General features: G+C 36.1%; 98 protein-coding genes (1 of these 98 running past the window's edge). 62 read left to right on the top strand and 36 right to left on the bottom strand.

What is annotated here, in order from left to right:
• From VK161_RS07950 to VK161_RS07925, 6 genes are all read left to right on the top strand, one after another.
• Nucleotides 1–610, top strand: partial view of an AAA family ATPase gene (locus tag VK161_RS07950; protein WP_324214241.1) — the 3' portion only. The gene continues 158 nt to the left of window position 1, outside the view; 610 of the gene's 768 nt are visible here — the last part of the coding sequence; its start codon lies beyond the left edge, outside the window; its stop codon occupies nucleotides 608–610.
• Between the two features lie 3 nt (nucleotides 611–613).
• Nucleotides 614–1,513: a ParB/RepB/Spo0J family partition protein gene (locus VK161_RS07945; RefSeq protein WP_324214240.1), complete on the top strand. Its 900-nt coding sequence runs from the start codon at nucleotides 614–616 to the stop codon at nucleotides 1,511–1,513.
• The gene (locus VK161_RS07940; RefSeq protein WP_324214239.1) at nucleotides 1,513–2,073 is read left to right on the top strand and encodes a DUF5683 domain-containing protein; all 561 of its coding nucleotides are present in this window, start codon (nucleotides 1,513–1,515) and stop codon (nucleotides 2,071–2,073) included. Before VK161_RS07945 ends, VK161_RS07940 begins: the two co-directional genes overlap by 1 nt.
• A gap of 43 nt (nucleotides 2,074–2,116) precedes the next feature.
• A complete protein-coding gene (gene dapB, locus VK161_RS07935) occupies nucleotides 2,117–2,827 on the top strand; it encodes a 4-hydroxy-tetrahydrodipicolinate reductase (RefSeq protein ID WP_324214238.1) in 711 nt (236 codons plus the stop codon).
• Nucleotides 2,828–2,890: 63 nt separating this feature from the next.
• On the top strand, nucleotides 2,891–4,447 hold the full coding sequence (gene lepB / locus VK161_RS07930; RefSeq protein ID WP_324214237.1) for a signal peptidase I: 1,557 nt from the start codon (nucleotides 2,891–2,893) through the stop codon (nucleotides 4,445–4,447).
• Nucleotides 4,448–4,520: 73 nt separating this feature from the next.
• Entirely contained in the window at nucleotides 4,521–5,144 is a 624-nt protein-coding gene (locus tag VK161_RS07925) for a WbqC family protein (protein WP_324214236.1), read from the top strand.
• On the opposite strand, the gene VK161_RS07920 is transcribed toward VK161_RS07925, so the two are convergent.
• From VK161_RS07920 to VK161_RS07895, 6 genes are all read right to left on the bottom strand, one after another.
• Nucleotides 5,131–6,183, bottom strand: a complete 1,053-nt coding sequence (locus tag VK161_RS07920) for an endonuclease/exonuclease/phosphatase family protein (RefSeq protein WP_324214235.1) — start codon at nucleotides 6,181–6,183, stop codon at nucleotides 5,131–5,133. The two genes, VK161_RS07925 and VK161_RS07920, sit on opposite strands and share 14 nt — an antisense overlap.
• On the bottom strand, nucleotides 6,184–7,050 hold the full coding sequence (locus tag VK161_RS07915) for a rhomboid family intramembrane serine protease (RefSeq protein WP_324214234.1): 867 nt from the start codon (nucleotides 7,048–7,050) through the stop codon (nucleotides 6,184–6,186).
• Between the two features lie 3 nt (nucleotides 7,051–7,053).
• A complete protein-coding gene (locus VK161_RS07910) occupies nucleotides 7,054–7,869 on the bottom strand; it encodes a rhomboid family intramembrane serine protease (RefSeq protein ID WP_324214233.1) in 816 nt (271 codons plus the stop codon).
• The gene (gene mutL / locus VK161_RS07905; protein ID WP_324214232.1) at nucleotides 7,866–9,743 is read right to left on the bottom strand and encodes a DNA mismatch repair endonuclease MutL; all 1,878 of its coding nucleotides are present in this window, start codon (nucleotides 9,741–9,743) and stop codon (nucleotides 7,866–7,868) included. The genes VK161_RS07910 and mutL overlap by 4 nt, the downstream gene beginning before the upstream one ends.
• Before the next feature lie 165 nt (nucleotides 9,744–9,908).
• Nucleotides 9,909–10,406: a 6,7-dimethyl-8-ribityllumazine synthase gene (ribH, locus tag VK161_RS07900; protein WP_324214231.1), complete on the bottom strand. Its 498-nt coding sequence runs from the start codon at nucleotides 10,404–10,406 to the stop codon at nucleotides 9,909–9,911.
• 69 nt (nucleotides 10,407–10,475) lie between these two features.
• Nucleotides 10,476–11,264, bottom strand: coding sequence for a tetratricopeptide repeat protein (locus tag VK161_RS07895; protein WP_324214230.1), 789 nt, complete (start codon nucleotides 11,262–11,264; stop codon nucleotides 10,476–10,478).
• 144 nt (nucleotides 11,265–11,408) lie between these two features.
• On the opposite strand from VK161_RS07895, the gene recF reads away from it, so the two are divergent.
• The 10 genes from recF (at nucleotide 11,409) to VK161_RS07845 (ending at nucleotide 20,559) form a co-directional block, all read left to right on the top strand.
• Entirely contained in the window at nucleotides 11,409–12,488 is a 1,080-nt protein-coding gene (recF, locus tag VK161_RS07890; protein WP_324214229.1) for a DNA replication/repair protein RecF, read from the top strand.
• 60 nt (nucleotides 12,489–12,548) lie between these two features.
• On the top strand, nucleotides 12,549–13,265 hold the full coding sequence (locus VK161_RS07885) for a thioredoxin domain-containing protein (RefSeq protein WP_324214228.1): 717 nt from the start codon (nucleotides 12,549–12,551) through the stop codon (nucleotides 13,263–13,265).
• Nucleotide 13,266: 1 nt separating this feature from the next.
• On the top strand, nucleotides 13,267–13,941 hold the full coding sequence (locus tag VK161_RS07880) for a DUF2461 domain-containing protein (protein ID WP_324214227.1): 675 nt from the start codon (nucleotides 13,267–13,269) through the stop codon (nucleotides 13,939–13,941).
• Between the two features lie 71 nt (nucleotides 13,942–14,012).
• A complete protein-coding gene (gene murB, locus VK161_RS07875) occupies nucleotides 14,013–15,026 on the top strand; it encodes a UDP-N-acetylmuramate dehydrogenase (RefSeq protein ID WP_324214226.1) in 1,014 nt (337 codons plus the stop codon).
• Nucleotides 15,027–15,283: 257 nt separating this feature from the next.
• A complete protein-coding gene (locus VK161_RS07870) occupies nucleotides 15,284–15,784 on the top strand; it encodes a GNAT family N-acetyltransferase (protein ID WP_324214225.1) in 501 nt (166 codons plus the stop codon).
• A 40-nt stretch (nucleotides 15,785–15,824) separates the two neighbouring features.
• Nucleotides 15,825–16,439, top strand: coding sequence for an FMN-binding negative transcriptional regulator (locus VK161_RS07865; protein WP_324214224.1), 615 nt, complete (start codon nucleotides 15,825–15,827; stop codon nucleotides 16,437–16,439).
• Between the two features lie 88 nt (nucleotides 16,440–16,527).
• Nucleotides 16,528–17,634, top strand: coding sequence for a glycosyltransferase (locus VK161_RS07860; RefSeq protein ID WP_324214223.1), 1,107 nt, complete (start codon nucleotides 16,528–16,530; stop codon nucleotides 17,632–17,634).
• Nucleotides 17,625–18,176, top strand: a complete 552-nt coding sequence (locus VK161_RS07855; RefSeq protein WP_324214222.1) for an RNA polymerase sigma factor — start codon at nucleotides 17,625–17,627, stop codon at nucleotides 18,174–18,176. The genes VK161_RS07860 and VK161_RS07855 overlap by 10 nt, the downstream gene beginning before the upstream one ends.
• A gap of 239 nt (nucleotides 18,177–18,415) precedes the next feature.
• Nucleotides 18,416–19,228 carry an energy transducer TonB gene (locus VK161_RS07850; protein ID WP_324214221.1) on the top strand — a complete coding sequence of 271 codons (813 nt, stop codon included), beginning with the start codon at nucleotides 18,416–18,418 and terminating at the stop codon, nucleotides 19,226–19,228.
• Nucleotides 19,229–19,314: 86 nt separating this feature from the next.
• The gene (locus VK161_RS07845; protein WP_324214220.1) at nucleotides 19,315–20,559 is read left to right on the top strand and encodes an MFS transporter; all 1,245 of its coding nucleotides are present in this window, start codon (nucleotides 19,315–19,317) and stop codon (nucleotides 20,557–20,559) included.
• A 93-nt stretch (nucleotides 20,560–20,652) separates the two neighbouring features.
• Here VK161_RS07845 and VK161_RS07840 read toward each other — a convergent pair whose 3' ends face one another.
• The 3 genes from VK161_RS07840 to VK161_RS07830 all read right to left on the bottom strand — a co-directional run bounded on the left by VK161_RS07840 (nucleotide 20,653) and on the right by VK161_RS07830 (nucleotide 24,132).
• The gene (locus VK161_RS07840) at nucleotides 20,653–21,393 is read right to left on the bottom strand and encodes a hypothetical protein (RefSeq protein ID WP_324214219.1); all 741 of its coding nucleotides are present in this window, start codon (nucleotides 21,391–21,393) and stop codon (nucleotides 20,653–20,655) included.
• Between the two features lie 117 nt (nucleotides 21,394–21,510).
• Complete coding sequence (locus VK161_RS07835; protein ID WP_324214218.1) at nucleotides 21,511–22,137, bottom strand: response regulator transcription factor; 627 nt, start codon at nucleotides 22,135–22,137, stop codon at nucleotides 21,511–21,513.
• A gap of 63 nt (nucleotides 22,138–22,200) precedes the next feature.
• Nucleotides 22,201–24,132, bottom strand: coding sequence for a tetratricopeptide repeat-containing sensor histidine kinase (locus VK161_RS07830; RefSeq protein WP_324214217.1), 1,932 nt, complete (start codon nucleotides 24,130–24,132; stop codon nucleotides 22,201–22,203).
• Between the two features lie 195 nt (nucleotides 24,133–24,327).
• Between VK161_RS07830 and lipA the strand changes: the two genes are divergently transcribed.
• From lipA to VK161_RS07810, 4 genes are read left to right on the top strand one after another with little or no spacing between them, the layout of a single operon-like run.
• Entirely contained in the window at nucleotides 24,328–25,200 is an 873-nt protein-coding gene (lipA, locus tag VK161_RS07825) for a lipoyl synthase (RefSeq protein WP_324214216.1), read from the top strand.
• A gap of 45 nt (nucleotides 25,201–25,245) precedes the next feature.
• Complete coding sequence (gap, locus tag VK161_RS07820; RefSeq protein ID WP_324214215.1) at nucleotides 25,246–26,238, top strand: type I glyceraldehyde-3-phosphate dehydrogenase; 993 nt, start codon at nucleotides 25,246–25,248, stop codon at nucleotides 26,236–26,238.
• A gap of 35 nt (nucleotides 26,239–26,273) precedes the next feature.
• The gene (locus VK161_RS07815) at nucleotides 26,274–27,806 is read left to right on the top strand and encodes an ATP-binding protein (protein ID WP_324214214.1); all 1,533 of its coding nucleotides are present in this window, start codon (nucleotides 26,274–26,276) and stop codon (nucleotides 27,804–27,806) included.
• Between the two features lie 12 nt (nucleotides 27,807–27,818).
• Nucleotides 27,819–28,244, top strand: a complete 426-nt coding sequence (locus VK161_RS07810) for a DUF1801 domain-containing protein (protein ID WP_324214213.1) — start codon at nucleotides 27,819–27,821, stop codon at nucleotides 28,242–28,244.
• Nucleotides 28,245–28,295: 51 nt separating this feature from the next.
• Here the strand turns inward: VK161_RS07810 and VK161_RS07805 are convergent, their stop codons facing one another.
• Together VK161_RS07805 and lpxK are read right to left on the bottom strand one after the other, a co-directional pair.
• Nucleotides 28,296–29,108, bottom strand: a complete 813-nt coding sequence (locus VK161_RS07805) for a purine-nucleoside phosphorylase (protein ID WP_324214212.1) — start codon at nucleotides 29,106–29,108, stop codon at nucleotides 28,296–28,298.
• A complete protein-coding gene (gene lpxK, locus VK161_RS07800) occupies nucleotides 29,080–30,096 on the bottom strand; it encodes a tetraacyldisaccharide 4'-kinase (RefSeq protein ID WP_324214211.1) in 1,017 nt (338 codons plus the stop codon). Before lpxK ends, VK161_RS07805 begins: the two co-directional genes overlap by 29 nt.
• 127 nt (nucleotides 30,097–30,223) lie before the next feature.
• Between lpxK and VK161_RS07795 the strand changes: the two genes are divergently transcribed.
• The 5 genes from VK161_RS07795 (at nucleotide 30,224) to rluF (ending at nucleotide 34,698) form a co-directional block, all read left to right on the top strand.
• Nucleotides 30,224–30,787 (top strand): hypothetical protein, encoded by a 564-nt coding sequence (locus tag VK161_RS07795; RefSeq protein ID WP_324214210.1) that lies wholly within the window; start codon nucleotides 30,224–30,226, stop codon nucleotides 30,785–30,787.
• A gap of 96 nt (nucleotides 30,788–30,883) precedes the next feature.
• A complete protein-coding gene (locus VK161_RS07790; RefSeq protein ID WP_324214209.1) occupies nucleotides 30,884–31,978 on the top strand; it encodes a Nif3-like dinuclear metal center hexameric protein in 1,095 nt (364 codons plus the stop codon).
• Nucleotides 31,979–31,981: 3 nt separating this feature from the next.
• Entirely contained in the window at nucleotides 31,982–32,761 is a 780-nt protein-coding gene (locus VK161_RS07785; RefSeq protein WP_324214208.1) for a zinc ribbon domain-containing protein, read from the top strand.
• Nucleotides 32,762–32,798: 37 nt separating this feature from the next.
• A complete protein-coding gene (locus VK161_RS07780; protein WP_324214207.1) occupies nucleotides 32,799–33,635 on the top strand; it encodes an alpha/beta hydrolase in 837 nt (278 codons plus the stop codon).
• A 274-nt stretch (nucleotides 33,636–33,909) separates the two neighbouring features.
• Complete coding sequence (gene rluF / locus VK161_RS07775; protein ID WP_324214206.1) at nucleotides 33,910–34,698, top strand: 23S rRNA pseudouridine(2604) synthase RluF; 789 nt, start codon at nucleotides 33,910–33,912, stop codon at nucleotides 34,696–34,698.
• Between the two features lie 95 nt (nucleotides 34,699–34,793).
• Here the strand turns inward: rluF and VK161_RS07770 are convergent, their stop codons facing one another.
• Complete coding sequence (locus VK161_RS07770; protein WP_324214205.1) at nucleotides 34,794–36,047, bottom strand: TPR end-of-group domain-containing protein; 1,254 nt, start codon at nucleotides 36,045–36,047, stop codon at nucleotides 34,794–34,796.
• A 96-nt stretch (nucleotides 36,048–36,143) separates the two neighbouring features.
• On the opposite strand from VK161_RS07770, the gene pepT reads away from it, so the two are divergent.
• Together pepT and VK161_RS07760 are read left to right on the top strand one after the other, a co-directional pair.
• Nucleotides 36,144–37,388: a peptidase T gene (gene pepT / locus VK161_RS07765; protein WP_324214204.1), complete on the top strand. Its 1,245-nt coding sequence runs from the start codon at nucleotides 36,144–36,146 to the stop codon at nucleotides 37,386–37,388.
• 23 nt (nucleotides 37,389–37,411) lie between these two features.
• The gene (locus tag VK161_RS07760) at nucleotides 37,412–37,987 is read left to right on the top strand and encodes a YdeI/OmpD-associated family protein (protein WP_324214203.1); all 576 of its coding nucleotides are present in this window, start codon (nucleotides 37,412–37,414) and stop codon (nucleotides 37,985–37,987) included.
• Nucleotides 37,988–38,159: 172 nt separating this feature from the next.
• Here the strand turns inward: VK161_RS07760 and yajC are convergent, their stop codons facing one another.
• The 4 genes from yajC to VK161_RS07740 form a co-directional block, all read right to left on the bottom strand.
• The gene (gene yajC, locus VK161_RS07755) at nucleotides 38,160–38,429 is read right to left on the bottom strand and encodes a preprotein translocase subunit YajC (protein ID WP_324214202.1); all 270 of its coding nucleotides are present in this window, start codon (nucleotides 38,427–38,429) and stop codon (nucleotides 38,160–38,162) included.
• 16 nt (nucleotides 38,430–38,445) lie between these two features.
• Nucleotides 38,446–39,087: a DUF1573 domain-containing protein gene (locus VK161_RS07750; RefSeq protein ID WP_324214201.1), complete on the bottom strand. Its 642-nt coding sequence runs from the start codon at nucleotides 39,085–39,087 to the stop codon at nucleotides 38,446–38,448.
• A 20-nt stretch (nucleotides 39,088–39,107) separates the two neighbouring features.
• A complete protein-coding gene (gene nusB, locus VK161_RS07745) occupies nucleotides 39,108–40,016 on the bottom strand; it encodes a transcription antitermination factor NusB (protein ID WP_324214301.1) in 909 nt (302 codons plus the stop codon).
• A gap of 111 nt (nucleotides 40,017–40,127) precedes the next feature.
• Nucleotides 40,128–41,234, bottom strand: a complete 1,107-nt coding sequence (locus VK161_RS07740) for a Glu/Leu/Phe/Val dehydrogenase (protein ID WP_324214200.1) — start codon at nucleotides 41,232–41,234, stop codon at nucleotides 40,128–40,130.
• A 192-nt stretch (nucleotides 41,235–41,426) separates the two neighbouring features.
• On the opposite strand from VK161_RS07740, the gene VK161_RS07735 reads away from it, so the two are divergent.
• The 3 genes from VK161_RS07735 (at nucleotide 41,427) to VK161_RS07725 (ending at nucleotide 44,221) form a co-directional block, all read left to right on the top strand.
• Nucleotides 41,427–43,190: an ABC transporter ATP-binding protein gene (locus VK161_RS07735; protein ID WP_324214199.1), complete on the top strand. Its 1,764-nt coding sequence runs from the start codon at nucleotides 41,427–41,429 to the stop codon at nucleotides 43,188–43,190.
• A 71-nt stretch (nucleotides 43,191–43,261) separates the two neighbouring features.
• Entirely contained in the window at nucleotides 43,262–43,639 is a 378-nt protein-coding gene (locus VK161_RS07730; RefSeq protein ID WP_324214198.1) for a PUR family DNA/RNA-binding protein, read from the top strand.
• Nucleotides 43,640–43,891: 252 nt separating this feature from the next.
• Nucleotides 43,892–44,221, top strand: coding sequence for a hypothetical protein (locus VK161_RS07725; protein ID WP_324214197.1), 330 nt, complete (start codon nucleotides 43,892–43,894; stop codon nucleotides 44,219–44,221).
• Here VK161_RS07725 and VK161_RS07720 read toward each other — a convergent pair.
• Nucleotides 44,218–44,553 carry a tRNA-binding protein gene (locus VK161_RS07720; RefSeq protein ID WP_324214196.1) on the bottom strand — a complete coding sequence of 112 codons (336 nt, stop codon included), beginning with the start codon at nucleotides 44,551–44,553 and terminating at the stop codon, nucleotides 44,218–44,220. The genes VK161_RS07725 and VK161_RS07720 overlap by 4 nt on opposite strands.
• A 370-nt stretch (nucleotides 44,554–44,923) precedes the next feature.
• On the opposite strand from VK161_RS07720, the gene glgA reads away from it, so the two are divergent.
• Both glgA and VK161_RS07710 read left to right on the top strand, forming a co-directional pair.
• Nucleotides 44,924–46,150, top strand: a complete 1,227-nt coding sequence (gene glgA / locus VK161_RS07715) for a glycogen synthase (RefSeq protein ID WP_324214195.1) — start codon at nucleotides 44,924–44,926, stop codon at nucleotides 46,148–46,150.
• A 313-nt stretch (nucleotides 46,151–46,463) separates the two neighbouring features.
• Nucleotides 46,464–47,735, top strand: a complete 1,272-nt coding sequence (locus VK161_RS07710; protein ID WP_324214194.1) for a glucose-1-phosphate adenylyltransferase — start codon at nucleotides 46,464–46,466, stop codon at nucleotides 47,733–47,735.
• Between the two features lie 221 nt (nucleotides 47,736–47,956).
• On the opposite strand, the gene VK161_RS07705 is transcribed toward VK161_RS07710, so the two are convergent.
• From VK161_RS07705 to VK161_RS07695, 3 genes are all read right to left on the bottom strand, one after another.
• Entirely contained in the window at nucleotides 47,957–48,514 is a 558-nt protein-coding gene (locus VK161_RS07705) for a hypothetical protein (RefSeq protein ID WP_324214193.1), read from the bottom strand.
• Between the two features lie 79 nt (nucleotides 48,515–48,593).
• Entirely contained in the window at nucleotides 48,594–48,896 is a 303-nt protein-coding gene (locus VK161_RS07700; protein ID WP_324214192.1) for a cytochrome c, read from the bottom strand.
• A gap of 115 nt (nucleotides 48,897–49,011) precedes the next feature.
• On the bottom strand, nucleotides 49,012–49,944 hold the full coding sequence (locus VK161_RS07695; RefSeq protein ID WP_324214191.1) for a peptidylprolyl isomerase: 933 nt from the start codon (nucleotides 49,942–49,944) through the stop codon (nucleotides 49,012–49,014).
• Between the two features lie 95 nt (nucleotides 49,945–50,039).
• Between VK161_RS07695 and VK161_RS07690 the strand changes: the two genes are divergently transcribed.
• From VK161_RS07690 to VK161_RS07670, 5 genes are all read left to right on the top strand, one after another.
• On the top strand, nucleotides 50,040–50,489 hold the full coding sequence (locus VK161_RS07690) for a DUF1569 domain-containing protein (RefSeq protein ID WP_324214190.1): 450 nt from the start codon (nucleotides 50,040–50,042) through the stop codon (nucleotides 50,487–50,489).
• Between the two features lie 49 nt (nucleotides 50,490–50,538).
• Nucleotides 50,539–51,339 carry a class I SAM-dependent methyltransferase gene (locus VK161_RS07685; protein WP_324214189.1) on the top strand — a complete coding sequence of 267 codons (801 nt, stop codon included), beginning with the start codon at nucleotides 50,539–50,541 and terminating at the stop codon, nucleotides 51,337–51,339.
• 196 nt (nucleotides 51,340–51,535) lie between these two features.
• Nucleotides 51,536–52,213: a tRNA (guanosine(37)-N1)-methyltransferase TrmD gene (trmD, locus tag VK161_RS07680; RefSeq protein ID WP_324214188.1), complete on the top strand. Its 678-nt coding sequence runs from the start codon at nucleotides 51,536–51,538 to the stop codon at nucleotides 52,211–52,213.
• Between the two features lie 165 nt (nucleotides 52,214–52,378).
• Nucleotides 52,379–52,729, top strand: coding sequence for a 50S ribosomal protein L19 (gene rplS / locus VK161_RS07675; protein WP_324214187.1), 351 nt, complete (start codon nucleotides 52,379–52,381; stop codon nucleotides 52,727–52,729).
• A gap of 218 nt (nucleotides 52,730–52,947) precedes the next feature.
• The gene (locus VK161_RS07670; protein ID WP_324214186.1) at nucleotides 52,948–54,171 is read left to right on the top strand and encodes an NADP-dependent isocitrate dehydrogenase; all 1,224 of its coding nucleotides are present in this window, start codon (nucleotides 52,948–52,950) and stop codon (nucleotides 54,169–54,171) included.
• Nucleotides 54,172–54,284: 113 nt separating this feature from the next.
• On the opposite strand, the gene VK161_RS07665 is transcribed toward VK161_RS07670, so the two are convergent.
• Complete coding sequence (locus VK161_RS07665) at nucleotides 54,285–54,986, bottom strand: hypothetical protein (RefSeq protein ID WP_324214185.1); 702 nt, start codon at nucleotides 54,984–54,986, stop codon at nucleotides 54,285–54,287.
• Between the two features lie 122 nt (nucleotides 54,987–55,108).
• Between VK161_RS07665 and VK161_RS07660 the strand changes: the two genes are divergently transcribed.
• From VK161_RS07660 to VK161_RS07650, 3 genes are all read left to right on the top strand, one after another.
• A complete protein-coding gene (locus VK161_RS07660; protein ID WP_324214184.1) occupies nucleotides 55,109–57,484 on the top strand; it encodes a TonB-dependent receptor in 2,376 nt (791 codons plus the stop codon).
• Nucleotides 57,485–57,495: 11 nt separating this feature from the next.
• On the top strand, nucleotides 57,496–58,305 hold the full coding sequence (locus VK161_RS07655; RefSeq protein ID WP_324214183.1) for a DUF4249 family protein: 810 nt from the start codon (nucleotides 57,496–57,498) through the stop codon (nucleotides 58,303–58,305).
• Nucleotides 58,306–58,702: 397 nt separating this feature from the next.
• Nucleotides 58,703–59,365 (top strand): thiamine diphosphokinase, encoded by a 663-nt coding sequence (locus VK161_RS07650; RefSeq protein ID WP_324214182.1) that lies wholly within the window; start codon nucleotides 58,703–58,705, stop codon nucleotides 59,363–59,365.
• A 143-nt stretch (nucleotides 59,366–59,508) separates the two neighbouring features.
• Here VK161_RS07650 and VK161_RS07645 read toward each other — a convergent pair whose 3' ends face one another.
• Nucleotides 59,509–60,363 (bottom strand): alpha/beta hydrolase, encoded by an 855-nt coding sequence (locus VK161_RS07645; protein WP_324214181.1) that lies wholly within the window; start codon nucleotides 60,361–60,363, stop codon nucleotides 59,509–59,511.
• A gap of 69 nt (nucleotides 60,364–60,432) precedes the next feature.
• On the opposite strand from VK161_RS07645, the gene rlmF reads away from it, so the two are divergent.
• The 9 genes from rlmF (at nucleotide 60,433) to VK161_RS07600 (ending at nucleotide 72,540) form a co-directional block, all read left to right on the top strand.
• Nucleotides 60,433–61,365 carry a 23S rRNA (adenine(1618)-N(6))-methyltransferase RlmF gene (rlmF, locus tag VK161_RS07640; RefSeq protein WP_324214180.1) on the top strand — a complete coding sequence of 311 codons (933 nt, stop codon included), beginning with the start codon at nucleotides 60,433–60,435 and terminating at the stop codon, nucleotides 61,363–61,365.
• Between the two features lie 135 nt (nucleotides 61,366–61,500).
• Nucleotides 61,501–63,489 (top strand): excinuclease ABC subunit UvrB, encoded by a 1,989-nt coding sequence (gene uvrB / locus VK161_RS07635; protein ID WP_324214179.1) that lies wholly within the window; start codon nucleotides 61,501–61,503, stop codon nucleotides 63,487–63,489.
• A 64-nt stretch (nucleotides 63,490–63,553) separates the two neighbouring features.
• A complete protein-coding gene (locus VK161_RS07630) occupies nucleotides 63,554–64,924 on the top strand; it encodes a hypothetical protein (protein WP_324214178.1) in 1,371 nt (456 codons plus the stop codon).
• Nucleotides 64,925–65,034: 110 nt separating this feature from the next.
• Nucleotides 65,035–65,928, top strand: coding sequence for a hypothetical protein (locus VK161_RS07625; protein ID WP_324214177.1), 894 nt, complete (start codon nucleotides 65,035–65,037; stop codon nucleotides 65,926–65,928).
• 186 nt (nucleotides 65,929–66,114) lie between these two features.
• Nucleotides 66,115–68,925: a response regulator gene (locus tag VK161_RS07620; protein ID WP_324214176.1), complete on the top strand. Its 2,811-nt coding sequence runs from the start codon at nucleotides 66,115–66,117 to the stop codon at nucleotides 68,923–68,925.
• Between the two features lie 133 nt (nucleotides 68,926–69,058).
• Nucleotides 69,059–70,336, top strand: coding sequence for an OmpA family protein (locus VK161_RS07615; RefSeq protein ID WP_324214175.1), 1,278 nt, complete (start codon nucleotides 69,059–69,061; stop codon nucleotides 70,334–70,336).
• A gap of 14 nt (nucleotides 70,337–70,350) precedes the next feature.
• Nucleotides 70,351–70,935, top strand: coding sequence for a hypothetical protein (locus VK161_RS07610; RefSeq protein WP_324214174.1), 585 nt, complete (start codon nucleotides 70,351–70,353; stop codon nucleotides 70,933–70,935).
• 37 nt (nucleotides 70,936–70,972) lie between these two features.
• Nucleotides 70,973–71,131 carry a hypothetical protein gene (locus tag VK161_RS07605; protein ID WP_324214173.1) on the top strand — a complete coding sequence of 53 codons (159 nt, stop codon included), beginning with the start codon at nucleotides 70,973–70,975 and terminating at the stop codon, nucleotides 71,129–71,131.
• A gap of 2 nt (nucleotides 71,132–71,133) precedes the next feature.
• Nucleotides 71,134–72,540 carry a hypothetical protein gene (locus tag VK161_RS07600; protein WP_324214172.1) on the top strand — a complete coding sequence of 469 codons (1,407 nt, stop codon included), beginning with the start codon at nucleotides 71,134–71,136 and terminating at the stop codon, nucleotides 72,538–72,540.
• A 276-nt stretch (nucleotides 72,541–72,816) separates the two neighbouring features.
• Here the strand turns inward: VK161_RS07600 and VK161_RS07595 are convergent, their stop codons facing one another.
• From VK161_RS07595 to VK161_RS07570, 6 genes are all read right to left on the bottom strand, one after another.
• A complete protein-coding gene (locus VK161_RS07595; protein ID WP_324214171.1) occupies nucleotides 72,817–73,305 on the bottom strand; it encodes a GNAT family N-acetyltransferase in 489 nt (162 codons plus the stop codon).
• Complete coding sequence (locus VK161_RS07590; protein WP_324214170.1) at nucleotides 73,305–74,189, bottom strand: bifunctional 5,10-methylenetetrahydrofolate dehydrogenase/5,10-methenyltetrahydrofolate cyclohydrolase; 885 nt, start codon at nucleotides 74,187–74,189, stop codon at nucleotides 73,305–73,307. The genes VK161_RS07595 and VK161_RS07590 overlap by 1 nt, the downstream gene beginning before the upstream one ends.
• Before the next feature lie 85 nt (nucleotides 74,190–74,274).
• A complete protein-coding gene (gene ffh / locus VK161_RS07585; protein WP_324214169.1) occupies nucleotides 74,275–75,612 on the bottom strand; it encodes a signal recognition particle protein in 1,338 nt (445 codons plus the stop codon).
• Nucleotides 75,613–75,741: 129 nt separating this feature from the next.
• Nucleotides 75,742–76,206 carry a hypothetical protein gene (locus VK161_RS07580; RefSeq protein ID WP_324214168.1) on the bottom strand — a complete coding sequence of 155 codons (465 nt, stop codon included), beginning with the start codon at nucleotides 76,204–76,206 and terminating at the stop codon, nucleotides 75,742–75,744.
• A 31-nt stretch (nucleotides 76,207–76,237) separates the two neighbouring features.
• Nucleotides 76,238–77,272, bottom strand: coding sequence for a hypothetical protein (locus tag VK161_RS07575; protein ID WP_324214167.1), 1,035 nt, complete (start codon nucleotides 77,270–77,272; stop codon nucleotides 76,238–76,240).
• Nucleotides 77,273–77,344: 72 nt separating this feature from the next.
• Nucleotides 77,345–78,784, bottom strand: a complete 1,440-nt coding sequence (locus VK161_RS07570; RefSeq protein ID WP_324214166.1) for a T9SS type A sorting domain-containing protein — start codon at nucleotides 78,782–78,784, stop codon at nucleotides 77,345–77,347.
• A 202-nt stretch (nucleotides 78,785–78,986) separates the two neighbouring features.
• Between VK161_RS07570 and VK161_RS07565 the strand changes: the two genes are divergently transcribed.
• The 6 genes from VK161_RS07565 (at nucleotide 78,987) to VK161_RS07540 (ending at nucleotide 85,704) form a co-directional block, all read left to right on the top strand.
• Nucleotides 78,987–79,511, top strand: a complete 525-nt coding sequence (locus VK161_RS07565) for an RNA polymerase sigma factor (protein ID WP_324214165.1) — start codon at nucleotides 78,987–78,989, stop codon at nucleotides 79,509–79,511.
• A 50-nt stretch (nucleotides 79,512–79,561) separates the two neighbouring features.
• On the top strand, nucleotides 79,562–81,091 hold the full coding sequence (locus VK161_RS07560) for a T9SS type A sorting domain-containing protein (RefSeq protein ID WP_324214164.1): 1,530 nt from the start codon (nucleotides 79,562–79,564) through the stop codon (nucleotides 81,089–81,091).
• Between the two features lie 67 nt (nucleotides 81,092–81,158).
• On the top strand, nucleotides 81,159–82,064 hold the full coding sequence (locus tag VK161_RS07555) for a FecR family protein (protein WP_324214163.1): 906 nt from the start codon (nucleotides 81,159–81,161) through the stop codon (nucleotides 82,062–82,064).
• A gap of 86 nt (nucleotides 82,065–82,150) precedes the next feature.
• Complete coding sequence (locus tag VK161_RS07550) at nucleotides 82,151–84,589, top strand: TonB-dependent receptor (protein ID WP_324214162.1); 2,439 nt, start codon at nucleotides 82,151–82,153, stop codon at nucleotides 84,587–84,589.
• 34 nt (nucleotides 84,590–84,623) lie between these two features.
• Nucleotides 84,624–85,055, top strand: a complete 432-nt coding sequence (locus VK161_RS07545; protein ID WP_324214161.1) for a hypothetical protein — start codon at nucleotides 84,624–84,626, stop codon at nucleotides 85,053–85,055.
• 133 nt (nucleotides 85,056–85,188) lie between these two features.
• The gene (locus tag VK161_RS07540) at nucleotides 85,189–85,704 is read left to right on the top strand and encodes a hypothetical protein (protein WP_324214160.1); all 516 of its coding nucleotides are present in this window, start codon (nucleotides 85,189–85,191) and stop codon (nucleotides 85,702–85,704) included.
• Between the two features lie 96 nt (nucleotides 85,705–85,800).
• On the opposite strand, the gene argS is transcribed toward VK161_RS07540, so the two are convergent.
• Complete coding sequence (argS, locus tag VK161_RS07535; RefSeq protein WP_324214159.1) at nucleotides 85,801–87,585, bottom strand: arginine--tRNA ligase; 1,785 nt, start codon at nucleotides 87,583–87,585, stop codon at nucleotides 85,801–85,803.
• A 235-nt stretch (nucleotides 87,586–87,820) separates the two neighbouring features.
• Between argS and VK161_RS07530 the strand changes: the two genes are divergently transcribed.
• Together VK161_RS07530 and VK161_RS07525 are read left to right on the top strand one after the other, a co-directional pair.
• Nucleotides 87,821–92,401: a choice-of-anchor L domain-containing protein gene (locus tag VK161_RS07530; protein WP_324214158.1), complete on the top strand. Its 4,581-nt coding sequence runs from the start codon at nucleotides 87,821–87,823 to the stop codon at nucleotides 92,399–92,401.
• Between the two features lie 144 nt (nucleotides 92,402–92,545).
• Entirely contained in the window at nucleotides 92,546–94,978 is a 2,433-nt protein-coding gene (locus VK161_RS07525) for an outer membrane beta-barrel family protein (protein WP_324214157.1), read from the top strand.
• A gap of 49 nt (nucleotides 94,979–95,027) precedes the next feature.
• Here VK161_RS07525 and VK161_RS07520 read toward each other — a convergent pair whose 3' ends face one another.
• Together VK161_RS07520 and VK161_RS07515 are read right to left on the bottom strand one after the other, a co-directional pair.
• On the bottom strand, nucleotides 95,028–96,035 hold the full coding sequence (locus VK161_RS07520; protein WP_324214156.1) for a beta-ketoacyl-ACP synthase III: 1,008 nt from the start codon (nucleotides 96,033–96,035) through the stop codon (nucleotides 95,028–95,030).
• A gap of 163 nt (nucleotides 96,036–96,198) precedes the next feature.
• On the bottom strand, nucleotides 96,199–96,531 hold the full coding sequence (locus VK161_RS07515) for a YegP family protein (RefSeq protein ID WP_324214155.1): 333 nt from the start codon (nucleotides 96,529–96,531) through the stop codon (nucleotides 96,199–96,201).
• 165 nt (nucleotides 96,532–96,696) lie between these two features.
• On the opposite strand from VK161_RS07515, the gene VK161_RS07510 reads away from it, so the two are divergent.
• Nucleotides 96,697–99,114 (top strand): prolyl oligopeptidase family serine peptidase, encoded by a 2,418-nt coding sequence (locus VK161_RS07510; RefSeq protein ID WP_324214154.1) that lies wholly within the window; start codon nucleotides 96,697–96,699, stop codon nucleotides 99,112–99,114.
• A gap of 42 nt (nucleotides 99,115–99,156) precedes the next feature.
• Here the strand turns inward: VK161_RS07510 and VK161_RS07505 are convergent, their stop codons facing one another.
• Nucleotides 99,157–100,083, bottom strand: coding sequence for an ABC transporter ATP-binding protein (locus VK161_RS07505; protein WP_324214153.1), 927 nt, complete (start codon nucleotides 100,081–100,083; stop codon nucleotides 99,157–99,159).
• Between the two features lie 179 nt (nucleotides 100,084–100,262).
• Between VK161_RS07505 and VK161_RS07500 the strand changes: the two genes are divergently transcribed.
• The 3 genes from VK161_RS07500 to VK161_RS07490 all read left to right on the top strand — a co-directional run bounded on the left by VK161_RS07500 (nucleotide 100,263) and on the right by VK161_RS07490 (nucleotide 109,432).
• A complete protein-coding gene (locus tag VK161_RS07500; RefSeq protein WP_324214152.1) occupies nucleotides 100,263–102,851 on the top strand; it encodes a hypothetical protein in 2,589 nt (862 codons plus the stop codon).
• Nucleotides 102,852–103,352: 501 nt separating this feature from the next.
• On the top strand, nucleotides 103,353–107,258 hold the full coding sequence (locus VK161_RS07495) for a MopE-related protein (RefSeq protein WP_324214151.1): 3,906 nt from the start codon (nucleotides 103,353–103,355) through the stop codon (nucleotides 107,256–107,258).
• An 83-nt stretch (nucleotides 107,259–107,341) separates the two neighbouring features.
• Entirely contained in the window at nucleotides 107,342–109,432 is a 2,091-nt protein-coding gene (locus VK161_RS07490; protein WP_324214150.1) for a hypothetical protein, read from the top strand.
• Between the two features lie 340 nt (nucleotides 109,433–109,772).
• Here the strand turns inward: VK161_RS07490 and VK161_RS07485 are convergent, their stop codons facing one another.
• From VK161_RS07485 to VK161_RS07470, 4 genes are all read right to left on the bottom strand, one after another.
• The gene (locus VK161_RS07485; protein ID WP_324214149.1) at nucleotides 109,773–111,083 is read right to left on the bottom strand and encodes an AarF/ABC1/UbiB kinase family protein; all 1,311 of its coding nucleotides are present in this window, start codon (nucleotides 111,081–111,083) and stop codon (nucleotides 109,773–109,775) included.
• Nucleotides 111,084–111,086: 3 nt separating this feature from the next.
• On the bottom strand, nucleotides 111,087–111,758 hold the full coding sequence (locus VK161_RS07480; protein ID WP_324214148.1) for a TetR family transcriptional regulator C-terminal domain-containing protein: 672 nt from the start codon (nucleotides 111,756–111,758) through the stop codon (nucleotides 111,087–111,089).
• 146 nt (nucleotides 111,759–111,904) lie between these two features.
• Nucleotides 111,905–112,600, bottom strand: coding sequence for an OmpA family protein (locus VK161_RS07475; RefSeq protein WP_324214147.1), 696 nt, complete (start codon nucleotides 112,598–112,600; stop codon nucleotides 111,905–111,907).
• 15 nt (nucleotides 112,601–112,615) lie between these two features.
• Nucleotides 112,616–113,092, bottom strand: coding sequence for a hypothetical protein (locus VK161_RS07470; RefSeq protein ID WP_324214146.1), 477 nt, complete (start codon nucleotides 113,090–113,092; stop codon nucleotides 112,616–112,618).
• 176 nt (nucleotides 113,093–113,268) lie between these two features.
• Here VK161_RS07470 and htpG point away from each other — a divergent pair, with 176 nt between their 5' ends.
• Entirely contained in the window at nucleotides 113,269–115,155 is a 1,887-nt protein-coding gene (gene htpG / locus VK161_RS07465) for a molecular chaperone HtpG (RefSeq protein ID WP_324214145.1), read from the top strand.
• The last annotated feature ends 188 nt before the right edge of the window (nucleotides 115,156–115,343 follow it).

Genomic DNA, 115,343 nt, shown 5'->3' with positions numbered 1-115,343 from the left:
AGAAAGTGTAGAAATCGGAACGTATCAAATTTTGGAGCACAGTAATTCGCCAGCAGAAGCAATTATTGCAACTAATTCTCCAAATGTAGATGTGATTCCGGCGCACATTGACTTAGTGGCGATTGAAATTGAATTGGTTGACAAAGAAAACCGCGAGTACATGCTCAAGCAAGCCTTGGATAAAATCAAAGATCAATACGATTACATTTTGATTGATTGCGCTCCATCGTTAGGTTTGTTGACGTTGAATGCCTTGACTGCAGCTGATTCGGTTGTGATTCCGATTCAGTGTGAATATTTTGCTTTAGAAGGTTTAGGAAAATTATTAAACACGATAAAAAGTGTTCAAAAAATACACAATCCCGAATTGGATATTGAAGGATTGTTATTGACGATGTACGATTCGAGATTGCGTCTGTCGAACCAAGTGGTGGAAGAAGTTCAAAAACACTTTAACGACATGGTATTCAAAACCATCATTCAGCGTAATGTGAAATTGAGTGAAGCACCGAGTTTTGGAGAAAGCATCATCGGATTTGACGCTACGAGTCGCGGTGCCGCCAATTATTTGAGTTTAGCCGAAGAGATTATCAAGAAAAATAGTAATTAAGAGATGGCAAAAGCAGTACAGAAACAAGCTTTAGGAAGAGGATTATCTGCCTTATTGAAAGATCCGGCAAACGATATCAAATCGGTTAACGATAAAAATGCCGACAAAGTAGTGGGCAGCATTATTGAATTGGATATTGATACTATTGAAATCAATCCGTTTCAGCCGCGTACCAATTTTAATGAAGAATCGCTTCAGGAATTGGCTTCGTCAATTAAAGAATTAGGCGTTATTCAGCCTATTACCGTTAGAAAATTAGACTTTAACAAATACCAATTGATTTCGGGAGAACGTCGTTTGCGCGCTTCTAAATTGATTGGATTAGCCACTGTTCCTGCGTACATCCGAATTGCAAACGACAACGAATCGTTAGTAATGGCGTTGGTTGAAAACATTCAGCGTCACGATTTAGATCCAATAGAAATCGCTCTTTCGTACCAACGTTTGATTGACGAAATTCAGTTAACACAAGAGCAAATGAGCGAACGCGTGGGTAAAAAACGTTCAACGATTACGAATTATTTGCGTTTGTTGAAATTGGATCCGATTATTCAAACCGGAATTCGCGATGGTTTCATTTCAATGGGACACGGTCGCGCCATCATTAATATTGAAAATCAAGATGTTCAGGCTGATATTTACCAAAAAATTGTCAGTCAGAATTTATCCGTTCGTGATACCGAAGCCTTAGTTAAAAATTACCAAGACGGATTGAAACCTAAAGGTAAAACGACCAAAGCCGCTTCTTCTTTCACAGTTGCTGATGAACAGAAAAAAGCGATTACCAACTTCTTTGGAGCGAAAGTAGACGTAAAAGTAGCTGGAAATGGAAAAGGAAAAATCTCCATTCCGTTTCATTCGGAAGAAGATTTCAATCGCATTATCAAATTAATCAACGGTTAGTGAAGAGCCTTTTCTACATAGCGCTTTTCTTTTTCATTGGAACTACACTTTCTTTGGCTCAAGACGAGTTGAAAGTAGAGAACATCAAAGTAAAAGATTCGACTGCTAAAAAAAGTACTACCAATCCGCTTGCGCCTTCAAAAGCAGCGTTTTACTCCGCTATTTTACCTGGTTTAGGTCAGGCTTACAACAAAAAATACTGGAAAATTCCGATTGTGTATGGTGCGATTGGAACTGGAGTGTATTCGTACATGTGGAACAACAAAAAGTACCATCAATACCGCGATGCTTACAAAAATCGTTTGGCAGGAAAACCCGATGACTTTAGTTATTTGGATAATGATCGTTTGATTCAAGGTCAGCGATTTTATCAAAAAAACCGCGATTTATCGGCAATTGTAACTGTTGGATTATACATTTTAAACATCGTTGACGCCAATGTTGATGCGCATTTGATGCAATTTAACGTAAACGATAATTTATCAGTGAAACCCGATTTACAACAAGACGATTTGTACAACCGACAGAATTTAGCTTTGACACTCAGTTATAACTTTTAACTAAGTAGTGTAACAAAACTTCAAATTTTACATCTAACACGAAATGAAAATAGCGCTTTTAGGTTACGGAAAAATGGGGAAAGTAATTGAACGAATTGCTTTGGAACGCGGTCACGAAATTGTGTTGCGCAAAGGCAGTTCCAACTCATTTGAAGGATTATCCAATGCCGATGTTGCGATAGATTTTAGTGTTCCGAGTGCGGCTGTTGGTCATATTTCGGAATGTTTGAATACCAATGTTCCGATTGTCTCAGGAACTACAGGTTGGTTGAACGATTACGATCAGATGGTGAACTTGTGTAACGAAAAAAACGGTTCATTTATTTACGGCTCTAATTTCAGTTTGGGAGTGAATTTGTTTTTTGAACTGAATGATTATTTGTCCAAAATGATGTCAAAATTCAATCAATATTCGGTTTCAATGGAAGAAATTCACCACACACAAAAGTTGGATGCACCAAGTGGAACGGCTATTTCATTGGCTAAAGACATCATCAAAAACTCGGATTATTCCAATTGGACGATTGACGAAGATCATGACGAAAACGAATTATTCATCGACGCCAAACGAATCGAAAATGTTCCTGGTACGCACAGTGTTTTTTATAACTCGACAGTTGATACCATCGAAATCAAACATACAGCTCACAGCAGAGACGGTTTTGCATTAGGTTCGGTCATTGCGGCCGAATGGATTTTGGGCAAAAAAGGCGTTTTTACAATGCGAGATGTTTTGGATTTGGATATTCGTTAATTCGATTATTCGAAAACCAAATTAACAAATTAACAAGTAAGCACATAACCAAATACACCAATTATGAGTACATATCAATGGTTTGTTTTTTTCCTAATCGTACAATTAATCCACGGATTAGGAACATGGAAATTATACGAAAAAGCAGGTAGAAAAAAATGGGAAGCCTTTGTTCCGGTTTATAATTCGATTGTTTTGATGAAAATCATCAATCGCCCAAGTTGGTGGACATTACTATTGTTCATACCTGTAATCAATCTAATTATGTTTCCAATTGTTTGGGTGGAAACCTTGCGTAGCTTTGGAAAAAACTCAACTATTGATACTCTTCTAGGTGTTTTTACATTAGGATTTTACATTTATTACGTCAACTATACTCAAAATGTTCAACACATTGCCGACCGCAGTTTAAAACCTAAAAATGCTACTTCAGATACTATTAGTTCGCTTCTGTTTGCTGTAATTGTGGCTACTTTTGTGCATACTTACTTCATCCAACCCTTTACAATTCCGACTTCATCATTAGAAAAATCATTGTTGGTGGGCGACTTTCTTTTTGTGAGTAAATACAATTATGGTGCGAGAACTCCGATGACTGCCGTTGCAGCTCCGATGGTACACGATACAATTCCAATTGTCAAGACAAAATCGTATTTAAAATGGCCTCAATTGCCTTATTTCAGGTTTCCTGGTTATGAGAAAATTAAAAATAATGACATTGTCGTTTTCAACTGGCCTATTGATACCGTTTATTTCTTCAGAGATCCATCAAAAAGACATGTTGACAAACCCATTGATAAACGATCGAATTACGTAAAACGTTGCGTGGGAATTCCGGGTGACAATTTAGAAATTAAAGACGGAATCATTTTTGTCAATGGAAAAGAACTTATTTTACCTGAAAGAGCGAAACCTCAGTATTCGTATACAGCAGTTTATGATGGTAAAACACCGATTGATTTTGAATTTCTATTAAAAGACATGAATGTAACTGATGGCGCTGGTTTCTTAACTGAAAACAGAGATTCGTTGTACATTGCTGCATTAACCGCTGAATCGGCAGAACGATTAAGAAGTGTTCCTGGTATACTATCGGTTACCCGAAATATTTCAAAGGAAGCAGAGAATGGAATCTTTCCTCACATCAATAAATGGAACAAAGACAATTACGGTCCGATTTACATTCCACAAGAAGGAAAATCGGTTGATATCAACCTAGAAAATTTACCTTTTTACAGCCGAATCATTACTGAATACGAAGGCAATAAGTTGGAAATCAAAGGAAATTCCATTTACATCAACGACAAAAAAGAAACAAAATACACTTTCAAACAGGATTATTTTTGGATGATGGGAGACAATCGCCATAATTCGGAAGATTCCAGATATTGGGGTTATGTTCCAGAAAATCACATCGTTGGAAAACCAATATTCATTTGGATGAGTATTGACGGAATAAACGATGGTATTAAAAATTGGAAAATTCGTTGGGATCGAATGTTTACAACGGTTAGTGGTGAAGGTCAACCCCAATCGTATTTCAAATACTTCTTAGGGTTATTGGCGTTGTATTTTGTAGGAGAATATTTTTGGAAAAAGAGAAAGAAAGTAAAAGCTTAATTGTGAAGTTGTAAGTTGTAGGTTGTAAGTTAAAATGATTCAACTCACAACCTACAACTTACAACCAAAAGAAATGAATAACATCCTAATTTACCCCAGTTATTTCCCATCTATAGCACATTTTGTTGCCATAGCTCAAGCCGATTTAGTGACGTTTGAAATGGAAGATAATTTTCAGAAGCAAACCAATCGCAATCGGATGTACATCTACAGTCCGAATGGTTTGCAATTACTCAATATTCCAATCAAGCATTCCAAAATTGCGCATCAAAAAACAAAAGAGGTCAGAATTGAAGACGCTTTTGGTTGGCAAAAACAACATTTCAAATCGTTAGAAGCGGCGTATCGAACTTCACCTTTTTTTGAATATTTTGAAGATGATATCGTACCTATTTTTGAAAAGAAACATACCTTTTTAATGGATTTGAATCTGCAATCGATGGAAATCGTTTCGAAGTGTTTGGGATTGGATTTTCCGTACGATGAAACAACGGAATTTTTTCATGACGTTCCCCAAAAAATAGACTTTCGTTCGTTAGTAAATGGTAAAAAAGACACCAATCAATTTGAGTCGTACACTCAGGTCTTTGGAGAAAAACACGGTTATTTGAACAATTTAAGTATTTTGGATTTACTGTTCAATGAAGGTCGTTATGCTTTGGATTATTTAAAGAAACAAACGCTTATTGTTCCTTAATTCTCAAACGCGTCATAATAGGAAAGTGATCCGAATTTTTGAATTTCGGAAAGTTTTTAAAACTCTTTACTTCCATTGATTTATCGGCAAAAATATAATCAATTCGCGCTGGATAGTATTTGAATTGATACGTTTGCCCGAAACCATTTCCTGCTTCTTCAAAACAATCGTTCAAACTTCCTTTAATGTTGCGATAAACGTAAGAAAAAGCACTATTATTCATATCTCCACAAATAATCAACGGATAGGTGCAGGTTTTTTTGTGTTCTGAAATCAATTCGGCTTGAATTTGTTGCTTTTTAAATGCTTCACTAATTCGATTGAACACCATTTGCGACTTTTCTTTGTTAATGGATTCTACATTTTCTTCCAACTCAGTCACATCGGGCGAAATCTTGATGGACTCCAAATGAATATTATACACTCTAATGGTATCTTTTCCTTTTCGAATATCGGCAAATACAACGCTATTATTGGATTCAGGAAGTTCGATAGTTCCATCGTTAATGATTGGAAATTTTGAAAAAATGGCCTGACTGGTTTTGATTTTTTTTCCTTGCTTATGGAAATATTGATAGTTGTACAATCGAAAGCGAACATCAGCTGAGGAAGAATATTCTTGTATGCATAAAATATCCGGACTTTGTTCATTCACAAAATTCAGAATCTCTTCACCTACATTGTCTTTTTCCATCCATTTGAACAAGTTGAACAAACGAACGTTGTAACTCATTACCGTAAAATCGTTGGTATCGTGAGGTAAATCAATAGAAGAAAATTTATAGTATTTGTTAACGAATGTGATTCCGAGTAAAAGCACAATTCCCGATAAAATAATTTGGCGTTTGAACTGGATTAACCAATACAAAAAGAATAATAAATTCACTACCAAAAACGAAGGAAGAAGCAAGGTCAAAACCGATAACAGCGGAAACAATTTCGGCGCTAGAAATGGCAAAACAAAAGCAACAAACGACAAAATAGTCAAGACTATATTGAAGAAGTACATTACTTTATTAAACCATGAGAGCTTTTTCATTTATTTACCGGCATTGAATAAAAATTCTTTTTCCTCTTTTGTCAGGCTATCATAACCCGACTTACTGATTTTATCTAAAATCTCATCTATTTGTTGCTGAGTCTTATCTTTAGTTATTATTCTACTTTCTCTTTTTTCCGCTTGTTTCTTCGGATTTACATATACTTTTCGAAACTTAGTGCTGTCTTTTTTATTGAACAAATTTACAATGAAATCAATAAATGAATTAACACCAGAAGCTAAATCGGTTCCGCGTTTTAATAATACTATGTAAATATAACCAAAAAAAGCGCCGGCAAAATGAGCAATGTGTCCACCAGTATTAGCAAATCCAATTTGCAATAAGTACAGTAACAATATTACCCCTGTTAGATGCCACAACTTTACATTACCAATCAAAAACAACCTAATTTCCATTAAAGGATTATAGGAAGTAGTAGCTACTAAAACTGCAATTACAGCCGCAGAAGCTCCTACAAGATTCATTGTTACTCCCAAAATAAAATAACTCAAACAAAAAATAATACCCGAGAAAATAGCGGAAAGAAGATACAAACCGAGTAATTGCTTTTGAGTAAAATAGGTTAAAAATAAACGAGTAGTAAAATTTAGCATCAACATATTAAAGAACAAATGCCAGAACGAAGCATGCAAAAATGCATAAGTCAAAACTGTCCAAGGTCGAAGTAATACAATTGAAGGATTATTAGAAACCATGATCCAATTGGGATACTCAAAACTCATTTCCCTAAAATTGTAGAAAAAAACTATTGAAAGCAGAAAAACACCTACATTCCAATAAATCAATCGATTGGCTATTCCGCCAATTTTATATTGCAATTTAATATCGTCAACTATTCTACTCATACTCTAATTCCAACGTCTATGATTAAATTGATTCTTTTTCCAAAACCACATCATTATAAATCCAGTTATTGCGCCTCCAATATGAGCAAAATGTCCAACTCCAGTGCTTCCAGCTGCGAAAAAAGATGAACCTTTTAATCCTAAAAACAAATCCAACAATAATAATCCTGGCACAAAATACTTGGCTTTGATAGGAATCGGGATGAACATCATCATCAATTCAGCTTTCGGAAACATAAAAGCAAAAGCTACTAAAAGTCCGTATACCGCTCCTGATGCACCTACAGCTTTTGAATCAAATTGAATTGCTGCTTGAAATAAAGTTCTAAAATTGTCTTCGTTAATTAGGTTCCATTTATTATTTTCAATTAGTATTGGTTTTATTGCATCTTCAAAAAAATCAGAACGATACACAATTCCATCATCAAATTTTACACTTAGTACTTTGTTGAGAAGATCGTGTGATAAGTTTAAATCCGACACCGAGCTCAATATATTTTGAAGTTGAAAATAATCAAACACAGTATGCAAAAGTGCTGCCCCCAATCCACATGAAATATAAAAGAACAAAAACTTCTTTCCGCCCCAAAAACTCTCTAGAGCACTTCCAAAAGAGAATAATGCAAACATATTGAAAAAAATATGCAGTAAATTAGAATGCATAAACATATGAGACAAGGGTTGCCATAGTTTAAACATAGGATTTTCAAAATAATGCAACGCAAAATAGCTATTAGCAATTGGCACCATTTGCGAACCAATAAAGAAAATAATATTCAAAATCAGTAGTTGCTTTACTACTGGAGTGATGTTCATCATATACTGAATTTTTTATCTAAATCATCAACACTCATGGTGATGAAAGTGGGTTTTAAAAAAGGAGAAATATTCGGCTCTTTACAGGCAAATAAGTTATTTACCAAATTCTCTTGTTCTTTTTCTGTTAGATACGTTCCCGTTCTTACGGCTAAACTTTTAGCCATCGATTTGGCAATGGTATCATTTTGACAAAAACTACTGTCGGGAATTCCGTCTTGTAAATCCGAAATCAATTGTTCTAACACTATCGAAACTTCACTTTCACTAGTATTTACGGGAATTCCAGAAATATGGATTGTATCGGATTCTACCGATTCAAAAACAAACCCTGTATTTTCTAATGAAAGTTGCAATTCGGTTATTAATTCAATTTCTTTTGGTGAAAAATGCAGTTGCAACGGAAATAACAATTGCTGACTCGACGCTTGTTTCACAGTCATATTCGACAGGAATTGTTCGTACAAAACACGTTGATGTGCTCTGCTTTGATCCACAATTACCATTCCTGATTTAATCGGACTTACAATGTATTTTTTGTGAATTTGATACGTTCTTTTGGTTGTTTGTTCTTCTTCTTTATCATCAAAAAGCGATGCAGTAATTTCTTCGGTTTCGAATGAAAAACTAGTAATTTCTTCGGTTTCTTGTTTTAAACCTACGTACAAACTTTCCCAATTGGCGCCAACTTCTTGTCTTCTGTAGGATGAATCACTCGAATACGATTTTACGGATTTCAGCTTCGCTAGTTCACTATCGTTCGAATCATTAGCAAATGGATTGAAAGTACTATCCACTTGAATTGTTGGGTATTCTGCCGCCTTATTTTGATATTGATACGGCGTATCCAAATTTGGATCGCGATCAAAATCCAAAACAGGCGCAACATTAAATTGCCCTAAACTGTGCTTGATAGAAGAACGCAAAATGGCATACAAAGCGTGCTCGTCATCAAACTTAATTTCCGTTTTAGTCGGATGAATATTGATATCTATTGTATTCGGCGGAACATTCAAATACAAGAAATAACTCGGTTGTGCATTATCTTTCAACAAACCTTCAAAAGCCGCCACCACCGCATGATGCAAATAACCACTTTTGATGAAACGATCATTGACAAAGAAAAACTGTTCACCGCGATTTTTCTTAGCAAATTCGGGCTTTCCAACAAATCCATGTACCGTTAAAATTTCGGTTTCTTCTTGAACAGGAACTAATTTCTCATTGGTTTTGGCCGAAAAAACATTTACAATTCGCTGTCTGTAATTGGATTGAGGCAAATTAAACGCTTCACTTCCATTGTGAATCATCGTAAAATAAATATTTGGATGCGCCAATGCCACACGGTGGAATTCATCTATAATATGACGCAATTCAATCGTATCAGATTTCAAGAAGTTGCGTCGTGCTGGAATATTAAAAAACAGATTTTTTACTGCAAAAGAAGTTCCTTTGGGCAAAACGGCTGGTTCTTGAGCAACGAATTTACTTCCTTCAATAATAATGTGCGTTCCTAACTCATCTTGCCCTTGCTTGGTTTTCATTTCCACATGAGCAATTGCAGCAATCGATGCTAATGCTTCACCTCTGAAACCTTTGGTGTGTAAATCGAATAGATCTTCGGCCTGTCGAATTTTTGATGTCGCATGACGTTCAAAACACAAACGCGCATCGGTAACGTTCATGCCAATTCCGTTGTCAATTACTTGTACTAAGGATTTTCCTGCGTCTTTGATGATGAGTTTGATATCAGTAGCTCTGGCATCAACGGCGTTTTCTAGTAATTCTTTTACTACTGATGCTGGTCGTTGAACTACTTCGCCCGCAGCAATTTGATTGGCAACATGATCAGGAAGTAATTGAATAATACTCGACATTATTTTTTTGGGTTCTGAGTTTGTATTTGATATTGACAAAATTTGCGAAAAATCAAAGTTAGCAAATTTACGGAAATTCTATTGTTTATTATAGTTAACAACTTACTAAAAAAGAAAAAACCTACTCCAAAAGAATAGGTTTTGTAATTATCATGAATTGTAAAATTAAATGTTTTCAGAAGTTCGTCTGAGTTCGGCCATTTTAATTGCAGCAATTGCAGCTTCAGTTCCTTTATTTCCATGCTTTCCTCCGCTTCTATCAATCGATTGTTGCATCGTATTATCGGTCAACAAACAAAAAATAACAGGAACATCGGTTTGCACATTCAAGTCTTTAATGCCTTGCGTTACGCCTTCGCATACAAATTCGAAATGCATGGTTTCTCCTTTGATGACACAACCAATCGTAATAACCACATCAACATTTTGAGTGACTATCATGCGTTGCGCACCATAAACGAGTTCAAAACTTCCAGGAACGTTCCAACGAATAATATTTTCTTGTACTGCACCACAATCTAATAATGCTGCAATTGCTCCGTTATACAAACCTTCAGTTATGGTTTCGTTCCATTCTGAAACAACAATCCCAAACCGAAAGTTCTTCGCGTTTGGGATTGTGTTTTTATCGTAATTGGATAAGTTTTTATTTTCGGTAGCCATTTTTTCTCAGTTTTCAGTTTTCAGTCGCAGTAAGCAGTTTCTGTAAACTGGGACTGAGACTGTCCACTATTATTGTACCATTCCAATCAAAGCATCAATATTCTGAGCTTCTTGTGAAGATTCGAATTTTTCTTTGATTTCAGTAAAATATTTTAATGCATCCGCTTTGTTTCCTAAAGCATAAGCTGTTTTCCCTGCTTTTAACAAATAACGTGGAGTAGTGAACTCATTTTCATTCATTTGAGCAGCTTTAATGTAGTATTCTAAAGCTTCTTTTGGTTGATTTCTTTGAGCAAATGCATCACCAATTGCTCCTTTAGCAATAGTAGAAATCATTACATCGTCTGAAGAGAATTTCTCTAAATATTCGATAGCTTCTTTGTATTTACCTAAATTCAAATATGAAATTCCAGCGTAGTAATTGGCTAAATTTCCAGCGTCTGTTCCAGAATATTGATTTGCAATATCAACAACACCTTGTTTTCCTTCAGAACCTTTTAGAACTAAATTAAACAACGAATCCTGAGCAGTGGTTGCATCAACCGCTTTTTGAAAGTTTTGTTGAGCTACGAATATTTCGTTTGCAGCTTCTTCTTCATTCGGACCAACAATAAATTTTTGGTACATCAAATAACCTATAGTTACTACAGCAACTGCACCTAAAAAGCCTAAGATGTATTTTTGGTTTTTGGCAACAAATTCTTCCGTTTTGGAAGCAGTCTGATCTAATGCGTCAAATGCTTTTGCAGTTGTACTATCTTTAGCATCAACATTGGGTGTATCTTCAATAAAAGTATTGTCTAATTTTTCTTCTTTTTCTTTTGCTGGTTTGTAACCTCTCTTATTATAAGTTGCCATTTAAATTTAATTTAGTGTGCGCAAAAATAAAATTTTTATTGAGAATTAAAAGCGATTTTTGTCGATATTTTTCAATAATTTGCACCCACTTAAAAAAAGGAGCATAAAAATTGCTCTTTTTGTAGTATTCGTAAGCCATCACCAATGTTTTTAAAAAAGATTTCTTTATTCAATTATAAAAATTTTTCCGAGGCAACATTCGAATTTGATGCCAAAATCAACTGCTTTGTAGGAAAAAATGGCATTGGAAAAACGAATGTCTTGGATGCTATCTATCATTTGGCTAATGGAAAAAGTTATTTCAATCCGTTGGCGGTACAAAACATCAAACACAATGAAGATTTTTTTGTAATTGATGGCGAATTTGAAAAAGGCGAACGCAACGAACAAATTGTCAGTAGTTTCAAAAAAGGACAAAAGAAGATTCTGAAACGCAACGGTAAAATTTACGAAAAATTTTCAGATCACATCGGATTCATTCCTTTAGTAATCATTTCTCCAGCTGATAACGATTTGATTATTGAAGGCAGCGAAACCCGAAGACGTTTCATCGACAGTGTCATTTCTCAATTGGAATCTTCATATTTGCAAGAGTTAATTCAGTACCAAAAAATCATCAGTCAGCGCAATGCATTATTGAAATATTTTGCCTTGAATCATACTTTTGACAATGAGACTTTGTCGATTTACAACCAACAATTAGACGGTTTAGGAAAATCCATTTTTGAAAAAAGAAAAGAATTCATCACTGATTTTCTGCCTATTTTCAACAAACACCATCAAGCTATTACGGGTTCAGAAGAAACGGTGCAATTGGTGTATGAAAGTCATTTATTTGAAAATGATTTATTAACATTACTCGAAGAAAATTTAGCCAAAGACCGAGCGTTGCAATATACTTCAGTCGGAATTCACAAAGACGACTTGGCGTTTCAAATTGACGGTCATCCGATAAAGAAATTCGGCTCTCAAGGCCAACAAAAATCATTTTTAATTGCATTAAAATTGGCGCAATTCGAATTTGTAAAAAAACAAAGCGGTGAAAAACCCATTTTACTTTTTGATGATATATTTGACAAACTAGATGAAACCCGCGTAAGTAAAATTGTAGAAATGGTCAATCAAGAGGAATTCGGGCAGTTATTCATCTCCGACACGCATCCCGAACGTACCGAAACCATAGTCAAAACGACTCATCAAAGCTATAAAATATTTAGTTTGTAACATTTGTTATATTATTCTACTTTTACTACTTTAATTTTGTGCTTTATTAAAAAACAGTTTATGAAATCAAAAATTTTAACGTTAGTTGCACTTACTTTTTTATTAATCAGTTGCAAAGGTCAGAACAAAGAAACCGCAAGTGAATCAACTGTAATTAACGAAACCATCGATGCAAAATCATTTGCAGAAAAACTTCAATCGGCACAAAACCCGCAAATAATTGATGTTCGCACACCTGAAGAATTTAATTCGAAACACCTAGAAAACGCCATAAATATCGACATCAATAACCCAAATTTCGCTACTGAAATTGCCAAACTCGACACATCCAAACCTACTTTTGTGTATTGCTTAAGTGGCGGAAGAAGCGCAACAGCATTAGCCAAAATGAAAGAATTGGGTTTTAAAGAAGCGTATAATATGAAGGGTGGAATGATGAAATGGAATGCTCTTGGATTGGGCAATTCAAAACCATCACCAGCTGGAATGACCAAAGCCGATTTTGATAAATTATTAGAGACCGACAAAAAAGTACTCATCGATTTTTATGCTGAATGGTGCGGACCTTGCAAAAAAATGGAGCCTTTTTTAAATAAAATGACCGAAGAATTAAAAGATAAAGTAACCATCATCCGAATTGACGTAGACAAAAACGAAACCTTGGCTAACGAACTAAAAGTGGAGTTTTTGCCAACTTTAATGGTCTACGAAAACAAAAAAGTAACGTGGCAAGGCGAAGGTTACGTTTCGGAAGAAGAACTAAGAAAAAAACTATAATATGATCACAAAAGAAGCGTTGCAATTTTTAGACGATTTAATCGCTAACAATAACACCGAATGGATGCATGCCAACAAAAAAAGGTACGAAAACTATAAAAAAGACTACCACAATTTTATTGCGTCCATCTTGAGTGAAATGAAACCATTGGATCCTACTTTAGAACCATTGGAAATTAAAAACTGCACGTTTCGCATCAATCGTGACATTCGTTTTTCGAAAGACAAATCGCCCTACAAAACCAATATGGGAGTTTGGTTTACTCAAAACAAAAATCGTAAAAACAGTCCGGGTTACTACATTCACTTCGAAAGAGGCAATTCGTTTGTAGCCGGTGGCGTTTGGTGCCCAGAACCCAATGAACTCAAACTCATTCGCAAAGAAATTGAGTTTTTTCACGACGATTTAGAAGCGATTGTAAATGACAAAACCTTCAAAAAAGAATACACCGATTTGACTCGAGATGAAAGTAACATGCTCAAAAAAGCACCCAAAGACATCGATCCGAATCATCCGGCTATTGAATTTTTGAAATTAAAAAGTTATACGGCTTCGCAAAAAATTGACGACGATTGGTTCACTCAACCCGATTTCAGCAAAAAAGTAGCTCAGAAATTAATCGCCTTAAAACCCATGAACGACTTTTTACGACGGGCGCTTGAAACCGAAGACTAAAACACAGATTTCACAAATTTTCACAGATGTAATTAGTGTTAATTTGTGTAATTTGTGTTAAAATTTATACTATGGAAATCGAATCAAATTTCTCCCTAAAAAAATTCAACACTTTCGGCATCGAAGCCAAAGCCAAGCAATTCGTAGCCGTTCATTCCATCGATGAATTAAAAACGATTCTCAAAAATCACGAATCGGATAAAAAATTCATTTTAGGTGGCGGAAGCAATATGCTTTTGACTCAAGACATTGACGCTTTGGTCATTCACGTTGATTTAAAAGGAAAAAAAATCATCGACCAAAACGACGATTACGTTTGGGTAGAAAGCATGGCGGGCGAAAATTGGCACGAATTTGTACTCTGGACCATCGAACACGATTTTGGCGGATTGGAAAATATGTCGCTAATTCCGGGCAATGTCGGAACCACACCAGTGCAAAATATCGGAGCATACGGAACCGAAATCAAAGATACTTTTGTTTCCTGTGATGCGGTAAATATACTGTCGCAACGAACCAAAACATTCACCAAAGAAGAATGCGATTTTGGCTACCGTGAAAGCATTTTCAAACACGAAGCCAAAGACAAATACATCATTACTTCAGTCGTTTTTAAACTCACTAAACGCAATCATAAAATCAACACCGCTTACGGAGACATTACCAAAGAATTAGAGAAAAACAACATCGTAACACCCACTTTAAAAGACGTTTCCAATGCGGTAATCGCCATTCGACAAAGCAAATTACCTGATCCAAAAGAACTCGGAAACAGTGGCAGTTTCTTTAAAAACCCAATTATTTCTCGAGCTCAATTCCTAAAAGTACAAGATCAATTTCCGGATGTAAAATTCTTTGAAGTTTCTGATACCGAAGTCAAAGTTCCCGCAGGTTGGCTCATTGAAAATGTAGGTTTAAAAGGCTATCGCACAGGCGACGCTGGCGTTCATAAAAATCAGGCCTTGGTTTTGGTCAATTACGGAAACGCAACCGGGCAAGAAATTCTCGCCTTATCAAAAGAAGTTCAAAAAGCGGTTTTCGACAAATATGGCATCGCAATCGAAGCCGAAGTGAATGTGATTTAGAAGTACGAAATGCGAAATTGGAAGTACGAAGTTTGAGTTTTTTTTTTAGCAGCAGACGTTCATCGTTGTAAGAACTCTTGTCCCGCTTTACGTCGCACGCGGTGCTTCCTTCAATCGGGGCTAGTTTAGACGTTTTGTAACTAAGTAGAACTAAAGTTAGTTTTCAGTCTCAGTCACAGTTTTCAGAAAAATCAGCATAAATCAGCGTATTGCGTTAGCAAATCCGTTACATCCGCGTTCCAAAAAATAAGTAAACCATGAACCAAATCCTCGAAACTTCCCGTTGCTATCTCCGCCAATTAACCATTGACGATGCAACTCATTTCTACGAATTAAATTTAGATCCTGAAGTCATCAAATACACAGGCGATAACGCTTTTGAATCAATTGATGCAGCGCGACAATTTCTTGAAAACTACAATCCTTATCAAAAATACGGTTACGGTCGTTGGGCAGTTATTGACAAAAAAACGAATGAGTTTTTAGGCTGGTGCGGATTAAAATATTCACCCGAATTGAACGAAACGGATCTTGGCTTTCGATTTTTCAAAAAATACTGGAATCAAGGTTACGCTACCGAAACGGCTAAAGCCTGCCTAGACTATGGTTTCAATCAATTACATTTGACCAAAATCGTCGGACGCGCCATGGAAGCCAATGTTGCTTCGGTAAAAGTGCTAGAAAAAATCGGCATGACCTTCGTTATGAAATGTGAATTCGAACTCCACGATGGCGTGCTCTACCAAAAAAACAATTGATAATTGATAATCTTTTAAATAATTTAAATTGTAATTCAAAATGTACATTCCCGATTTATACAAAAACGAAAACCAAGAGGAAATTCGCAATTTCATTCACCACAACGGATTTGCATTACTCATCAATCAAGTCAATGGTAAACCTTGGGCAACACATATTCCACTGGTTTTAGAAACCAATTCAGCTGGAAAAGAAGTACTCGTTGGTCATCTTTCCATCGAAAATCCGCAAGCAAAAAGTTTACAAAATGGTAGTGAGGTTTTGGCTATTTTCAGTGGTCCACACGCGTACATTTCGTCGTCGTGGTACGATCATGAAAATGTACCAACGTGGAATTACATAGCGGTTCACGTATACGGAAACGTCCGAATTTTAAATTACGATGAAACCGTTACTTCACTCAAAAAATTAGTTGACAAATACGAAACTCAATCAGAAAACCCAATTCGCATCGAAGATTTATCTGAAAAAACCATGCGGCAAGCTCGCGGTATAGCTGCTTTTGAGATGGAAATCACGTCCATCGAAGCTACCAAAAAACTATCGCAAAACAGGGATTCGAAAAATTATCAAAACATCATTTCTGAACTCGAAAAAAGAAATGACAATCAATCGATTAACATCGCCAATGAAATGAAAAAATGCACGCGTTAATCGTTGTTGAAAACTCACAATTTATTAATTCGCTATTCCAAATTGATTTTCGTAATTTTGCACTCGTTTTAAAAAAAGTCAGTACCCAATGTTACTAATCATTTTCTGTTTATTCATTGCAGTTGTAGCGATTCAATTTTTGTATTATGTTGTGTTTTTTGGGAAATTTTCTTTCGCTAAAAAACAAACCAGCACTCCAAAAAGAATCCCAATTTCAGTAATTGTATGCGCTAAAAATGAAGAGGAAAACGTAAAACAATTTGTTCCCTTATTACTTGAACAAGATTATCCTGATTTTGAAGTTGTATTGATTGACGATGCTTCCAGCGATGAAACTTTAGAAATTTTTGAAGCTTTTGAAAAACAATATTCCAATATTAAATTGGTAAAAGTTGAAAATAACGAAGCGTTTTGGGGAAATAAGAAATTTGCCTTAACACTTGGAATTAAAGCGGCTAAAAACGAATACTTATTATTCACTGATGCCGATTGTTACCCTACATCAAAAGATTGGATCAAAGAAATGAGTTCTAATTTTTCGCAGCAAAAAACCATTGTTTTGGGCTATGGTGCCTACGAAAAAATCAAAGGCTCATTCCTGAACAAAATGATTCGATTTGAAACATTATTGACCGCAACTCAGTATTTTGGTTGGGCAAAATTGGGTAAACCGTATATGGGAGTTGGTCGCAATATGGCCTACAAACGCGAAGAGTTTTTCAAAACAAATGGTTTCATTGAACACATGAAAATTCGCTCGGGCGACGACGATTTATTCATCAACGAAGCATCTAATTCACAAAACACTACCATTTGCTTTTCAAAAGAGAGTTTTACGTTTTCAAAACCAAAAACTACTTTTTCAGATTGGTTTACTCAAAAAAGAAGACACGTAGCAACCGCTAAGCATTACAAGGCATTCGATCGAAGTCAGTTAGCGCTTTTCTATTTAAGCCAACTGTTGTTCCTTATTTTGCCTATTGTACTGTTAATTTGTCAGTTCCAATGGATTGTGGTACTAAGTTTGATTGGTTTCCGTTATCTATTTACTTGGATAAGTCTAGGATTTGCATCAGGAAAACTGAACGAAAAAGACGTAATGTATTGGTTTCCTTTCATCGAAATTGCACTTATCTTTATCCAATTGAATGTATTCATTACTAACACATTCTCTAAACCCGTACATTGGAAATAAACCCTCACATAGAAAAAGCAAAAAAAGGCGATCAAGTAGCATTCACTTACCTACTCGATCATTATTGGAATGAAGTCTATGGGTTCATGCTCAAACGCACCGAAAACGAAACCGATGCAGAAGACATTGCTATAGAAACGTTCTCCAAAGCATTCGACAAAATTGCAACGTACAACCCCGAATACCAGTTCAATACATGGTTAATTGCGATTGCCAAAAACGTACACATCGATTTACTTCGCAAGAAAAAAACAGCACTTTTCATCGAAATTACCGATGAAGAAGACCAACAAGCCTATAATGTTGCTGACAGTTCACCATCGGCCGAAGACGAGCTAATTACCGAGCAAAATCTCTCGCAACTACTACAATTCATCAAAGAATTAAAACCTCATTATCAAGAAGTAATCCAGCTACGCTACTTCCAAGAAATGAGCTACCAAGAAATTGCCGAACAACTCGAGGAACCGTTGAGTAACGTCAAAATCAAATTATTGCGTGCTAAAAAATTGTTGGCTGAGATTATTCAGAATAAAAGATAGTTGAGAAAATTCCAAATTTCAAAAATCAAATTTCTAATAATTTTCAATTTCAAAATTTAAAATTTGAAAAAATAAACCTTTTGAATTTTTTAGATTTTAGGTTTTTGGAATTCATTTGTTTTTTGGATTTTATGTTTTGGAATTTAACTCCACACAATATTCACAACACAACTCGCGTTATAAAATCAAAACCACTTCGCTTATGTAACACAGATACTTAACCATAAAAACTTTAGATTATGTCAAACGTAAGTATCTTTGAAAAAAAGTGGATCGACCTCGTGTTTGAGGGCAAAAACAAGGAATATGGCGCCTACCAATTGCGTCAAGAAAGTCCAAAAACAACTCTTAAAGCCTTCTTCTTCGGATTTATTTTGATTGTTTCAGGAACTTTTCTTCTGAGCTCTTTTGATGAAAAACCTATTGATGAAGTTATTATAACCCTTCATCCTTCAGAAAACATAGATCCTGTTTATCCAATAAATGAACCTAAAAAAGAGGCAACTCAGCCCAAAAAAGAACCAGAAGCACCAGCCGAAAAAGTTCCAGAAAATCGCCCTCCAGTGGTTGTAGCAACTCCACAAGCTGATCCTGTTATACCAAGAAATGATGAACGACCACAAACCAACACACCTATTGGCGGAGTTGAAGGTGGAAATGGAACTGCTCCAACCGCTCCAACTTCGGGTGGAAATGGCAGTGGAACAGGAGAAGGTGAAGGAGAAAATCCAAATAAAGTGGTTTTATCAACTGTTCTCGACGCTCAACCAGAGTTTCCTGGTGGAATGAAAAAATTCTATGCCTATGTGGGAGATAATTTTGAAAAACAAGAAATTGATGGTGAGGAAAGCCTAACTGTTCATGTTTCTTTTGTAATTGAAAAAGACGGAAGCATGAGTGATATTAAAGTCTTGAGAAACCCTGGTTATGGCTTGGATAAAGAAGCCATAAGAGTACTAAAATCACTTAAAACCAAATGGAAACCAGGTGTTTTAAATGGTCAAAATGTTCGAACACAATATACTTTACCTATTACAGTGATGCTGAATTAATAATTTCTGACTAGTTTTTAATTGGAAACCTGTTCGCTTTTTTGTGGCAGGTTTTTTTGTTATTTTTAGCATTTTAAAATCATTCCATGCAAACATTTACCACCAAAGAAAAGCTAAAACATTTATTGAGTTTCCCTGTAATTATAGCTTCTTTAGGCTATTTTGTTGACATATACGACTTACTTCTTTTCGGAATTGTTCGGATACCAAGCTTAAATGAACTGGGTTTAGATGTGGATAAAGTTGGAACCATGATCATCAATTATCAAATGACTGGATTACTTTTGGGTGGCATCATTTGGGGAATTTATGGCGATAAAAAAGGCAGACTTTCGGTTTTATTTGGTTCGATTATAGTGTATTCGCTGGCTAATATTGCTTGCGGATTTTTACCTCAACTTAATTTTGGAGACAAAGCCACTATTTATGCGCTGTTGCGTTTCATAGCGGGAATCGGTTTAGCAGGCGAACTCGGAGCTGGAATTACTCTAGTTTCTGAAAGTTTACCCAAAGAATTACGCGCCATCGGAACGTCTATCGTAGCTGGTTTTGGACTATTAGGTGCGGTTGTAGCACAATTAACAGTACAAATGGCAGGAAGTTGGACTACAGCTTATTTTATTGGTGGCGGATTAGGATTAATGCTTTTGGTACTGCGAATTAGTGTCGCAGAAAGCGGAATATATAAAGAAATTGAAAAAGATGCATCCATCAAAAAAGGAAATTTTCTATCGTTTTTCACTAACAAAACCCGATTCGTTAAATATTTAAAATGCATCGCCATTGGTCTTCCTACTTGGTATTGTATCGGTATTTTAGCCATGATGGCCAATCAATTTGCGCCCGAAATGGGAATCGAGTCTATTGTTCCCGGAAAAGCAATTATGTGGGCGTACATCGGAATTTCAATCGGTGATTTTGCTAGCGGATTCATCTCTCACCTACTTCATTCGAGAAAAAAAGCCATTTTATACATGATGCTTTTCACCATTCTCGGAGTTGTATTGCTTTTATTTAGCGGTGAAAAGTCAGAAAACATGTACTATTTTTATTGTATTTGGCTCGGACTTGGAACAGGATATTGGGCAATGTTTGTGACGGTTGCTGCTGAGCAATTTGGCACAAATGTTAGGAGCACAGCAACTACTACAGTTCCCAATATGGTACGCGGATTATTGCCTGTAATGCTCATCGGATTTGACTTTTTTAAATTGAATAACTCGGTAATTATTTCAGCTACTTTTATTGGCATCATTGCTTTTGGACTTGGAATATATGCAACCATTACCATCAGTGAAACGCATAACAAGGAAATGGATTTTGTGGAATAAAATTTGGAAGTACGAAGTACGAAAACTAAAATTCCTCTACAACAAAAAAACCTCCCATCGCTGGAAGGTTGTTGCTTAAATTAGTTTGTGAATTTATAGCGTTCGATACCCTATCGTCGTCACTATCGTATTGCTACTATCAGTAAACGAGCCTTGTAAAACATCTCCCGTAATTACACCTACAACCGTTCCGTTTTCGTCAATTACTTGATTGTTTATGTACGTTCCGCTGATGTCTTCCACGACCGAAGAACCGTTTTCTTTTGCAATTCCGCCCCAAGCGCCCAATCCACTCGAAAGAATGATATTAAAAATTCCAGTTTCTCCAGATTTACTATACGTGCCTTCAAAAGCCTCTATTAGCGAAGTTGATGTTTCTTTTGCAATAGTGAAAACAGCGTTGGGATGACCCGGAATATCAGATGAAATAACCGTTGGAGTTCCACCGCCCACAGCAACTGAGAAAGTAATTGAAATTGGACTATTGTTATATGTACCTGTAAAAGGAGCTAAATAAGGTTGTCCATCCACATATGTTACACTAGACGTTAAAGCTACAGCCACTCCATCAATAACTAGCGTTCCCGTAATAGCGCTACTTCCGTTTTGAATGTTGATGGAAAGTGTTCCCGACGAGCCCACTACTATTCCTTTATAAATACCTTTGGCACTCGTGTCATTTGCTGGCAAGGCATCGGGAGTTCTGGTACATGCCGCGCAAGTGTAAGTTGGTTCAGTAGCTTCATCTTTAGAACAAGATAAAAATAGAGAACAAACCCCAAAAATTAGCAATGAAAAAATAAATACGATTTTAAATTTTTTAATGATGTTCATGATTGATTAATTTTTAGATTAAGAATAAACAACTCAAGTTGTCTTATTTGTTGGTTCAAAATTAATCGCTCTATGAAAGTAACACAATAACCAAATAGTAGTAATTTCTGCGACGTGTTATTTAGAAAAAGCTTTATTCAACGCTTCTGTACGGGAATTTACCTGCAGTTTCTCATATATATTGCGAATATGAGTTCGAACCGTTTCGGTACTTAAAAATAATTTGTCGGCTATTTCTTTATAGCGCAATCCTTCGGATAGTAATTTCAGAATTTCTTTTTCTCGCTCGGATAGTTTTTGCAATTCCTCATTCTCTTTGATATCGCGATGAAAATACGAAACTACTTTTCGGGCTATATGACTACTCATGGGTGAACCGCCGTGATAGACATCGACGATGGCGTCTAATAATTTGGAAGGCTGCGTGGTTTTGGTAAGATAACCAGTGGCACCTACTTTAAGCGCGTTGAAAACCGAATCTGTATCTTCAAAAGAAGTGCACATCACAAACTTAACCTGTTCAACTTTTGACCGAAGTTCAGCTACGCATTCAATCCCGTTTTTTCCTGGTAAATGGATGTCCATCAACACCACATCTAAATCGATTGTGGGTATGACTTCAATTGCGTCCTCAGCATTTTCAAAAGTAAATTCGCAACAAAAACCTTCGCTTCCGTTGATTAAAATTTGCAAACTATCTCTAATTTGTTTTTCGTCTTCTACTATACCGACTTTAATTACCATAACATCAAATGTATACGTTATTTTTTTTCTGGATGTACCACGAAAGTAGTATATCTCTAAAAACTATGATACAATTTTATTTTTAATAATGCGCTTGAGCGGAATACTCCAACTGATTTGTGTACCAATGTTCTTTTTACTTTGAAGAGTAAAAACGCCACCAATCGAAACAATCCTACTTTGCATATTGACAATTCCGTTTCCTTTTGACGCGTTTTCAAATCCGATTCCGTCGTCTTGAATATCAATGCCTAACTCGTCGTTATCCAAACTGACTTTAAAATGAATGGTATTTGCATTTGAATGTTTCGCAATATTATTAATGGCTTCTTTTACCACCATAAATAGTTCTCTATGGCTTTCCTTGGTGATGGCTATTTGTGGTACATTTTCAGCAATTTCATAATGTATCGCTATGGGCATATCTTCTAAATAATCGGTAGTATACTCACGAACCCTTGCAATCAAATTGGCCAATGTGGTATTTTCTGGATTAAGCGCCCAAATTAAATCGCGCATATTTTCAATCATTTTAGAAGCCGTTTCTTTGACCGCTTTACTGTTGGAATTGATTTCGGGAAGGTGTTCCGTTTTTTGCAAAATGAGTTCACTTAAAAAATTAATCTTCGACAAGCCCGAACCCAAATCGTCGTGGATGTCTTTTGCAATCCTTATCCGCTCAACTTCTTCTGTCTTTTGAATAATTTGCTCTTCTTTTACTTTATTTGTTAACTTCCTTTTACTATTCCAAAAATACCAAACCACGAGTGCGCTGATAATTAACAGTATAAACACCCCAATAAGAAAATTTCGTCGTTCAATTTGATTCTGCTGTTCATTAATTTTTAAGGTGTTGATCTTTTTGTCTTTTTGAAGTAATTGTATTTTAGATTCCTTTTTTTGCGTTTCATAAACCGTTTTAAATTCTGCCTCAGCCATAGCATGTTTATCACTGATCATGGATGCATAATTAGTGAATTTTTCATTTTGAACTTCGGATACTTTCTTAAACAATCCTTGCTTAGAATATATTTCAATTAAGATATTGTATGCCTTCCCAAGGTTAGGCTTTCCATCAATTTCTTTCAGAACGGCAATACTTTTTAGTGTCAAATCTTCCGCTTTATTATATTCTTTTTTCATCGAATACAATAAACCCATATTACTGTATGTATCGGCTATTTGCTTTTTATTTCCGTTGATAATATCTAGTTCTAAACACTTTTCAAAATAATACTGTGCGCTGTCCAATCGATTGGAAAACAGATAACAATTGGCTTTGTTGTCAAGGAATGCTACTTTCATTTTAGTGTTTTTTATGCTATCGGTGATGCGAATTCCTTCTTCATCAATAGCTAATGCACTTTCATAATTACCCAACATTCCGTAAATATTTGCTAATAAATGAGTCGCACTTAAATAAGCCGAATTTGATTTGTCATGTTCCAATGCTTGTAGAGCAGTCTTTAAATAATTTTTGGCATTATTGATATCGTCTTTTTGAAAATAAACCTCACCAATTATGGAATTAACTCTACAAATTCCAACTTTATCATTTTTTTTCTCATAAATTTTAAGTGCTTTATAGAGATACTCTACAGCTCTTGAATAATTACCTGTCACCTTGTAATTATTTCCAATTGCATTATATATTTTCGCTTTTAAAGTGTCAGCATTTGATTTTTGAAGCAATCGCAATCCTTTTTCGTAGTGCTGATTCGATAATAAATAAGCTGAATTATGTGCCGATGAAATTCCTCTTACAAAAGCTGACATTGCTTTATACTCATTAGGTTCATTTGCAGACGCTATCTCCATTTTTGATGCAAATGATGCAATTGAATCGGGAGTTTCCTTTGATAAATAGTCCACTTGATTGTACCATCTCCCAATTCGCTTTTGATTTTCAGAAAGCAATTTTACTTCTTTTCCCTCTTTTTTCTCACACGAAAAAAAAAGAAAACAAATTAAAATTGAAGTGATTACAATTCTCATACTATTTTTTTAACTTTTTAAAAGTAATGAAAAAAACAGTAGTGGCGAATCCATTCTATTTGATAAATTTTAAAAGTTATATCTTAGAGTACAATAAACCCTATAAATCTATCCAATACTTATATAAAAATTCTGCATTCTAAATTTAAAATTCTAAATTCAATAGTAGTATCTTTGCAGTTCAAATTTGCGATTATGGAAAGCGATATTCAAAGTGTTCAACCGCCAATTGGAAAGCCAAAATGGTTAAAAGTGAAACTTCCAATTGGGCAGAAATATACTGAACTACGTGGTTTAGTTGACAAATACAAACTCAACACCATTTGTACCTCAGGAAGTTGCCCAAATATGGGTGAATGTTGGGGAGAAGGAACGGCTACGTTTATGATTTTAGGTAATGTATGTACACGCTCATGTGGTTTTTGTGGCGTAAAAACTGGTCGGCCTGAAGATGTTGATTGGGACGAACCTGAAAAAGTAGCACGTTCAATCAAAATAATGAACATCAAACACGCCGTAATTACTAGTGTAGATCGTGACGATTTGAAAGATATGGGTTCGATTATTTGGTACGAAACCGTTCAGGCCATTCGCAGAATGAATCCAGAAACGACTTTAGAAACTTTAATTCCCGATTTTCAGGGTGTAGAACGTAATATCGACCGCATCATAGAAGCCAATCCAGAAGTTGTTTCCCACAACATGGAAACCGTACGCCGATTGACTCGCGAAGTACGAATCCAAGCTAAATACGACCGTAGTTTATCCGTTTTAAAGTACTTAAAAGATAAAGGAATTCGCAGAACTAAATCGGGCATCATGTTAGGTTTAGGCGAAACCGAAGAAGAAGTAATTCAAACCATGCAAGATTTACGCGATAATAACGTTGATATAGTAACCATTGGTCAGTACTTACAACCCAGCAAAAAGCATTTGCCTGTAAAAGAATTCATTACACCAGAACAATTCGAGAAATACGAAAAAATTGGTAAGGAAATGGGATTCCGACATGTGGAAAGTGGTGCTTTAGTGCGTTCGAGTTATCATGCACAAAAACATATTTTGTAAGTGCGAAGTTGGATATACGAAGTTTAGCAGTAAATCGATTTAAATTTGAATACAACAAAAATTGCAATTAATGGTTTTGGTCGAATCGGGAGAAATTTGTTCCGATTGTTACTCAATCATCCTTCAATTGAAGTGGTGGCGATTAATGATATCGCTGACAACAAAACCATGGCGCATTTGATTAAGTACGATAGTATTCACGGTGTTTTACCTTATGCAGTATCGTATGATGACAATTCAATAATTGTAGATGGAAAACCATTTACATTCTACCACGAAAAAGAAATTACCAATTTAGATTGGAGCGGAATCGATTTTGTCATCGAATCGACTGGAAAATTCAAAACTTTTGATGACATCAATAAACACATTTTGGCTGGCGCTAAAAAAGTGATTCTTTCGGCTCCATCGGAAGTTCCAGAGATAAAAACCGTAGTATTAGGTGTAAACGAACATATTTTAGATGGGAGCGAAACCATTGTTTCTAATGCGAGTTGTACCACCAACAACGCTGCTCCAATGATGAAAGTGATGGATGAATTATGCGGAATTGAACAAGCCTACATCACCACGGTTCACTCCTACACTACTGATCAAAGTTTGCACGATCAACCGCATAAAGATTTACGACGAGCTCGTGGAGCAAGCCAATCTATTGTTCCAACAACCACAGGAGCAGCCAAAGCACTAACCAAAATTTTTCCTGAAATGGAAGGCAAAATTGGTGGTTGCGGTATTCGAGTTCCGGTTCCGGATGGTTCATTAACTGATATTACTTTCAATGTAAAACGCGAGGTAACTATTGAAGAAATTAACGCTGCTTTTTTTCTCGCATCTCAAACGAATTTAAAAGGAATTTTAGATTACACAGAAGATCCAATTGTTTCTGTTGATATTATTGGCAATCGAAATTCGTGTCTTTTTGATGCACAATTGACTTCAGTAATTGATAAAATGGTGAAAGTAGTGGGTTGGTACGACAATGAAATTGGTTATTCATCGAGAATTATCGATTTAATTGTATTTTTACGAAAATAATTTCTTTAATTTATCCCAAATTCTATTGAAATTCAATGCGATTACTAGTTATTTTAGTGTTCTTTTTTCTTTCAATTGCTACTGGAAATACAAAAACTGTTTCTAATGATAGTGTCAATTATTATTTGACACTTTCTAAAGAGCAATTGGAAAAAAACAATCGCGATTTAAGTACGGCTTACCTTCAAAAAGCGCAACTTTTATTAGAAAAATCAAAAAATGATTCGTACAAAGAGAACTTAAAGCTGCGCAATGCCATTTCCAAATCGGAACGCGCCAATAAACGCATCAATGCTACTTCTAAGTTAATCAACATTTTAGCGGTAGCTTTAGTATCCATTCTTTCATTGTTGAGTATTTCATTGTACAAAAACAATTTATTCCGCATCAAATCGAATCAGCTTTTACTTGAGAAAAATAAAGAATTGGAGTTGGCCAAAGAAAAAGCCGAAAAAGCCTCGAAAGCACGCTCTGAATTCCTCTCAACCGTTAGTCACGAATTGCGAACACCGCTGAATGCCATCAATGGGATTACTCATTTATTGATTGAAGAAAACCCAAAAGACAGTCAGGTTAATTATCTGAATTCTCTACAATTCTCAGGAAATTATCTCTTGCATTTCATCAATGACATTCTTGAAATCAATCGTATTGACTCGGAAAATGTGCCAATTGAGCGAATCAATAACGATTTAAAAGCACAGTTAGAAAACATTCAAAAATCGTTTAAAGAAATTGCTGAAGCTAATAACAATACGTTCATTTTGGATATTGATGAATCGATTCCGACGAGTATGATTTACGATCCAACCAAATTGGCGCAGATATTCTTAAATTTAGTCAACAACTCCCTGAAATTTACACGAAATGGCTTCGTGAAATTGAGCGCGCGATTGGGAGAAGTAAAAGACAATCAACTTACCATCAACTTTAAAATTGCTGATAACGGAATCGGAATTCCTGATGATAAACAGGAAACGATATTTGACAGCTTTTCACAAGGTTCAATCGAAATCAACCGAAAATACGGTGGAACTGGTTTGGGATTGGCTATTGTAAAAAAATTGATTGAGTTGTTGGGCGGAAACATTTATTTGAACAGTAAAGTAGGTTTAGGAACCACTTTTTCGTTTGAACTACCTTTCGAAATTTCGGATGAAACTCCAATCATAAAACCCGTAATTGAATACGACGAAACCAAGCTGAATGCTAAGAAAATTCTGTTGGTAGAAGACAATAAAATCAACCAAATGATTACCAAGAAAATGCTCGAAAACAAAGGTATTTATTGTGATATTGTCGATAATGGTGAAGCCGCAATTGAATCACTTCAAAACGAGCACAGCTACGATTTGGTTTTGATGGATGTTCATTTACCTGGTATCAATGGAACTGTTGCTACTCAACGCATCAGAGAATTCAACAACTTAACTCCAATTATTGCATTGACAGCAATATCGCTGAATGAAAACCGTGAAATGTTATTATCATTCGGAATGACCGATGTAATTACCAAACCCTTTGAACCCGTTCGGTTCTACAAAACGATTTCGGAATACATTTCTTAATCAGCCACTTACATGAAGGTACAAGATCAAATCAAAGAGTATATCTCCAGTTTGCCTGAAACCAAACAAATCGATATGCAAGAGCTGAATCGCATTATTTTGCAAGTAAAACCAGGATGTAAATTATGGTTTTTAGATGGTAAAAACAGTGAAAATAAAGTGGTTTCCAATCCCAATATAGGATATGGAACTCACACTATACAATATTCCGATGGTTCGACTAAAGAGTTTTATAAAATTGGTATTAGTGCAAACACAACTGGAATTTCAGTTTATATTATGGGTCACGCCGATAAGACATTCTTAGTCAAAACCTACGGAGAAAAAATAGGTAAGGCAAACGTGACGGGTTACTGCATCAAATTCAAAGCTTTAAAAGACATTAACGTTGATGTGCTTATTGAAGCCATACAAAATGGTTTTGATATTCAGAATTAAAAAGAATACACTACTCTTTTGGATTCAATTCTACTATCCGACAAATTAGTACTAGTAATTTTCAATCAACGTTTTAATCAACATCCGAACGTGCGGTTCCGCTTTTTGAGCCGCTTTAAGTACTTCTTCGTGATTTACTTCTTCTATGTTTTCTTCATCGCCCATGTCGGTAATTACCGAAAGTCCGAACACTTCTAATTCCATATGACGTGCTACAATCACTTCTGGAACAGTTGACATACCCACACAATCGGCACCTAATGCTTTCACCATTCTATATTCGGCAAGAGTTTCAAAAGTTGGACCTTGTAACCCTAAGTAAACACCATCGTGTACTTCAATTGAATTTTCACGAGCAATTTCTTTGGCTTTAGCAATCATATTTCTACTGTACGGCTCACTCATATTAACAAAACGCGGACCAAATCGATCATCGTTTTTACCACGTAACGGATGTTCGGGCATTAGGTTAATATGGTCTTTTATTAACACTATTGAACCTACTTCGTAACTCGGATTTACACCTCCAGAAGCGTTCGAAACAATTAATTTGGCAACACCTAAATACTTCATCACACGAACAGGAAACGTTACTTGTTTCATATCATAACCTTCGTAAAAATGAAAACGACCTTGCATCGCAACTACATTTTTGCTTCCAATGGTTCCGAAAACCAACGTTCCTTTGTGACCTTGCACAGTAGACATGGGGAAATTCGGAATTTCGGCATAAGGCAATGTAAATTCAATTTGAATATCATCGGTAAAACTGCCTAATCCAGAGCCTAAAATGACACCGTATTCAGGTGTAAAACCCGTTTTCTCTTTAATATAATTAACGGTTTCGTGTACTTGTTCCCACATAATCTATAAGGATGTTATCAAAGTTTGAATGATCTGAAATAAAGCTGCTTTTTATTGGCAAATAATAAAAAGGAACATTTAAATGATGTGTTTTTAATCGCACATAATCTTTTTCAGTAGTAATAATCAGATCTTTTTGTTTAGTATTAATTTCTTTTATGTCTTTTTCTGTAAAATGATGGTGATCGGGATAGACTACTGTTTCATCATTTTCGGATTGCAAATATCTAAAAAATGGTTCTGGCTTTGCTATTCCTGCCAAAAGTAATTTATCAACAATCTTAATTTCGGTCACGGGTTTACTGTCTAAATCATTGTACACCTTCTCATCATAATCAATATAACTGAAGAAAACCGGTGCTTTACAACCTATTCTTTTCTTTATATTTTCCTGCGCAATCTCAGAAATATCTTTCGGACATTTAGTGACAATTATCATATTGGCTCTTTTAGCGCCCACTCTACTTTCTCTTAAATTTCCTGTTGGCAACATAAAATCATCACAAAACAAATCATCATAGGCCGTGAGTAAAATATAAAATCCCGCTTTTACTTTTCGGTGTTGATAAGCATCGTCAAGCAAAATAACATCGGGCTTGGGGTTGTGATTCAGCAATTGCTCAATTCCGTTTTTGCGATTAGCATCAACCGCCACAATAACATCTGAAAATTTCAAATGCATTTGATACGGTTCATCGCCTAATAATTCAGAATTCGAATGTTCATCGGCAATACAAAAACCTTCCGATTTTCTCTTGTAACCGCGACTCAAAGTGGCAATTTTATAATTGGGCGATAACAATCGAATCAAATACTCAATTTGCGGTGTTTTTCCGGTTCCACCAACACTCAAATTTCCGACAGCAATTACAGGAACATCAAACGAATACGATTTGAAAAATCCTCTATCGTAAAGAAAATTACGAATGGAAGTAATCCAACCATACAAAATGGCAAAAGGAAAAAGCAAATACCTTAAAATAATCATAGCACGAAAGTAATTATTTAACGAAGAATAGACGAATTATTTTCGAATAATTTCTGCTAAAAAACAATTTATCCGTTATATTTGAGGATAATTTTAAACATGATTTTTTCTACAAATTGACACAAAAATGAAACGATTTTATTTTACTTTTTGTTTAGTATTTGTTTTTTTAACACCTGTTTTTAGTCAGGAAAATAACGATGCGGCTATTTTGAAAATTCTTTTAACAAAATACTACGCAAACGAAAAAGTCATTGTAAAAAATCGAATGCAGTATTTGCGTTTCTACTGCAAAAAAGCACCCAACAACGAAGAACTTTTGGAAGTCATCAATAAGAATAAATTATTGAAAGACAATACTGCTGAAATCAAAAAAGAAATTAAAATTACCCTTGACGAAGATTGGTCAAAAGAATACGATATCTTATTTGCAAAAGAACACCAATATTTGAAAAGCAAAGTCAACAAATGCCTGAGTCTAGAAGAGTTTCAAGTAGTTTCCAAACGCTTCAACGATAACAATCAACGACTAATGATCATCAATAAACCCATTTATTTTGCTAAAAAATATTGCTTGGTTCGAGTGGCTTTTTACCGAAACATCGAACACAACAGCGGTCGTTATTTTCTCTTTGAAAAGAAAAACGGCTCATGGGAAATTAAAGAGGTTTTAAACGAATGGGAAACTTGATTAATGGCCAGTGTTCAGTCACCAAATGTAGGATTCAAAAAAGCTCTGAAAACTTTGAAACTCTGCAGTTTTGTAATTTTGTAACTCAAAAAAAAGATGAAAATTAAAGAATTATTTCCACTACTCGAAGAAATGGCGCCTTTAGCCTATGCCGAAGATTTTGACAATGTAGGATTATTGGTTGGAAATCAGGAAAATGAAGTGAGCGGAATTTTAGTTTGTCACGATGCGTTAGAAAGTGTTATCGACGAAGCAATTGCTAAAAATTGCAATGTAGTAGTTTGCTTTCACCCAATTTTATTCTCTGGCATAAAGAAAATTACTGGTAAAAATTATGTAGAACGTTCGGTAATCAAAGCGATTAAAAACGATATTGCGATTTACGCCGTTCATACCGCATTAGACAATCATAAAAACGGAGTTAACAAAATCTTCTGCGATGCATTAGGGCTAAAAAATACCACAATATTAGTCCCGAAGCAGAACTTTATTCAAAAATTAGTTACATACACTATTCCAGAAAATGTTGAGCAAGTACGCAATGCCTTATTCGAAGCCGGAGCCGGAAAAATTGGCAATTACGAAGATTGTAGTTTCAACTCGCAAGGCGTCGGAACGTATATGGGAAATGAAAACAGCAATCCTGAAATTGGCGAACGATTTGAATTTGTAGAAGCACCCGAAATCAAAATTGAAGTAACTTTTGAAAAGCACTTACAATCCAAAATTCTAAAAGCACTTTTTTCAAATCATGTCTATGAGGAAGTGGCTTATGAAATTTACGCCTTACAAAACGCACATCAAAACATAGGTTTAGGCATGGTTGGCGAACTCGAAACACCAATGACTGAATCCGAATTTTTAGCGTTGGTAAAAGACAAAATGCAATGCGGTGGAATTCGCCACAGTAATTTACTTGGAAAAACCGTTTCGAAAGTCGCTGTTCTTGGCGGTTCGGGAAGTTTTGCCATCAAAAATGCAATTCAAGCCAAAGCCGATGTTTATTTAACCGCCGATTTGAAATACCACAACTTCTATGAAGCTGAAAATCAGATTGTTTTAGCTGATATTGGTCACTTTGAAAGCGAAAGATATACAAAAAACTATATTGTTGATTTTCTTAAAGAAAAAATTACTAATTTTGCAATCGTTTTATCAGAAGAAAATACAAACCCAGTTAAGTACTTATAAAATATGGCTACTACAAAAGAATTGAGCGTTGAGGACAAATTAAGAGCGCTATATGATTTACAATTAATCGATACTCGTATTGACGAAATCAGAAACGTTAGAGGTGAATTGCCTCTAGAAGTAGAAGATTTAGAAGATGAAGTAGCGGGTTTATCTACTCGTTTAGAAAAATTGCAACAAGATTTAGTAACTATTGAAGATAACATCAAAGCAAAGAAAAACGCGGTTGAAGATCATCAAGCAGCCATCAAAAGATATACAGAACAACAAAAAGAAGTTCGCAACAATCGTGAATTCAACTCATTAACTAAAGAAGTTGAGTTCCAAGAGTTAGAAATCCAATTGGCTGAAAAGCAAATCAAAGAAATGAAAGCTTCTATCGAACACAAGAAAGAAGTTATTGCAAGTTCTAAAGAAAAATTAGAAGAGAAAACCACTCACTTAAAACACAAAAAAGCAGAATTAAGTGACATCATGGCTGAAACTCAAAAAGAAGAAAGTTTCTTGATGGAAAAATCAGCTGAATACGAAGCTTTAATCGAAGAGCGTTTATTAGCAGCATACAAAAGAATCCGTTCAAGTGTTAGAAATGGCCTAGCTGTTGTTTCGATTGAGCGTGGTGCTTCTGCTGGATCGTTCTTTACAATTCCACCGCAAACTCAAGTGGAAATTGCTTCCAGAAAGAAAATCATCACCGATGAGCATTCAGGAAGAATTTTAGTTGACACTTCTTTAGCTGAAGAAGAAAAAGCAAAAATGGAGCAATTATTCGCAAAAATGTAATATCTTAAATCCCGATTCAACCTCGGGATTTTTTTTTATGAAGAAGATCGTTTTAAAAGCCGTAGTCAAAAGTGTGGGATTGTACATCAACACACTGAGTTACCTTCATCCCAAAAAATCACTCTCAGTTGCCTACCAATTGTTCAGCCAACCGCGCAAGGGGAAATTAAAACACAATCAGCTTCCGAAAACCTTAGTAAAAGCCGAACAGGAAAGTCATTCGCACAACGAACATCAATTTTACACGCATACGTGGAAAGGCAATGACGACATCATTCTATTAGTTCACGGATGGGAAAGCAATGCTTCGCGCTGGAAAAAAACACTTTCTCATCTTAAAAAAACGGGCAAAACCATCATCGCCATCGATGGTCCGGCGCACGGTTTGAGCAGCGGGAAAGAATTCAACGTTCCACTCTACTGCGAATTTATTGACAAAGTGGTTCAAAAGCACAACCCAACAATCGCTATCGGGCATTCTATAGGCGGTAACGCACTTGCCTATTTTCAAGCGCATTATCCGCATAATTTTGATAAAATGGTATTGATTGGCGCGCCATCCGATTTTAAAGTCATTCTCAATAACTACATTTCAATGTTGAGCCTCAATTCGAGAGTGCACCAACAATTGGCCAATTACACTAAAGAACGTTTCAACATTATTATCGAAGAATTCTCGGCTTCTAATTTCTTGAAAAACAGCACTATTCCCGGAATCATCGCTCACGACATCCACGACGATGTTGTGCGCATTGACGAAGCAAAAAAAATTGCCAATTCCTGGAAAACGGCGCAATTCATCGAAACCGAAAACTTAGGACACAGCATGCACGACGAGAAATTGTACCAAACCATAATTGAATTCATTCAATAAAATCTGTCTTCTGCCGTCTTTTTTAGTGCCTTATCCTGCTTTCCGCTACACTATTTTTTGCCCATCCCTTTTTTTGTAAGCCACAAAAATAGCTTCCGTTGGTCGCTTTTTTACAGCAACAAAAAATAGCGCTGTCCTACAAAATGATTTCCGCTGCAATCAGGGGCAAATCAGTAGTATAAAAGAACTAGCACCTTGAATACAATTCTACAAACTACTCACTATTTACTAATCACTATTCACTAATTCAAACAACATTTACTACCTTTACGCCATGGAAGAAAACCTCATTCGCATCAACAAATACTTATCCGAAACTGGCTTTTGCTCGCGCCGCGAAGCCGACAAGCTCATTGATGAAGGTCGTGTTACCGTCAACGGAAAAGTGCCCGAAATGGGAACTAAAGTCACCATCGACGATGAAATCCGCGTAGACGGAAAACTCGTACGTGAAAAAAAAGAAAAACGAATTTACTTGGCTTTCCATAAACCGGTCGGAATCGAATGTACCACCAACTTAAATGTACGCAACAATATTGTTGATTACATCAATTATCCTGAGCGTATTTTTCCAATTGGTCGTTTAGACAAAGCCAGTGAAGGCTTGATATTTATGACCAACGACGGCGACATTGTCAACAAAATTTTACGCGCTCGAAACAACCACGAAAAAGAATACATCGTAACGGTAAACAAACCGATTACCGACCGATTCATCCAACGCATGGGCAACGGAATTCCGATTCTCGATACTATTACTCGAAAATGCCACGTGGAGCAAGTAAGCAAGTACATCTTCAAAATCATATTGACGCAAGGTTTGAACCGCCAAATCCGTAGAATGTGTGAATATTTAGGCTATGAAGTGACCGCGTTAAAACGCATTCGCATCATCAATATTTCGTTGGATGTGGGAGTTGGACGTTACCGCGAATTGACTACTGCCGAAATTCAGCAACTCAATCAACTCATCGAACCATCAAGCAAAACCGAAGAAGCGAGTTTGCCTAAATTAAGTCCGAATAAGCCTGAAACTCCAAGAAGAGATTTTAGAAAACGATAGACATTCTTTTGCCACTGATTCACAGATCTTTTCTCAAGTTTTTAAATTCGTGAACCTGTCTGACGAAGGGCAGTTTTGAGATTAAAAAAAATCAGTTACAATTTCGTTTCAAACAACATCGGATTTTCAATCTTCGAAGCATCCAAATTGCCATTTTTATCGTAAAACTGCCAAGGCGAATTAGCAAAAAAGTACAATTTATCTTTTACAATTGTTGCCAAAGCGGGTTCGTTAAATTCTGGTCTATTGTTATCGATGTTTTGGTAACTAATGATTTCGGTTCCCACTTCATTCAAATGAAACCGAACCAAACGAATCGGCTTTACTCCGTTTTGAACCGCAATCAACGAATGGTTGTAAAAACACAAACCATCGATTCCTTTACCTATTGTTCCTTCAGGAAAAGTAAACCATCTCCGTTCGTTATCTCGTAGTGAAATCGCCACAATTCCTTTTAAATAATCAGCCACAAACAACAGATTTTGTTCGGAATTCATGGTGATGCCTTGCAAATTATAAGCTTCGTTTTCGAGTGAAATCCACTCACTCATCACATCATTTTCAATTTTATAAAGTATTGGTTTATTGCTATCGGAAACATAGACTACATTATTTTTAGTCACATACAAATCGCCAAAGACATGATTGCCCGCTATTTCAAATCGTTGTACCACTTTTTTAGTCGCAATGTCAATTTTCAAAACGGCCGCTTTTCCTTCTAAATCCGAAGTAAATCGCTCCATTTCAGGCAATGCCGATGTGGCAACCCAAAGAAATTGTTCATTAGCATCTTTCTTCATTGAAAAAACAGCATACAATTGATTATCTGTAAACCAATCTTTACATTTACCTGTTTTTAAATCAAACGAAACTATTTTTCTTTTTCTGATACTTGAAGCCAACCATACATTCGATTTCGATAAAAACTCTAATCCTTCGGGATGTACTTCTTTTTCGCTTAATGAAACCACTTTGTCCGAATTGGAAATGGTTTGTTCCTGCGATTTTTTCAATGCCAAAACCTGTTGAAAACCTGATGTATTGGCTATCGATTTGAAATCGTCATCGGTTTCAAAAGCCGTTGTATGGTTCATTAGAACTACTTTTTTCAAAGTGGCAATGGCTTCACTTTCTTTTCCATTCAAAGCAAAAGCCGAAGCCAAATTGTAAGTATACGTCGGATGAAAAGGCCGAACACTGTCCAATTGTTTGGTCAACTTTAGAAAAATTGCATAGTCTTTACTTTTATAGGCATCCACCGACTGCTGATACACTTCCTTTTGTGACTGGGAATGTGTTTGTGTGATGGTGATGAAAACGAACACACAACTGTAAATATATTTTTTCATGTTTTTTGATTGTGATTATAAAAGTAGTAAAAACTCTTTACAACCCACTTTTAAAACACTTTCTTAATCGTTATATTTGTAAAAAAATAATTCAAAATGCAAGACATTATCAATCGCTTTATCAGCTACGTAACCATCGATACCGAATCAGATCCGAATTCAGATACCACTCCAAGTACAGCCAAACAGTGGGATTTGGCCAATAAATTAGTCGACGAACTCAAAGGAATGGGAATGCACGACGTGAGCATTGACGAAAACGCTTACATCATGGCGACACTTCCGAGCAACGTTGATCACAAAGTACCGACCATTGGTTTTGTATCGCATTTTGATACTACACCTGATTTCACAGGTGCGAATGTTAATCCAAAAATCATCGAAAATTACGACGGAAAAGACATTGTTTTAAACGCAGAACAGAACATTATTTTGTCGCCAAGTTACTTTGAAGATTTACTGTTATACAAAGGCCAAACGCTTATTACTACTGACGGTTTGACGCTTTTAGGTGCCGATGACAAAGCCGGAATTACAGAAATTATGGAAGCGATGAAGTACTTAATCGAGCATCCAGAAATCAAACACGGAACCATTCGAGTAGGATTCACTCCTGATGAAGAAATTGGTCGTGGTGCGCATAAGTTTGATGTAGAAAAATTCGGTTGTGATTGGGCGTACACCATGGATGGAAGTCAGATTGGCGAATTAGAATATGAAAATTTTAATGCTGCTGGAGCCAAAATCACTTTTAAAGGAAAAAGCGTGCATCCGGGTTATGCCAAAGGAAAAATGATCAACTCGATGTTGTTGGCCAACCAATTTATTTCGGCTTTACCTTTTAATGAAGTTCCCGAAAGAACGCAAGATTACGAAGGATTTTTCCACGTTCATCACTTAACGGGAAGCATTGAGGAAACTGTTTTAGAACTGATCATTCGCGACCACGACAAAGCACTTTTTGAAGGGCGAAAAGAGTTGATTCATACTATTGCTAAACAAATCAATGATCAATACGCACAACAATTTGGTGAAGACATTTGCATTGCCGAAGTGAAAGACCAATACTATAACATGCGCGAAAAAGTAGAACCTGTTTTCCATATTGTAGATATTGCTGAGAAAGCGATGAAAGAATTGGGAATCACTCCGATCATCAAACCGATTCGCGGTGGAACTGACGGTTCGCAATTGTCGTACAAAGGTTTGCCTTGCCCTAATATTTTTGCTGGCGGACACAATTTCCACGGAAAATACGAATACGTTCCCGTTGAAAGTATGATTAAAGCGACGGAAGTGATTGTAAAAATTTGTGAATTGACCGCTACTGAAAATTTTTAATTTTACACTGAACGCTTTAATTTATGTCGGAAAAAAAGACTTGGCACAGCAATGAATTATGGGAAGTTGAATTGGAATTGTTGCGTTCCATCATCAACAAAACCCAATTAGTTGTTACTAATAAATGGGGCGGCGAAGTCTATACACACAATAATAAAAATGTGATTGGCATTGGCGGATTTAAGAACTTTTTCACGATTTGGTTTTTCAATGGTGTTTTTTTGAAAGACGAACTGAACGTTTTGGTTAATGCTAATGAAGGAGTAACGAAAGGTTTACGTCAATGGCGTTTTACATCGAAAGACGAAATCAACGAAAAGCACATTTTGGCTTACATCAAAGAAGCGATTGTCAACGAAGAAAAAGGACTTTCCATCAAACCTGAGAAAAAAGAAGTTGTTCCTTCTGAATTCTTTACCTATGAATTAAAATCTGATTTGTCTTTCGCGGAAGCGTTTCAAAAATTTACTCCATTCAAACAAAAAGAATTTATAGAATACGTCGATTCGGCCAAACAAGAAAAAACCAAAATTGCTCGTATGGAGAAAATAAAACCGATGGTGTTGAGTGGCGTTGGGTTGAATGATAAATACAGATAGTTGCAAAGTTTCAAAGTTGCTGAGTTTTCTTCTTTTGGAGTTCGCTTCGCTCATCTTGAAACACGAATCACATACATTATAAAAAAATCCCAAGTTTCAGTTAGAACTTGGGATTATTATTTTTATGAAAGTGAACTTTGTAACTCAGTCACTTTGATACTTTGAAACTCAATTAAGCTTTCTTATTCAAAGCCATACTGTATTCCATTGAAATCGCCGTTTTCTCTATTTTTAATTTTCCTGACATGGTTTCGATTACTGCAGTTGTTTCAGACAATTCGGCAATTTTACCGTGAAAACCACTCTTAGTTACGATTTTGTCTCCTACTTTTAGTCCGGTTTCGAACTCTTTTTCCTTCTTCATTTTTCGTTGTTGCGGTAAAATCATAAAGACAAACATTACCACGAAAATCAGGACTATTGAAATGATATTAGCATCCATTTATTTAAATAATTAATTAGTTTTTGGGTTGATCGGCATTGGGAGCTGGCATTGGAACTAAACCAGTAGTTGACGTTGTATTAGAAACAATTTTAGGTTCACCACCTTTAATTGTTGCCTTGATGTTTATAGTTTCATATCCTGTTGGAGTATTTGCTCTTACCGTAACTGTTTTGGTTTGCACTCCTGTTTTTCCAGTTGAGTCAAATGAGACTTTCATTTTACCGGATTTACCTGGTTTTATTGGATTTTTATCGTATTCAGGAACAGTACAACCACACGAACCCTGAGCACTTGTAATTGTCAAGTCATTATTGCCTGTATTTTTGAATGTAAACGTATAATTTACTTTATCGCCTTGTTTGATTTCACCAAAATCGTGTTCTTTTTTATTGAACACCATATTAGTAGTTTTTGCAGGAGGCATTGTTGTAGTAGTTGTAGCTTGTTGTGCGTTTGGATTAGCTGTAGTTCCATCAGTTGTTGGTTGTGTTGGTTGAGCTACTGGTGTTGCAACTGGTGCAACTGCATCGGGTGAAGCAGGGGCAATTTCCTGAGCATTAGCATCAATTTTTGCAGAAGCATTGTCTTCTTGCTTACAACCAGATAAAAGCGCTAATCCGGCAATCATAAAAAAATAAATTTTCTTACTGTTCATCGTTATTCAATTTAAATTAATTATTCCATTAAACCTCTACCCGACTTATTCATTCGACCGGTAGCTTGGTAACTTTTTACTAAGTTATCTAAAATTCCGTTGATAAAAATACTGCTTTTTGGTGTAGAATACTCCTTTGCGATTTCTAAAAATTCGTTAATTGTTACTTTCACCGGAACTGAGGGAAATTTCAACAACTCACAAATAGCCATTTTTAGTAAAATAGTATCCATTTCAGCTATACGATCTACATCCCAATTTGGGGTTTTATCGATGTATTCTTTGGCGAATTCACCTTCATTCAAAACTGTTTTTCTGAATAAAGATATCGCGTACTCACGATCTTCATCGTCTTTAAACAAAGATGAAACTCTGAATTCTGATTTCGGATTCAATTGTTTCAACTGTTTTAAAATTTGAGTATTCACAACCGGAATATCATCTACCCAAGTCAGCTTATAATCTTCTAAATAACTGTATAACTTTTCATTAGGGGCAATCACTTCTGAAAATAAATCTATAATGAACTGTTGGTCTTTTTCGAATGAAGACGTAGTATCGTTCATGTAATCTTCATAGATCTTACTCTGTTTCACATCATTCAGCAATAATAAAACAGCATCATCATTCGCTTTCCAGTTGTTGATTTTATGAGTATCCAATGCAACTTCAATTGATTTACTATTTTTAAGTAAATTCAAAACAGCATTGTTTACAAATTTTAAATTAGGATTGCGTTCTTGTGGTGTTGCCAAGTGTTTTTTTCTAGAAACCTCAATAAAATCGTTTTCTTTATTGGTCAGTTCGATGAGAGAAGACACCATTATTAAGTACAATTCCATTAAATTTTCAATACTTGATAATAGGAATTTTTCTTCTTTTTCTAAACTATCTGAACCTTTTTGATGCATAGCATAAATGGTTTGCATCACTTTAATACGAATATGTCTTCTGTTTAACACGTGTAAGAACTTTTAAAAATTAAGAGAGCGAAAGATTGCTCTTTCGCTCTGCAAAAATAGAACTATTTTTTAAAACGATTATCGTTTAGCGTTTTCTTTTTTTCTCTGATCGATTCTATTCTGAGCAATAGCCATCGCTGCTTTTTGTGTAGTCAGTTTATTTTTAACAGCATAGTCAAAAATTTCAAGAGTCGTATTGTAGATGTTTTCAGTTCTTCTTAATGCTTCAGTTTTGTCGTAATGAGCAATTTCAGCATACACATTGATGATTCCACCCGCGTTGATTAAGAAATCGGGTGCGTAAACTATTCCGCGTTCTTGCAAAATCGGACCGTGAACATTTTCATCTGCCAATTGATTATTTGCGGCTCCAGCAATTACTTTTGCTTTAATTCTGTAAACAGTTTCGTCGTTTATCGTTGCACCCAAAGCACATGGAGCGTAGATATCAACATCGGCCGAATACAAATCGTCGCCTCTAAAAATAGTAGCACCGTATTTTTTACTTACTTCTTCTAATCTGTTTTCGTTGATGTCTGCAATTTGAACCAAAGCACCTTCTTTAGTTAGGTGTTCCACTAAAGTTTCACCTACGTGACCAATACCTTGTACCAATACCTTTTTACCTTCTAAATTATCCGAACCAAATTGGTATTTAGCAGCCGCTTTCATTCCCATGTACACACCATACGCAGTAACTGGAGAAGGATTTCCTGAACCACCAAGTGATTCTGATATTCCAGTAACGTGTGGCGTTACACTGCGAACGGTATCCATATCGGCAGTTACCATTCCGACATCTTCTGCTGTAATGTATTTTCCTGATAAAGAATGTACAAATTCACCAAACTTGCGCATCAACTCAGGTGTTTTTTCGGTTTTAGCATCGCCAATGATCACTGCTTTTCCTCCACCTAAATCCAAACCAGAAATAGCTGATTTGTATGTCATTCCACGTGACAAACGCAAAACATCATTCAATGCTTCCCATTCGTTGTTGTATTTCCACATACGTGTTCCGCCCAAAGCCGGTCCTAATACTGTGTTGTGGATACCAATAATTGCTTTTAATCCAGTATCTTTGTCGTTGCAAAAAACAATTTGCTCGTGATTATCGAATGATAATTGACCAAAAACGGGATCCATTTTTTGAAGCTCTTTTACTGAGGTGATTTCTGTAGTCATAAAATTGATTTGAGTTGCGACTTTATCAATAAGTCGACACAAATTTAACTTATTATTCAAAATAATTTACTCAATTTGGAATAAATTAGCAATTTGTTAATAAAATTTCTTTTAAATAAGAATATTTTAATTATATTATTTAATTCATTTTAACTAAAAAAAAGATAATTATCATTTGATTAACTTAAATTAATGAAAGAACTTCAATATTTAAATAAATATTTTATAAAATACAAATACCGATTTCTTTTAGGTATCATCATTACAATTGTTGCCCAAATTTTCTCACTTTTTACTCCGGAGTTGGTAGGAAAATCATTTGAAGCTATTGATCAATTTGGTTCTAATCCGGAAAACAAAGAACTCATCAAGGGCGAACTGATTAAAAATATTCTATTAATCATCGGCACTACTCTAATTGCGGGTTTTTTGACTTTCTTGATGAGACAGACGTTAATTGTTATGTCACGACATGTAGAATTTGATTTAAAGAATGAAATTTTCAAACAATACGAAGTACTCACACAAAATTTTTACAAAAGAAACCGAACAGGCGATTTGATGAGTCGGATTACCGAGGATGTTGCCAAAGTACGGATGTATGTTGGTCCGGCAGTAATGTACACCATCAATACCATCATTCGTTTTGTTATGGTAATCGTGTACATGTATACTATTTCGCCCAAACTTACCTTTTACACCTTATTGCCTTTGCCTATTTTATCGTATTTGATATTCAAAATCAGTAAAGAAATCAATAAAAGAAGTACTATTTTTCAGCAAAATCTATCCAATTTTTCATCCTTTTCGCAAGAAGTTTTTTCGGGGATTAGAGTAATCAAAGCCTACGCATTAGAACCTCAACAAAACAAAGAACTCAACGAATTGGCCATCGAAAGTAAGAGCAAAAGCATGAGTTTAGCCAAAATTCAGACTTTGTTCATTCCGCTGATTTTGGCACTCATTGGTTTGAGTAATTTAATCGTTATTTATGTCGGCGGAAGCATGTACATCAACAACGACCCAGCGGTTCAAAACATCGGAACTATTGCGCAATTTATTTTGTATGTAAACATGCTGAACTGGCCTGTGACTTCTATCGGCTGGGTTTCATCGCTGATTCAAGAAGCCGAAGCCTCGCAAAAACGCATCAACGAATTCTTAAAAATTCAGCCAGATATTGTAAACAACAGTAAAACTTCAACTCCAGTTCAAGGTGAAATCGAATTTAAAAATGTCACATTTACCTACGAAGACACCAATATTACTGCTTTAGAAAATGTTTCTTTTAAAGTTAATAAAGGAGAGACTTTAGCCATTTTAGGAAAAACAGGTTCAGGAAAATCGACCATTCTATCACTAATTACTCGCTTGTACGATGTTCAAAAAGGAAGCGTAACTATGGATGGAATACCGCTTTCAGAATTAAATCTATACGATTTGCGCAACAGCATCGGAATAGTGCCACAAGATGCTTTTTTATTCTCTGACACCATCAAAAATAACATCAAATTCGGAAAGGAAAATGCCACTGATGAAGAAGTAATTGAAGCAGCAAAAAAAGCAGTTGTTCATAATAATATTATCGGATTTACACAACAATATGAAACCGTTTTAGGTGAACGCGGCATTACACTTTCCGGCGGACAAAAGCAACGTGTTTCGATTGCTCGTGCGATTATTAAAAATCCAGACATTCTTCTGTTAGACGACTGTTTATCGGCGGTTGACACCGAAACGGAAGAACAAATTCTGAATAATTTATTGGAAATATCTAAAAACAAAACTACCATAATTGTAAGCCATCGCGTGTCATCTGCCAAAAATGCCGACCAAATAATTATTTTAGAAGAAGGGAAAATTCTGCAACAAGGTTCTCATAATCAACTTCTAAACCAAGATGGTTATTACAAAGAACTTTATTATAAACAACTTTCTGAAAAAGAAGTCGATTAAACTCTTGTTTCGTAACATTTTTTTTACCATTTTTGAATGGTTTAGAAACACTATTAATTGACCAAACGAATATGAGAGAAAACGACATGTTAGAAAAAGACGAAATTTTTTCTAAAGTACTAAGAGCAGGAAGAAGAACTTATTTCTTTGATGTTAGAGCTACAAAAGCTGACGATTATTACATTACCATTACCGAAAGTAAAAAATTCACCGAAGAAGACGGTTCGTATCATTTCAAAAAACATAAAATTTATTTATACAAAGAAGATTTCGCTGCATTCAAAGACATTTTAGACGAAATGACCTCATTTGTTTTAAATAATAAAGGAGAAGAAGTGATTTCAGAACGTCACCAAAAAGATTTTAAAAGAGAATATCAAACCGAAACATCGTCTGAAACTTCTGAAAGCGAGAAAAGTTTTACCGATGTTGATTTTGACGATATTTAATGGAAACTATTTCTAAAATCATATCCAACAGAGTCCTAATCAATGCGCTTTTATCTGTTTTTTGGATTGTTTTATTATCTGAAAAATATGAAAAGGTACTAGCGGGTGATGTAAAATCCATTATGTTCTCCCTATTGTATGTTTTTATGTTGTCTGTCACAAGTTACAGTTTATACAAAGCATTGAAAAGCTCTAAGAAAACCGAATAATACTAAATCCGCCAACAAAGCGGATTTTTTTTTGACATTAAAAATGATAGTTAACGTTTTTAAAATAATCTACTTAGTATTCATTTCACTTCTATTTGTATTCTCTTTGAGTTTTTTGGCAGAATGGTGTACAGTTGGTGTTCAAAAAAATTATGATGGTTATGCTTTTGGTTTGTCCAATGAGAATTCGTGGTTTTATGAAACGCCACAATTGTATGCCAAAGTCATGCTTATTGAAGGATTACTACTTTCATCGCTTTCTGGATTAAGCCTGTATTTGTTTGTTAAAAAGGACTATTCAAAATCCAATTATGCGTTTATTTTCTTCGTAATAGCCTTTATTTTAATGATTGTTAATAGCAATTTGTTTTAAGCAATCCGCAGTCCATTTTCCACTTTCAAATCGGAAGTCAAAAGCACCACTTCATCACCTTTTACCGAACCCAACACCAAGCATTCACTCATGAACTTCCCGATTTGCTTTTTGGGAAAATTGACTACTGCCACAATCTGCTTGTTGAGTAAATCTTCTTTAGAGTAACGCTTAGTAATTTGAGCTGATGATTTTTTAATTCCAATTTCCTTACCAAAATCAATGGTCAATTGATATGCAGGCTTTCTAGCTTCTGGAAAATCATTCACGTCAATAATGGTTCCCACTCGCATTTCTACTTTTTCAAAATCACTCCAATTGATCTCTTCCATTCTGATTAAAATATTTTAATTAATATCAATTCAACATATTTACTAGAAACAAAAATTAAAAATTAATAGACCGCTTTTAGACTCAAATTTTACTCAAATAAATTTGTTTTTGCCACTAATTCACAAATTAACCTTAAATTTTATATTAAAAATTAGTTCATCTACGATGAACATTCGAATAAAATCAAATGTTTAAAAAAATAATTCGATAATTCGTGGCAAAGAATGATTTTTATTTTGAACTCGTGTTAATTTATAATTCACTTAACCAAAAAATAACATTTGTATAGTTTTTATATAGTCAGTAAGTACAAAATAAGCCAAATAATTTCATACTTTTATATCTTACACTCAACTAACTGATTATTTTATGAAAATTGCTCTTTTTACCAATGAATTTCCGCCGAATATTTACGGTGGTGCCGGCGTACACATTGATTTCTTAAGTCACGAATTGTCCCAACTAGCCGAAGTTGAAGTACGTTGTTTTGGCAATCAGAAAGAGCAAAACGAAACGATGAATGTGCTCGGAATTGATTCGTCTTTGAATCAGATGGAAGATCCAGATAATCCGCACATCAAAATGTTTCATAATTTGAGTCGGAATGTCGAAATGGCTCAGCACACCTTACAAGCAGATATTATTCATTGTCACACTTGGTATACGCATTTGGCTGGAGTTTTTTCGAGAGAATTATTACAAGTTCCGCTGATTTTAACTACTCATAGTTTGGAAACCCATCGCCCATGGAAAGTGGAACAACTCGGAAACGGTTATTTTCTTTCGCGATGGATTGAACACCATGCCTATAATTCGGCCGATGGCGTTATAGCAGTGAGTCAACAAATGAAAGAAGATGTGGTGGAAGCTTACGGAATCAATCCTGAAAAAGTAACGGTAATTCACAACGGAATTGATCCTGAATTTTACCAACCCACTTTTGATACCGATTTGTTACACGAATTCGGAATCAATCCCGACGTGCCTTTTGTTCTTTTTGTTGGACGAATTACGCGTCAAAAAGGCATTTCACAATTAATAGAAGCGGCGCATTATTTCAATACCAATTGTCAAATTGTATTGTGCGCTGGCGCTCCAGATACTCCAGAGATTGCCAAAGAAACAGAGGAATTAATTGCCGAATTGAAATCCAAAAGAGAAGGCGTTATTTTAATCTCTGAAATGCTTCCACGCGAAAAAGTAAAAGTGTTGTATAGTCATGCGCGTGTTTTTGCTTGTCCGTCGTTGTACGAACCGTTTGGCATCATCAATTTGGAAGCCTTGTCGTGTGAAACTCCGGTGGTTGGAAGCGCTGTAGGTGGAATTCCAGAGATTGTAACCGAAGGTGAAACGGGTTATTTGATTCCGCTAGAAAGTGTTTCGCGAACCGATTTCAATCCGAAAAATCCAGTTGAATTTCAGAAGGCTTTGGCAGCCAAAATTAATCTTTTGTTAGACGATGAAAGTCTTGCTGCCCAAATGGGAAAAGCAGGAAGAAAGCGCGTATTAGAGAAGTTCAGTTGGAAATCGATTGCGAAAACGACCTATAAATATTATGAAGAAGTAATTTCTAAATTTGAAAAAGAGAAGGCTTGAAAGTTTATTTTAAATAGAGATATTCTCTCGCAAAGTAACAAAGTTGCAAAGTTACAAAGTTACAAAGTCTTACAATCTTATAGTCTTGTAGTCTTATAGTCTCATTGCAAAAAGTAAGTATCTAAATTTTATTTTAACAATACAATTTTGATTAATTTTAAAACTGATTTTTTATATACCGATAGTACCGCACCCCGACTTGAACGGAGCTCTTTTTTTATTGACTTTTTAGGCAATAAAAAAAAGCGGGAGTGGAAGGCGGAATAGGTGCCCAAAAAACAATAATGAGGAAATCCTCGCAAAGACTAAACAAATGAAAAAAAGTACATTAGCCATTATTTTGGGTGGCGGACAAGGTTCGAGATTGTATCCACTGACTCAAAGTCGCTCCAAACCAGCGGTTCCGATTGCAGGAAAATACCGTTTGGTTGACATTCCGATTTCAAATTGTATCAATTCGGATATCAAACGCATGTTTGTATTGACGCAGTTCAACTCGGCTTCATTGAATCAACACATCAAAAACACCTATCATTTTAGTCATTTCAGTACTGCCTTTGTGGATATTTTGGCAGCTGAACAAACTCCCGATAATCCGACTTGGTTTCAAGGAACAGCCGATGCGGTGCGTCAGTGTATGAACCATTTTTTGAACCACGAATTTGATTATGCGTTGATTTTATCAGGCGATCAATTGTATCAAATGGATTTCAATGAAATGGTCGATGCACATCAAAAAAGTGGTGCTTCGATTTCGATTGCAACGCTTCCGGTAACTGCAAAAGAAGCACCTGAATTTGGAATTTTAAAAACCGATTCGGAGAACTTCATCACTTCATTTATTGAAAAACCAAATGCGAGTTTGTTACCCGAATGGACATCCGAAGTAAGTGAAGAATCCAAAGCCGAAGGCAAGCACTATTTGGCTTCTATGGGAATTTACATTTTCAATCGGAAACTATTAATCGATTTGATGTCGAATCCCGACACGAAAGACTTTGGTAAAGAAATCATTCCGCAAGCCATAGGCAAAGAAAAAATTCTGAGTTACCAATACGAAGGTTATTGGACCGATATCGGAAACATCGATTCATTTTTTGAAGCGAATTTAGGGTTGACTGATGAGATTCCGAAGTTCAATTTATTTGATAATTCGAGTAAAATTTACACTCGCGCCAGGGTTTTGCCGCCATCAAAAATTACTGGTTCTTCGATGATTGATAAATCGGTGGTTGCTGAAGGTTGCATCATTAATGGTACATCAATAGAGCATTCGGTGGTTGGAATTCGAAGCCGTATTGGAAAAGGTTCTAAAATATCCAATTCGTATTTAATGGGTAACGATTTTTATCAGAATTTAGATGAAATCAGAACCAATATCGAACACAATATTATCAATATCGGAATTGGCGAACGCTGTGAGATTAACAACACGATAGTAGATAAAAACTGCCGAATTGGAAATGATGTAAAGTTGAATGGTGGAACTCATTTGGAAGATACTAACAACGAATTGTACACGGTTAAAGACGGAATTATTGTCATTAAAAAAGGCGCAACTTTACCCGATGGTTTTACTATTTAGTATAAGTAAATGTGATTTTTACCAAAAATAACTAGCAAAAAACTGACTGTATGTAGATTAAAATGCAGTAAGCTATTAAAAAAAGTTTTGCCACAAATTCACGAATTAGTGTATAGTTATCTAAAAAATTAGTTCATCAATGATGAAAGTTCGAATTCAATCAACTATTAACATCACTAAATTCGATAATTCGTGGCAGTAGAAATTAAATTAAACTGAGGTTATTTAGCAGCTTTTTTGATTATGACTTCCAATGGTTTATTGGCTTTACGACCAAATTGAACAGCGTAATCACGTGCTTGATTCGTACATAGAACAAACAAATCGAAGTAATTGAGTTCTACGATTTGCGTTTCAAAAAAGCCACCGTTTTGAGCACCATCAATATCTTCAATTTTGACTTTGAGTTGATCAGCGGGAAATGTATTGACTATTGATAAGAAATAGTTGTCTTTGGCATACGGAAAATACCAGCGCTCTTTTACACCTTCAATAGGTTGCTCGATGCGTTGGTTGTTTTCGTCTATTAAATAATTAAATGAAAATACAAGTGACTTGTTGTTGTCTTTCCAACTGTATTGATTGTTGGCATTGACGACTTCGTTTCCATTCAAATCTACTAAAGTTAATTTCAAGCCTTTGATGTTCTCTTTCGCTCCTTCTTCGTGAACATTCAACACCAAATACGAAGTAAAATCATAGCCACAGTGTTGCGCCTGACCTAAATCTTGAGCGCTTATCGAAAAAGAAATCAACAGTAAGAATAAAAAATACTTCATAATTACACAAAAGTGAATACAAATATAGCGAGTCAAAAACTATTCCAATAAAAAAATCCGCCTTACGACGGATTTTAATTTAATTGGATATGATGTAAGCATAAATCTTATCGTGCTGTGCATCTGAAATTTTTGCTTTCTTTTTCATTACCTCTAAAATTGGCAACCAATCTTGATCACTATAATCTTTTGGGTCGTACAATTTGTGGCATTTAGCACAATTGTTTTCATAAAGTTCCTTTCCTTCTGCAATATCATTCGATGCTGCAACAACAGCAACATCTAGCTCTTTTGCAACTGGTGGTGGCGGTGGCGCAACTTTTGGAGCACAAGAATAGATAAGTATTCCTAAAAGTGCCAAAGAGGTCATTTTTAATTTCATAATTTAATGTTTATTAATTTTTGGTAAGTAAATATATAAAAAATCCCGAAAGCGAATCTTTCGGGATTTGATTTTACAATAAATTTACAATTAAATTTACAATATAGTTTGTGCATTAACGTACATCCATCAATTCAACATCGAAAATTAAAGTGGCGTTCGGCGGAATCACACCACCCGCACCAGCTGAACCATACGCTAAATAGGACGGAATCACAAAACGCGCTTTGTCACCTACTTGCAACAACGCAATTCCTTCGTCCCAACCTTCAATAACATGACCTTTTCCTAAAGGAAATTCGATAGGTTTTTTGCGTGCATACGAACTGTCAAATACTTTTCCATTGTCTAACGAACCCGAATAATGAACAGAAACCGTTTTACCTTTTTCGGCTTGCTTACCATTCCCTTTTTGAATGAATTTATAACGCAAACCACTTTCTGTTTTATCAAAACCTGCCGCTAATTTTTCCATTGCTTCTTCGGCTGCTTTTTTAGCTTCTGCTTCTCTTTTGGCTCTTGAACCTTCAAAAGTGCGGAACGCTTCAATTGCATTCCATTTTTCGGCTTCTGCTCCTACTCTTACAATTTCGATTGAATCTATCAAATCGCCTTGTGCAACTGCATCAACAACGTCTTGTCCTTCTACCACATGTCCGAAAACAGTGTGCTTTCCGTCTAACCAATTCGTTGGAACATGAGTGATAAAAAATTGTGAACCATTCGTTCCTGGTCCGGCATTGGCCATCGATAAAACACCTGGCTTATCGTGTTTTAAAGTGGGATGAAATTCATCGTCAAATTGATAACCCGGACCGCCCGAACCGATTCCTTGTGGGCAACCGCCTTGAATCATAAAATCGGGAATTACACGGTGAAATTTCAATCCATCGTAATAGGGTTTTCCCATTGGTTTGGCTGAATTTTCCAATTGACCTTCAGCTAAACCTACAAAATTTCCAACTGTTCCTGGCGTCAAGTCGTGAGTTAATTTTACTAAAATCGCACCTTTTGTAGTGTTGAATTTAGCGTATATTCCGTTTTCCATCGTAGTATATTTTTTAATTGAGGTGCAAATTTACTATTTTATTGGAGATAAATGCTAAAGATTGTACATTTGAATACACCAAAAAATAGAATCTTATGCCATCCGTTTACAACAAAATTGACAACGATGCTTTTATTGCTCGCATCAATTCATTATCAAAAGAAAGCCAACCTTTGTGGGGAAAAATGACCGTTGAGCAAATGTTATCGCACTGTCAGGCTCCTATTGATGTTGCTTTTGGCGATTTGCAACTCCGAAGTAACTTTGTAATGCGCTTGATAGGAAAACTATTTAAAAATAAGATCCTAAACTCGAGCGAATTCAAGAAAAACAGTCCGACTGCGCCCGATTTTATTCGTAAAGATCAGTACGATTTTGAATCAACTAAAGCCGAATTGATTCGGAAGTTTGCAAAGTTTGCCGATTTAGGACATCAATCCATAAAAAGTAATAAGCATCCTTTTTTTGGTGAAATGAGTTATGAAGAATGGGATAAATTACATTCCATGCATTTGGACCATCATTTGAAACAGTTTGGGGTGTAGAAGTTAGATATCAGAAGGCAGAAATTAGAAGGCAGAAATCAAAAAAAAGATGGAAGAAAAATTGGATTATATTAGTATAAATAAGCAAACGTGGAACGACAAAACCGATGTGCATATTGGTTCAGAGTTTTATGACAATGAGGGATTTTTGAAAGGTAAATCAACGTTGAATGCGATTGAATTGGAATTATTGGGAGATGTGAAAGGAAAAAAAATACTGCATTTGCAATGTCATTTTGGACAAGACACGATGACGTTTGCACGTATGGGTGCGAGTGCGGTTGGTGTGGACTTGTCGGATAAAGCCGTTCAAAGAGCTACTGAATTTGCCAATCAACTCAATTTAGATGCCACGTTTGTATGTTGTGATATTTATGACGCTCAACAACATATTGAAGAGAAATTTGACATCGTCTTTACGAGTTACGGAACCATAGGTTGGTTTCCTGATTTGGAAAAATGGGCGAATGTGATTGCGCATTTTTTAAAACCGAACGGCCGATTTGTGATGGCTGATTTTCATCCAGTAGTTTGGATGTACGACAATGATTTTAAAGAAGTGTTTTACAGTTATTTCAATATCGAACCTATTGTAGAAGAAGAATCAGGTACATATGCTGAAACCCAAGCCGATTTGCAAACCAAAAGTGTCGGTTGGAATCATCCGATAAGTGAAATTTTGAATTCGCTATTGCAATCAGGATTGGAATTGAATCAGTTCAATGAATTTGATTATTCTCCTTATAATTGCTTCAACGAAATGGAAGAATTTGAAGCTGGAAAATTCAGAATCAAAGCATTTGGTAATAAAATTCCGATGGTGTATTCTATTTTAGCTACTAAAAAATAAAGTTCTTTTTTACGATAAAATCCTAGCCCCGATAGTAGAGGAAATCCTGTCATTGCGCAATCAAGAGTTCTTGACAGATTGCTTCGTGCCTCGCAATGACAGATTGGAACGGATAGCGGGAAATAGCTTCAAAAAAAACTTACTATCTTTGCCATTGAAAAGCTCAGGCACTTAAGCACACAGCTACTCAGTAACTATGCGAATTGATATTATTACCGTTTTACCCGAATTACTCCGCAGTCCGTTTGAAGCCTCGATTATGAAACGAGCTATTGACAAAGGATTGGTGGAAGTACATTTTCATAACTTACGCGATTATACGACTAACAAACAAAAAAGCGTGGACGATTATCCGTTTGGTGGTGGCGCAGGTATGGTGATGATGGTACAACCGATTGACGATTGTATAACACATTTAAAAAGTGAACGCGAGTACGACGAAATCATTTACATGACACCCGATGGCGAAACGTTGAACCAAAAAATGGCCAATACGATGTCGATGTACGAAAACATTATCATATTGTGCGGACATTATAAAGGAGTGGATCAGCGTGTTCGGGATCATTTTATTACCAAAGAAATTTCGATTGGCGATTATGTGCTTTCGGGCGGCGAATTGGGTGCTTTGGTACTCTCGGATGCTTTGATACGATTGATTCCGGGCGTATTGAGCGATGAAACTTCGGCTTTGACGGATAGTTTTCAAGATAATTTGCTTTCACCACCTATTTACACTCGCCCAGCCGATTACAAAGGTTGGAAAGTTCCTGAAGTACTGACCAGCGGTCATTTTGCCAAAATAGACAAATGGCGTGAAGATATGGCGTATGAGCATACTAAAAATAGACGACCGGATTTGTTGGACAATTAACAATTGATAATGGACAATTGATAATGAGCGATTTAGAGAATTAAAAAATTATCAATTATCCATTGCCAATTATCAATTAATTTTTATCTTTGCCCCCACATTTGACCAACCTCTGGCGAAAACCGTGAATGTTGCTCAGATTTTAAACCATAATTAGCATTAAAAATGGCAAATTTAGTAGATTTCGTTAATAACGAATTATCAACAAGAAAAGATTTCCCTGTATTCGGAGCTGGTGATACTATCACTGTGTACTACGAAATTAAAGAGGGTGAAAAAACAAGAACTCAGTTTTTCAAAGGAGTTGTTATTCAAAGAAAAGGTTCAGGAGCAACTGAAACTTTTACTATCCGTAAAATGTCGGGTGCAGTTGGTGTAGAGCGTATCTTCCCAGTAAACATGCCTGCTTTACAAAAAGTGGAAGTAAATCAGAGAGGTAAAGTTCGTAGAGCACGTATCTACTACTTCAGAGAACTTACTGGTAAAAAAGCAAAAATCAAAGAAAGAAGAAGATAATTCAATTCTTTCCAATTATAAGAGAAGCTTCGATTTGTTCGAGGCTTTTTTTATGCAAAAAAGACAAGTCTAAATTATCAAATTCATAATTTTAAAACCTTAAAATAACAATATGATAATTCAATCGATTTCGCCAGAAAACATAAATGAAATTCCTTCTTTATTATTTATATTTGTTTCCGCAAAAAATTTAGAGTACAACAACAAACTTAAACAATATGGCAAAAATTAAAGTAGCTAATCCGGTTGTAGAAATCGATGGCGATGAAATGACACGAATTATTTGGAGCTTCATTAAAGAACAACTCATTCTTCCTTATTTAGATTTAGATATCAAATATTACGACTTAGGAATTGAAAGTCGAGAAGCTACCAAAGACCAAATCACAATAGACTGCGCCGAAGCCATTAAACAATACAATGTAGGTATTAAATGTGCAACCATTACTCCCGACGAAGAGCGCGTCAAAGAATTCAACTTATCAGAAATGTGGAAATCACCTAACGGAACCATCCGAAATATTGTAGGTGGAACTGTTTTCCGTGAGCCGATTATCATGAGTAATGTTCCGCGTTACGTTCAAGGTTGGACTAAACCAATCGTAATTGGTCGTCACGCTTTTGGAGATCAATACAAAGCAACTGATAAAGTAATCAAAGGAAAAGGAACTTTAACCATGTCGTTTACCAACGAAGCGGGAGAAACTACTACTTGGAACGTTTACGATTTTAAAGGCGATGGTGTAGCAATGTCAATGTACAATACTGATGAAAGCATCTACGGATTTGCACATTCATCCTTTCAAATGGCGTTGACCAAAAAATGGCCTTTGTACCTTTCTACAAAAAACACGATTTTGAAAGCTTATGACGGACGTTTCAAAGATATTTTTGAAGAAGTATACCAACAACATTACAAAGCCGATTTTGATGCGAACGGAATGGTGTACGAACACCGTTTAATTGATGACATGGTAGCATCAGCAATGAAATGGAACGGTGGATTTGTTTGGGCGTGTAAAAATTACGATGGCGACGTTCAGTCGGATACTGTTGCACAAGGATTTGGTTCTTTGGGATTGATGACTTCTGTTTTGGTTACTCCTGATGGAAAAACTGTGGAAGCCGAAGCAGCTCACGGAACTGTAACACGTCATTACCGTCAACACCAACAAGGAAAGAAAACATCTACGAACCCAATTGCATCCATTTTTGCTTGGACACGCGGATTGGAGCACAGAGGAAAATTAGACCAAAACCAAGAGTTAATCAACTTCTGTAATGCTTTAGAACAAGTGTGTATCGAAACAGTAGAAAGCGGAAAAATGACGAAAGATTTAGCGATGTTAGTAAAACCAGAAGGTTTAACTGATGCTGATTATTTGTCAACTGAAGATTTTTTGCAAGCATTGAAAACCAATCTCGATGCTAAATTAGCATAAGTAAGACTTCCTAGAAAAATTAGACTTCTTAGAAAACTAGACATTTATAGACGCATATGGATTCCATTCGAATCTAAATTGTCTAAAATTCTGAACTTCTAAGAAGTCTTTTTTTATTTATTATCGGTTTTTTCTTCCTGTTGTAGCCCTTTTATCATTCTAATTTTAATGATTGCTCTATAACCTGAATTAAGACCCCAATCTTGATTTGTAATTAACTTACCATTGGCATCCGAAAATATAAATTGCCCTGTATTCGGGAAGAACTCACCTGTGTTAATTGCTTCAATATGAATTATATTTAAACCTTCATTTAAATTCAACTTGTACTTTTTGAAATCCGAATCCAAACTAACGTTCCTAACCACCAATTCACCATTCAACCAAATCCTTACATTATCGCCATCAATCGCACCATAATCTCTACATGCTGTATTCAATTCTTCAGTGTATACAATGAACTCACCTAAAAACAAGTCACTGTTTAAAATTTCTTTTGTAATCCCTTCTTTCTTCATTTCTTTCTGAATTTTTTCAGTAAAAATTTCAGAAGGATTTCTCAATTCAACATTAGAAGGTGTTTTCAAACCTACTTTCGGAGCAATCGAAAAGTTTCTTAATAGCTTTTCATCTTTATCTTTCCCTATAGTGCTTTCGTACTTTATTGCAGCCTGAGCGGTATCAACATCTACTTGCTTTGGTGGCGCTTTAGGATTCTTAACCGCACCAATACGAATAGACTTTTTAGGGTTTTCAAACTGCGAAAAACCTAAATTAACCACAAACAATAATAAAATCAAAAGTGTATTGCGCATTGGAAATTTTTTATAAAAGTATTTAAAAATCGGAGTTACTCAAAACAATCTTAACCATACATTAACAATTGTATCAACCGAATAGCCTTAATTTTGGTGAAATTTGTACAAAACACCAACTTATGTTATCAAAAAAGATACCAATCCTACTATTATCATTTTTATTATTCTCGATTAGTCTTTACTCTCAGGAGCGATTCACCATCTCTGGAACCATTTCAGATGCTAAAAACAATGAAACGCTTATTGGTGTAAACATCAATTTTAGAGGAACTAATTATTTTGCCATTACCAATGAATACGGATTTTATTCGCTCACTTTACCTCAAGGCGAATACGAAATGGTCATCAGTTATGTTAGTTTTGAGACTATTGTTGAGAAAATTTCCCTCAATCAAAACATCAAAAAAAATTATGCTCTGAAAGGAACTGATGAACAACTTGAAGAAGTTATCATTACCGAAAAAACAAAAACCAACACTCGAAAACCCGAAATGAGCGTCAACAAACTCTCTATAGCTCAAATTAAGCAAATGCCTGTTGTTTTGGGTGAAGTAGACATCATCAAATCGCTTTTGCTTTTGCCCGGAGTTACCAATGCGGGTGAAGGTCAATCGGGTTTCAATGTTCGCGGTGGTGGCGCCGATCAGAATTTAATTTTACTCGACGAGGCTACTATTTACAATTCATCACACTTGTTTGGATTCTTTTCCGTTTTTAATCCCGATGCGATTAAAGACTTGAAATTATACAAAGGTGGAATTCCAGCGCGATTCGGCGGAAGAGCTTCATCAGTACTCGATATTTACCAAAAAGACGGGAACAGTAAAAAATTCAGTATGAACGGCGGAATCGGTTTAATCTCCAGCCGATTATTGGCAGAAGGACCGATTGTAAAAGACAAAGGTTCTTTTCTTATTGGAGGTAGAGGTTCATACGCTCATTTATTTCTAAAACTAGCTGATAACGACAATTCAGCCTATTTTTACGATTTAAACACCAAACTCAATTATAAACTGAACAAAAACAACAACTTATACCTTTCGGGTTATTTCGGTAGAGACGTTTTTGAAATCGCACAAAGTTTCATCAATACGTACGGAAATTCAACTCTAAACTTGCGTTGGAATCACTTGTTTTCGGATAAATTATTTTCCAATTTGTCGCTCATTTATAGCGATTATTACTATGGCTTAAACTTGGATTTCGTAGGATTCAATTGGGATTCCGGAATTAAGAACTACAACATCAAATACGATTTCAAATACTACGTCAACGACAAATTCAAAATTAATTACGGAGCCAATGCGATTTACTACAGTTTCAACCCTGGTGAAATAACACCATCGCGCGATGATTCTGGGATCAACTACCGTAAATTAGAAGATAAATACGCTTTCGAGCCTGCTTTTTACATTGATACCGAACAAAAAATTTCCGATAAACTTACGGTTCAATACGGTTTGCGTTACAGTCTTTTTTACCGTTTGGGAAGTTCCACAGTAAACTATTACGAAAATGATTTGCCCGTTGCTTACGATGACGAATTGAAAATCTACGAAAAAGCAACGCCAATCCGAACCGAATTCTTTGGTAAAAACAAAACGATTGCTAATTATGATAATTTAGAACCGCGATTTGCGCTAGCCTACGAATTCAAAGACAACAAATCGATCAAAATTGGCTACAACCGAATGGTACAATACTTACAACTGATTTCCAATACAGCTTCTCCTACTCCATTAGACGTTTGGACACCAAGCGACAAGTACATCAAACCTCAAATCGCCGATCAAATTGCGGTAGGTTATTTTACGAATTTAAAAGAAGACGAATATTCATTAGAGGTAGAAAGTTTCTTTAAAACAGTAAAAAATCGAATGGATTATATTGATGGTGCCGATTTAATTGCCAACGAAGCCATCGAGCAAGTCATTTTAAACGGTGAAATGCGCTCGTACGGACTCGAAATCTTATTCCGAAAAAACACCGGAAAACTCAACGGTTGGATTGCATATACTTTATCGAGATCGGAGCAACGAACTCCGGGGCGTTTTGCCAACGAAATCGGAATCAACAATGGCGATTGGTACAAAAACGGTTACGATAAGACACACAATTTAGCCGTAACAGGTTCGTACAAACTCAATAAAAAATGGTCGTTTGGTGGTAATTTCATCCTACAAACTGGACAACCGGTTACTTTTCCAAACGGACAGTATGTGTACCAAGGAATCAATGTCCCGAGTTATGGTTTGCGCAACGAAAACAACCTTCCTACCTACCATCACTTAGACGTTTCAGCGACTTTAACTCCGAATAAAAACGCTAATCGAAAATGGCAAGCCGAATGGGTGTTCAGTATTTACAATCTGTACTCACGCAAAAATGCGGCTTCCATCAGTTTCTCTCAAAATGAAACCACCGGCAGAAACGAAGCCACGCGTTTATCCATATTCGGAATCGTTCCGGCCGTTTCGTATAATTTCAAATTCTAAAATTCATCACCATGAAAAATATAGTTTTCCTTTTCGTTTTAATCTTCTTTGCTAGCTGTGAAGACGTAATCAATGTCGATTTAGATACCGCAGCTCCAAAATTAGTCATCGATGCCAATATTCTTTGGCAGAAAGGCACTACAGGCAACGAACAACGCATAAAACTCACTACAACAACGAGTTATTACAGCGAAACCGTTCCAACTGTTTCTGGCGCAACAGTATTCATCACTAACAGTGCAAATGGAGTATTCAATTTTGTTGAAGTTCCGAATACAGGAGAATACGTGTGCTTGAATTTCGTTCCTGTTATCAACGAAACCTACACATTAACCGTGCAATACAATGGAATCACTTATAATTCTACCGAAAAGTTACTTGCAACTCCACCCATTGAAACTGTTCAGCAAACCACTGTTCAAGGCATTTCGGGCGATGTAATTCAAGTGAAGTTTTTCTTTCAAGACAATGGTTTGGAAGACAACAATTACCTCATACTTGTAAAAAAATCGGATGAAGTGATACCAGAATTAGGTGCCGTAAGCGATGAGTTTTTTCAGGGAAATCAGATGTTTGGGTTTTATACTGACGACGAATTGGAAGCCGGAAACCAACTGACTTTTGGCTTACAAGGTATGTCGTTGCGCTATTACAATTACGTCAATAAATTAATAAACATTACCGCCAGTGGAGGAAATCCATTTGCCACACCACCAGCCACTTTACGAGGAAATATTGTCAATCAAAACAACGTGGATGATTATCCTTTAGGTTATTTTCATTTATCCGAAGTAGATACTCGAGAATATACTATTCAATAAGTGATTTCGCCGCAGATGTACAGATTATTATTCTTTTCATTTTTTTCAATTATTCAATAGTTGAAATCAGCAAAGTAGTCAATAAAATCTGTGAATCAGTGGTGTTTTTTTTGTAGCTCATCCAGCTATTCATTACAAAAAAAAGCAGCCGAAAAAAGTTTTTAACGGTACAAAAAGAGCTTCCTGCGGTCGCTTTTTTATCCCAAAAAAACTAGATTACCGCTGCTTTTTGTTTTTCATTACTATCTGGGCTAAAATAATTGGGAATTTAAAATTACGTATTACGAATAAAAACCATTAATTTGCAATTGATAATTGATTGCTATTAATTTTTTATTTAACATTTGATAATTACTAAAAGTCAATTATCAATTGTTAATTGTTAATTAAAAGAAAAATGTCTTCCCACCACATCGTTCGCGACGACCAAGAACCAGCGCTCATCATTGCTAATGGCGCCGAATGTAGTATGGAATTGCTCGGACAATTGCTCGAATGGTCGCCTATTGTCATCGTGTTAGATAACGCCATCGATCGTGTGCTGCAACTCGACATCAAAATTGATGTATTGTTGGGTGATTTTGACGGCGATTTCAATCCCGAACTGTATAAAGAAAAACAATTTCCACTCGAAATCGTCCACACGCCCAACCAAGACAAAACCGATTTAGAGAAGGCCTTTGATTACCTCATTGAAAAAGGACATCAAGCCGTAAATGTGGTTTGGGCAACCGGCAAACGTGCCGATCACACCATTACCAATATTACCAACATTGTCAGTTACCGCAATCAATTAAAAATTGTTATTCTAGACGATCATTCCAAAGTGTTTTTATTGCCACGTACCTATGAAAAATGGTATACTGCGAACACGCCAATCTCCTTAATTCCAGTAGGAAAAGTAAGCGGAATTACTACTCAAAATCTATTCTACCCATTGCAAAATGAAGAATTAACCATTGGTTATCGCACAGGAAGCAGCAATCACGTAACCGAAGACGGAATCGTAAAAATTCAACACACTGAAGGTGATTTACTGCTAATGGAATGTTTTGATTGAAATTGATTTTATACAACGCAGACTTGCCTGTCGGCAGACAGATTCACATATTTATTTTTAAAATCTTAATAAAAATCAGATACTGACAATACAAATTCACAAACTTTTAAAATAATTTTAAATCTGTGAATCAGTGGTAAAAATTATAACTGCAACAAGCGATTTCGCACTATTTCAAAATGCGACCACGGAATAAAATGATCGGCATCCTTAATAGAAAGTGTGTCAATCTTTTTAGCATTTACCAATTCTTTTTGTAAAAATGCCATATTCGAATACGGAACCAATCGATCTTTCGTTCCATGGATAATGGTGACTTCAGTTGTAATTTCATCCAAATGCGGCTTCATATCGATTAAATCGGTTTTCAAATACCACAACTCATCATTAGAAGGTCGCAAAGCACCCGGAATCAAATACCGCAAAGGTTTACTTTTTAAAATCGGTCGCCACAACTCGGGTTTCTCCGCTTTTGGATCGACAGAACCAGCCAGAATTACCAAATGCGAATACAATTTTGGATCGTCAATCGCCATTTTTACAATCATTGGTCCACCGAGCGAATGTCCGACCAAAACAATTGGTTTTTTAATGTTCAACATCCGAACCAACTCATTAATCCACTTCGATTGTGTTGCCAAATTTTCGGGTGAACCAAAATCGCTGTACCCAAAACCCGGCCGATCCACAGCAATCATGCGGTATTTCTTGAGTAATAAACTATCGTTCAAATAGGTTTTAAACGCATCCCAACTTCCGGGTGAACCGTGAACAAAAAATAAAGTAGGGTTGTTTTCATCACCTGTTTGGATGTAATGCAACGAATGTCCGTCAAAGTCAATGGTTTTATCAACAAATTCTACCTTTTTCGCCTCGAAAAATTCTTTTGTTTTTACACTACTCATGCGCATTTTCATACACGATTGGCAAACAATCACATACAAAACGAACAGCAAAAACAAGGCATAGCGCTTTTTAAATCGGTGTACGAAAATCATGTGCGGTTGATTTTAAAAAGCTAAAAGTACGGTTTTTTCTGAGTATCTTTGCTTAGACTTTAGTTAAAAATGAAACCCAAAACAAATCCCGAAAAAACCAATTTGCATCCTAGAAATCAGCATCGTTCACGCTACGATTTTGAAAAATTAGGAAGAGCTTTTCCTGAACTTCAATCGTTTGTTTTTACCAATGATCACAACGTTGAAACAATCGATTTTAGCAATTCCGGCGCTGTAAAAGCTTTGAACAAAGCGATTTTAATATCCGATTACGGAATTACGAATTGGGACATTCCGCAACACTATTTGTGTCCGCCCATTCCGGGAAGAGCCGATTACATTCATCACATCGCCGATTTGTTGGCTAATGCCAATAACGGAATCATTCCAACTGGAGAAAACACTTGTGGTTTGGACATCGGAATTGGTGCGAATTGCATTTATCCTATCATAGGGAATTCTGTTTACAATTGGAGTTTTGTGGGCACAGACATCGACGAAAATGCACTACAAAATTGCAAGAAAATCATCGCTGGAAATCCGAAATTAATCGAAGCCATCAGTTTACAATTGCAAACCGAACCGCGTTATATTTTCAAAAACATCATTTTACCTGAAGATCGATTTGCATTTACGATTTGTAATCCGCCTTTTCATTCGTCGCAACTTGAAGCCAACAAAGCTTCCGAAAGAAAAACCAGTAATCTTGGAACCAAAAAAATACTGAATTTTGGCGGTCAAAATGCCGAATTATGGTGCAATGGCGGAGAAATCGGTTTCATCACCCAAATGATTTACGAAAGTGTAAAATATCCTTTGAATTGTTTTTGGTTTACGACTTTAGTTTCCAAAAAAGACAACCTCAAGACCATTTATAGAACCTTGAATAAAGTCGGCGCCATCGAAATCAAAACCATTGAAATGAACCAAGGACAAAAAATAAGTCGATTGGTCGCCTGGACATTTTTGAGTGAACAACAACAAAAAGAGTGGAAGTTTTAGAAAAGTACCTGAGTTAATGAGAGCCTGAGTTACTGAGAAAATTTTCAGTAATTTATGACTCTTAATTTTATAACTTTGTCTCACAACAAAACTCAGTCACTCAGCTTCTCAGTCACTCAGCAACTCAAAAAAAAAATGAAATTCCAAGTCGTATCCGAATACCAACCTACAGGTGATCAACCGCAAGCCATAGAAAAATTAGCTAATGGAATTCTCAATGGAGAAAAATACCAAACGCTTCTTGGCGTTACGGGTTCAGGAAAAACGTTTACCGTTGCCAATGTGATTCAAGAAGTGGAAAAACCAACCTTGGTTTTAGCACATAATAAGACCTTAGCTGCACAATTATACTCCGAATTCAAACAATTTTTCCCTAATAATTCGGTACAGTATTTCGTTTCCTACTATGATTATTACCAACCCGAAGCCTATATTCCAGTGACAGGAACGTACATTGAGAAAGATTTGTCCATCAACGATGAGCTGGAAAAACTGCGTTTAAGCACGACTTCTGCTCTGCTTTCGGGTCGACGTGATGTGTTGGTGGTAGCTTCGGTTTCGTGTTTGTACGGAATCGGAAATCCAGTAGAATTTCAAAAAAATGTGATTTCCATCGAAAAAGATCAAGTGATTTCCCGAACCAAATTATTGCATCGATTAGTGCAAAGTTTGTATTCACGAACGGAAGCGGAATTCACTCCGGGAACTTTTAGAATCAAAGGCGATACAGTTGAAATATTTCCGAGTTACGCCGACGAACCCTTTCGTGTGCATTTTTTTGGAGACGAAATTGAAGAAATTGAAGCCTTCGATGCTAAGACTTCGCACGTATTGGAAAAATACGAAAAACTCAATATTTACCCAGCCAATATGTTTGTGACTTCTCCTGATGTGTTACAAGCAGCGATTTGGGACATACAACAAGATTTGGTCAAGCAAGTGGATTATTTCAAAGAAATTGGAAAGCATTTAGAAGCCAAACGATTGGAAGAACGCACCAATTTCGATTTGGAAATGATACGCGAGTTGGGTTATTGTTCTGGAATTGAAAACTACTCTCGTTATTTAGATCGACGTCTACCAGGAACGCGACCGTTCTGTTTGTTGGATTATTTTCCAGATGATTTTTTGATGGTTGTGGATGAAAGTCACGTGACTATTTCTCAAGTGCATGCGATGTATGGCGGCGATCGAAGTCGCAAGGAAAACTTAGTGGAGTTTGGTTTCCGATTGCCTGCTGCGATGGACAACCGACCGTTGAAGTTTGAGGAATTCGAATCAATGCAAAACCAAGTCATCTACGTTTCAGCTACACCAGCCGATTACGAACTGGAGAAAAGCGAAGGAATTTATGTCGAGCAAGTCATTCGCCCAACAGGATTATTGGATCCGATTATTGAAATTCGCCCGAGTTTGAATCAAATTGACGATTTAATCGAAGAAATTCAAGTGCGTTGCGAATTGGACGAACGCGTTTTGGTTACTACATTAACCAAACGTATGGCCGAAGAATTGACCAAATACTTGACCAAAGTGTCGATTCGTTGTCGTTACATTCACTCGGATGTGGATACATTAGAACGCGTGGAAATCATGCAAGATTTACGAAAAGGACTGTTTGATGTATTGATTGGTGTCAACTTATTGCGTGAAGGCTTGGATTTACCTGAAGTTTCGTTGGTTGCGATTTTAGATGCAGACAAAGAAGGATTTTTACGCAGCCATCGTTCGTTGACACAAACCGTAGGTCGCGCTGCACGTAATGTCAATGGAAAAGCAATCATGTATGCCGATAAAATCACGGCTTCCATGCAAAAAACCATAGACGAAACCAATTACCGACGCGAAAAACAAATCGCTTACAATACCCAACACAATCTACAACCAAAAGCCTTGAACAAAAGTTTGGGTAACGCGTTGAGTGGTAATTCGGTTTCAACACAATATTTTGAAGACAAAATAGCTAAAGCGGCCGAACCTGAAAGTTTGTACTTATCCAAACCCGAAATTGAAAAGAAAATTCGCGAGACTCGAAAAGCCATGGAAAAAGCGGCCAAAGATTTGGACTTCATGCAAGCGGCCAAGTTGCGCGATGAAATTAAAGCGTTGCAAGAGAAAATATAAAATACGCTATTTTACGTATACTTTCTTAATAGTCAACATGATAAATTTGTAAAAACTATTTATCATGCTTAAAAAAACCATCATATTTCTACTGTTATCGATTATTAGTAGTTATGCTCAAAATGGTGCTCACTCTACAACTAGTAGAGTTTCAAGGCTATTTGTATCACAAGACGAAACTAAATTCTTGACCTTATCTGGCACCGAAATTGTGCTTTGGGATAACATCACTAATCAAATGATTTGGATGAAAAAACTAAGCGATTTAGGATTGGGCAACGAGATATTACACGACCCAATAGTTGGTGTTGATCCTTATCTTAAGTATATGGTTCTAACCAATAAAATGTCATATAGAAAATTGGTTAACCTTACCAATTTTACAACTACTCCTTGGCCTTATTACACTTATGATTTTGTAAATGACGGAAGAATAGCCGTTATGGATTACGATTACAGTAAAAAAAACAGCCATGAAGCCTATTTACTTAATCTTGATAATTGGAACAAAGAACTGATTGCAGACAAAATGGGTGATTTGAGAGTCATTGGTAAAGGAAAATTTGTGAAAATCATTAACCATGACAAATCTGTAAACGACTACAAATACGATAAATACAAAGTGTATGACATGGCAACAAAATCATTCAATAAGTCTGATTTTGATTGGCGTGATCTTGACAATAACTTTACTTCTGGTGAATACAAAGTTACCTATTCATACGGCGCAAAATCAATTACAACAACAGATGCTAATGGTAAACAAATTGCAAATTTCACAGTTAAAAACCCTGTAATTGGCTCAATGGAAAATAATAAAACGCATTTGTTTTATGTTTCTGAAACCCAACCTCACGCCTACTTTTTAGAGCAAGACAGCAACAAACCGAATGAAAAGTTAAGCTATTTATATGTTTATGACATTACAAATGGCAATGTGGTAAAAAGAATTGAACTACACGACACCTCTGAATCCGCAAAGTTGATTTCCGAAAAAGAAATTGGAAAACAGAGACAAATTGAAGCTGAAAATCAACGCATATTTAATCTTCCTGAAAACGTATTAAAAAGACGATTGTCTAATCTTCAAGGAAATGCGTATTACAATACCAATACCAAAGGAATATACTATGCAGTTCCTGATAAACCTCTGTATCAAGGTGATTTGGTGCGAATGGATGCTTTGAACGACGACCCAAAACTAAAAATGGAAGTCTATGAAAAAATTGAAAATCTCGAAAATCCTTCCATTTATAAAAAAATCTTCGGAAAAAAATCATGTACACATTGCAATGGTAAAGGCTATATTTCTAACTCTTACACTCGAACTGTAGCCGATTACGAATACACTACAGGAAAAAAATTAGTCGAAACCACAACACATACCAACTCATGTGGTAATTGTGGTGGATGCGGATTGGTGCCTGCTAATTGATTCCATAATCAAAAAAACACCAACACAATTTGAAATTATTTTTACTATTAATTTGTAAGCAAATTAGAATACAATAATTTATTATATTAGCCCAAACAAAACTTATTTTTATGAAAAACGTATTTCTTTTTTTAAGCATTTTCTCTTTACTTTTAACTTCGTGTTCTAGTGACAGCAGTGACGAACCAGCAAATGGTGGAATAACTGCATCAATTAATGGTGCTCAATGGTCTTCAGATGTTGCGGTTGCCAACATAGCCGATGTTAATACTGGCGACATCAACAGTACTGCTTTACAAATTGTTGGTACTAAAATGGATATGTCAATAATTACTATCCAGTTACCAATGACAACTATTGCTGAAGGAAATTCTACTTACAACAGCGATTCAAATGCCATGATGACTTATGTTCCAAGTAATTCTGATGAACTTTATACTTCATTAGAAACTGGAGCACAATTCAATCTTAACATTACCGATATAAACTTATCCAATGGTACTTTGACTGGAACCTTCAGTGCTACATTAAAGAATTTTACTGGAGAAACGGTTACAATTACAAATGGAACAATTAATGCCATAATGATAATTGGGACTCAATTTTATTCAAATGGAACTATGAGTTTATCACGAAATGGAAGTGCTGCTTTTACCATGGATAATGACAATACCGATGGTAAATATGTATTAATTACTGAAAATTCAGTGGAAAATTCGGTAGGCGTTTTTGGTCATAATGCTACACTTTCTCCTGAATTTGGAACATACTATCTCCAATTTCCGAAAACTGTTACTCCAGGAACCTATAACTTAGTTACTACCAATGGTTTTGGAGCGGGTTTTGCAAATGATAGTCAAACTGAATACAATGTCACATCGGGAACCTTAACCGTTACAAGTCATAACGGCAATACAGTAGTAGGAACCTTTAGTTTTAGTGCAAATAACGGAGCTCAAACTGTTAATGTTACTAATGGTAACTTTTCTATCACTCATAATTAATTCAGATATAAAATAAAAGCCTTGTAACACCCAATCAGTTACAATACTCTTATCAACACATCTTTTTTATACTTAAAATTGTATAACTTTACTTTATCAATTTTTCCAGGTATGAAAAAGATGTTTTTGTTTGCGCTGCTTCTCCCTTTAATTTGTTTTTCACAATACGAGAAACAAATTGACTCTTTGCAAAAATTAGTTTTAAAAACAAAAGACATTGACAAAAAAGGAAATGCCTACGCCGAATTAGCGCTGATTTATTTGGATTCAGATATTGAAAAAGCAGCTCCGATTTTAGACCAATTAAAAGCATTAAACAAAAACAATAAATGCCCAAAATGTGAAGCGTATTATTGGATGTACAGCGGTCATATGACTGCACGACTCGGTAAAATCAAGGAAGCTATTCCGCTATATGAAAAAGCCTTTCAAAAAGCAAAAACCTTTGATGACGACTATATTTATTTAAAATCTAAAGCACACATTGCACAATGTTTGTTGGATGTAAACCAAACCAACGAAGCCGAAAAATTGCTTTTGAATGTTCTCAATGAATACAAAGCTACTCCAACACAAATTGGTTTGGAAGATTTCTATTACTTATTGGGTTCCATTAATTATGAAAAACGAAATTTAAACAAAGCACTGGATTACCTCATTCAAGCCGAAACCAATATTAAGGCAACGGATCCTGATGGAGTGTATTTCAAAATTGCAATTCTTGGTGAAATCACTCATATCTATATGGAGTTGAAGAACAAAACCAAAGCTTTTGAAACCAATAAAAAAGCATTGGAAATCTCTAGAAAAACCAAGAATGAGATGATTCTGATGCAAACTTCTATCGATAAAGGAATATTAGAAAACGAATACGGTAATCCTAAAGAAGCCATCAAAATACTGGCAAAACCGTATCAGTTTTATACCGAAATGCAGTATCCACTCTTGCAAAGTTTGAGTGCCAAAGCATTGGGTGAAGCCTACAACAAAGCCAAAAATTACTCAGAATCGTCTAAATACTTAACGACTGCCGAAACCTTTTACTTAGAAAGTAACGACACCAAAAAACTAATTGAAATTTACTGTTACCAAGCGAATAATTCTTGTGCTTTAAACCAACTTTCTGAAGCTCAAAATTACCTTTTAAAAGCAAAAAAACTAATTGGAGACGATACTATAAGTTCGCAAAACGTATTGTATTTGGATTCGTATGCTTTGTTTCTAAAATCTAAAAATGATTATTCTTCGGCATTTACAACTCTTAAAAAAAGAGACTCCATCGCAAGTTTGGTCAACGATGAATTGAATAATGACACTTTTCAAAACTTAGAAACCAAGTACCAAGCCAACAAAAAAGAACAGGAACTGAAACTACTTTCCGAAAAATCAAAACTGCAAAACACCATTTACCTTAGCTTACTTGGATTGTTGATTGCCATTGGAGGGTTTCTGTTTTATGGTTATCGTAACAAAATCAAAACAGCCGAGAAATTAAAAGAGTTGAACGACTTAAAATCGCGTTTCTTTGCTAATATTTCACACGAATTTAGAACACCGTTGACGTTGATTAAAAGTCCAGTGCAAAGTTTAAAAAGCGAAATCAACAACGAAAATCAGCAAAACAAACTCGATTTAATAGATAAAAACTCCAATCGAATGTTGGAATTGGTCGATCAACTATTAGAGTTATCCAAAATTGACAGTGGAAAATTACAATTGCTTTTGAAAGAAGGCAACATCAGTACGTTTCTGAATTCCATTATTGAACCCTTTGAATACCAAGCCAAGGAAAGCCAACTTCAATTCAATTCATCCATCGAAAAAACAACTGAAAATCATCATTTTGACAAAGATGTCATTGAAAAAATAGTAACCAATTTGCTTTCCAATGCATTGAAGTATACTCCAGAAAATCAAACTATTTCGTTTACTTCTTCTATCGAAAATAAACAATTGCGACTCAACGTTTCCAATTCGGGTTCGGACATTAAAAAAGAGGATTTACCTAAGCTTTTTGAACGTTTTTATCAGAAAAATGAAACCCAACAAGGTGTTGGAATTGGTTTGGCTTTGGTTAAAGAATTGGTTGAATTGTATCAAGGAACTATCGAAACCAAATTGGAGAATAGAACTTTAAGTTTTATTGTTAAAATTCCAATGGAATCTAATCTTCCGAATGCTATTGCTGTCACTAAAGAGGAGCAAAAATCAGTTTCCAATGACGAAATTTTAAGTGATAATGAACTTCCAGTTGTATTAATAATTGATGATAATCAAGAAATTAGAGCTGTTTTAAAAGATATTTTCAACGAGAATTATCAAATTCTAGAAGCACAAGATGGAGAACAAGCGCTCGAAATTGCTTTGAAAGAAGTTCCCGATTGTATTATTTCGGATGTGATGATGCCGAAAATGGATGGCTTTGAATTTACAAAAGCAGTAAAAAGTAACGAACTGACTTCTTTCATTCCTGTTATTTTATTAACTGCAAAAACAACTGACGAAGATCATTTACAAGGATTAAAAAGTACCGCTGATGCGTATTTAACGAAACCATTCAACAACGAAATAGTAAAGCAAACCGTAATTCAATTACTCAACGAGCGTAAAAAACTTCACGATCGTTACAGTCAGGAATTGATTTTAAAACCAATGGATATTGTCATCAATTCGGCCGATGAAAAATTCCTCGAAAAACTACAAATGGTGTTGGACAATGAACTTTCCAATGCCGATTTCTCAGCTGATGATTTTGCTTCTTTTATGGGAATGAGTCGCATGCAATTGCATCGAAAATTAAAATCACTTTTGGGAGTATCGACTACTGAATTCCTAAGAAAAGAACGAATCAAAATGGCCGCGACTTTACTCAAAAAAGCCAATGTTACCATAGCTGAAATTGCCTATGCGGTAGGTTTCAATGATGTGTCGTATTTCATCCGATGTTTTAAAGAAGTGTACAATTGCACTCCGTCTGAATACCAAGAAAATAATTAATTTTCTCTCAAAACCCTTGATTTTAAAAGCGTGTAACCTCGTGTTACATATGTCTGATGTACGGTTACAATAGTTCTATCGATTTTGTTTTGTTCTGCGCACATTTGCAAAGTACAATCAAAGCAAATGAATTATGAACCAGAAAAACCGCACCATTACTTTATTAGTATTGTTTGCTTTTTTTAGCAATACTATTGAGGCTCAACTTTTAGACAAGCTAGTCAAAAAAGCAGAAAAAGCAGCCGAACGAACAGTTGAGCGAAAAGTAGAACAAAAGGCAGAAAAAACTACGGAAGAAGCTGTAGATAAAGTTCTCAATAATAAAACCACCGAAAACAGCGGTCCGAAAAACTCCAAATCCACCAAAAAAAATAAATCCATTCAATCGGCCAAAGACTTTGTAGCGGGAACTAAAATCATTGCTACCGAAGATTTTTCTCAAGACGCAGTAGGCGATTTCCCTGTAAATTGGTCAACCAACAGCAGTGGAGAAGTCGTTTCTTTTTCCGATTCGGATGCGAAATGGTTGCAACTTTCGGATAATGGCAATTTTATGCCCAATCACATTACACGATTGCCCGATAATTTCACCTTCGAATTTGATTTGTATTCCACCGTAGGATTTTCGTTCTACTCTACTCCATTGCGTATAGGTTTTATCGAATCCAAAAAGAAAACGGATTATTTAAAATGGAGCGAATTCAAAAACGGAAGCGAAGGTGTTATCGTTGGTTTGCATCCGCAAGTAGCAGGAAATCAAAGTCGCGGTTATTCCTTTTTTAAAGTCATGAGTGATGGAGGCGAATTGATGAAAAACGATGCTGAAATTTCCAATTATAACAACAATCAAAACACGGCAAAAGTACAATTCTGGCGCCAAAATGGTCGCTTGAGAATGTACGTAAATGGCGAAAAGATATGGGATTTGCCGAATGCTTTTCAAGATGCAACTTACAACAACATTGTGTTTTTTATTCAAGGTTATCATGAGAAAAAAGACAAATACTACATCTCTAATTTGCGTTTGGCTGAAGCTGGAAAAGATACGCGTCACAAACTGATTGAAACCGGAAGTTTTACTACCAATGAGATTCTTTTTGATGTGAACAAATCAACCATAAAATCTTCGAGCGCAACTGTTTTAGCCGAATTAGGAACTGTTTTAAAAGAAAATCCAAAAGTAAAAGTGACCATCATTGGTCATACCGATAGTGACGGAAAAGAGATGGATAATCAGAAGCTGTCTGAGCAACGAGCAGAAAGTGTCAAAACCTATTTGAACAAAAATTTCGGAATCGAACTCGCCCGTATGACTACTCAAGGCAAAGGCGAATCAGAACCTCTTTCAACCACCAATAGTGAAGAAGCCAAAAAACAAAACCGCAGAGTCGAATTTAAAATCATTCAATAATAAAAAACAATACCATGAAAAATCATTTTACAAAAACAATTTTAGCAATTGTCATTACAATTACATTATCGTCGTGTTCAAAAGACGATGGACCTTCTTATAGTGAAGAAAACTTTATGGCTGGATTCCTAACCAACTCTGGATTTTCAGCTGTTACTGATGCTACTATTAATGGTGGAAGTTATGAGTTTGGAAGCGAATTCACTCCATTAGTAAAAGGAAAAATCACTTCATTGAAAGTAAAACTTCCTGCTACAAACAATGCTTTACGCGTTACCATTTGGGACAAATCAACGCCAACAGCAACCGTAATCCGATCAGAAACGGTTAATGTTACTGCAGCTGATACTGAGCAAGGCTTTGATATCGCTGATTTGGAACTCACTGCCAACAAGCAATACGCTATTACCATGAACTCTGATGATTGGTACAACCACAGAAGAACAGGTAATACAAATGCAACGTATCCGGTTACTTCGGGCAATATCCGAATTGATAGCTACAAATGGATTGGTGGAACAGCTCAAGCGTATCCAACTAATATTGCACTGAGTTATTACGCAGGCGATGTATCGTTCAATTTTATTCAAATCGATTAACCCTATCCAAGTAAATTCGTTCGTTAACTTTTGTTCGATGTCAGAGAAAAAAAAGACCAAATACGTAGGCAAAATCGACGAATTACCGTCAAAAACCATTTTTATAAATGTCAATCATTTAGAGAAAGGCAACTACGAATTGAACATCGTACAGAAGAACAAACTGATTTTAAAAACAACCTTTATAAAAAAATAGTTATGAATAAATTACTTATTTTTTTGTTCATTTTTCCGATGCTTACCATTGCTCAAGTAGGTGTAAACACTTCAACTCCCAATGCAATATTGGATGTAAGTTCGACCAATAATGGCGTTCTGATACCGCGTGTAAATTTAATTTCAGTATTTGACAATACTACTGTTGTGAATCCGCAAGGCGGCGCTTTGATTACCTCAACTGTGGTTTATAATACTACTGCTGCAGGCGTTGCTCCGAATAATGTATTACCTGGATTTTATTACTGGAACAATACGCTGTCACGCTGGATTCCGATTGGTGGAACCAACGATTGGTCGTTGAACGGCAATACTGGAATCAGCTCACCTCCTTTTCCAGGAGTTTACGGAACTACACCCATTACTGCTACTTCGAATTTTATTGGAACTACTGACAATAATGATGTGACAATTGCTACCAATAACATCGAACGAATGCGAGTGGAACGCACAACTGGTGACATCGGAATTGGAATAGCCGATCCGACGGAAAAATTGCATGTGAGTGATGTTTCCAATACCAATAAGAGTACAATTTTGGGAGAAGCGCAACAGCTTACAACTGGATCTGATTACCAAAACATCGGTGTGCGTGGAATTGGTCGCGGTGTTTCTTCTTGGGGTTACGGAATTGGAATGATGGGAATGGGTGATACTTCTACCAGTTATTTTTCTACTGGAGTGTACGCACATTTAGGAAACACCATTCCTGCTTCGACTACCACTAATCAGGCGTTGTTTGCCAATGGAAATAATTTAGGCTATTCTGGAATTTTTACAGGCGGAAATGTCGGAATTGGAACCACTGCGCCTAACCGATTGCTGCATCTGAATAGTGCTACGAATGGTGCCTTGCGCATTGTTGATGGAACACAAGCCAACGGAAGAGTGCTAACTTCGGATGCGAATGGTGTTGCTACATGGCAATCGACTGGAATTGACAATATAGTAGGTGTTTTAAGTGCAACCGGAGTAAGTATTCCGTACAATCAAACGGCTAATTTTTTACAAACGGGTTCGTACATTACACTTCCACCCGGACGTTATGCTGTGAACGTGACGATGCTTTTGGCTCGAAATTCGACTCCTTCACCTTCCCCGAATAATTCGTTTTTTTGGGTGCGATCTTCATTTTCGGACAGTGCTGGCGCCAACCCAGTTTCATCGCCTGATATTGTAGGTTCGACTTTGGCGAGTGGCAATTTTGGTGGAACAAGTGTGTATGCAATGTTAACTGGAACCATCATCATCAACAATACAACTGCAGGTAATAAAACCTATTATTATGTGGCGGGACGAACTGTTTTTTCTAATACCACTGAAACCCTAACTGGTTTTGGAAGCACGTACTGGGCAGAAGACAATATTATTGCTTATCGTTTGAATTAGAGTTGAATTAGTTTTTAGTTGTGAGAAGCTGTTCTGAATGGAGCAGCTTTTTGTTTTTAAACATAATGGAATTCAATGCACAAAAGTCCTAGCCCAGATTGAAGTGGAAAGCTTTTTGAAGGAACAATTGAGTGATACTTGACAGACTAACGCGACCAACGGAAGCGCTTAGTTGGGCTTAGTAGAACCAATTGTTACAAGAAAACTTGGAACGTAAAGCTGGATTGGCTTCTGATTGCTTCGTGCCTCGCAATGACTAGCTGGCAATGACGTAAGTTAAATAGGCAACTCCATCACGTAATCGTCCATGATGTAGCCGTTTCCGATTGGGAATTGTTTTTCTTCTACCACGTGGAAACCTCGTTTTAAGTAAAACTTTTTGGCTTTGTTGAAGCGATTTACTGTTAAAATTAAAGCTGAATTTTGTGCTTTTAGAGCTAATTCTTTTATGTGATTGATCAGAAATTTTCCGACGCCTTTGCCTTGAATAGTAGGCAAAACGTAGAGTTTGTGGATCTTAGTTTTGGTTGTATGTTCCCAATTGATTTCGTAGGAAACAAAACCGATGAATTGACCTTCGTCTTCTACTAATAAAAAAGGTTTGGTGGGCAATTGTTGTTCCAACGAATCGATGCTGTACATCATCTCCATCATGTAATCGAATTGCTCTTTCGATAGTATGTCGCCGTACGTAACTGGCCAAATTTTATAGGCTAATTCCTGAACAATGGGCAATTGTTCTTTTGTTGCCACTGAAATTGTCATTATTTTTTCAATCGTTTTTGTTCTCTCGCTAACAAAGTATTTTTAAGCAACATGGCAATGGTCATCGGGCCAACTCCGCCTGGAACTGGAGTGATGAATGAGGCTTTTTTGACTACATTTTCAAAATCGACATCGCCTGTGATTCGGTAACCTCTTTCGGCTGTTTCGTCGGCAACGCGCGTGATTCCAACATCGATGATTACGGCGTCGTCTTTGATCATTTCGGCTTTTAGGTAATTTGGAACACCCAAAGCAGTAATGATGATATCGGCTTGTGAGGTAATTTGATTGATGTTTTTGGTATGACTGTGCGTAAGTGTCACGGTTGAATTTCCGGGGAAACCTTTTCGTCCCATTAGAATACTCATTGGGCGACCCACGATGTGACTGCGACCGATAACCACCGTATGTTTTCCTTCGGTGTCAACGTTGTAGCGCTCTAACAATTCTAAAATTCCGAATGGTGTTGCTGGAATGAACGTACTCATATCCAAAGCCATTTTCCCGAAGTTTTCGGGGTGGAAACCATCAACGTCTTTACTCGGATCGATTGCCATAATGATTTCTTGCGTATCGATTTGTTTGGGTAACGGAAGTTGCACGATAAAACCATCGATATCGTCATTCAGATTCAACTCTTTGATTTTTTTGAGCAGTTCAGTTTCAGAAGTAGTGCTCGGCATTTTGATTAGTGTTGATTCAAAACCAACGCGTTCGCAGGCTTTTACTTTACTGCCTACATAAGTCAAACTGGCTCCGTCATTTCCCACAATAATTGCAGCAAGGTGAGGCACTTTTTCGCCGTTTTCTTTCATCTTTTGGACTTCAGCGGCGATTTCGTTTTTGATGTCTTCTGATACTTTTTTTCCGTCTAAAATGGTCATTGTTGTGTAGTCTTAAAGTCGAAAGTCGAAAGTCGTAAAGTCATCTTTCTTTTGACTTTTTGACTTTCGACTTTCGACTGATTATTTACTTCATTCCTTTCATTCCTCCCATCATGCGCATCATGTTTTTGCCGCCCGGACCTTGCATCATTTTCATCATTTTGCTCATTTGGTCGAATTGCTTCATCAACTGATTTACTTCTTCTATTTTGCGTCCGGCACCTTTGGCGATGCGGGTTTTTCTTTTTAAATCGATGATGGATGGTTTGCTTCTTTCTTTGGGTGTCATTGAATGGATGATTGCTTCCACATGTTTGAATGCATCGTCTTCAATTTCAACATCTTTGAGTGCTTTTCCGGCACCAGGAATCATTCCGACTAAGTCTTTCATGCTTCCCATTTTCTTGATTTGTTGAATTTGTGCCAAGAAATCGTCAAAACCGAATTCGTTTTTAGCGATTTTCTTTTGGAGTTTACGTGCTTCTTCTTCGTCGTATTGTTCTTGAGCTCTTTCTACCAAGGAAACCACGTCACCCATTCCGAGAATACGATCGGCCATACGCGATGGATAGAACACGTCGATGGCGTCCATTTTTTCACCGGTTCCGATGAACTTGATGGGTTTATCCACTACCGATTTAATCGAAATAGCGGCTCCACCACGAGTATCACCGTCTAATTTAGTCAAAATTACACCGTCAAAATTCAAGCGATCGTTGAACGCTTTTGCTGTATTTACAGCATCTTGACCCGTCATCGAATCGACTACGAATAAGGTTTCTTGGGGTTGAATGGCTTTGTGAACGTTGGCGATTTCGGTCATCATTTCTTCATCGACCGCTAAACGACCCGCAGTATCGACAATCACAACATTAAAACCATTTGCTTTTGCATAGGCAATGGCTTTAAGCGAAATATCAACTGGATTTTTATTTTCAGGTTCAGAATACACTTCTACTCCTACTTGATCTCCGACTACATGCAACTGATTGATTGCTGCTGGACGGTAAATATCACACGCTACTAAAAGTGGTTTTTTATTCTTTTTAGTTTTAAGATAATTGGCTAATTTTCCGGAAAAGGTAGTTTTACCCGAACCTTGTAAACCCGACATTAAAATTACGGTTGGATTACCCGAAAGGTTGATTCCAGAAGCATCACCGCCCATTAATTCGGTCAACTCATCTTTTACGATTTTAACTAATAATTGACCTGGTTCTAAAGTAGTTAAAACGTTTTGCCCGATTGCTTTTTCTTTGACAGAAGTAGTGAAATCTTTGGCAATTTTAAAGTTAACATCGGCATCAAGCAAGGCACGACGCACTTCTTTTAGTGTTTCGGCTACGTTAACTTCGGTGATTTTTCCGTGTCCTTTTAAGATGTGGAATGCTTTATCTAATTTATCGCTTAAATTATTGAACATAATGGTAAGTATTTTCTAAAAAATGAAGTGCAAATTTAAGCATTTGAAATTGAACTAGGAAACGATTGGAACTAAAAAAACCATCCCGTTTTTTTCAGGATGGTTTTCTAGCAAAAGTAGTAGGTAGTATTAATTTTTTTCGAACGTTACATAATCGGTTCCGCCGTTTCCACCACTCACGTGAACGAGTTGAATTTTGGTTGAAGTATAGGTGATGATGTTCCAATCTTCGGTCAAATCAGTGAAATCAGCTGGAGTAGAAAATGCGATGTTAAAATCCAAATCGTTACTCGGACTGTCATCTCCACTATCGTCTGAGATTACTGACCATGTTCCAGTATAAGAATTTGTTCCATTGGTTGCAGTTAATGCGTTTCCAGGACCAAAAGTAAAGTTATACCCTGTAAAATGACTGGTTTCGTTGGTTCCTGAATCTTCAAAGAATGTGATTCTCCATGTTCCTGAATTGACTGTATTGATTACGGGAGTTGGATCTTGACTTGAATTGGAATTATCGTCGTCTGAGCTGCACATTGAAGCTACATTAAGCATGAACAAAGCAGCTAATAATGGAATTAATCTAAGTGTTTTCATAATAATTTAATTTAGAATTTAGGGTTATTGATTATAATTTGGTAAAATTTAAGTAGTCGGTTCCGCCGTTTCCACCGCTAACGTGTTTGAGTCGGATAATGTTTTGGTTGTATTCGAGTATGATCCAGTCTTCTTGTAAACTTTCCAAATCTGGGTTAACAAAAGTAAATTCGATTTTGTTGTATCCGCCGTCAATGTAGGTAGTCCATGTTCCAAGTGTAGTCACACTGTTTTTAATTACTTCAACATTGCTATTAGCGAAATAGGTAAAATTGAATCCGTTGTAATTACTTGTTTCGACATCTCCATCTTCTTCAAAATACGACACATACCAGTTTCCTGTTGTTAATACTGTAGTAAACGAAGGATTCCAAGTTCCAACATCATCATCGCAATCATCAATCGAATCTTCTAAAAATGATTCTAATTCGGAGTTGTTATTAATTACCACATTCACTCCACTAGAATTCGTGGCTGAGATGGGATATACAATGGCAGCTATGACTCCCGAATTTAATCCGTTGATGAAATTATACAACTGCGTGTTATTTTGAATTGTTACCGTATTGGTGGTTTGTGTACTTGTGTTGTAAATATTTATTACTATCGGATAATTGATGAAAACACAATCAATTTCATCTAAACCATCATCATCGTCACAATCGTCAATAGCATCGTCCAATTCATTCCAATCATTGATAACCTCAGTAGTAAAATTTTGATATTGAATAGTGATTGGATAGGTAAAATATACAATATCGTTTCCAGTGGTATTGTCAATTAAATCTTGTACTGTTTGATAATCATCTTCTGTTGTAACGGTAACTTGATTTCCATTCACCGTTACTGTTACCGGTAAAACCACGCGAAAACAACTTGTATTATCCAATACATTATCACAAGCGGTAGGGCTTTGAGAATTACGACTGATTAAACCTGCAAGTGGAGAACCTGTTACTATAGATTCGGTTGGCGGTGTATCAGTAATAATTTCTTCTTCTTCATTTTGACAATTTGTCAATGCAAAGCTTAAAGCAAGAATCAAGAGTAATTGTATCGTTTTCATATATCTTTTATTTAGCATTTGAAAGTAAAACATTTATTTCAAATAAAACCCTACCTAAAAAATTTATTTATTTTACTTTTTAACAAATTTTGCTTGATATTTTACGTTAACGTCAGTAAAAATGACCAGTTGATAAAGTCCAGATGACAATGAAGAAACCTCAATTGGACTGTAATTAAAACTATTTTCTATAACAACTCTTCCAGAAACATCTATAATTATATAGTTTTTCAAACCCTCAACACCTTCAATTTCTAGTATATTTTCACACGGATTGGGTGCAATTTTTATTGATTCTTCAATCATCTGTGGATTTTCAACTGACAAAGAACCTTGAAAAATCTTCGCAGTTGTTCCTCCAGTTACGTAAACACTGTTGTCGGAACCAAAATCAAAGTCAGTTGGATAACCACTGGATGTTGCAATAGTCCAAGCAGATGTTCCGTCGTTATTTACTTTACAAACCGCCATTTGCGACATGGTTCCGCCTGCTAAATAAACTGAATCTTCGTTATCAATTTTCATTTTTGCATGGGCTAAAAGTGAAAAACCAGTGCCATCGGCATCCAAATTTTGCCAAAGTAAACTACCATTGCTATCGTATTTAGCAAAAGCAACTCCATAACCAACTTCCTGATATCCGCCAATTACAGGATTGTTATTACTGTCTATTTCAACTCGGGTAGCATTTATAGCATTATTTTGACTCCATAAAACATCTCCATTCGGACTTAACTTTTTCAAAACACATCCACTGCTTGTGTTGTAATTTCCATTAACTATATAAACATTACCAAAAGCATCGCCACATGCATCACCTGCTGACAAACTATTAATTGCTCCTGTATTCCATAAAAATGCTCCCGATGGAGTAATTTTAGAAAAAGAATTCATACTTCCAGTGAATGATCTGTGGACAATTAAAAGATGATTATCAGTAGTAAACTTTATGTTAAATGGTCCTCCATAACCTGCATCAAAATAATTCATGAGAGCTACACCTGTTGGACTGAACTTCTTAACATTTGTAACCAAACCATTTGATCCCATTCCGATGCCAAGAACATAAATATTATCATTTGCATCAATTAAGCATTTTCTTGTTGATGAACCATCAAAAGGATTTTCATAGACAATGCGCCAAAGTAGCGTCCCATCAGAATTGAATTTCATCAGAATACTATTTGCATTAACTGGATTGGAAAAACCTGAACGAATTGTCCCCGAAACCACAACATTTCCCTGACTATCGGTTTCCACCCAAGTCGCGGCTTCATGGCGCGTGTTGTCAGTATTGTTATATGAAGTTTCCCAAACGATGGAACCAGATGAATTGCGTTTAACAATTGAAATGTCTCCAGCCGGATTACTATCCCAATAAGCGGTATAGACATTATCAGAAGAATCCAAACCCAAAGCAACTCCACTAGGAAAATTGGACCATGCTACACTAACTTGTGCAAACGAATAGGCACAACTTAAAACTACTAGTAACGTAATTATTTTTTTCATTTTATTTGATTTAGAAATTAATTAAAAAGGTTGGTTTTTGCTATAAAATTATGATTATCAATACGATAAAAATGTGACTTATGTCACTTATTGCAATAAACTATAGTTGTATTATTGTAGAAATTTCTTTAGCTAAAACATTTTATCATTTTTATACCCTACTTTAAAAAAATATCTATTTTTACACAACCAATTTTAAACCATGTCATCAATTCCATCTTTATCAGACGTTTGCAAAGAATCCATTTATGCCGATTTCTTTAAAAAACACGCCAAAGCCTTACGCAATTATTTGCTGTATAAATTTGGCAATCAAGATCAGGCGGAAGACATGACGCAAGAAGCTTTTATTAAATTGTGGCAGAATTGCAAAGACGTTCCATTGGAAAAAGCCAAATCGTATATTTATACTATTGCTAACAATTCTTCTTTAAACATCATCGCTCACGAAAAGGTAAAACTGAATTACCAAAAACACCATTCGATGAACGATCGATCCAACGAAAATCCGGAGTTTCTATTAGAAGAAAACCAATTCAAAGACAAATTACTTACTGCCATTGACCGACTCAACGAAACCCAACGTGTGGCTTTTTTGATGCACCGTATCGACGGAAAAAAATACGCTCAAATTGCAGAAGAATTGGACATTAGTGTAAAAGCGGTAGAAAAACGTATTCATCTGGCATTGTTAGAATTGCGAAAAGAATTTGAACATTTTAGGTAGGGTAAAGTATAAAACGACTGTTACGGTACTAAACCATAAAACCAAATGTCATGAAAAAACAACTACTCTTATTAATTTTCACGTTGATTCTTTCAAACCATTCATTTGCACAATTTAGTTTAGATTGGATGCACGATGAAAACGAATACAATAAAACGGCCACTATGATGGCAACTGATAGTCAAGATAATTTGATTGTAACTGGTTATTTGAATACCGAAAACATCTACACTCGCAAATACGACATCAACGGAAATGTGCTTTGGGAAGTTTCGGATGCATCCGGAATTCAAAGCAATTACCAACGTCCGTATTGGACTACTTGCGATGCCAACGACAATGTTTTTGTGATTGGTTATCGCTATGCAGGAACAGGTTCTACTCAATATATCGATGCCATTGTTGTGTTAAAATACAGTCCGAGTGGTGCTTTATTATGGAAGAAAAACATTCAACATAGTATTTATGTGAGTTATGGTGGAGGCACATTGCGTGCAATAACTGACTCTGAAGGAAATTTATACATTGGTGCTCGACCTACTGTTCCAACAGGAATGACCTTACACAAAATTGCTCCTGATGGAACAACCCTTTACAGCAATACATACAACGGAGATAACGACGGTAATTTCAGTTCAATGAAAATCAAAGGAAATACAGCCATTATGGTGGGCGGACGTTCTGTAAACCAAACGGTTGTAGTTGCTCGAGATGTAACTACAGGAAATATAACTTGGACCGCCAATGTTCCGGGTTTTGTTGGTGTTGATGTTGAAATTGATGAGGCAGGAAACAGTTATGTATTATCGTCAACTTACCAAGACACCACTTTAAATACTGGCTCCAATTTATTGTTATACAAATTCAGTCCAAACGGAACACAATTGTGGGCTCAGAATTTCAACTTTGCTCCTACTGAAAATCCAACTCGTTTGAAATTAGAGGGCAATAGACTAACTGCAATCTCTTGGTTTGCCAATAATTCATACATCAACTGGAGAACTTTTCAAGTCGATACGGATGGAAATTTACTCTGGAATACAGTATACGACGGTACTCCTTACAACGACGAATATCCGTATAATTTAACTGCCAATGCTAATGGAGAAGTTATTGTAACTGGTCGTGGCGGACCATCACCAAGTGCAACCAATTTATCGTATTTACAGATGGTGATTCTAAAATACAGTAATACTGGAGTGCAACAATGGATTGACTTTCCGAATATTTATGGTGGCGACGGAATTGCGTGTGATTTTGCCAGTGATAACAGTTTATACGCCATCAGTACACACAACATGACAGCGTATCATTACAATCCAACGGCTTTATCAACTGCTGAAATTGCCAATGAAGATTTATTTTCAGTAGCTCCAAATCCGTTTGAAAATACAGTCAATGTTCAATTAAATGAGGTAACAAAAGCCACAGTTTTTGATGTTACTGGAAAATCATTACAGAATTTTGATTTGAATATTGAAAACAATACCATGGATTTATCGGGTTTGAATAGTGGCATTTACTTTTGTACATTCGCTTCAAATAATGAAACAAAAACTATTAAATTAGTAAAAAAATAAAATACAGTTAAATTATAAAGTAGGGTAAAAAAACACTCAACTGTTTAACTACAAGAATAAAGAAATCATGGAAGAAAATTACCAATTAGCGAAATGGTTGAATGATGAGATGACGGAAGCTGAATTGAAGGAATTCCAATCGCAACCTGATTATCATTTATACGAAAAAATAAAACAGTATTCCTCAGAATTGCAAACCGAAAGTTTCAATGAAGAAGGTATGTTGAGTACTATTTTGGCCTCAAAAAAAGAAACTCCAAAAGTAGTTCCATTGCATCGAAACTGGATGTTCAGAATTGCAGCTATTTTAATCTTAGGATTTGGACTATTTTTCACGTATCAAACCATCACTCCTACTACTCAATTAGCAGAAAACGGGAAAGAAACTACCTTTTTATTGCCTGATAATTCGGAAGTAGTACTGAATTCGGGTTCTGAGATTGAATACAAAAAGTGGAATTGGGACGACAATCGAAATCTTGAATTGAAAGGTGAAGCGTACTTTAGAGTGGCCAAAGGAAAGAAATTTCAAGTCAACACCAATTTAGGAAAAGTAAGTGTTTTAGGAACACAATTCAACGTAAAAGCGCGCAACAATCGTTTTGATGTGACCTGCTACGAAGGAAGAGTCAAAGTAAATTACAACTCTGAAGAAGTGATCTTAACCAAAGGACAAACCGTTTCTTTCGAAAGCAATGTAAAGATCATTCATCAGGAAGTTGCACTTGAAAAACCACTTTGGACCATTGACCAAATGGATTTTGAAAAAGAAAATTTAACTAACGTTGTGGATGAAATTCAGCGTCAGTATAATGTTAAAATAGAAGCAAAAGACATACAATCGGAACAATTATTCACAGGAAAAATTCCGGCTGATAATATCGAAGTTGCTTTAGAAATTATCGCCTCATCCTACCATTTAAAAATAAACAAAATCAATACATCTAGTTACTCTATGGAAGAAACTAAATAATGTTGAAACAATTTTTTTTATGTTTGTTAAGCTGTTTTGTCTTTGCTTTGAGCTCCTACTCTCAGAGTGAAGACAAAGCTATTTTATTGAAGTTGGTACTTGAAGCTATAGAAAAAAAGCATAATGTAAACATCAATTACATTGAAGAAGAAATCGCCATTTTCAAAATTGTTCCACCCGAAGAAAAACTTTCTCTCGATCAAAAACTGAACTATATTTCGAAAAAAACAAAACTCGAATTCAAGTTTGTAACCGACACCTACATTTCTATAATTAATAACAAAAATTTAGACAAACCTTTGTGTGGTTACTTACTGGATGCTTCTACACAACTTCCTATAGAAAGCGCCACAGTTTCAATACGAAAACTCAATTACTCCGTTATTTCAAACGAAAAAGGCTATTTTGAATTTGACTTGAAAACGGCCAACGATATAGAAATCTCACACTTGAACTACGAGAAAAAAAGTATCGCTTCTATTGATTTGTACAAAGAAAATTGTCCAAATCTCTATTTACAACCCAAAGAATACCAACTCGATGAAGTAATAACAACAGTGTATTTAGCCAAAGGGATTTCTAAAAAAGTAGATGGCTCATTCGAAATCAAACCCAAAAAATTTGGATTACTTCCGGGATTAACTGAACCTGATGTGTTTCAAACGATGTTGCAATTACCTGGAGTAATGAGTGTGGATGAAACCATTTCCAACATCAATGTGCGTGGCGGAACTCACGATCAGAATTTGTTTTTGTGGAATGGAATTCGACTGTTTCAAACGGGTCATTTTTACGGATTGATTTCAGTTTTGAACCCGAATTTGGCACAAAAAGTAACCATCAATAAAAACGGAAGTTCGGCCTTTTTAGGTGAAGGCGTTTCGAGTACAGTAAACATCACTACCAATTCTGATGTTACTAAAAACAACTCATCCATTGGTGTGAATATGATTAATGTTGATTTTAATACTTTTATTAAAACTTCTAAAAAAAGTTCACTAGAATTGAGTGGTCGTCGTTCGTTGACCGATCTTTGGACTTCACCAACCTATAAAAGTTACCTCAACAGAGTATTTCAAAATACCGTTGTAACCACACTTTCTGATAATGCAAACATCAAGTACGAAACCGATGAAAACTTTTATTTCTACGATGCAACGTTGAAATTCCATCAGAAAATCAAAGAAAAAACCAATTTGATTTTCAATTTGATCACCATTGCCAATCATTTGGATTTAGATCAAAGCAAATTTGAAAACAACCTTACCATTCGCAGACAAAGTGTTTTAGACCAAGAAACACTTGCTGGAAGTATTGATTTTAACACCATTTGGAACGATAAAAACAGTTCACAAATTATTGCTTATGGTTCTTTTTATAAAGTCGATTCAGAAAACCAAGCCATCGAAGGAAACCAGATTTTTAACCAAGAGAATACTATTTTAGATACTAATATTTCTCTACGAAACAATCATATTTTAAACAAAAAATTCACCTTTAAAAACGGTTATCAGTTCAATGAAATTGGGATTCGCAATTTTGATAAAGTAAACAGTCCATTGTTTTCAAAATCGATTAAAGACATTTTGCACATTCACGCTTTGATTGCCGAAATGAATTATGTTTCGACCACTACAAAACTGAATGCTACTTTAGGATTTCGTCAGAATTACATTTCACAATTGCAAGCGTTCATCTCAGAGCCTAGATTGCAGTTGAATTTTGAGTTTTCTAATCACTTTCAGTTGGAAGTATTGGGCGAAATAAAAAGCCAGAATAGTTCACAAATTGTCGATTTACAACAGGATTTCCTCGGAATTGAAAAACGCCGTTGGACACTTGCCAACAATAATGATGTTCCAATCATTAAAAGTAATCAAGCGTCAGTTGGATTGACCTTTAAAAAGAAAAACTGGCTGATTACTTTGGATAATTTTTATAAGAAAGTAACCGGAATTTCTTCTCGAAGCCAAAGTTTCCAAAACCAATTGGAAGCATTAAAAATCAATGGCGAATACCGTGTTTTGGGCTCGGAGTTGTTGATACAAAAACAGATTTCGAATTTGATTGCTTGGGTCACTTATACGTATACCGATAACGACTACACTTTTGCTGATTTTACGCCATCGACATTTCCGAATAATTTTGAAAACCAGCATCAAGTCAACACCGGAATCATTTACGATTACAAGCATTTAAAAGTCGCTTTTGGCGCACGATGGTTCACCGGAAAGCCTACTACTTTGCCTTTAAACAATACCATCGTAGACAATCAAATTGTATATGCAGAACCCAATTCATCTCGTTTAGACGACTACTTTCAGTTGAATTTCTCTGCTGGATATACCATCGAATTGGGAAAAAACTCAAAACTTCAAATGGGTGCTTCCGTTCAAAATCTATTGGACGCCAAAAACACGATCAATCAGTATTTTAGAATCAATCAAAACACTTCAACGATTGAAAAAGTAAATACTTATGCTTTAGAGCGAACTCCTAATGCGTATTTGCGTTTTAGTTTTTAATTTTTTTTATATTTGAATATACAAACCAAACCCTATGAAAAAATTACTTTTATTATTTGTTTTGACTACATTGTTTAGTTGCTCTGATTCGGATGAACCAGTAGTTATTCCTCAAGAATTAGTAGGCAAATGGCAATATGTGGAAAATTATCAGGATTACACAGAGTACGATCAAGATGGGAATCCAATACGTTATTTGATTGACAATGGTCCAACAATCGAATACAAAGCTGACGGCTCATTTATTGAAAATTCAGGAGGAATTATCCTAACAGGAAGTTTTAGTGTCGATGGAAACGTCATTAAGAGAAACTTTTTTGTAGGAAGTACTTTAACTCATAGTTATCAAAGTTATAGTATTTTTAATGATGGTAGCGAGCAAATGTACTGTTCACCAACCATCGATCAGCCAATCACGGATGAAATAGGATTCTTTACTTATTTTAGATTAGAAAAGAGACAATAATACAAACCTCCTGCGTAACGTTGGAGTTTTTTTTGCTCGTCTTCGTCCTTTTAAATGGTCGTTTGTCCTTTTAGACTATTTGTCTTTTAATTAAATAATTAGGTTTGAACTTCAAACTTAAAATTAGTTACTTATGGCAAATTACAAGTACGTTACACCTTATTGGCGCGACAGCCACGAAATTTTTGGCGAAGGCGTTAGTGCCTACACTGGCACTACCTTTTATATTTTGAATTTCAACAATGAACGAGCACACATTCGAATTCATTTTTTTGATTTACCTGGAAATTTAATTACTGAAATGGAAGTGGATATGTTGACTCCACCGAAATCTGTTTTAGACATGCGAATTGTAGACATTATTGCGATGCACGATCCTAGTTATAGAACAACGTCTAATCTAAGAACAGGTTCGATGAAAATTGTTTCTGATGTTCCTTTAGTGATTAGTGGAAAAATGTACAACGGAACATCGGGTTCTAATGGAACAAAAGACGATAATGTGTGGTCGATTCCGTTTGAAGAAGTTCAATTACCCGATGCAAAATTGGAGCAGATTGATCCTAACGGACCGATTATAGATCCGACGATTCCACCCGACTTTGGAAATTATTTTAACAGAAGGAAAATTTTCCCAAAGCCACGATGATTCATAAAAAAACTCCGCCAATACAGCGGAGTTTTATTTTTACATATTCATATACTTTGTACTTCAAATACCGTACTTCAAACTTCGTATATGATGTTACATTCGCTCTGGAACTTCAATTCCGAGTAAACGGAACGCATTTTTTATGGTATTAGCTACTGAATTGGAAAGTTGCACTCGGAGTACTTTTTTATCTTGATTTTCTTCTCCTAAAATAGAAACGTTTTGGTAAAAAGAGTTGAATTCTTTAACCAAATCATACGTATAATTAGCTACTAATGCTGGGCTATGATTTTTAGCCGCATCTTGAATCACTTCTGGAAATAATTGAACTTGTTTAATGAGTTCTTTTTCTTTTGGATGAAGTGCATCGGCTAGAGTTGCAGCAACAAACTTGTAATCAAAATCGGCTTTTCTCAAAATCGACTGAATACGAGCGTAGGTATACTGAATAAATGGCCCAGTGTTTCCATTAAAATCAACCGATTCTTCTGGATTGAACATCATTTGTTTTTTAGGATCAACTTTTAACATGTAATATTTCAACGCACCCAAACCAATTGTTTTGAACAATTTAGCTTTTTCTTCGTTGGTGTAACCTTCTAACTTTCCTAATTCTTCTGAAATAGTTTGCGCAGTGGTTGTCATTTCTTCCATCAAATCATCAGCATCGACAACGGTTCCTTCACGTGATTTCATTTTTCCAGTAGGCAATTCGACCATTCCATACGATAAATGGTACAAACTTTCCGCCCAATCAAATCCGAGTTTTTTCAGAATTAAAAATAACACTTTGAAATGGTAATCTTGCTCATTTCCGACTGTATATACCATTCCGCCTACATCTGGAAAATCTTTTACTCGTTGAATGGCGGTTCCGATGTCTTGCGTCATATAGACCGCAGTTCCATCCGAACGCAACACGATTTTTCGATCCAAACCATCAGAAGTTAAATCAATCCAAACCGAACCATCAGGATCTTTTTCGAAAATGCCTTTTTCTAAGCCAAATTGTACTACTTCTTTACCTAATAAATAGGTGTTGGATTCGTAGTAATAACTGTCAAAATCTACTCCGAGGTTGTTGTACGTTTGCGCAAAACCGTCGTACACCCATTGATTCATGGTTTTCCAGAGTTCGATAACTTCGGGGTTTCCGGCTTCCCAATCGAGTAGCATTTGTTGGGCTTCAACAATAATTGGAGCTATTTTTTTTGCTTCATCTTCAGTTTTACCTTGAGCGATTAAATCGTTGATTTCTGCCTTGTACTGTTTATCAAATTGAACGTAAAAATTCCCAACCAACTTATCGCCTTTTAATCCAGTTGATTCAGGAGTTTGACCGTTGCCGAATTTCTGCCAAGCCAACATCGATTTACAGATGTGAATACCACGATCATTGATAATTTGAGTTTTATAGACTTTTTTACCCGAAGCTTTAATGATTTCGGCTACTGAATAACCCAATAAATTATTACGAACGTGACCTAAATGCAAGGGTTTATTGGTGTTTGGTGAAGAATATTCAACCATTACTGCCTTTTCATTGGCTTGTTGATGCACAAAACCGTACTGTTCTTCATCCTTAATTTGGTTGAAGAATTTCACATAATACGCATCCGAAATTACTACGTTTAAAAATCCAGCAACCACATTGAACTTCTCAACTTCAGTCACATTTTCAACTAAATAATTCCCGATTTTAGTTCCGATTTCTAATGGATTGCCTTTAATTACTTTCAAAAGTGGAAAAATCACCATGGTAATATCACCTTCAAAATCCTTCCTAGTCGATTGAAATTCGATTTTTTCAATTTCGACTTCAAACAATTCGGAGATTGCTTTTTTGATACTCGGAGTTAGAATTTCTACTAATGACATGGTACTTTTTTTTAAGGTTGCAAAGATAGGATTATTCTAAAAAAAATAACGAAAAAATACACACTCAAAATGTACAGAATACACTCAACTCTAACTGTTTCATTTTCATCACAATAGTAAAAAACAAAAATTGTAAGTTTTTTACCTATGTTTAAATTAATTTAACGCATTTCATCGATTTTTTTAGTATTTTAATCGATGTTTATATACATTTGGTCTCAAATCTAATGCTTTTATGAAAAAAATTGTTGCCCTAATTACTCTTTTTTCATCTCTTAACCTTTTTTCACAAGCTATTACAGTAGATGTAAATTCGCATACTGTACCACAACTTGTAAATGACGTTTTGATTAATTCGGCTTGTGTAAATGCCACCAACATCAATTGGAGAACAGGAACTAATTTTGGTTCTACAAACGGAATAGGCTATTTTCAAAATACCAATCCGAGTTTCCCGATGCAAAGTGGTGTTATTTTAACAACTGGAAATGTGATGAATGCAGCTGGTCCAAACTCGACTATGCTTAATGATGGAACCAACGCTTGGACAGGCGATGCTTCACTTGAATCTGTTTTAGCAGCTTCGGGAATAACTATGAACTCTGTTAATGCCACGGTTTTAGAATTTGACTTTACTCCTATTTCATCACACTTTGACTTCGACTTTTTATTTGCATCCGAAGAATACGGAAATTTTCAGTGTCAGTTTTCTGATGCATTTGCCTTTTTATTGACAAATTTGAATACTGGTGTTACCACAAATTTGGCAGTTGTTCCTGGAACTACTGATCCCATTTCGGTAGTGACGATTCGAAATTTTTTATACAATTCAACGTGTAGTTCTCAAAACCCACAATTCTTTGGGTCGTTCAATGGAGGTTCAAACGCAGCTGCATCGGCAACAAATTATAATGGTCAAACAGTAATCATGAATGCTTCGGCAGTACTGACTCCGAATGTGCCCTACCGAATTAAATTAGTGATTGCCGATAGAGGAGATTTTCAATCGGATTCGGCTATCTTCTTATCATCCAACAGTTTCAATATCGGGCAAGAAGTTTTAGGACAAGACTTAACCGTTGCAAGTGGAAATGCATTGTGTAATTCTGAATCACATACTATTAATTCGGGGCTTGATCCAAATGAATACACTTTTCAATGGAGAAAAGACGGCGTTTTAATAGTGGGTCAAACTGGACCATCATTAACTGTTAATCAGCCTGGAGTGTACGAAATCATCTACACTAACAATACTTTATCGTGTCAAAATGTAACTGATTCGGTTGTTATTCAGTACCATCCAGACTTTGCTACAACTGAACCCAATGATTTGTACAAATGCAACACAAATGCAGCCAATTACACTTATAACTTATCTCAAAATACAGCTGTTGTTACACAAGGAATGCCAACTGGTACAACAGTTGCTTATTTTACGTCACAAACAGATGCACAAAACAATACTAATGCTATTGGTAACACTTATGTATCATCTGGAAACCAAACCATTTACATCCGAATAAACAATCCAGATACGGGTTGTTACATTGTCAAATCATTCGATTTGTTGGTTGTAAATCCTCCGGTTGCAAATCCAATTAGTGATATTTCACGTTGTGAAAATATTTTAGGTTCAGCTCAACAGTATTTCAATCTAAACACATTAACCGATAATGTCTTAGGAACACAATCACCAAGTGTATATACAGTTACTTATTACACTAATCTAAATGATGCACAAAACGGCACAAACCAACTAACAACTTTAAATTATTACACTCATTCAACTACGGTTTACGCTGCTATTTCATTAGGTAGTGATTCAACCTGTCGTGATGTGACGCCCATAAACTTAATAGTAAATGCTATACCTGCCGTTGATGATTTAGAAGATGTAATTACATGTGATAGTTATACTCTTCCTGCTTTAACAAACGGAAATTATTTTACAGGTCAAAACGGAACAGGAACGGCTCTTTTTGCTGGTGATGTAATTACAGCAACTCAAACAATTTATGTGTACAGTACAACCAACACTATTCCAGCCTGTGATAATGAAACTAATTTTACAGTTACCATTATCATTCCTGAAGAATTGGACATGAGTACGAGAGAAGTATGTGATAGTTATGTTTTACCTGGTCTAGCTTTTGGACAGTACTTTACACAACCTGCTGGAAGTGGAACCGAATTGCTAGCTGGAACAGTAATCAGTTCAAATCAAACTATTTATTTTTATTACGAATCATTAACACCACCATTCTGTGTAATCGATTTATCGTTTGATGTGGTAATTACAAATTCGCCCAACGTTTCTAGTTTACCAAATGCCTACGACTGTGTTTCCTACACTTTACCAAGTATTTCTTTTGGAACTTATTATGATGCTCCGGGCGGAACAGGAAATCAATTGCAAGCAGGAGATGTGATAACTTCATCTCAAACAATTTATATTTACGCAAGCAGCGGAAGTTGTACTGCTCAAAGCAATTTTCAAGTAGTGATTGGTTTGGATTTCCCAACATCGGTAACCGAATGTGCAGGTTATACTTTGCCCGATTTGGTGGTTGGAAATTATTTTACAGCACCTGCTGGCGGCGGAACCCAAATTGCAGCGGGAACCGTTATTACCACTACACAAGACATTTATGTATATGTACCCACTGCTTCAACTCCAAATTGTACCGATAATTATCATTTCACAGTAACGATAACATTACCCGAAATTGTAACTCCAACCAATTTAACAAGCTGTGTAAGCTATACTTTACCAACGATTCCTGTAGGGAATTATTACACAGGAAGTGGCGGAACGGGAACTGTTTTGCAGCCTGGTCATGTGATTACAAGCTCACAATCGATTTTTATTTTTGTGGATAATGGAAGTGGATGTCAAAACGAAGCATCAATTTCGATTACGGTTCATCCTGCTCCAATCATTGATTCTAGACCTGATCAGACTCCGTGTAATTCGTACACTCTGACCAATTTGACTAATGGAAATTATTATACGGGTCCGAATGCAACAGGAACATTACTACAAGGTGGCGATGTAATTACCTCTTCACAAGTCATTTATATTTATGGTGTTAATGCCAATGGTTGTAGTGCTGAAAATAGTTTCTTTATTGACATTTTCACGATCACTGCCGATGTTAGTGCTGATGTTACCGTTTGCGACAGTTACGTACTTCCTGCATTAACAACAGATAATCATTATTACACCGAAACGAATGGTCCACACGGAACTGGAACTGAAATTCTGGCTGGAACTGTAATCACTACAAGTCAAACGATTTATATTTATAAAGAATCGGCTGAACGCATCAACTGTTTTGATGAAAGTAGCTTTGATGTAACTATTATTCCTACTCCTTTTGTTGGTAATTTTCCTAACGTAAACACTTGTAATTCGTATACATTACCTGCTCTAGCCGTTGGAAATTACTACACTCAATCGGGTGGAACTGGAACGCAATTGAACGCTGGTGATGTACTTACTACTAATCAAACTATTTATGTTTATGCTCAATCAGGTACCAATCCGAATTGTAGCGATGAAAAATCATTCAACGTTACTATTTTCAATGTAGATGAACTAAGCGATGTTACCACATGCGAAAGCTATACTTTACCAACGTTAACAGTAGGAAATTACTATAACGGACCTAACGGAACTGGTGGAATGCTAGCGCCAGGAAGCATTGTTAACACGACCAAAACGATTTATGTTTATGCACTTTCTGGGTACAACCCTAACTGTTCAGACGAAACTTCATTTGATGTAACCATCATTGATACACCAGTGGTGAATGCAATTCCGGTTTCTTTACGCACATTGTGTGACGAAGATGGTGTTAACGATGGTGTCACTTCAGTAGATTTGTCGACACTAACGGCAAGTGCTTTAGGAAGTCAAACTGGCAGCGAATTTGCTGTTGCTTACTATGAAAATCCTGCTGATGCTGTAGCAGGAATCAATGCTGTGACTACAACCTCTTTATCAACCATTTTCATTAAGGTGACCAATTCGTTAGCACCAAGTTGCTATGATATTCATCCGGTGAATTTCATCATTCATACGTTACCCGAACCGACTCCACAAGACGGAATCATTTGTATTACTAGCCAAGGTGAATTGTTAAATCCGTATGTCATTTCAAGTGGTTTATCGGCTTCAACACATACATTTGAATGGTTTGATTCGAATGGACAAATGGTCGGAACTGGAGCTACTTACACGGCAATTTTACCCGGAACGTACAGTGTTTTGGCAACCAACAACTCAACCGGTTGTACTTCAGAAGAAACAATGGTAACTGTTACTCCATCTGAACCAGCAATTGTAAGCTATGCGGTGAGTGAAGAATTTACAGATAATCAAACGGTAACCGTAATCGCAACCGGAACTGGTGGTGATTACGAATACCAAATGGATAATTTAGTTTTCCAAGACAGTCCGATTTTTGAAAATGTAGAATCAGGAATACACACTATAGTAGTTCGTGACAAAAACGGCTGTGGAATAACCGTTATTGAAGCGCTTGTAGTGAATTATCCTAGATATTTCACTCCAAATGGCGATGGTATCAACGATACATGGAACATCATCGATTTAAAAAAACAAGACGATTCAACCATATTCATTTATGATCGTTATGGAAAATTAATCAAACAAATTTATCCATCAGGTCAAGGATGGGATGGAATGTACAACGGACAACTAGCCATTTCAGACGATTATTGGTTTGTAGTTTCGTATACAAAAGAGAGTCAACAAAAAGAATTCAGAGCGCATTTTGCTATGAAACGATAAAGTCCCCAAATGTACCCCAACTATATTTTTAAAAACTTCTGAAATTCTTTTCAGGAGTTTTTTTTATAGAATTGTAACAAATTCCTCTTTTGTTCGCCTTACAGTAGCAAAAATCATCAATCAATTCAAATTTAAGTTCTTTACATGAAATCAAAAATTGCTATTTGTTTCCTATTTACGTTCATTACTTTTTTTAGTCAGGCACAAAATGAAACCTCAACTTCTTTAAAACCTGGTAGTATTTCAGGAAAAGTAATCGACAAAAAAACCAATGAAGCTATCCCTTATGTAACTATTTCTATCATCGATGAGGGGAAAATAATCACTGGCGGAATCAGCCAAGACAACGGAAATTTTACCGTTAAAAATATACCTCTAAAGACAGTAACTGTCGAAATCATATTCATCGGATACAAAAAACAAACGGTTACGATCAATCTTTCAAACACAGACAAATCAATCAATTTAAAAACCATTTACCTTGAAGAAGAAGCGACTCTATTAAAAGAAGTTGAAATTGTAAAAGACAAATCGATTATCGAACAAAAAATCGACCGAAAAGTCATCAATGTCGGCAAAGATTTGATTTCGGCTGGTGCAACTGCGGGCGAAATCATGAACAATATTCCTTCGGTTTCGGTTGATCCTCAAACCAATGCGATTAGTTTACGTGGAAATGAAAACGTACGAATACTGGTTGATGGAAAACCAACCAATGTTAGCGCAGCCCAATTATTACAACAGATTCCATCGGCTTCCATCAAACAAATTGAATTGATTACCAACCCATCAGCCAAGTACAACCCTGAAGGAATGAGCGGTATCATCAACATCGTTTTGCACAAAAACGCCAAATTGGGATTCAACGGAAGCATCAACAACGGTGTGACTTTTGCCATCACGCCCAAAGTAAATTCATCCATCGATATGAATTACCGTTCAGGAAAATTCAATTTCTACGGAAATTATGGCTTCAACCACGGAAAATATGCCAACAACGGATTCATCAATATTTTAGAAGTTGATAACCGAAGTAATCAATTGTTTGATTTTGGCAATAAAAACACCTCTCACTTAGGAAAAATTGGTCTGGATTTTTACATCAACGATCGAAATACCATTTCATTTTACACTAATCAAAGTCGTTTTGACGGAGATGGTTTTGGAAAAACAGATGTTGATTTCACTTCTGGAAGCAATCCTGACATAGTGCAATTGTTCATCAATGACAATTCAAACACCACTCAAACTTACAATTTGGATTACAAACACGATTTCAAAAAAGAAGGTGAAAACATTGAGCTGGAAATCAATTACAACCTAAATGACGGTCGAGAATTGGCTTATTTTAGCTACCCTAATTTGAATTCAGCTTTTAGTAATCAAGTGAAAACATTGGGCGACAATACCATCATCAACCTTGATTATGTGAATCCGTTGACCGATAAAACTAAGCTGGAATTAGGTTTGGAAAGCCGAATTGAAGCTACCGACAACTCGTTTGACATAACCAATAATTACGATTCTGATTTTGATTTCAAACGAACCATTCACTCGGCGTACGTTACTTATGGCAAACAATTTGAAAAATGGAGTTACCAATTGGGTTCGCGTTTCGAACAGTACAATGTGGATTCTCAATTCAGAAAATTAGATTCAGAAGACATCAATTTGAATGGAAATACAACTGAAATTTTAACCGAAAATTACGAAGACGAAATTTTCGCAGTTTATCCATCAGCGTATTTGACGTACACTCCAAGTGAAAAAAACTCGTTCAATTTGAATTTTTCGCGCCGTGTGGATCGACCAAGCATCGGACAAGTAAATCCGATTAGAGAATGGAGTACGCCAACGGTAACTTCGGTTGGAGAACCATCTTTAGTACCACAATTTACTAATTCATTTGAATTGAATTATACCCGAAAAACTAAAATCGGAAGTATTACTTCGGGTGTTTTTTATCGAATGATTGAAGACGAAATCACGCGTTCAGTGTATACGGATCCATTGGATGAAAACCGTCAAATCTTAACGTATTTAAACTTTGAAGACAATAACGCTTACGGACTTGAAGTATCTGGAAATTTAGATTTCACCAAATGGTGGAGCGCTAATATCAGTTTCGATGCCTATTATAGAAAAGTAAAAGGTGCCGTTGAAAATGAGCAAAATGTAATTGAAACTTCTACTGTAGATGCTACATTGTTCAATTCGCGCATCAACAACAATTTTAAAATCACCAAAAATCTACGCGCACAGTGGTTTGGAATGTACCGCGGACAAGACAAGAGTTTGCAATACACGAGAAAAGCCATGTGGAAAACCGACATTGGTGCGAGTTTGACCGTAATGAAAGGAAACGGAACCGTAAGTGCACGATTCAGCGATATTTTTAAGTCGATGAATTTTCAATTTGAAGGCTCGAAACCGAGTCCGCGTGAAGGAGAATTCAACTGGGAAAGTCGTTCGGTATACTTAGGATTTAATTATAAATTTGGTTCAGGTAAAAACGGAGCGTTACAAAGAAAACAACGCGACAAAAACGAAACCCAAGGCGGTGGCGGAATGTTTTAAAAAAAATTAGAATTTATAGAAAAGGCGGACTAAAGTCCGCCTTTATTTATTACCATCTAATAATTGCGCTTCCCCAAGTAAAACCACTACCAAAAGCGGCCAAAACGACCAAATCGCCTTCTTTGATTTTTCCGCTTTCCCAAGCTTCGGTTAGAGCAATCGGAATCGATGCTGCAGTAGTATTTCCGTATTTTTGAATGTTGTTGAACACTTGATCGTCAGTCAATTGAAATTTATGCTGAATGAACTGAGAAATTCTCAAATTCGCTTGATGTGGAATCAACATTGAAATATCAGAAACGTTCAAATTATTGGCTTCCAAACCTTCATTGATTACTTCTGCAAATCGGACTACAGCGTTTTTAAACACAAATTGCCCGTTCATATAAGGAAAATAACTTTCATCGTTGGGATCATTTTCTGCTAAAATATCCGTCACCCAACGTTTGCCCATTCCAGGAGCAATTAAAACCAATTCTTCGGCGTGTTGACCTTCTGAATGCAAATGTGTAGAAAGAATTCCTTTACTCAAATCATCTTCTCGAGAAAGCACTGCTGCTCCTGCTCCATCACCAAAAATAACTGAAACACCTCTGCCTCTATCGGTCATGTCCAAACCTGTCGAATGCAATTCGGAACCAATGACTAAAATGTTTTTGTACATTCCAGTTTTAATGTATTGATCGGCAATTGAAATCGCATAGACAAAACCCGAGCATTGATTTCTAACATCAAGCGCGCCTACAGTTCTTAAACCCAAATCGCGCTGCACTAAAACTCCCGGACCAGGAAAATAATAGTCCGGACTCAAAGTGGCAAATATTACAAAATCAATGTCTTCTTTGGCAATTTTGGAACGTTCGATGGCTATTTGAGCTGCTTTTACACCCATAGTGGTTGTGGTATCTTCACCTCGAACAACATGACGACGCTCTTTGATTCCGGTTCGTTCTTGAATCCAAGCATCGTTAGTGTCCATTATTTTGGATAAATCATCATTAGTGACAACATTATCAGGAACATAAAATCCTAAACCCGATATTTTTGAATGATACATAATTTGATGTATTGATAAAATTAATAGCCTGTTTTTAGTCTTTTTCTAAAAAACGATGTTTTTGAAAGTATAAATATAGGAAAATGCTAATTAGTTGCAATCATTTTAGAATAAAAAAACCAGTCTATCACTAAACTGGTTTTCTCCTTAAAAAATAGATATATTAAGCCGATTGATCATCGGTTTCTGCATCAGGTGCATTTTTCTTTACTGATTCTATTCCGTTGTCTCTAGCAGAAGCACTTTCGTACATTTCACTCGAACCAATAATTTGACCATTAGTGGCTTTTAAACTGAAATAGTACTTTCCGTTGGACGATTCTTTTTTCTCAAAACGAGCATCATCTTGCGAATTTTTCTTTACTGATTCTACTCCGTTCAAACACGCCGCTTTAGTTGTGTAACCTTCGCTAGCCAAAATGGTTTGTCCGTTCCCTGCTTTTAAATTGAATTGGTATTCTCCGTTAGTTCTGTTTGTAATTACAAATTTTCCCATTAGTTATAAGGTATTAAAGTTGGTTAATTATCGTATTCATTATATCAAATTTACTAATTTTTAAAAAACGAAGCACATTATTCACTAAAAATTAAATTCTCACAACTAATTTGTAACGAGTTTGAATTATCTTAGACCAATCAAACAATCAAAATCCGATTTATTATGAAAAAACGACTATTTCTTTCCTTGTTTTTATTGAGTTTTGGATGGACCATTCTGGCTCAGGAAAATGTAACGTATCAAAAACCTTCGGCTGAAATTATGGCTTTGGCTGATTACGAGCGAGCGCCATCAGTAAATATGGACTCCAAAAAAGTGTACATGTTATTGAGTTATCGCAATACATACAAAACCCTTGATGATTTGAATCAAGAAGAAATGCGTTTGGGTGGTTTGCGAATCAATCCGGTTACTAATATTTCGAGCACCGTAACGTACATCAACAATTTAAAGCTGAGAAAAGTGGCCGATAAAGTAGAACAACAAGTTACAGGTTTACCCGAAAATGCTCGAATTGCCAACGTTTCATGGTCGCCCAATGAGACCAAAATCGCATTCACGCACACTACCAATTCGGGAGTTGAATTATGGGTCATTGATGTAGCTACTGCCTCTGCAAAAAAAATAACTTCGGATAATTTGAATGCCAATTTAGGAAGTCCATTCAATTGGATGAAAGACAACGAAACCTTATTGGTAAAAGTATTGCCTAAAAATCGTCCAGCTTTAATCGACAGTAAAAAAGATTTACCAAAAGGTCCAACCGTATCAGTTAGTGACGGTTCGAAATCACAAAACAGAACCTTTCAAGATTTGTTGAAAAACAAAACCGATGAAGCCAATTTTGAAACATTAGTTACCTCCGAATTGTATAAAGTAACCTTATCGGGTTCGATGCAATTGTACAAATCAGCTGACATTTATGCGGGTGAAAGTTTTTCTCCTGACGGGAATTATTTGATGTTGACTACCATTCAGAAACCTTTTTCGTACATCGTTCCGTTGAGTCGTTTTCCTCAAAAAACAGTGGTGTATGATGCTTCTGGAAAAGAAGTAAAATTAGTCAATGAAGTTCCTCTAACCGAAGTGATGCCGAAAGGGTTTTCATCCGTACGAAAAGGAAAAAGAAGCATGAGTTGGAGAGCTGACAAACCGGCTTCATTGTCGTATGTTGTGGCTTTAGACGAAGGTGATCAAGCCGTAAAAGCCGATTATAGAGACGAAGTTTTTTCTTGGGATGCACCGTTTTCTTCTAATCCAACTTCATTGATTAAGTTGCAGCAACGTTATGGTGGAATTGTATGGGGCAATGAAAGCTATGCCATCGCAATTGACAGTTGGTACGATACTCGAAACGAAAAAACCTACTTATTCAATCCATCCAATCCAAGCCAAGAACCAAAAATTATTACCGATCGCAATTCGCAAGACATTTATTCTGATCCCGGAAATTTTGAAACCAAACGCAATCAGTACAATCGTTACGTTTTGGCCATTGAAAATGACAATACGTATTTAATTGGTGATGGATTTACCAAAGAAGGTCAGTTTCCTTTTATTGATGAATACAACTTAAAAACCTTAAAAACCAAACGTTTATATACTTCGACTTACAAAGACAAAAAAGAAGATTTGTTATCGATAGAAGATTTTAAAAAAGGCGATGTTTTGGTAATGATTCAGTCGAAAAATGAGTTTCCAAATTACTATTTTAGAAATATTAAATCGAAAGGCAAATTAACTCAAATCACTAACTTTAAAAATCCATTTGAGAGCATCAAAAATGTTTATAAAGAAGTAATCAAATACAAACGAAAAGACGGAGTTGAATTATCAGGAACGTTGTATTTGCCTGCCAATTATGATCGTGTAAAGAAATCGGAGAAATTACCTTTATTGATTTGGGCGTATCCAGAAGAATTTAAAGACAAAAGTTCGGCTGGACAAAGCAATAAAAACCCAAATGAATTCACCTTTCCTAACTACGGTTCTTTTGTGTATTGGGTTACCAAAGGATACGCTGTTTTAGACGATGCTTCGTTCCCAATTATTGGAGAAGGAACAACCGAACCGAATGATACTTTTATTCCACAATTGGTGGCCAATGGAGAAGCTGCAATTGATGCTGTAGATCAATTGGGTTATATCAATAGAAAAAAAGTGGCTGTGGGCGGACATTCGTATGGTGCATTCATGACAGCAAATCTACTGACGCATTCGAATTTATTTGCTTGCGGAATTGCTCGAAGTGGCGCCTATAATCGAACCTTAACGCCTTTTGGTTTTCAAAGTGAACAGCGTAATTATTGGGATGTTCCCGAAATTTACAACGGAATGTCACCGTTTATGAATGCCGATAAAATGAAAACACCATTGCTGTTAACTCATGGTGAAGCCGATAACAATCCTGGAACATTTACGTTACAAACCGAACGTTATTTTCAGGCTTTGAAAAACTTGGGCGCGCCTGTTCGAATGGTAATTTTACCAAAAGAATCGCACGGTTATGTGGCCAAGGAAAATATTTTACACTTGCTTTGGGAACAAGATCAATTTTTGGAAAAGTATTTGAAAAATTAGAGTAAAGAAAATAGAATATAGAAAATAGACTTCTGATGAATTTTAGAGGTCTATTTTTTTTAGGCATACATCTGAAGATTTTTTAAAATCAACTTCACTTTCAAAAAAGACAGTTTGAGTATTGTATTCGGCTTCAATCAAGTAATGATTTCCTCTGAAATACGAGTGAACAACAGTCACTTTCAGATTGGATTTTTCGGTAACTTTTAATTGGTGCGGATAAATTAAGTATGTTTTCCCATCGATTTCCATTTCATTAACATCACCAAAAAGAGAAGCTACATACCGATTTATTGGGGTTTCAAAAACCTTTTTTGGTGTTCCTTTTTCAATGATTGTGCCTTCTTTCATCACTAGCACTTCATCAGCAAACGAAAGTACATCGGTACTATCATGAGTGGCAACTATACAGGTAATCTGTTTTTCTTTTAGGTAAGAAAACAATTTTCTTCTGAGACTGTTCTTTCTGAAATTATCAATATGACTGAAGGGTTCGTCCAACAAAAGTAATTCGGGTTCCAATGCCAAAACTCGTGCAATAGCAACACGTTGCATTTGTCCGCCGCTCAATGTTTTAGCCTTTACATTGACAAAATCGGTCATTTCTACAATTTCCAATAATTCCATTACTCTAGCTTTTTTCTTATCAGGATAAATATTAGAAAGGTATTTCCCAACATTTTCTGCAACTGTAATGAAAGGCATCAAATCGAAATCTTGTGCCAAATATTTCATTGAATCAACACCGGGAATGAGGTTGAATTTCGGACCCAACACTTCTACATCGTTCCAAAAAATGTTTCCTTCATCTAAGTCGTACAAACCATAAATCAGCTTGAGTAAAGTGCTTTTCCCACAACCACTTTCGCCAATTACAGCCAGATTTTTTCCTCTTTCCAAAGAAAAATCAATGTTTTGAAGGGTTGCTTCTTTTAGATAGGAAAAAGAAAGATTGCGTACTGTTAGCATATCGAAGTAATAGTAGTGCAAATTTGGATATAAATTAGTTGAAAATCAAATAAAAAACTGATTATTAAACCATTTGATTTTCAGCAATATGACAATTCATCGATGATTAAGGTATTTTGTCGAGTAACTTTTACTCTAAATTAAATTTTTAATAAATTTAAGTACAAAACCTTATGATTATGAAAACAAAAAATTACATTTTATTAATTTTTTTCTTGCATTTTAACATATTTTTTGCGCAAGTCGGAATTGGAACAACAACACCTGATTCGCAATTGGACATTCGTTCCAGCAATCAAGCAGCTCCGGCCAACAATGATGGAGTTTTGATTCCGAAAGTGGATGTTTTTCCTGCTACAAACCCTACGGCTGCTCAACAAGGAATGTTGGTGTATTTGACTACAACCACTACTTTTCTTGCCACTTCAAGACCACCCGGATTTTACTATTGGAACAACCCAACTTCCGACTGGATAGGATTAAATTCATCTGCCAATGGTGATCACGACTGGTACGAACAAGGAACCACCACTGCTCCCAATGCTATTACCGACAATATGTTTCATACAGGAAATGTCGGAATTGGTATGAATACTCCATTGCATAAACTAGACATTGAAGCACCAGGAAATGTAATTGGTTTGCGATTATTGAGTGGTAACAATAATGATATCGGATGGCTTTCCTTAGGAAGAACCTACGAATACGCACAAATTGGAGCTTGTACGCCAGGTACTTTTTTTACCGATGCCTTAGCTGGTGATATGGCAATTAAAAACTTCAATACGGGCAAACTTTTATTTGGTGCCTCTTATATTGATACGGCTGACATGTCGATTATTCCCGGTGGAAATGTCGGAATCAACACCTCAAGTCCGGGTACTTTATTTGACGTAAGAGGAATTAACAATTGGAACACAGCCACTACAGAAGGTGATGTTCGAATTGGTGACCCGACGTATCGATTTAAAATTGGCGTTGCTACTGGTGGCGCTGGTGCTGGAGATATTCGTTTGACTGCGCAAGGAGGAACAAATCGCATTTTCTTAGGGAATTCAGTCAATAACACTTTAACTACTATTGACGGTTTAAATAATCGTGTTGGAATTAAAAATGTGATTTTACCCAATTCTGTTTTGGATGTTGCTGGTGATCTAGCTCTTCGAGAAGGAGCGGCTATTAATGTGATTGCTGGAGGAAATGTGGTCATTTTAAATGGTGAAAATAGCCATTACCGATTAGCCGGTGCAGCTGGAGCGTACTCTATTAATACTATTTTGAATGGAAATGATGGACAGTTACTGACTTTAATTAATACTACAGGACAAACAATGACCGTCTTAAATAATAATGTAGCTAACGGAATTTTAACAGGAACCGGAGGGAATTTAGTTTCTTCGAGTACAGGAAATTCAAGTGTAACTCTGATGTATAATGCTACTTTAGCACGATGGGTTGTAACTTCTTCCTCTGGAATGACCAATTCAAACTCATGGAATATAACTGGAAATGCGGGAACTAATGGCGGAAATACTGTAACTGCAGGAACCAACTTTATAGGAACAACCGACAATCAAAACATAGATTTTAGAACCAATAATATTTTTAGAGGACGTTTTAGTGGTTTGGGAGAGTTTTTTGTTGGAACGTTGAACACCGTTTTAACGGGTGATTTAATGAATGCAGTTGGAAATGTTACTTTTCCATGGGCTTCCAATGGATATACTGCTTTTGATGGTGCTGGTACTTATGGTCAAGTAACCGGTGGAACCACAATTTATGCCGGAGTTCAAGGTGAGTACAACGGAACAAATGCTCAAGGAACAGGAGTAAGAGGTTTGTCGTTAACTGCAACCCCAGGAACTTCATTTACAGCTCCGCATAGCGGAGTTTCAGGAGGCGCAACAACGGGTGGTTCATACAAATTCGGAACTTATGGTAGTGGTGGAACTAGTATTCGATCTGGTGGTGTTTTAGGAAATGATTTTGGAATTGCCTTGGGCGCATTGGGGTATTATTCGAGTGCTTTTATTGATTACTCAGTATATGGATTTGGCCAAGCACATACCAATGGTGTTGCTGGAGGTAGATTTTCGAATGATCCGATGGAAAAAAACAGTAATATCGGACTTGGAATTTACGGTGGTGTCATGGGTGGATGGGTTCGCGGAATGAAATACGGTTTTCATACCAAAGGCGAAACGTACAGTTTGTATGTGGATGGAAATGGCTACACTAACAAGCCATTGGCCTACTTAATTTCTACGGACGGAGCATCAAAAACGGCCAGTTATATGAGTACTTCTATAAAACCTGAAGTAACTGTAAATGGTAAAACATCCTTGGAAGGTGGAAAAGTTTTCGTAGCCTTTGATAAAGCATTCAGCCAAATTATTTCTAATGTTGATGATGTAATCATTACCGCTTCTCCTCAAGGAAAATCGAATGGTATTTATATTGACACCATAACTAAAGATGGATTTTGGGTTTATGAAAACAACGACGGAACTTCGAATGTGAAAATCTCGTGGATTGCCATAACCAAAATAAAAGGTGAAGAAAACCCTGAAGTTCCAAGCGATTTATTAGCCAATGATTTTGATAAAAAAATGGACGGAGTAATGTTCAACGAAAACAACAGCAGAGAAACTGCTCAAAGTTTATGGTGGGATGGAAATCAGATACGTTGGGATAGGCCAACTAATGATAAAGCAGACACTGAAACTGACAAACTAGCCCGGCCAAAGGAACCTAAAAATCCTCAGTAATTAATTAATAAGCGGTGTTCATCTGAATACCGCTTTTTTTTAAATCAATAAAGCATATATTGATGGAATAAAAACTTTTACATCTGAAAATAGATTTCATTCCTTAAACATTGTAAAGTAATCTACAATTTCATCCAAATCTTGACTTATTTCATGAATTTCAAAATCTATTAATTACATAATTATTTATATTTATAATTATAGTTAATGTATTTTTTGTGTTACATTTTTATCAAATAGATAAATTTCATTCTAAAAAAAAGTCTTGGTACAAAGAAAATCACCTATACATCTACACAACATATCACTCAATACAACTGTTTTAGTCACGATACAAAAGAAAACAATAGAATGGTTCTATTACTTAATTCTTAACAACCACAAACAATTTCAAGAAAAACTACACCAAACATTTAGCTGTATAGTTTTTATACACTACTAATAAAATTGTTTTTGGAAAAGTGCTGTTAAATTTGGTAATTAACTAAAATCAAACAATTTATGAAAAAATTTTTATTATTAATCTTCCTATTGACAATTTCAATAGGACAATCTCAAGTCCTGTTACAAGGATTTGAATCCGGTGGGATTAACGGAGGTCCATTTGGCGGAATGCCAGCACCTACAATAGTAACTGGAACTGGATCCAACACCAGCCAAGTCCTAAGAATTGATGGTAATACAACAGGTCAACCATGGCAAGGGATAAATTTATTTTTGTCACCTTCTGTAGATTTAACAACGAATAAAACATTGACTATGGATGTGCTTTCGAGTACTCCCATCACATTTTTAGTTAAAGCCACTACAGGAGCAGGATTTCCTGCAGCTTCTGTTACTCACAATGGTGATGGAACTTGGCAAACACTGTCTTTTACATTCAACACCTCATTAGATGGTCAAATAGCTAATCCTACTGGTACCTATTCGGGTTTTGTAATACATGCTTATTGGGAAGTTGGAAGAACACAGTTCTTTTCTCCAACAACTTGTCCTACGCCACCAAGAACATTTTTTGTCGATAATATAAGAGAGCCTTCTTTACTTCCTCCTGCAACAGTAGGTACTTTTACCGTACCCACTAAGAATGCTGGAGACCCTAATTTTTTCTTAACACCTCCAACTTCTAATAATACGAGTCCATTCACGTATTCAAGTAGCAATAATGCTATAGCAAACATTATCAACGGAAATGAAGTACAGGTAGGTGTTGGTGGAACTTGCACGATTACAGCTTCTCAGGTTTCTGATGGAACCTTTGCCGCAACATCGAGTACAGCAACTTTTGAAGTAATCTCTCTTAGTCCACCACAACCAGTTGGACTTGTCGTAAATAGTCCAACATCTTCAAGTGTATTTTTGGCTTGTGGGCCAAATAATGCAGGCAGCGGTGATGTTGTTTATAGATTATTTTATTCACCGACAGCCACAGCTCCAGCAAACCCTACAACTGCCACTCAATATACTTTTGGTAGTACACCAGGAGATGGAAATGGTCTTAGCGCATTTGGATTTGTTTTAACCGGTTTGAATTCGGGAACACCGTATACGTTCTGGTTGTATCAATACAATACCACTACTGGGTTGTATTCACCTCCCAACTCGGTAACAGCAACCACTACATCGGCAACTAATGTACCACAACCAGTAGGATTTGTTGCGATTAACCCTACTGCAACAAGTATGTTTTTAGCCGTTGGTCCAAACAATGTAGGTGGCAACATCGTTTACCGATTATTTTACTCTCCGACAGCTACTGCACCAGGAAATCCTCTAACTGCTACTCAATACACTTTTGGAAGTACTCCAGGTGATGGAAACGGTACTGCTGCTTTTGGATTTAATTTAGGCGGACTTAGCTCAAGTACCAATTACACTTTTTGGTTGTACCAATACAATACTGCAAGCGGAATTTACTCTACACCTGCTGTATCAACTAATACAACATTAGCGCCTCCTCCTGTTTTAATTCCTCCTACAACTAATGCACCTGTACCAACACGCAATCCTGCAAATGTTGTTTCAGTTTACAGCAATACTTACAGTAATATCGCTACCAATTATGATCCAAATTGGGGACAATCGGGTCATAATTTAGTGAATCCAAATTTTGTTGCAGTTTCAGGATCAGGTAATACTATTTTGCATTATGCAAACTTTAATTATCAAGGAACCGAACTTACAGCAACTAATTTGTCTTCTATGGAATTTTTGCACGTAGATCTTTGGACGAATGCTTCTACTTCTAATTCAATAATCCAAGTAAGTCCAATTAACGCTGGATCTGGTCCTTCAGAAGTTTTAGTTACTATCAATCATGTTCAAGGACAATGGGTTAGTGTAGATATCCCAAAAAGCTTATTCAGTGGTATGACGTGGGATAATGTTATTCAAATGAAATTTGCCGCTAATGGTGCAGGAAGCACTACTCCGATCGATATTTATTTAGATAATGTTTATTTCTGGAATAATCCGGGAGTGAGTACTGATGCTACTTTAAGCGATTTACAAGTTGATTTTGTACCAGTTAGTGGATTCAGTTCATCTCAATTTTCTTACACTTACACTTTGCCTTTTGGTACAACTGAAATACCACAAATAACATCTGCAACAACAAATAATGGTGCTGCAACTACTGTAATTAACCAAGCAACTGCTTTACCTGGTAGCGCAACTGTAGTAGTTACTGCAGAAGATACTTCAGTTCAGTTAACGTATACTGTTAATTTTGCATTTCCACCTCCACCAGCCCAACCTGTTGGTTTTGTAGCGTTCAATCCAACGTCTTCAAGCGCCTTTTTAGCATGTGGACCAAATAATGTTGATGGAAATATTGTGTACAGATTGTTTTACTCTCCAACAGCGACTGCTCCAGTAGATCCAACCACTGCAATAGAATATAGTTTTGGAGCTACTCCTGGTGATGGAAATGGTGCTAGTCCATTCGGATTTGTTATCACTGGATTAAATTCAAGTACTAACTATACTTTTTGGTTGTATCAATACAATACTGCTGAAAATCAATTCTCTGTACCTGCAACCGCTTCATTAACTACTTTATGTGCTCCTTTGAATTGGTATGTTGATAACGATGGTGATTCGTATGGAGTTACTAGTACTTTAGTTTCATCGTGTACTTCGCCTGGAGCAAATTATGTTAATCTAGATGGTGATTGCAATGACTTAAATGACACAGTTTATCCAGGAGCATTGGAAATTTGTTATGATGGTTTAGACAACGATTGTGATGGCACTATCGACGAAGGTTGTACACCAATCATTTCAGTAGTTCAAACGGCTCAATGTGGTTCAACATTGTCTTCAATCAACCAACAGATCTTTGCTAATTTAGTAGCTGGAGCTCAAGGTTACCGATTCAGAGTAACGGATATGTCAACGATGCAAGTGCAAACAATTGACAGAAACTTACGTGTGTTCCAATTGACACAGTTGACGAACTATGCTTTTGATAGAACGTATCAAATTGAAGTTTCGATACGTTACAACAACGTATGGCAACCATTCTATGGTTCACCATGTACTGTGACTACTCCGGCAGCGACTACCCAAATTCAGGCAGCTCAATGTGGAGGAACATTAACCACTATTGGAGATGTGATTTATGCCAACAACGTCCCTTTTGCAACAGGTTATAAATTCAGAATCACGAATTTGTTAACTTCAGCTCAACAAGAGGTTGAACGTCCGTTAAGAGACATTAAAATGACTCAAACTTCTATAGCTGAGTTCAATTCAACGTATTCAGTAGAAGTAGCTGTTAGAAACACTAACGGAGCGTATTTACCTTATGGAACAGCTTGTAACATTACTACACCAAGTTTCCCAACAACTCAGTTGCAATTGGCACAATGTGATGTGATTTTAACTAATCCAAATACAGTTGTCTATGCTGATTCGTATGCAGGAGCAACTACATATAGATTTAGATTTACAAACACCTCTTTAGGTTATACGTATCAATTTGACAAACCGCTTCGTTCATTCGCATTGAATACCGTTCCTGGTTTATTACCTGGTGAAACGTATTCTGTACAAGTGAGTGTTGAAATTGGCGGAGTGTTTGGACCATTCGGAAAAGTATGTACACTTACAATGCCAGGAGCAACAAGAACAAACTCTAATAATTCAAAACCTGCATTAGCATTTAGTGCTATCGTATCACCCAACCCATTTGGAGAAAGCTTCGGATTGGAAGTTACCGCTTCAACAGAAGAAAGCATCCAAGTGAAAGTATACGATATGTTAGGTAAATTAGTAGAAAGCAGAGAATTGGATACAACCACTGTTTCTGAACTACAAATTGGAGCTACTTATCCATCAGGAGTTTACAATGTAATTGTATCTCAAGGTGAAGAAGTAAAAACGATGCGAGTAATCAAACGTTAAAACGATAATTAATTATAATTAAAAAATGCCTCTCTGTATTGAGGGGCGTTTTTGATTATAATTTTTGAACTAAATAAATGCATATGAAAAAATTTAAAATTGTATTCACTCTAATTTGCATTTGGTTTTCAGCAGAAGTCCTTCAAGCTCAAGTCGGAATTGGAACATTAGTCCCCGAAGGCGCTTTGGACATTACTTCATCAAATGATGGTTTGTTAATTCCGAGAGTTGCTTTAGTTGATACATCCACTGTAACAGTTTTAACTGGAACGACATCAGAGCTAGTGTATAACACCGCTACAAGTGGCGATGTGACACCAGGATTTTACTATTTAAGTTCGGCTACCGGACCATGGGTACGACTTGCAACGGGCGCATCGGGTTGGCTTACTACAGGAAACACTAACATTGTGGATGGAACCAACTTTATCGGAACAGCAGCTGCAACCAATGTAGATGTAGCTTTTAGAAGAAACAATTCACCTGCGGGAAAAATTGGTCTCACGAGTGCTTCATTTGGAGTGGGTGCATTGAATGTAGGAGCTGCAACAAATAGTTCTGCCTTTGGCACTAATGCTTTATTGCTCAATACGGGTAATGATAATGTTGCCGTTGGAAATGGTGTCCTTTCAGCAAATACAACCGGAATTCAAAACACGGGTATGGGAAACAGTGCGTTACTATCAAATACTGGAAATGCCAACGCTGCTTTTGGATTTGAAGCGTTACGTACCAACTCTACGGGAATTAATAATACGGGAATTGGTTTTGAAGCCTTGAGAGCCAATACAACCGCAAGTAACAACACTGGAGTGGGTTTTCAGGCGCTACGAAACAATTTAACAGGCGCCAATAACGCTGCTTTGGGTTTTCAAGCCTTAAACAACAATAGAGCTAGTTTTAATACTGCAGTCGGAACACAAGCGTCGTTTGCGCTTACCACAGGAACATCAAATACTTCGATGGGATATCAAGCCCATCAGGATGCCACTACAGGATCTCAAAATGTAGCCATCGGAGAACGTTCTCTTGGAAGAAATAACGGAAGTGCCAATACCGTAATTGGATGGGAAGCCATGTTTGGAAGTACTTCTACCGCTAGTAACACTGCTGCTGTAGGATGGCATGCATTGTTCAACAATTCGGGCGCCAACAATACGGCAATCGGATATAACGCTTCACAAGGCAACACTAGTGCTACTGAAAATACAGCTGTGGGTGCAGGTTCGTTGAACGACAACACTACGGGTTCACGCAATACTGCTATAGGACGGAATGCTGGTTTTGCTGCCACATCAAGTGACGGAACTTTTGTAGGATACAATGCTGGTGCCTTTTCAACGGGTACACAAAACGCGGCTCTTGGAGCTAACGCCTTAGATGGTAGCGGAGCTTCGGCTCGAAATGTTGCCATTGGATATAACTCGCTTACCAATACTTCTACGGCTTCAAACAATACCGCTTTGGGTCACAGTGCTTTGAGCAACTTAGTAACGGGAACGGGTAATGTAGCCATAGGTTATCAAGCCGGACTTAACGAAACTACTTCGAATAAATTATACATTACCAACTCGAATACTACACCAACCACATCGTTGATTTACGGTGAGTTTGCACCCACTCGAATTTTACGTACCAACAGCACGTTCCAAATTGGTGATCCTGCTACTACGGGTTATGTTTTTCCGGTAGCGCGCGGTACCGCTAATCAATATTTGGCGAGTGATGCCAGTGGTGTTTTAAGTTGGGTTTCGCCAAGTGGAACCAACACCTTATCGGCGGTTAGAACCAATCTCAGTGCCAATCAAGCATTGACAACTGCTGGATGGCAACTGATTACTTACAATACGGTGGTGATTGATACCAATACCGAATTTGCAGGTAATCGTTTTACGGCCACTCGAGCTGGAATTTATGAAATCAATGCCGGTTACCATACCGACAACCAAAGTAACGCTCAGTTTTACTCGATTGGCGTGTATGTGAATGGTGCATTGTACCAACAAAATAGTGGAAATCATAGTAATTTGGGACCAGTTTCAAGAACGATTAATTGCATCGTAAATTTGGCCGTTGGTGGTTATGTAGAAATTTTTGCTGAAAATTACCAAACGGGAGTTCAAATTGACTCATTTTCAGGCAAAAGTTATTTTGAAGTTAAACAGCTTAAATAAAAAGTAAGAATGATTACAGTTTTTATATAAGACAAAAAAACACTGATATTCAGTGTTTTTTTTTTGCCTTTTCTTTGCATTTGATTGTTTGTGATGTAAGAAGATTGTCTTTGTAATTCGATTGCCCTAGCCCAGACCGAAGAGGAACGCTTTTTGCCAAAGCGATTGAGTTGTACTTGTTGCGATAAAGCGACCAACGGAAGCTCTTAGTGCAGCTTAGTACAACCAATTGATTTAAAAAAACGTGCAACGTAGGGCTGGATGAGCTTCTAAAAAAAGATAAGAGCAATCCTAAATGAGAATTGCTCTTATCAACCTAACCAATAAACAAAACAACCAATTATTTTAAATATTTTTCAAACGTTTTGGTGTGTATTCGTGCTTTTAATTCGTGCAACAGGTTGTACAACCCAAAAAAGGTTCTGTTAATGTATAAAAAGTGTTTTGAACCTCGATTACCGTTCATTTTTCGGAGTTGGGTGTCTTTGGCAAATTCCTCTCCCATAGTCGCTATTTTTCCGAAGAATTCTTCGTCTGAGAAGTCGAAAAAATCACCGTGAAAGGGTTTGGTAAACAAGCTCAATAAATCGTGGAATAACTTTGTAAAATAAACGATTTCTTCTTTTGAATCATCAAGGCGTAAAATCTCTAACTCGTATAATTTTTCGTTGAATAACTTCGGATTATCGATCACTTCGGGTTTGGCCAATTCGAAATACGGAACGTAAAATTCTTCTGGAACTTGTTTGATGCAACCAAAATCGATGGCAACTAACCTTCCTTCGTTGTCGATTAAAAAATTCCCCGGATGCGGATCAGCATGCACTTGTTTTAAATGGTGCATTTGGTACATATAGAAATCCCACAAGGCTTGACCTATGGCATCGCCTTTGGCTCTATCGGTATTGTGAGCTGCAAATTCGGATAAATGTTCGCCTTCGATCCACTCCATGGTTAAAATCTTTTCGGAAGACAACTGTGGAAAATAGTTGGGAAAACGTAAATTATCGATGTTTTTGCACCAATCGGAAACTTCTAAACTTTGCTTTAATTCCAAATTGTAATCGGTTTCTTCGAGCAATTTATCTTCTACTTCCTTGAAGTATTTGTCTGAATCTTTTCCTTTGATGTTGAACATGCGCACGGCAAAAGGTTTTACCAAGGCCAAATCAGAACTAATACTATCAGCAACACCTGGATATTGAATTTTTACGGCTAAAGTTTTACCGTCTTTTGTAGCCTTGTGAACTTGCCCAATGCTTGCAGCGTTGGTGGCATCTGGAGAAAAAGTATCAAATAAATCTTCCGGAAATTTGCCTAAATACTTCTTGAATGTTTTACGAACTAAAGGCGCAGACAAAGGCGGAACCGAAAATTGTGATAATGAAAATTTGTCGACGTATTGTTGTGGCATGATGCTTTTGTCCATGCTGAGCATTTGAGCCACTTTCAGCGCGCTTCCTTTCAGATTTTTCAATCCGTCGTAAATGTCTTCTGCATTATTTTCGTTGAGTTTGTCCTTGGTCAGCGACGGATTTACGATTTTTTCACCATAATACGCTACGTAGTTACCACCGACTTTGATTCCGGTTTTGACTAACTGACTGGCGCGTTCTATTTTGCTGGTTGGAATTTTATCTAATGTTTTCATCAATTAGTTCATTTTTTCTTTCCACAGAAATTTGCCCAAATCGAACAAACTTTCCAAGGGTTTGGTGTCTAATAAATCGACTACTGTATTCACTGATTTCTCAATAAGCACATCGGTTTTTTCGAATCCTTTAGAAGTGTCGTCCAACCAGAATTTTAATAAAAATAAAAACTGAATCCACGCTCCTTCTACATAAATCGGTTTGGTAATTTTGGATACTTTTTCGTTAATAACCGTTGAACTTGATGAAATTTCGTTTTTCACAAAGTCTTTTAGATGACTTCTGAATTGCTTTAAACTCTTCAGATTATTCAGACCTACTTTGTTTTCTTTTAATGCAAAAACTACATAACTTCTGTTCAGAGTCAAGATTTCAAATAAGGTAAAATAAAGTGTTAGTAATTTATTTTTATCTGAATAACCTGAAAATGCTTCTTCTTTTTGAATGGAAGCTTCGGCATTTTCGAAGAATTTTACCCAAATTTCTTGCTTTAGAGCATCAATCGAACCAAAAAAAGTATAGAAGTCTGTTTCTTCAATTTTGTGTTCTTTACAAAATGAATACACATTTTTAGGCTCTTCATTTTTTTCGAGTACGTAATTCATATAAAGAGAAATGATAATAGTATCATCTACTTTTTTCTTTTTGGCAGTTGTTTTCTTAGTTGTTTCCATGTTTTAGAATTTATGTAAAATTACCACTGTTTCATGATTCATCGAAAAAACTAAACAAAAAGTTTTGTTAAATGTCGTTCAAAATTTTTGAAAATAAAAAAGCGTTTACCTGTGGCAAACGCTTTGTTATTGAGAGTAGTAGAAAGTTAATTTCCTGCTTCTTTTTTGGCATCTTCAATCATTTTTTGGTTGGCTGTAATCGCAAATTCAACTCTTCTGTTTTGACTTCTTCCTTCTGGAGTATCATTGGTTGCAATTGGATCAGCAATACCTAAACCTGTAGTTGTAAAACGAGAAGTATTCAATCCTTTTGAAGCCAAATACGCTTTTACAGAAGCCGCTCTTTGCTCAGAAAGAGTCTGATTATACTCTACTTTTCCTGTACTATCAGTATATCCGTAAATTACGATATCAGTATCGGCATAACTTTGAAAAACAGGAACCAATTTATCTAAATTGGCTTTTGCAGTAGGAGTCAAAGTCGATTTATTCGTATCAAAACGAACTGAGTTTTCACCCAAAGTCAATTTGATTCCTTCTCCAACACGTTCAACGGTTGCGCCCGGTAAAGCGGTTTGGATTTCACGTGCTTGTTTGTCCATTTTATTACCAATAACTCCACCAGCAACACCACCAATTACTCCGCCTAAAACAGCACCCAAAGCACCGTTTCCTCCTTTACCAATGTTGTTTCCAAGAACAGCTCCAAGAACTCCACCAGCAACTGCACCGATGGCAACACCTTTTTGAGTGTTATTTGAGTTTTTTACGGCGTTACATCCGGTAAACGTTGGACTTAACAAAAACGAAAATGCTACTATATATAATGTAATTTTCTTCATGACTTATTTTTTAAATTAATTTACTTTTTCAAATTGGTATACAACATCCACTAATTTACCACCAACATTCGCTTTATCAATCAATTGAAAAGAAGTTTCTGTTTGATTTGCTATGGTTAAAATATATCCTTCGGTTACTTTTTTGGCTTTAGTTTCGTTGATGATTTTCAACACAAAATTACCTTCTTTATTTAAATACCAGGTGATTGGTGAAGAAAATCCTGTACATGAAGCGTTATTCAAAGCCATATCACCTTTATTGTTATTGGGAATTAAATTCCAATTACTTCCAATAAAACACTTTGAATCGGCTATGTCAAAAGAGCTAATTTTAATGTAATCTGAACCAGGAAAAGTCACTGAAGAGATTAGCCAAGCGCCTTTCATAGCCGAAGCCGATTTGTAATCCAGCTTGGTACTTGTTACTTGCTGTTTGGGTTTACATCCAATAAATGCAATGGTTAGCATCAAAAGAAAAATACTTTTTTTCATACCTATTCGAGTTTAAGTTATTACAGTACAAATATACTGACAATTTCAATAGCCTATTTACACATATATCGAATATATTTATAGAATTACAACTACGTCATTTTGTCAGATTACCTAATTTGGTACTGATTTTGACTAATTAAAAGCATAAATTGTTTAACTAAAAAGTTCAAAATATGTCAACAGGAAAAATTAATGTTTCAGTAGAAAACATTTTCCCTTTAATCAAGAAATTTCTTTACAGCGACCACGAAATTTTCCTACGTGAGTTGGTTTCGAATGCCACGGATGCAACTTTAAAATTAAAACATTTGACGAGTATTGGTGATGCCAAAGTAGAATATGGCAATCCAATTATTGAAGTAAAAATTGATAAAGAAGCCAAAAAACTGCACATCATTGATCAAGGTTTGGGAATGACTGCTGAAGAAGTGGAGAAATACATCAACCAAGTAGCTTTTTCTGGTGCAGAAGAGTTTTTAGAAAAATACAAAGATTCGGCTAAAGATGCAGGAATTATTGGTCACTTCGGACTAGGTTTCTACTCTGCCTTTATGGTGGCTGAAAAAGTAGAGATTATCACCAAATCCTTCAAAGATGAACCAGCTGCGCATTGGACCTGCGATGGAAGCCCAGAATTTACCTTAGAAGCACACGACAAAACGGATCGCGGAACCGAAATTATTCTTCACATTGCCGAAGATTCTCTTGAATTTTTAGAAGAATTTAAAATCCGTGAATTGTTGACCAAATACAACAAATTCATGCCGATTCCGATTAAGTTCGGAACCAAAAAAGAGGCACTTCCAAAGCCAGAAGATGCTCCAGAAGATTATAAAACAGAGTACAAAGAAATTGATAACATCATCAACAATCCAAATCCGGCTTGGACCAAACAACCTGTCGATTTAACCGATGAGGATTATAAAAATTTCTATCGTGAGTTGTACCCAATGCAATTTGAAGAGCCTCTGTTCAACATTCACTTAAATGTAGATTATCCATTCAATTTGACTGGAATCTTATATTTTCCTAAGATGTCATCGGATTTACAATTGCAGAAAGACAAAATCCAATTGTATCAAAATCAAGTTTATGTAACCGATAATGTAGAAGGAATTGTACCCGAATTTTTGGTAATGTTAAAAGGTGTTATAGATTCACCCGATATTCCTTTGAATGTTTCGCGTTCGTACTTACAAGCGGACGGAAATGTAAAGAAAATCTCCAATTACATATCGCGTAAAGTTGCTGACAAACTCAAATCGCTCTTCAACGAAAACCGTGAAGATTTTGAGAAAAAATGGAACGACATCAAAATTGTTTTGGAATACGGAATGCTTTCAGAACCAAAATTCTACGAAAAAGCGGGCGATTTTGTATTGTATCCAACTGTGAATGACAAATATTATACATTAGCCGAATTAAAAGAAGCCATCACTACCAATCAAACCGATAAAAACGGAAAATTAGTGGTTTTATATGCTTCTAACAAAGATGCTCAACACAGCTATATCGACATTGCCAAAGAAAAAGGATACGAAGTGTTGCTGTTGGACTCACCTATTGTATCACATTTAATTCAAAAATTAGAAGCCGATAACGAAAACTTGACATTCACTAGGGTAGATTCTGATCATATTGATAAGTTAATCCAAAAAGAAGACACACAAATCTCTAAATTGTCTGAAGAAGAACAAACCAATCTGAAAACGGTTTTAGAAGAAATTGTCCCTAAAGCCAATTACAGTGTACAATTAGAACCTATGGACAGCACTGCTGCTCCGTTCATGATTACTCAACCTGAGTTCATGCGCCGAATGAAAGAAATGTCGCAAACCGGTGGTGGCGGAATGTTCGGCATGGGTAACTTCCCTGAAATGTATAATTTGGTTGTGAACACTAACAGTGATTTGGCTACAACTATTCTCAATACTGAAGACAAATCAGCCCAAGAAAGTTTGGTAAAACAAGCCTTAGACCTAGCTAAAATCTCTCAAGGATTATTAAAAGGCGAAGAACTCACTGCTTTTGTTAAGAGAAGTTTTGAGCTTATAAAATAAAATAGCATCCATAAAAAAATGAAGCCTGCTAACTCTCACTAGCAGGTTTTTTATTTGGGCTTGTCCCGATAGACAAAAACAAGTTTGAAAAACGTAGTTTTTGCTAATCGGGGCGTGCCCCAATTGAACAGTGCGATTGTAGTAAATAGAAAATTAGTTATGTTCAATTGGGTCGGGCTATTCATTTC

It is taken from the genome of Flavobacterium sp., assembly GCF_035299245.1.
Taxonomy (GTDB): domain Bacteria; phylum Bacteroidota; class Bacteroidia; order Flavobacteriales; family Flavobacteriaceae; genus Flavobacterium.
Note: the sequence above shows the minus strand (reverse complement) of the source record. Positions and strands in the feature narration are given on the sequence as shown.

Excerpts from the sequence above, each read along its gene's own strand:
- VK161_RS07495 (WP_324214151.1), top strand. The coding sequence starts at position 103,353 with ATGAAAAAATTTTTATTATTAATCTTCCTATTGACAATTTCAATAGGA.
- nusB (WP_324214301.1), bottom strand. The coding sequence starts at position 40,016 with ATGCAAACCATTTATGCTATGCATCAAAAAGGTTCAGATAGTTTAGAA.
- lepB (WP_324214237.1), top strand. The coding sequence starts at position 2,891 with ATGAGTACATATCAATGGTTTGTTTTTTTCCTAATCGTACAATTAATC.
- VK161_RS07710 (WP_324214194.1), top strand. The coding sequence starts at position 46,464 with ATGAAAAAAAGTACATTAGCCATTATTTTGGGTGGCGGACAAGGTTCG.
- VK161_RS07810 (WP_324214213.1), top strand. The coding sequence starts at position 27,819 with ATGAAGGTACAAGATCAAATCAAAGAGTATATCTCCAGTTTGCCTGAA.
- VK161_RS07945 (WP_324214240.1), top strand. The coding sequence starts at position 614 with ATGGCAAAAGCAGTACAGAAACAAGCTTTAGGAAGAGGATTATCTGCC.
- VK161_RS07760 (WP_324214203.1), top strand. The coding sequence starts at position 37,412 with ATGTCGGAAAAAAAGACTTGGCACAGCAATGAATTATGGGAAGTTGAA.
- VK161_RS07575 (WP_324214167.1), bottom strand. The coding sequence starts at position 77,272 with ATGAAAACGATACAATTACTCTTGATTCTTGCTTTAAGCTTTGCATTG.
- VK161_RS07560 (WP_324214164.1), top strand. The coding sequence starts at position 79,562 with ATGAAAAAACAACTACTCTTATTAATTTTCACGTTGATTCTTTCAAAC.
- mutL (WP_324214232.1), bottom strand. The coding sequence starts at position 9,743 with ATGTCGAGTATTATTCAATTACTTCCTGATCATGTTGCCAATCAAATT.
- VK161_RS07545 (WP_324214161.1), top strand. The coding sequence starts at position 84,624 with ATGAAAAAATTACTTTTATTATTTGTTTTGACTACATTGTTTAGTTGC.
- VK161_RS07805 (WP_324214212.1), bottom strand. The coding sequence starts at position 29,108 with ATGTGGGAACAAGTACACGAAACCGTTAATTATATTAAAGAGAAAACG.
- VK161_RS07750 (WP_324214201.1), bottom strand. The coding sequence starts at position 39,087 with ATGAACAGTAAGAAAATTTATTTTTTTATGATTGCCGGATTAGCGCTT.
- VK161_RS07915 (WP_324214234.1), bottom strand. The coding sequence starts at position 7,050 with ATGAGTAGAATAGTTGACGATATTAAATTGCAATATAAAATTGGCGGA.
- dapB (WP_324214238.1), top strand. The coding sequence starts at position 2,117 with ATGAAAATAGCGCTTTTAGGTTACGGAAAAATGGGGAAAGTAATTGAA.
- rlmF (WP_324214180.1), top strand. The coding sequence starts at position 60,433 with ATGAAACCCAAAACAAATCCCGAAAAAACCAATTTGCATCCTAGAAAT.
- VK161_RS07505 (WP_324214153.1), bottom strand. The coding sequence starts at position 100,083 with ATGCTAACAGTACGCAATCTTTCTTTTTCCTATCTAAAAGAAGCAACC.
- VK161_RS07885 (WP_324214228.1), top strand. The coding sequence starts at position 12,549 with ATGAAATCAAAAATTTTAACGTTAGTTGCACTTACTTTTTTATTAATC.
- VK161_RS07510 (WP_324214154.1), top strand. The coding sequence starts at position 96,697 with ATGAAAAAACGACTATTTCTTTCCTTGTTTTTATTGAGTTTTGGATGG.
- VK161_RS07735 (WP_324214199.1), top strand. The coding sequence starts at position 41,427 with ATGAAAGAACTTCAATATTTAAATAAATATTTTATAAAATACAAATAC.
- lipA (WP_324214216.1), top strand. The coding sequence starts at position 24,328 with ATGGAAAGCGATATTCAAAGTGTTCAACCGCCAATTGGAAAGCCAAAA.
- VK161_RS07700 (WP_324214192.1), bottom strand. The coding sequence starts at position 48,896 with ATGAAATTAAAAATGACCTCTTTGGCACTTTTAGGAATACTTATCTAT.
- VK161_RS07690 (WP_324214190.1), top strand. The coding sequence starts at position 50,040 with ATGCCATCCGTTTACAACAAAATTGACAACGATGCTTTTATTGCTCGC.
- VK161_RS07665 (WP_324214185.1), bottom strand. The coding sequence starts at position 54,986 with ATGCGCAATACACTTTTGATTTTATTATTGTTTGTGGTTAATTTAGGT.
- VK161_RS07725 (WP_324214197.1), top strand. The coding sequence starts at position 43,892 with ATGATAGTTAACGTTTTTAAAATAATCTACTTAGTATTCATTTCACTT.
- VK161_RS07695 (WP_324214191.1), bottom strand. The coding sequence starts at position 49,944 with ATGGAAAACGGAATATACGCTAAATTCAACACTACAAAAGGTGCGATT.
- VK161_RS07500 (WP_324214152.1), top strand. The coding sequence starts at position 100,263 with ATGAAAACAAAAAATTACATTTTATTAATTTTTTTCTTGCATTTTAAC.
- rluF (WP_324214206.1), top strand. The coding sequence starts at position 33,910 with ATGGAAGAAAACCTCATTCGCATCAACAAATACTTATCCGAAACTGGC.
- VK161_RS07615 (WP_324214175.1), top strand. The coding sequence starts at position 69,059 with ATGAACCAGAAAAACCGCACCATTACTTTATTAGTATTGTTTGCTTTT.
- VK161_RS07610 (WP_324214174.1), top strand. The coding sequence starts at position 70,351 with ATGAAAAATCATTTTACAAAAACAATTTTAGCAATTGTCATTACAATT.
- VK161_RS07595 (WP_324214171.1), bottom strand. The coding sequence starts at position 73,305 with ATGACAATTTCAGTGGCAACAAAAGAACAATTGCCCATTGTTCAGGAA.
- VK161_RS07580 (WP_324214168.1), bottom strand. The coding sequence starts at position 76,206 with ATGAAAACACTTAGATTAATTCCATTATTAGCTGCTTTGTTCATGCTT.
- VK161_RS07840 (WP_324214219.1), bottom strand. The coding sequence starts at position 21,393 with ATGAACATCATTAAAAAATTTAAAATCGTATTTATTTTTTCATTGCTA.
- VK161_RS07540 (WP_324214160.1), top strand. The coding sequence starts at position 85,189 with ATGGCAAATTACAAGTACGTTACACCTTATTGGCGCGACAGCCACGAA.
- VK161_RS07630 (WP_324214178.1), top strand. The coding sequence starts at position 63,554 with ATGCTTAAAAAAACCATCATATTTCTACTGTTATCGATTATTAGTAGT.
- VK161_RS07650 (WP_324214182.1), top strand. The coding sequence starts at position 58,703 with ATGTCTTCCCACCACATCGTTCGCGACGACCAAGAACCAGCGCTCATC.
- VK161_RS07780 (WP_324214207.1), top strand. The coding sequence starts at position 32,799 with ATGAAGAAGATCGTTTTAAAAGCCGTAGTCAAAAGTGTGGGATTGTAC.
- VK161_RS07740 (WP_324214200.1), bottom strand. The coding sequence starts at position 41,234 with ATGACTACAGAAATCACCTCAGTAAAAGAGCTTCAAAAAATGGATCCC.
- VK161_RS07470 (WP_324214146.1), bottom strand. The coding sequence starts at position 113,092 with ATGAAAAAAAGTATTTTTCTTTTGATGCTAACCATTGCATTTATTGGA.
- VK161_RS07525 (WP_324214157.1), top strand. The coding sequence starts at position 92,546 with ATGAAATCAAAAATTGCTATTTGTTTCCTATTTACGTTCATTACTTTT.
- VK161_RS07605 (WP_324214173.1), top strand. The coding sequence starts at position 70,973 with ATGTCAGAGAAAAAAAAGACCAAATACGTAGGCAAAATCGACGAATTA.
- VK161_RS07685 (WP_324214189.1), top strand. The coding sequence starts at position 50,539 with ATGGAAGAAAAATTGGATTATATTAGTATAAATAAGCAAACGTGGAAC.
- VK161_RS07795 (WP_324214210.1), top strand. The coding sequence starts at position 30,224 with ATGAAACGATTTTATTTTACTTTTTGTTTAGTATTTGTTTTTTTAACA.
- VK161_RS07515 (WP_324214155.1), bottom strand. The coding sequence starts at position 96,531 with ATGGGAAAATTTGTAATTACAAACAGAACTAACGGAGAATACCAATTC.
- VK161_RS07920 (WP_324214235.1), bottom strand. The coding sequence starts at position 6,183 with ATGAAAAAGCTCTCATGGTTTAATAAAGTAATGTACTTCTTCAATATA.
- VK161_RS07835 (WP_324214218.1), bottom strand. The coding sequence starts at position 22,137 with ATGGTAATTAAAGTCGGTATAGTAGAAGACGAAAAACAAATTAGAGAT.
- VK161_RS07475 (WP_324214147.1), bottom strand. The coding sequence starts at position 112,600 with ATGAAGAAAATTACATTATATATAGTAGCATTTTCGTTTTTGTTAAGT.
- VK161_RS07895 (WP_324214230.1), bottom strand. The coding sequence starts at position 11,264 with ATGGCAACTTATAATAAGAGAGGTTACAAACCAGCAAAAGAAAAAGAA.
- VK161_RS07555 (WP_324214163.1), top strand. The coding sequence starts at position 81,159 with ATGGAAGAAAATTACCAATTAGCGAAATGGTTGAATGATGAGATGACG.
- glgA (WP_324214195.1), top strand. The coding sequence starts at position 44,924 with ATGAAAATTGCTCTTTTTACCAATGAATTTCCGCCGAATATTTACGGT.
- VK161_RS07600 (WP_324214172.1), top strand. The coding sequence starts at position 71,134 with ATGAATAAATTACTTATTTTTTTGTTCATTTTTCCGATGCTTACCATT.
- VK161_RS07830 (WP_324214217.1), bottom strand. The coding sequence starts at position 24,132 with ATGAGAATTGTAATCACTTCAATTTTAATTTGTTTTCTTTTTTTTTCG.
- VK161_RS07625 (WP_324214177.1), top strand. The coding sequence starts at position 65,035 with ATGAAAAACGTATTTCTTTTTTTAAGCATTTTCTCTTTACTTTTAACT.
- VK161_RS07860 (WP_324214223.1), top strand. The coding sequence starts at position 16,528 with ATGTTACTAATCATTTTCTGTTTATTCATTGCAGTTGTAGCGATTCAA.
- VK161_RS07520 (WP_324214156.1), bottom strand. The coding sequence starts at position 96,035 with ATGTATCATTCAAAAATATCGGGTTTAGGATTTTATGTTCCTGATAAT.
- VK161_RS07670 (WP_324214186.1), top strand. The coding sequence starts at position 52,948 with ATGGCAAAAATTAAAGTAGCTAATCCGGTTGTAGAAATCGATGGCGAT.
- VK161_RS07705 (WP_324214193.1), bottom strand. The coding sequence starts at position 48,514 with ATGAAGTATTTTTTATTCTTACTGTTGATTTCTTTTTCGATAAGCGCT.
- VK161_RS07485 (WP_324214149.1), bottom strand. The coding sequence starts at position 111,083 with ATGAAAACATTAGATAAAATTCCAACCAGCAAAATAGAACGCGCCAGT.
- VK161_RS07845 (WP_324214220.1), top strand. The coding sequence starts at position 19,315 with ATGCAAACATTTACCACCAAAGAAAAGCTAAAACATTTATTGAGTTTC.
- VK161_RS07645 (WP_324214181.1), bottom strand. The coding sequence starts at position 60,363 with ATGATTTTCGTACACCGATTTAAAAAGCGCTATGCCTTGTTTTTGCTG.
- VK161_RS07655 (WP_324214183.1), top strand. The coding sequence starts at position 57,496 with ATGAAAAATATAGTTTTCCTTTTCGTTTTAATCTTCTTTGCTAGCTGT.
- pepT (WP_324214204.1), top strand. The coding sequence starts at position 36,144 with ATGCAAGACATTATCAATCGCTTTATCAGCTACGTAACCATCGATACC.
- VK161_RS07850 (WP_324214221.1), top strand. The coding sequence starts at position 18,416 with ATGTCAAACGTAAGTATCTTTGAAAAAAAGTGGATCGACCTCGTGTTT.
- VK161_RS07770 (WP_324214205.1), bottom strand. The coding sequence starts at position 36,047 with ATGAAAAAATATATTTACAGTTGTGTGTTCGTTTTCATCACCATCACA.
- uvrB (WP_324214179.1), top strand. The coding sequence starts at position 61,501 with ATGAAATTCCAAGTCGTATCCGAATACCAACCTACAGGTGATCAACCG.
- VK161_RS07870 (WP_324214225.1), top strand. The coding sequence starts at position 15,284 with ATGAACCAAATCCTCGAAACTTCCCGTTGCTATCTCCGCCAATTAACC.
- htpG (WP_324214145.1), top strand. The coding sequence starts at position 113,269 with ATGTCAACAGGAAAAATTAATGTTTCAGTAGAAAACATTTTCCCTTTA.
- ffh (WP_324214169.1), bottom strand. The coding sequence starts at position 75,612 with ATGTTCAATAATTTAAGCGATAAATTAGATAAAGCATTCCACATCTTA.
- VK161_RS07490 (WP_324214150.1), top strand. The coding sequence starts at position 107,342 with ATGAAAAAATTTAAAATTGTATTCACTCTAATTTGCATTTGGTTTTCA.
- VK161_RS07925 (WP_324214236.1), top strand. The coding sequence starts at position 4,521 with ATGAATAACATCCTAATTTACCCCAGTTATTTCCCATCTATAGCACAT.
- VK161_RS07865 (WP_324214224.1), top strand. The coding sequence starts at position 15,825 with ATGTACATTCCCGATTTATACAAAAACGAAAACCAAGAGGAAATTCGC.
- VK161_RS07530 (WP_324214158.1), top strand. The coding sequence starts at position 87,821 with ATGAAAAAAATTGTTGCCCTAATTACTCTTTTTTCATCTCTTAACCTT.
- ribH (WP_324214231.1), bottom strand. The coding sequence starts at position 10,406 with ATGGCTACCGAAAATAAAAACTTATCCAATTACGATAAAAACACAATC.
- murB (WP_324214226.1), top strand. The coding sequence starts at position 14,013 with ATGGAAATCGAATCAAATTTCTCCCTAAAAAAATTCAACACTTTCGGC.
- VK161_RS07565 (WP_324214165.1), top strand. The coding sequence starts at position 78,987 with ATGTCATCAATTCCATCTTTATCAGACGTTTGCAAAGAATCCATTTAT.
- VK161_RS07785 (WP_324214208.1), top strand. The coding sequence starts at position 31,982 with ATGGCTACTACAAAAGAATTGAGCGTTGAGGACAAATTAAGAGCGCTA.
- VK161_RS07815 (WP_324214214.1), top strand. The coding sequence starts at position 26,274 with ATGCGATTACTAGTTATTTTAGTGTTCTTTTTTCTTTCAATTGCTACT.
- VK161_RS07570 (WP_324214166.1), bottom strand. The coding sequence starts at position 78,784 with ATGAAAAAAATAATTACGTTACTAGTAGTTTTAAGTTGTGCCTATTCG.
- VK161_RS07590 (WP_324214170.1), bottom strand. The coding sequence starts at position 74,189 with ATGACCATTTTAGACGGAAAAAAAGTATCAGAAGACATCAAAAACGAA.
- recF (WP_324214229.1), top strand. The coding sequence starts at position 11,409 with ATGTTTTTAAAAAAGATTTCTTTATTCAATTATAAAAATTTTTCCGAG.
- VK161_RS07910 (WP_324214233.1), bottom strand. The coding sequence starts at position 7,869 with ATGATGAACATCACTCCAGTAGTAAAGCAACTACTGATTTTGAATATT.
- rplS (WP_324214187.1), top strand. The coding sequence starts at position 52,379 with ATGGCAAATTTAGTAGATTTCGTTAATAACGAATTATCAACAAGAAAA.
- VK161_RS07880 (WP_324214227.1), top strand. The coding sequence starts at position 13,267 with ATGATCACAAAAGAAGCGTTGCAATTTTTAGACGATTTAATCGCTAAC.
- lpxK (WP_324214211.1), bottom strand. The coding sequence starts at position 30,096 with ATGATTATTTTAAGGTATTTGCTTTTTCCTTTTGCCATTTTGTATGGT.
- VK161_RS07660 (WP_324214184.1), top strand. The coding sequence starts at position 55,109 with ATGTTATCAAAAAAGATACCAATCCTACTATTATCATTTTTATTATTC.
- yajC (WP_324214202.1), bottom strand. The coding sequence starts at position 38,429 with ATGGATGCTAATATCATTTCAATAGTCCTGATTTTCGTGGTAATGTTT.
- VK161_RS07720 (WP_324214196.1), bottom strand. The coding sequence starts at position 44,553 with ATGGAAGAGATCAATTGGAGTGATTTTGAAAAAGTAGAAATGCGAGTG.
- trmD (WP_324214188.1), top strand. The coding sequence starts at position 51,536 with ATGCGAATTGATATTATTACCGTTTTACCCGAATTACTCCGCAGTCCG.
- VK161_RS07480 (WP_324214148.1), bottom strand. The coding sequence starts at position 111,758 with ATGGAAACAACTAAGAAAACAACTGCCAAAAAGAAAAAAGTAGATGAT.
- VK161_RS07790 (WP_324214209.1), top strand. The coding sequence starts at position 30,884 with ATGAAAATTAAAGAATTATTTCCACTACTCGAAGAAATGGCGCCTTTA.
- argS (WP_324214159.1), bottom strand. The coding sequence starts at position 87,585 with ATGTCATTAGTAGAAATTCTAACTCCGAGTATCAAAAAAGCAATCTCC.
- VK161_RS07730 (WP_324214198.1), top strand. The coding sequence starts at position 43,262 with ATGAGAGAAAACGACATGTTAGAAAAAGACGAAATTTTTTCTAAAGTA.